Origin of the sequence: Desulfobacter curvatus DSM 3379 (assembly GCF_000373985.1) — a bacterium.
Classification (GTDB): Bacteria; Desulfobacterota; Desulfobacteria; order Desulfobacterales; family Desulfobacteraceae; genus Desulfobacter; species Desulfobacter curvatus.
Window position 1 is genome coordinate 1 of record NZ_KB893012.1, and the last position, 115,343, is coordinate 115,343.

Annotated in this window: 99 protein-coding genes; 58 read left to right on the forward strand and 41 right to left on the reverse strand. The window is 45.8% G+C overall.

All coding sequences use genetic code 11. From position 1 onward, the window contains the following. Positions 1-720, forward strand: a 720-nt coding sequence (locus B147_RS0108460) for a hypothetical protein (protein WP_211216927.1), incomplete at its 5' end; no start/stop codon positions are given. A gap of 16 nt (positions 721-736) precedes the next feature. Beyond that, positions 737-1,177 (forward strand): hypothetical protein, encoded by a 441-nt coding sequence (locus B147_RS0108465; protein WP_020586776.1) that lies wholly within the window; start codon positions 737-739, stop codon positions 1,175-1,177. Positions 1,178-1,553: 376 nt separating this feature from the next. Here the strand turns inward: B147_RS0108465 and metE are convergent, their stop codons facing one another. The 4 genes from metE to B147_RS0108490 form a co-directional block, all read right to left on the reverse strand. Beyond that, a complete protein-coding gene (metE, locus tag B147_RS0108470; protein WP_020586777.1) occupies positions 1,554-3,830 on the reverse strand; it encodes a 5-methyltetrahydropteroyltriglutamate--homocysteine S-methyltransferase in 2,277 nt (758 codons plus the stop codon). A gap of 342 nt (positions 3,831-4,172) precedes the next feature. After that, positions 4,173-4,790 carry a L(+)-tartrate dehydratase subunit beta gene (gene ttdB, locus B147_RS0108475; RefSeq protein WP_020586778.1) on the reverse strand — a complete coding sequence of 206 codons (618 nt, stop codon included), beginning with the start codon at positions 4,788-4,790 and terminating at the stop codon, positions 4,173-4,175. Further along, positions 4,787-5,686 carry a L(+)-tartrate dehydratase subunit alpha gene (gene ttdA / locus B147_RS0108480; RefSeq protein ID WP_020586779.1) on the reverse strand — a complete coding sequence of 300 codons (900 nt, stop codon included), beginning with the start codon at positions 5,684-5,686 and terminating at the stop codon, positions 4,787-4,789. Before ttdA ends, ttdB begins: the two co-directional genes overlap by 4 nt. Before the next feature lie 643 nt (positions 5,687-6,329). Next, positions 6,330-7,229 (reverse strand): NAD-dependent epimerase/dehydratase family protein, encoded by a 900-nt coding sequence (locus B147_RS0108490; RefSeq protein ID WP_020586781.1) that lies wholly within the window; start codon positions 7,227-7,229, stop codon positions 6,330-6,332. Between the two features lie 149 nt (positions 7,230-7,378). Between B147_RS0108490 and B147_RS0108495 the strand changes: the two genes are divergently transcribed. The 7 genes from B147_RS0108495 to B147_RS30205 all read left to right on the forward strand — a co-directional run bounded on the left by B147_RS0108495 (position 7,379) and on the right by B147_RS30205 (position 19,258). Beyond that, complete coding sequence (locus B147_RS0108495) at positions 7,379-7,606, forward strand: hypothetical protein (protein ID WP_020586782.1); 228 nt, start codon at positions 7,379-7,381, stop codon at positions 7,604-7,606. Between the two features lie 312 nt (positions 7,607-7,918). Then, entirely contained in the window at positions 7,919-8,407 is a 489-nt protein-coding gene (locus B147_RS0108500; protein ID WP_020586783.1) for a periplasmic heavy metal sensor, read from the forward strand. Positions 8,408-8,581: 174 nt separating this feature from the next. Further along, positions 8,582-11,020, forward strand: coding sequence for a heavy metal translocating P-type ATPase (locus B147_RS0108505; RefSeq protein WP_020586784.1), 2,439 nt, complete (start codon positions 8,582-8,584; stop codon positions 11,018-11,020). Positions 11,021-11,222: 202 nt separating this feature from the next. Continuing rightward, the gene (locus tag B147_RS33485) at positions 11,223-11,411 is read left to right on the forward strand and encodes a multicopper oxidase domain-containing protein (protein WP_083927858.1); all 189 of its coding nucleotides are present in this window, start codon (positions 11,223-11,225) and stop codon (positions 11,409-11,411) included. A 287-nt stretch (positions 11,412-11,698) separates the two neighbouring features. Continuing rightward, complete coding sequence (locus tag B147_RS0108515) at positions 11,699-13,444, forward strand: ATP-binding protein (RefSeq protein WP_020586786.1); 1,746 nt, start codon at positions 11,699-11,701, stop codon at positions 13,442-13,444. A 2-nt stretch (positions 13,445-13,446) separates the two neighbouring features. Further along, a complete protein-coding gene (locus B147_RS0108520; protein ID WP_020586787.1) occupies positions 13,447-14,823 on the forward strand; it encodes a sigma-54-dependent transcriptional regulator in 1,377 nt (458 codons plus the stop codon). A gap of 112 nt (positions 14,824-14,935) precedes the next feature. Beyond that, positions 14,936-19,258: a PAS domain S-box protein gene (locus B147_RS30205; protein WP_083927859.1), complete on the forward strand. Its 4,323-nt coding sequence runs from the start codon at positions 14,936-14,938 to the stop codon at positions 19,256-19,258. Between the two features lie 70 nt (positions 19,259-19,328). Here B147_RS30205 and B147_RS0108530 read toward each other — a convergent pair whose 3' ends face one another. After that, a complete protein-coding gene (locus tag B147_RS0108530) occupies positions 19,329-20,981 on the reverse strand; it encodes a methyl-accepting chemotaxis protein (protein WP_020586789.1) in 1,653 nt (550 codons plus the stop codon). Between the two features lie 522 nt (positions 20,982-21,503). Between B147_RS0108530 and B147_RS0108535 the strand changes: the two genes are divergently transcribed. Beyond that, positions 21,504-22,193: a type 1 glutamine amidotransferase gene (locus tag B147_RS0108535; protein WP_020586790.1), complete on the forward strand. Its 690-nt coding sequence runs from the start codon at positions 21,504-21,506 to the stop codon at positions 22,191-22,193. Between the two features lie 90 nt (positions 22,194-22,283). Here the strand turns inward: B147_RS0108535 and B147_RS33150 are convergent, their stop codons facing one another. Next, positions 22,284-22,412, reverse strand: coding sequence for a hypothetical protein (locus B147_RS33150; protein WP_020586791.1), 129 nt, complete (start codon positions 22,410-22,412; stop codon positions 22,284-22,286). Between the two features lie 429 nt (positions 22,413-22,841). Between B147_RS33150 and hcp the strand changes: the two genes are divergently transcribed. Next, positions 22,842-24,485, forward strand: a complete 1,644-nt coding sequence (gene hcp / locus B147_RS0108550) for a hydroxylamine reductase (protein WP_020586793.1) — start codon at positions 22,842-22,844, stop codon at positions 24,483-24,485. Between the two features lie 77 nt (positions 24,486-24,562). Here hcp and B147_RS0108555 read toward each other — a convergent pair whose 3' ends face one another. From B147_RS0108555 to hybA, 5 genes are all read right to left on the reverse strand, one after another. Further along, positions 24,563-25,951 carry a multiheme c-type cytochrome gene (locus B147_RS0108555; RefSeq protein ID WP_026259576.1) on the reverse strand — a complete coding sequence of 463 codons (1,389 nt, stop codon included), beginning with the start codon at positions 25,949-25,951 and terminating at the stop codon, positions 24,563-24,565. 36 nt (positions 25,952-25,987) lie between these two features. After that, a complete protein-coding gene (locus tag B147_RS0108560; protein ID WP_020586796.1) occupies positions 25,988-26,548 on the reverse strand; it encodes a cytochrome c3 family protein in 561 nt (186 codons plus the stop codon). Positions 26,549-26,906: 358 nt separating this feature from the next. After that, positions 26,907-28,910: a tetrathionate reductase family octaheme c-type cytochrome gene (locus tag B147_RS0108565; protein ID WP_425387016.1), complete on the reverse strand. Its 2,004-nt coding sequence runs from the start codon at positions 28,908-28,910 to the stop codon at positions 26,907-26,909. A 35-nt stretch (positions 28,911-28,945) separates the two neighbouring features. Continuing rightward, the gene (gene nrfD, locus B147_RS0108570) at positions 28,946-30,145 is read right to left on the reverse strand and encodes an NrfD/PsrC family molybdoenzyme membrane anchor subunit (RefSeq protein WP_020586798.1); all 1,200 of its coding nucleotides are present in this window, start codon (positions 30,143-30,145) and stop codon (positions 28,946-28,948) included. Then, positions 30,138-31,067 carry a hydrogenase 2 operon protein HybA gene (gene hybA, locus B147_RS0108575; protein WP_020586799.1) on the reverse strand — a complete coding sequence of 310 codons (930 nt, stop codon included), beginning with the start codon at positions 31,065-31,067 and terminating at the stop codon, positions 30,138-30,140. The genes nrfD and hybA overlap by 8 nt, the downstream gene beginning before the upstream one ends. A 264-nt stretch (positions 31,068-31,331) precedes the next feature. On the opposite strand from hybA, the gene B147_RS0108580 reads away from it, so the two are divergent. From B147_RS0108580 to B147_RS0108615, 8 genes are all read left to right on the forward strand, one after another. Beyond that, the gene (locus tag B147_RS0108580) at positions 31,332-32,738 is read left to right on the forward strand and encodes a sigma-54 interaction domain-containing protein (RefSeq protein WP_020586800.1); all 1,407 of its coding nucleotides are present in this window, start codon (positions 31,332-31,334) and stop codon (positions 32,736-32,738) included. Between the two features lie 192 nt (positions 32,739-32,930). Further along, positions 32,931-33,788 carry a ModD protein gene (gene modD / locus B147_RS0108585; RefSeq protein ID WP_020586801.1) on the forward strand — a complete coding sequence of 286 codons (858 nt, stop codon included), beginning with the start codon at positions 32,931-32,933 and terminating at the stop codon, positions 33,786-33,788. Positions 33,789-34,273: 485 nt separating this feature from the next. Next, positions 34,274-34,915: a hypothetical protein gene (locus tag B147_RS27920; RefSeq protein ID WP_020586802.1), complete on the forward strand. Its 642-nt coding sequence runs from the start codon at positions 34,274-34,276 to the stop codon at positions 34,913-34,915. Between the two features lie 2 nt (positions 34,916-34,917). Further along, entirely contained in the window at positions 34,918-35,388 is a 471-nt protein-coding gene (locus B147_RS0108595; RefSeq protein ID WP_020586803.1) for a 4Fe-4S dicluster domain-containing protein, read from the forward strand. After that, positions 35,385-35,801 carry a cytochrome c3 family protein gene (locus tag B147_RS30210; protein WP_020586804.1) on the forward strand — a complete coding sequence of 139 codons (417 nt, stop codon included), beginning with the start codon at positions 35,385-35,387 and terminating at the stop codon, positions 35,799-35,801. Before B147_RS0108595 ends, B147_RS30210 begins: the two co-directional genes overlap by 4 nt. Before the next feature lie 45 nt (positions 35,802-35,846). After that, on the forward strand, positions 35,847-36,518 hold the full coding sequence (locus B147_RS0108605) for a methylenetetrahydrofolate reductase C-terminal domain-containing protein (protein ID WP_020586805.1): 672 nt from the start codon (positions 35,847-35,849) through the stop codon (positions 36,516-36,518). A gap of 46 nt (positions 36,519-36,564) precedes the next feature. Next, entirely contained in the window at positions 36,565-37,470 is a 906-nt protein-coding gene (locus B147_RS0108610) for a methylenetetrahydrofolate reductase (protein ID WP_020586806.1), read from the forward strand. A 24-nt stretch (positions 37,471-37,494) separates the two neighbouring features. Beyond that, entirely contained in the window at positions 37,495-38,919 is a 1,425-nt protein-coding gene (locus tag B147_RS0108615) for a sigma-54 interaction domain-containing protein (protein ID WP_020586807.1), read from the forward strand. A gap of 385 nt (positions 38,920-39,304) precedes the next feature. Here the strand turns inward: B147_RS0108615 and B147_RS0108620 are convergent, their stop codons facing one another. The 6 genes from B147_RS0108620 to B147_RS0108650 all read right to left on the reverse strand — a co-directional run bounded on the left by B147_RS0108620 (position 39,305) and on the right by B147_RS0108650 (position 46,873). Further along, positions 39,305-39,685, reverse strand: a complete 381-nt coding sequence (locus B147_RS0108620; RefSeq protein WP_020586808.1) for a hypothetical protein — start codon at positions 39,683-39,685, stop codon at positions 39,305-39,307. Positions 39,686-39,973: 288 nt separating this feature from the next. Beyond that, on the reverse strand, positions 39,974-40,795 hold the full coding sequence (gene pyrF, locus B147_RS0108630; RefSeq protein ID WP_020586810.1) for an orotidine-5'-phosphate decarboxylase: 822 nt from the start codon (positions 40,793-40,795) through the stop codon (positions 39,974-39,976). A gap of 140 nt (positions 40,796-40,935) precedes the next feature. Next, positions 40,936-42,408: a Fic family protein gene (locus B147_RS0108635; RefSeq protein WP_020586811.1), complete on the reverse strand. Its 1,473-nt coding sequence runs from the start codon at positions 42,406-42,408 to the stop codon at positions 40,936-40,938. Between the two features lie 278 nt (positions 42,409-42,686). Further along, the gene (locus tag B147_RS0108640; RefSeq protein ID WP_020586812.1) at positions 42,687-44,402 is read right to left on the reverse strand and encodes a hypothetical protein; all 1,716 of its coding nucleotides are present in this window, start codon (positions 44,400-44,402) and stop codon (positions 42,687-42,689) included. Further along, positions 44,399-46,129: a hypothetical protein gene (locus tag B147_RS0108645; protein WP_020586813.1), complete on the reverse strand. Its 1,731-nt coding sequence runs from the start codon at positions 46,127-46,129 to the stop codon at positions 44,399-44,401. The genes B147_RS0108640 and B147_RS0108645 overlap by 4 nt, the downstream gene beginning before the upstream one ends. Positions 46,130-46,240: 111 nt before the next feature. Beyond that, positions 46,241-46,873, reverse strand: coding sequence for a hypothetical protein (locus B147_RS0108650; protein ID WP_020586814.1), 633 nt, complete (start codon positions 46,871-46,873; stop codon positions 46,241-46,243). Positions 46,874-47,461: 588 nt separating this feature from the next. Between B147_RS0108650 and B147_RS0108655 the strand changes: the two genes are divergently transcribed. From B147_RS0108655 to B147_RS0108690, 8 genes are read left to right on the forward strand one after another with little or no spacing between them, the layout of a single operon-like run. After that, positions 47,462-47,710 carry a sulfurtransferase TusA family protein gene (locus B147_RS0108655; protein WP_020586815.1) on the forward strand — a complete coding sequence of 83 codons (249 nt, stop codon included), beginning with the start codon at positions 47,462-47,464 and terminating at the stop codon, positions 47,708-47,710. Between the two features lie 11 nt (positions 47,711-47,721). Continuing rightward, a complete protein-coding gene (locus B147_RS0108660; protein ID WP_020586816.1) occupies positions 47,722-48,141 on the forward strand; it encodes a hydrogenase iron-sulfur subunit in 420 nt (139 codons plus the stop codon). Positions 48,142-48,192: 51 nt separating this feature from the next. Continuing rightward, positions 48,193-49,485, forward strand: coding sequence for a CoB--CoM heterodisulfide reductase iron-sulfur subunit A family protein (locus tag B147_RS0108665; RefSeq protein WP_020586817.1), 1,293 nt, complete (start codon positions 48,193-48,195; stop codon positions 49,483-49,485). Continuing rightward, the gene (locus B147_RS0108670; RefSeq protein WP_020586818.1) at positions 49,482-51,281 is read left to right on the forward strand and encodes a CoB--CoM heterodisulfide reductase iron-sulfur subunit A family protein; all 1,800 of its coding nucleotides are present in this window, start codon (positions 49,482-49,484) and stop codon (positions 51,279-51,281) included. Before B147_RS0108665 ends, B147_RS0108670 begins: the two co-directional genes overlap by 4 nt. A gap of 50 nt (positions 51,282-51,331) precedes the next feature. Further along, positions 51,332-51,667 carry a hypothetical protein gene (locus B147_RS0108675; RefSeq protein ID WP_020586819.1) on the forward strand — a complete coding sequence of 112 codons (336 nt, stop codon included), beginning with the start codon at positions 51,332-51,334 and terminating at the stop codon, positions 51,665-51,667. A 2-nt stretch (positions 51,668-51,669) separates the two neighbouring features. Next, positions 51,670-51,972 carry a 4Fe-4S dicluster domain-containing protein gene (locus B147_RS0108680; RefSeq protein WP_020586820.1) on the forward strand — a complete coding sequence of 101 codons (303 nt, stop codon included), beginning with the start codon at positions 51,670-51,672 and terminating at the stop codon, positions 51,970-51,972. A gap of 4 nt (positions 51,973-51,976) precedes the next feature. After that, complete coding sequence (locus B147_RS0108685; RefSeq protein WP_020586821.1) at positions 51,977-52,903, forward strand: heterodisulfide reductase-related iron-sulfur binding cluster; 927 nt, start codon at positions 51,977-51,979, stop codon at positions 52,901-52,903. A gap of 22 nt (positions 52,904-52,925) precedes the next feature. Beyond that, positions 52,926-53,300 (forward strand): DsrE family protein, encoded by a 375-nt coding sequence (locus B147_RS0108690; RefSeq protein ID WP_020586822.1) that lies wholly within the window; start codon positions 52,926-52,928, stop codon positions 53,298-53,300. Positions 53,301-53,530: 230 nt separating this feature from the next. Here B147_RS0108690 and B147_RS0108695 read toward each other — a convergent pair whose 3' ends face one another. Both B147_RS0108695 and gltX read right to left on the reverse strand, forming a co-directional pair. Further along, positions 53,531-54,394, reverse strand: a complete 864-nt coding sequence (locus B147_RS0108695; protein ID WP_020586823.1) for a DUF2334 domain-containing protein — start codon at positions 54,392-54,394, stop codon at positions 53,531-53,533. A 127-nt stretch (positions 54,395-54,521) separates the two neighbouring features. Continuing rightward, a complete protein-coding gene (gene gltX / locus B147_RS0108700) occupies positions 54,522-55,925 on the reverse strand; it encodes a glutamate--tRNA ligase (RefSeq protein ID WP_020586824.1) in 1,404 nt (467 codons plus the stop codon). A 293-nt stretch (positions 55,926-56,218) separates the two neighbouring features. Here gltX and rpmF point away from each other — a divergent pair, with 293 nt between their 5' ends. The 16 genes from rpmF to sat all read left to right on the forward strand — a co-directional run bounded on the left by rpmF (position 56,219) and on the right by sat (position 69,314). After that, entirely contained in the window at positions 56,219-56,407 is a 189-nt protein-coding gene (gene rpmF, locus B147_RS0108705) for a 50S ribosomal protein L32 (RefSeq protein ID WP_020586825.1), read from the forward strand. 32 nt (positions 56,408-56,439) lie between these two features. Next, positions 56,440-56,673 carry an acyl carrier protein gene (gene acpP, locus B147_RS0108710; RefSeq protein WP_020586826.1) on the forward strand — a complete coding sequence of 78 codons (234 nt, stop codon included), beginning with the start codon at positions 56,440-56,442 and terminating at the stop codon, positions 56,671-56,673. A gap of 25 nt (positions 56,674-56,698) precedes the next feature. Next, a complete protein-coding gene (gene rpiB, locus B147_RS0108715; protein ID WP_020586827.1) occupies positions 56,699-57,145 on the forward strand; it encodes a ribose 5-phosphate isomerase B in 447 nt (148 codons plus the stop codon). 150 nt (positions 57,146-57,295) lie between these two features. Next, entirely contained in the window at positions 57,296-58,543 is a 1,248-nt protein-coding gene (gene glyA, locus B147_RS0108720) for a serine hydroxymethyltransferase (RefSeq protein WP_020586828.1), read from the forward strand. Then, positions 58,543-59,025 carry a deoxycytidylate deaminase gene (locus B147_RS0108725; protein ID WP_020586829.1) on the forward strand — a complete coding sequence of 161 codons (483 nt, stop codon included), beginning with the start codon at positions 58,543-58,545 and terminating at the stop codon, positions 59,023-59,025. The genes glyA and B147_RS0108725 overlap by 1 nt, the downstream gene beginning before the upstream one ends. A gap of 19 nt (positions 59,026-59,044) precedes the next feature. Further along, positions 59,045-59,554 carry a transcriptional regulator NrdR gene (nrdR, locus tag B147_RS0108730; protein ID WP_020586830.1) on the forward strand — a complete coding sequence of 170 codons (510 nt, stop codon included), beginning with the start codon at positions 59,045-59,047 and terminating at the stop codon, positions 59,552-59,554. Then, entirely contained in the window at positions 59,547-60,683 is a 1,137-nt protein-coding gene (gene ribD / locus B147_RS0108735) for a bifunctional diaminohydroxyphosphoribosylaminopyrimidine deaminase/5-amino-6-(5-phosphoribosylamino)uracil reductase RibD (protein ID WP_020586831.1), read from the forward strand. The genes nrdR and ribD overlap by 8 nt, the downstream gene beginning before the upstream one ends. A 3-nt stretch (positions 60,684-60,686) precedes the next feature. Continuing rightward, complete coding sequence (locus B147_RS0108740; RefSeq protein WP_020586832.1) at positions 60,687-61,364, forward strand: riboflavin synthase; 678 nt, start codon at positions 60,687-60,689, stop codon at positions 61,362-61,364. Positions 61,365-61,375: 11 nt separating this feature from the next. Next, entirely contained in the window at positions 61,376-62,581 is a 1,206-nt protein-coding gene (locus B147_RS0108745; protein WP_020586833.1) for a bifunctional 3,4-dihydroxy-2-butanone-4-phosphate synthase/GTP cyclohydrolase II, read from the forward strand. A gap of 11 nt (positions 62,582-62,592) precedes the next feature. Further along, a complete protein-coding gene (gene ribH / locus B147_RS0108750) occupies positions 62,593-63,060 on the forward strand; it encodes a 6,7-dimethyl-8-ribityllumazine synthase (protein WP_020586834.1) in 468 nt (155 codons plus the stop codon). Between the two features lie 3 nt (positions 63,061-63,063). Next, positions 63,064-63,477, forward strand: a complete 414-nt coding sequence (gene nusB, locus B147_RS0108755; protein ID WP_020586835.1) for a transcription antitermination factor NusB — start codon at positions 63,064-63,066, stop codon at positions 63,475-63,477. 29 nt (positions 63,478-63,506) lie between these two features. Then, positions 63,507-64,127 carry an MBL fold metallo-hydrolase gene (locus B147_RS0108760; protein WP_020586836.1) on the forward strand — a complete coding sequence of 207 codons (621 nt, stop codon included), beginning with the start codon at positions 63,507-63,509 and terminating at the stop codon, positions 64,125-64,127. Continuing rightward, positions 64,127-66,379 (forward strand): aminodeoxychorismate synthase component I, encoded by a 2,253-nt coding sequence (gene pabB, locus B147_RS27930; protein ID WP_020586837.1) that lies wholly within the window; start codon positions 64,127-64,129, stop codon positions 66,377-66,379. Before B147_RS0108760 ends, pabB begins: the two co-directional genes overlap by 1 nt. 146 nt (positions 66,380-66,525) lie before the next feature. Continuing rightward, positions 66,526-67,254 (forward strand): DUF1573 domain-containing protein, encoded by a 729-nt coding sequence (locus B147_RS33155; protein ID WP_268815254.1) that lies wholly within the window; start codon positions 66,526-66,528, stop codon positions 67,252-67,254. 19 nt (positions 67,255-67,273) lie between these two features. Continuing rightward, entirely contained in the window at positions 67,274-67,915 is a 642-nt protein-coding gene (locus B147_RS0108780) for an HAD family hydrolase (RefSeq protein ID WP_020586840.1), read from the forward strand. A gap of 121 nt (positions 67,916-68,036) precedes the next feature. Beyond that, positions 68,037-69,314 (forward strand): sulfate adenylyltransferase, encoded by a 1,278-nt coding sequence (sat, locus tag B147_RS0108785; protein ID WP_020586841.1) that lies wholly within the window; start codon positions 68,037-68,039, stop codon positions 69,312-69,314. A gap of 409 nt (positions 69,315-69,723) precedes the next feature. Here sat and B147_RS0108790 read toward each other — a convergent pair whose 3' ends face one another. From B147_RS0108790 to ffh, 11 genes are all read right to left on the reverse strand, one after another. Beyond that, on the reverse strand, positions 69,724-72,000 hold the full coding sequence (locus B147_RS0108790) for an inorganic phosphate transporter (RefSeq protein WP_020586842.1): 2,277 nt from the start codon (positions 71,998-72,000) through the stop codon (positions 69,724-69,726). A gap of 233 nt (positions 72,001-72,233) precedes the next feature. Beyond that, positions 72,234-73,073 carry a 16S rRNA (cytidine(1402)-2'-O)-methyltransferase gene (rsmI, locus tag B147_RS0108795; RefSeq protein WP_020586843.1) on the reverse strand — a complete coding sequence of 280 codons (840 nt, stop codon included), beginning with the start codon at positions 73,071-73,073 and terminating at the stop codon, positions 72,234-72,236. 2 nt (positions 73,074-73,075) lie between these two features. Continuing rightward, positions 73,076-73,450 (reverse strand): YraN family protein, encoded by a 375-nt coding sequence (locus B147_RS0108800; RefSeq protein ID WP_020586844.1) that lies wholly within the window; start codon positions 73,448-73,450, stop codon positions 73,076-73,078. Continuing rightward, complete coding sequence (locus tag B147_RS0108805; protein ID WP_051085658.1) at positions 73,447-74,040, reverse strand: ribonuclease HII; 594 nt, start codon at positions 74,038-74,040, stop codon at positions 73,447-73,449. The genes B147_RS0108800 and B147_RS0108805 overlap by 4 nt, the downstream gene beginning before the upstream one ends. Positions 74,041-74,065: 25 nt before the next feature. Continuing rightward, the gene (rplS, locus tag B147_RS0108810) at positions 74,066-74,419 is read right to left on the reverse strand and encodes a 50S ribosomal protein L19 (RefSeq protein WP_020586846.1); all 354 of its coding nucleotides are present in this window, start codon (positions 74,417-74,419) and stop codon (positions 74,066-74,068) included. A 115-nt stretch (positions 74,420-74,534) separates the two neighbouring features. Beyond that, complete coding sequence (locus B147_RS0108815; RefSeq protein ID WP_020586847.1) at positions 74,535-75,092, reverse strand: RNA methyltransferase; 558 nt, start codon at positions 75,090-75,092, stop codon at positions 74,535-74,537. Continuing rightward, a complete protein-coding gene (trmD, locus tag B147_RS0108820) occupies positions 75,089-75,841 on the reverse strand; it encodes a tRNA (guanosine(37)-N1)-methyltransferase TrmD (protein ID WP_020586848.1) in 753 nt (250 codons plus the stop codon). The genes B147_RS0108815 and trmD overlap by 4 nt, the downstream gene beginning before the upstream one ends. An 8-nt stretch (positions 75,842-75,849) precedes the next feature. After that, positions 75,850-76,392, reverse strand: coding sequence for a ribosome maturation factor RimM (gene rimM, locus B147_RS0108825; RefSeq protein WP_020586849.1), 543 nt, complete (start codon positions 76,390-76,392; stop codon positions 75,850-75,852). 4 nt (positions 76,393-76,396) lie between these two features. Next, the gene (locus B147_RS0108830) at positions 76,397-76,627 is read right to left on the reverse strand and encodes a KH domain-containing protein (RefSeq protein ID WP_020586850.1); all 231 of its coding nucleotides are present in this window, start codon (positions 76,625-76,627) and stop codon (positions 76,397-76,399) included. A 69-nt stretch (positions 76,628-76,696) separates the two neighbouring features. Then, positions 76,697-76,951, reverse strand: a complete 255-nt coding sequence (rpsP, locus tag B147_RS0108835; protein ID WP_020586851.1) for a 30S ribosomal protein S16 — start codon at positions 76,949-76,951, stop codon at positions 76,697-76,699. Between the two features lie 16 nt (positions 76,952-76,967). After that, positions 76,968-78,293, reverse strand: a complete 1,326-nt coding sequence (ffh, locus tag B147_RS0108840; protein WP_020586852.1) for a signal recognition particle protein — start codon at positions 78,291-78,293, stop codon at positions 76,968-76,970. Between the two features lie 101 nt (positions 78,294-78,394). On the opposite strand from ffh, the gene rlmN reads away from it, so the two are divergent. Then, on the forward strand, positions 78,395-79,435 hold the full coding sequence (gene rlmN / locus B147_RS0108845) for a dual-specificity RNA methyltransferase RlmN (protein WP_020586853.1): 1,041 nt from the start codon (positions 78,395-78,397) through the stop codon (positions 79,433-79,435). A gap of 15 nt (positions 79,436-79,450) precedes the next feature. On the opposite strand, the gene B147_RS0108850 is transcribed toward rlmN, so the two are convergent. Continuing rightward, positions 79,451-80,461 (reverse strand): tRNA 4-thiouridine(8) synthase ThiI, encoded by a 1,011-nt coding sequence (locus tag B147_RS0108850; RefSeq protein ID WP_020586854.1) that lies wholly within the window; start codon positions 80,459-80,461, stop codon positions 79,451-79,453. 16 nt (positions 80,462-80,477) lie between these two features. On the opposite strand from B147_RS0108850, the gene nth reads away from it, so the two are divergent. Together nth and cfa are read left to right on the forward strand one after the other, a co-directional pair. Beyond that, entirely contained in the window at positions 80,478-81,104 is a 627-nt protein-coding gene (gene nth, locus B147_RS0108855) for an endonuclease III (RefSeq protein ID WP_020586855.1), read from the forward strand. Positions 81,105-81,410: 306 nt separating this feature from the next. Beyond that, positions 81,411-82,547, forward strand: coding sequence for a cyclopropane fatty acyl phospholipid synthase (gene cfa, locus B147_RS0108860; protein WP_020586856.1), 1,137 nt, complete (start codon positions 81,411-81,413; stop codon positions 82,545-82,547). A gap of 43 nt (positions 82,548-82,590) precedes the next feature. On the opposite strand, the gene B147_RS0108865 is transcribed toward cfa, so the two are convergent. From B147_RS0108865 to B147_RS0108890, 6 genes are read right to left on the reverse strand one after another with little or no spacing between them, the layout of a single operon-like run. Next, complete coding sequence (locus B147_RS0108865) at positions 82,591-83,838, reverse strand: phenylacetate--CoA ligase family protein (RefSeq protein ID WP_020586857.1); 1,248 nt, start codon at positions 83,836-83,838, stop codon at positions 82,591-82,593. Next, positions 83,838-84,584, reverse strand: a complete 747-nt coding sequence (locus B147_RS0108870; RefSeq protein WP_020586858.1) for an ABC transporter ATP-binding protein — start codon at positions 84,582-84,584, stop codon at positions 83,838-83,840. Before B147_RS0108870 ends, B147_RS0108865 begins: the two co-directional genes overlap by 1 nt. Before the next feature lie 11 nt (positions 84,585-84,595). Then, on the reverse strand, positions 84,596-85,390 hold the full coding sequence (locus B147_RS0108875; protein WP_020586859.1) for an ABC transporter ATP-binding protein: 795 nt from the start codon (positions 85,388-85,390) through the stop codon (positions 84,596-84,598). Further along, on the reverse strand, positions 85,387-86,343 hold the full coding sequence (locus B147_RS0108880; RefSeq protein WP_020586860.1) for a branched-chain amino acid ABC transporter permease: 957 nt from the start codon (positions 86,341-86,343) through the stop codon (positions 85,387-85,389). The genes B147_RS0108875 and B147_RS0108880 overlap by 4 nt, the downstream gene beginning before the upstream one ends. 3 nt (positions 86,344-86,346) lie before the next feature. Then, positions 86,347-87,222 carry a branched-chain amino acid ABC transporter permease gene (locus B147_RS0108885; RefSeq protein WP_020586861.1) on the reverse strand — a complete coding sequence of 292 codons (876 nt, stop codon included), beginning with the start codon at positions 87,220-87,222 and terminating at the stop codon, positions 86,347-86,349. Positions 87,223-87,245: 23 nt separating this feature from the next. Beyond that, positions 87,246-88,391, reverse strand: coding sequence for an ABC transporter substrate-binding protein (locus B147_RS0108890; RefSeq protein WP_020586862.1), 1,146 nt, complete (start codon positions 88,389-88,391; stop codon positions 87,246-87,248). A gap of 804 nt (positions 88,392-89,195) precedes the next feature. On the opposite strand from B147_RS0108890, the gene B147_RS33490 reads away from it, so the two are divergent. The 5 genes from B147_RS33490 (at position 89,196) to B147_RS27935 (ending at position 96,541) form a co-directional block, all read left to right on the forward strand. Beyond that, complete coding sequence (locus tag B147_RS33490) at positions 89,196-91,457, forward strand: NADP-dependent malic enzyme (protein WP_020586863.1); 2,262 nt, start codon at positions 89,196-89,198, stop codon at positions 91,455-91,457. 767 nt (positions 91,458-92,224) lie between these two features. Further along, complete coding sequence (locus B147_RS0108900) at positions 92,225-92,866, forward strand: succinate dehydrogenase cytochrome b subunit (RefSeq protein WP_020586864.1); 642 nt, start codon at positions 92,225-92,227, stop codon at positions 92,864-92,866. Positions 92,867-92,894: 28 nt separating this feature from the next. Next, positions 92,895-94,808: a fumarate reductase/succinate dehydrogenase flavoprotein subunit gene (locus B147_RS0108905; protein WP_020586865.1), complete on the forward strand. Its 1,914-nt coding sequence runs from the start codon at positions 92,895-92,897 to the stop codon at positions 94,806-94,808. Beyond that, positions 94,808-95,575 carry a succinate dehydrogenase/fumarate reductase iron-sulfur subunit gene (locus tag B147_RS0108910; protein WP_020586866.1) on the forward strand — a complete coding sequence of 256 codons (768 nt, stop codon included), beginning with the start codon at positions 94,808-94,810 and terminating at the stop codon, positions 95,573-95,575. Before B147_RS0108905 ends, B147_RS0108910 begins: the two co-directional genes overlap by 1 nt. 111 nt (positions 95,576-95,686) lie before the next feature. After that, positions 95,687-96,541, forward strand: coding sequence for a hypothetical protein (locus B147_RS27935; RefSeq protein WP_083927860.1), 855 nt, complete (start codon positions 95,687-95,689; stop codon positions 96,539-96,541). 32 nt (positions 96,542-96,573) lie between these two features. Here the strand turns inward: B147_RS27935 and B147_RS0108920 are convergent, their stop codons facing one another. Beyond that, a complete protein-coding gene (locus tag B147_RS0108920) occupies positions 96,574-98,466 on the reverse strand; it encodes a DUF294 nucleotidyltransferase-like domain-containing protein (RefSeq protein WP_020586868.1) in 1,893 nt (630 codons plus the stop codon). A gap of 356 nt (positions 98,467-98,822) precedes the next feature. On the opposite strand from B147_RS0108920, the gene B147_RS27940 reads away from it, so the two are divergent. The 4 genes from B147_RS27940 to B147_RS0108940 all read left to right on the forward strand — a co-directional run bounded on the left by B147_RS27940 (position 98,823) and on the right by B147_RS0108940 (position 104,950). Beyond that, positions 98,823-100,280, forward strand: a complete 1,458-nt coding sequence (locus B147_RS27940) for a dynamin family protein (RefSeq protein ID WP_020586869.1) — start codon at positions 98,823-98,825, stop codon at positions 100,278-100,280. A gap of 185 nt (positions 100,281-100,465) precedes the next feature. Then, positions 100,466-100,594, forward strand: coding sequence for a SelB domain-containing protein (locus B147_RS32870; protein ID WP_020586870.1), 129 nt, complete (start codon positions 100,466-100,468; stop codon positions 100,592-100,594). A gap of 34 nt (positions 100,595-100,628) precedes the next feature. After that, entirely contained in the window at positions 100,629-101,906 is a 1,278-nt protein-coding gene (locus B147_RS0108935) for a DUF2333 family protein (RefSeq protein WP_033397127.1), read from the forward strand. A 632-nt stretch (positions 101,907-102,538) separates the two neighbouring features. Beyond that, positions 102,539-104,950 (forward strand): DUF294 nucleotidyltransferase-like domain-containing protein, encoded by a 2,412-nt coding sequence (locus B147_RS0108940; RefSeq protein ID WP_281167877.1) that lies wholly within the window; start codon positions 102,539-102,541, stop codon positions 104,948-104,950. Positions 104,951-104,974: 24 nt separating this feature from the next. On the opposite strand, the gene B147_RS0108945 is transcribed toward B147_RS0108940, so the two are convergent. Continuing rightward, positions 104,975-107,566: a DUF294 nucleotidyltransferase-like domain-containing protein gene (locus tag B147_RS0108945; protein ID WP_020586873.1), complete on the reverse strand. Its 2,592-nt coding sequence runs from the start codon at positions 107,564-107,566 to the stop codon at positions 104,975-104,977. A 144-nt stretch (positions 107,567-107,710) separates the two neighbouring features. Next, positions 107,711-109,165, reverse strand: a complete 1,455-nt coding sequence (locus B147_RS0108950) for a DUF3360 family protein (protein ID WP_020586874.1) — start codon at positions 109,163-109,165, stop codon at positions 107,711-107,713. 423 nt (positions 109,166-109,588) lie between these two features. Here B147_RS0108950 and B147_RS0108955 point away from each other — a divergent pair, with 423 nt between their 5' ends. The 3 genes from B147_RS0108955 (at position 109,589) to satP (ending at position 114,832) form a co-directional block, all read left to right on the forward strand. Then, on the forward strand, positions 109,589-112,204 hold the full coding sequence (locus tag B147_RS0108955; protein ID WP_157237829.1) for a DUF294 nucleotidyltransferase-like domain-containing protein: 2,616 nt from the start codon (positions 109,589-109,591) through the stop codon (positions 112,202-112,204). Between the two features lie 22 nt (positions 112,205-112,226). Continuing rightward, on the forward strand, positions 112,227-113,657 hold the full coding sequence (locus tag B147_RS0108960; protein WP_020586876.1) for a sigma-54 interaction domain-containing protein: 1,431 nt from the start codon (positions 112,227-112,229) through the stop codon (positions 113,655-113,657). A gap of 611 nt (positions 113,658-114,268) precedes the next feature. Continuing rightward, entirely contained in the window at positions 114,269-114,832 is a 564-nt protein-coding gene (satP, locus tag B147_RS0108970) for an acetate uptake transporter (protein WP_020586878.1), read from the forward strand. 198 nt (positions 114,833-115,030) lie between these two features. Here satP and B147_RS0108975 read toward each other — a convergent pair whose 3' ends face one another. Next, positions 115,031-115,261, reverse strand: a complete 231-nt coding sequence (locus B147_RS0108975; protein WP_020586879.1) for a hypothetical protein — start codon at positions 115,259-115,261, stop codon at positions 115,031-115,033. Positions 115,262-115,343: the final 82 nt, after the last annotated feature.

The following is a 115,343-nucleotide window of genomic DNA, read 5'->3' on the forward strand; positions in this document are numbered from 1 at the left end:
AAAAAGATATTCTTTTCATTCTGGACGTTCCACTTCATTACTATGATTACCAATACTTGGGCAACTCAAGCTGAATTAATGGTGGAGCAATCAATGACAATGAAGGGTGAAAAACGAAAAACGCACATTTTCAAAGAGCGAAATCCAAGCTATATTGTCCTGAAGGCGACCATTATTGCGGAAGTGTTTCCTCGGGCCTTTATTTTGATCGGCGATGACGCGGTAAAGCATTTAAATCACTATTTTGCCAATACGGGCAGAAATTATAAAATTGATTTGGAAGGGATGGTCAAAGAGGTACCTTCAGCTAAAAAATTATACGAATTAGAGGTTGCCCAAGCCAAAGCCTATGCTGAGACCCTGCCGGTCGGACGTCATTGGATCACATCCCGGCGGGTTCAGGGCGGTTATAATTCAGAACATGAAAACAAAAACTGGTTTTTTGCAGTGGGCGGCTATTCCGTTTGGGGGAAGGGCCAGGTAATGGTAAAAACAAGTGGAGCGGGCACACAATATGAAATGAATTTCGAATATAAGTTTTTCGATCGATATAACTGGGATGCCGGCAAAAAGGTGAACATTCTGGGTATTGAGATTACAGATGCGTTTATGGGAGAATTTCACAAACAGGGCCTGGCAAGGGAGTATGATGAAATCGGATCTTTTCACCGGCGATTTACATGGAACGCCGGCCAACCAATTCCCTCTAATCAATACTAAAAAAGAGGATTTAAATGTGAGAACCTTCGTTTTTTTAATCTGGGCTGTCCTGGTGGTGGTGGTCGGATGTGGAAACAATACCCCGGCTACGGGCAAGGATTCAAAAGGATTTGATCTTACACTCTGGGAAAAAAAGTTCAGTGTGCAGTTTCCCAAAACGGTGCAGGTGATCGGCGTCAGGACAGAGGCCGGTATGGATGATGCCATTTATTTGAAAATTCGCATATCTTCAGCGGATTGGCCAAAATTTTTACAGACCTCCCCCATTGATCCACGGGATTTGAGTGATGACAAACGATTTTTCCTCGGCCCGGATTGGCAGTGGTGGGATCCTGGGAAACAAACCAGCGTGCCCACCGCCCAAGCCTTCTTGGAAGACGGAAATGTTTTGAATATGGGGTATCGTCAGAACCCGAAAGGCAGTACGGATGTCTACCTGATGTGGTACCAGCGGTAGCTTTCACCGCCACAACTACGGCTGAGGAAAATGTCTAAGATGATCAAATTTATTTTCCCAACGAAGAAACTGCAGAAATAAATATTCCGTAACAGCCTGTCGAGGCGATTGAATCATTCGCTCCGTTTCCGGTACCGCCCTGAAATGTCATAGATCCAAAGCAATCTGGCAATATGGCCGGATTATGGCAAGAGCATTGAGCCTTATAAATAGTATTTGGACGAAAAGTCACCCACCTGCGGCGTTGCTGCACAAAGCTGCCAACTTATAAAATCGGGCCTCACGTACTAAAGTACGCTCCGGTTTCAGCTTTGCTTACGCCTATCATCCATGCAACTTTTCGTCCAAATACAGGTTTTAGATAATAAGTAGTTTTTCAAGCCGTTGCAGCGCTGCGCAGCACTCTGGCCGCTTCAACCAGATTTTTTAAAGCTGCCTTTGTCTCCGGCCAGGCCCGGGTTTTTAATCCGCAGTCCGGGTTTATCCACAGTCGTTCCCTTGGGATGCGTTTGGCCGCTTCCTTCATGTTGGTTACTATGAAATCTACGGTTGGTACATTGGGAGAGTGGATATCATACACCCCCGGACCGATTTCATTGGGATAGGCGGTTTCGTCAAAGGCGTTTAATATCTCCATGTTTGACCGGGATGCCTCAATGGTGATGACGTCGGTATCCATGCGTGTGATGGCGTCAATGATATCGTTGAATTCCGAATAGCACATATGGGTATGAATCTGAGTGTCGTCTTTGACCCCGTTGGCGGTAATCCGGAATGCCCCCACCGCCCAGTTCAAATATTCATCCCACTGCTTTTTACGCAGGGGAAGTCCTTCTCTTAGGGCTGCTTCATCTATCTGGATAATGGAAATACCGGCCTTTTCAAGATCCAGCACCTCATCCCGCATCGCAAGAGCGACCTGGCGGCAGGTGTCGGCCCGGCTTTGGTCGTCCCGGACAAAAGACCAGTTTAAAATGGTTACAGGGCCTGTGAGCATGCCTTTGACCGGTTTGTCAGACAGGGACTGGGCATAAACAATCCACATGACAGTCATGGGTTGGAGTCGGGATACATCGCCGAAAAGGATCGGCGGCTTAACGCAACGGGAGCCGTAGGACTGCACCCAGCCATAGCGGCTGAAGGCAAAGCCGTCCAATTGCTCTCCAAAATACTCCACCATATCGTTTCGTTCGGCTTCGCCATGAACCAGCACATCCAGGCCGGTCTTTTCCTGGAATTGAATGGTGTTTTTGAGTTGGTCCCGGATGGCGGTAGTGTAGTCACCCAGGCCGATCTTCCCTTTTTTGAACTTAAGGCGCAGTGAACGTATCTCCTTGGTTTGGGGAAAGGAACCAATGGTGGTGGTGGGGTAAAGGGGCAAATTGAGTTTTTCTTTATGAAGTTTGGCCCGTTCCAGATAGGGTTGATTGCGTTGTCCCCAAGTGTCATCCACCTGGGCTAAACGGGCCTGGACATCCGGGTTATGGATACGGGTGGATTTTTTGCGGTTTTTCAATGCCTTTGCGTTCTCTTCCAGCTCCGTTTCCACTATTTTCCGGCCCTGGTTTAACGCATTTGCCAGAATATCCAATTCAACCAGTTTCTGCCTGGCAAAGGCCATCCAGCTTAAAAGTTCGGTATCCAGTTCGCTCTCTATTCTTAAGTCCACAGGCACGTGGAGCAAGGAGCAGGATGGGGCCAGCCACAGCCTGTCGCCAAGTTGCTCATGGATAGGTGTCAGTCGATCCAGAAGGGCATTCAAATCCGTTTTCCAGATATTTCTTCCGTCAATTACACCCAGCGATAAGTCCATATGTTCGGGCAGCCGGCCAATCAGATCCGCCACCTGGTCTTTTCCCCGCACCGCATCGACGTGAAGGGCCTGAATCGGCAACGACAACGCCAGACCCAGGTTATCTTCAAGGGAGCCAAAATAGGTAGCCAGCATGATCTTGACAGATCCGCTCCCCAATGCCTGATAGGCTTGTTCTACCATGTGTTTCCAGTCATTATCCAAATCCATGACCAGCAGCGGCTCATCCATCTGTACCCACTCGACATCCTGGGCGGCCAGTAGATTTACAAGCCGGGCATATTCCGGCAGCAGCTTTTTCAGCAGGGTTTTTTTGTTAAAATTTTCTGCCTTGCCTAAAAAAAGATAGGTCACGGGGCCTAGGATAACCGGTTTGGGTCTTACACCTGCCTTTTGTGCTTCTTGTACCTGGTCCAATAGCGATTGCGCATCCAGGCAAAACTCAGTGGATGAATCAAATTCCGGGACAATGTAGTGGTAATTGGTGTCGAACCATTTGGTCATTTCTCCGGCCGGAATCTGGTTGTCTTTTCCATCGCCTGCTGACTGCCCCCGGGCTGTACGGAAATACCGGTCCAATGGTGATCCGCCGGTTTCCCGGGCCCGGTCAGGAATGTTGCCCAGCATCCAGCTGGTATCCAGAACGTGGTCGTAAAATGAGAAGTCGCCTACGGGTACATAATTAAGCCTTTTTTGGCAGCCCCAATTGTTTTTTCGAAGCCGGGCGCCGGTCTCAAGCAGTTCGGTTTGGGACGTTTCTCCCCGCCAGTAAGATTCCAGTGCGTGTTTAAGTTCCCTGTTGTCGCCGATGCGGGGGAACCCTAGGTTGTGGGTCTTCATGTTCTCAATCCTCCTTTTTCAAAGGTTGAAATAATTTTGATTTTTCCTAACCGTTTTGAATCTCTATAAAATATTTTTGATCAAGGTGTTGTTGGAAGAACTATAGAGGAGATTGAAGCATGATGAAAAATGATATATTCTTACATATTCATAAAAATAAGTTATGAATATATGCCCGGTGAGAAATTGTTGGATTTGATGTTTTAATTATTTGTTGAGGCGGATGTATATGTTTGATAGAACTTAGGGGTAAAGGGGCCCGGAAAAAAAATAATGACTTATCCTTTTTGCGTGTCTTTTTTTTCCGAGTCCCTCACCAGTTTTTATAATTATCTTGGATTTTTAATCAAGATAATCCACATGTTTAATGATTTCCGCCACAACTTTATCTTTCTTTTCATTAAACATCGCTTTATTTTTTTCAAAAAGATTATTTCCTTTTGTATCAATGGAAACAATCAACGGGCCAAATTGTTTAACCCGCATAACCCACATTGCTTCGGGCATGCCGAGGTCCAGCCATTCTACAGATTCCACCTCTTCTACCCGGCTTGCGGCCAGAACGGCACATCCGCCGGGGAATACGGTATGAATAGCTTTAGAAGCCACGCAGCCTTCAGCGGTTTTGGGCCCCATACCGCCCTTGCCCACAATCAGTTTAACGCCTGTTGCCTCTAAAAATTCCTTTTCAAGTTTTTCCATGCGCATACTGGTGGTCGGCCCGATGGAAATCACCTCGTACTTGCCGGGCTCATCTTTTTTTTCCTGCATAATAGGTCCGGCATGAAAAATGGCTTTGCCTGCAAGGTCAACGGGCAGGTCTTTGCCTTGGTGGATATGGCGGTGATGAACATCATCCCGGCTGGTGATCAAATATCCATCCAGGAATATGACATCTCCAATGGTAAGGGATTCAAGATCTTCATTTTTTATGGGTGTTGTTAATGTTACTGTGCTCATAGTGTGACTCCTTTATGTGAGATAACTTCATATTCCAGGCTTGAATCAAATTTGATGAGCGCTCTTCTGTGCGCCCAGCATCCGGTTGACAGACCCACGGCTATTGTTGCCGGATGGCGTCCTGCCTGTTCAATATTGACACCCATAACGGAATTTTTGCCGGTAAGTCCGCCAGGACCGATTTCAATGTCGTTGAGTCCTTTCTCGATCATCTTTTCAAGTTCTGCGCCGCGGGCGTTGGGATTTTGTGTTCCTATGGGACGAAGCAGGGCTTTTTTGGAAAGTTTGGCCGCCACCTCTACGGATCCGGCAATGCCGATACCCACCAAAAGCGGGGGACAGGCGTTGATGCCATAAGAGGTGATCTGATCAAATATAAATTTGACCGCACCATCATACCCTTCAAGGGGCATCAGGACCTTTGCGGTGCCGGGCAGGCTGCATCCACCGCCTGCCATGTACATATAGATTTTTACTTCGTCATTATTGGGAACAACCTCCCAGTCAATCCAGGGAATTCTTGTGCCGACATTATTGCCGGTATTTTTTTCATCAAAAATTTCCACGCAGTTATGACGTAAAGGCGATTCTATGGTGGCTTTTTTTACCGCTTCAATCAGGCAGCTTTCAATTTCGTCAATCATTGGGAATTTAGAACCGACCTGCACAAAATACTGAATAACCCCCGTGTCCTGACATGCCGGCCTGTCAAGCTTATGGGCCATGTCCAAGTCATCAAACATGGCATCATAAATAAGTTTTGCCATGGGCGTATCTTCCTGGGTCCTGAGCTCTTTGAGTTTGGCAATGACATCATCGGGAAGATGCTTGCCTGCATAGCCGGTAAACTTGGCCATAACATCAATAAAATGTTCGCGTTGTGTGTTTAGGTCCATTAATCTTATTCTCCTTTGAAGTTAGGGATAGGAACTAAGTAAATAATAGAAACCATACGAGACTTTCGCCTCATCCAAAAAAAAAGCCACGAAGATTTGACGGATGTTTTCCGCCCTTACCTTCGTGGCCTTTTTGATATCATTACCCCAGAAAAACTGATCTAAACACGCTGATTTAAAATAAAACGGTTTCTCTGGTTTTAAACTTTATTTGTCTCTCTTGCCTTCTGGCAAAAAGTAGCCTTGTTTTACCTTTCATGAATACATCCGGATGCGCCTTAATAAGGATAACTCCCGAATGCATATTAGTGCCTTACTCCTGAGTTTCTGTCAAAAAAAAACAAGAAATTGTCAAACTCCTTTCTTCTTGTTTCTAGTTTCCAGTCTCTAGTTTCTGCGGCTCAGCCGCCTTAGATCTATAAAGGTCTTTAAACTGCCTGCCTGGCAGTCTTTCGACAAAAACCTTCAAGCTGCCATAAAAAAAATGAAACTTATTTTTTTAGGATTGTACTACCTTAGGTCTCGTCCGGATGTCAAGCATTAAAAAGCAACCCGGATGATTGTATGTAAGTTGCCTACAGTTTTGGGGTAACTTTGATTGATAAATATTTCATGTGATCCGCCCTAAAAGTGGTAGCGGCACTCAAATTAAAAAACCGGAATCATAATAATCCATTAATCCCTTTTCAAATGAGTACTCGGGCACAAAACCGATTTTTTCTTTTGCCAGGGACATGTCACACTCTGTATGGTTTTGATATTCGCCTTGAAAAGGATTTTCAATATACTCCGGTTTCCTGTTCATGCCCAGAACAAAATTCAGCTGTTCAACGATTCTGTTAAAAGAAGTTGCTGTTCCCGATCCGCAATTGACAATGCAGCTTTCGTTTGCCTTTGATGCAAGTATATTGGCTTTTACAACATCCTTAATATAGATGTAATCTCTTTTTTGATCTCCGAATTTGAAAAGCTTTGGATTTCCTTTTTGCATCTGCTGGGCAAATTGATATACCATTGTGGCCCTTGTTCCTTTATGGTTTTCCCTTGGCCCGAATATATTGCAATATCGAAGTCCGACAATGGTTAGAGATGAATCTTTGGCTGCAAGTTCCATGGAAAAATCATCCAGTAATAATTTTGCCTTGGCATATGGCGTTTGTGGATCAGGCGGGTCGCTTTCGTGGTAAGGGGCCGGGTTGTTGCCATATATTGCTGTTGATGAGGCGTACACAATTTTTTTACATCCATGGGCTATGACATAGTTGAATAAGTGCTTTGATGATTCAAGGTTGGCTCTCATAATTTCTTTTTCATCATTTACTCTTGTGCCGTTGATTGCCGCCTGGTGAAAAAGAACATCAATGTTTCCAATGGCGTCCCAATCTATGCCTATAAAACCCGGATACAGGCATTTGCCCTTGAATCCAGGTATGACCTGTTCAGATTCATGCCCTGTAATAATTACCTCGTGTCCTTGTTCTTGAAGCGCTAAAGTCAAATTGGAACCTACTAATCCGGTTCCGCCGGTTACTAAACATCTCATAATTTGGGCCTAATTTGTTTATGGTTGATAGTTTGTTCTGGTTTTGATTTCCAGGTTCCAAGCCCAATCACGGGCATGGAATCATCGTTGCTGAATGCTTTAATCCTGCATTGTTTTTCTCGACTTCCTGATCTGTCAACGCGCTGACAATGAAGGAAATTGAAAAAAGCCAAAAAAAAAGCCAAAAGCTTTTCATTCGCGTTGATGAAAACCTTCTGGCTTCATATTTGAAGTTTATGATTCTTCCGGGGATTATCCCCGTTATTTCCCGCAAAAAGGAAATAGTGGTTTTAAATTTTCCGACCGTTTCTACGGCAATTAAGTTTACTCCTATAATGAAACAAAAAGAGAAAGTCAAACAAATTCAACCTTCTTAAGCCAGGAAGGCCGGATCTGACTTTTGTCCGTATTGGGAATTTCCAGCTTTTTGGGTTTTTGCCCATTTTTCAAACCCTGAGAAAATCCGACGAAATAGTTTCAGCTTGCCGATAAATCGTTCAATTAAAAGCGACTAATTTTTATCCACTCAGTGGATAAGAATAAACCGGCTGAACTTCCGAGATAAACGCCTAAAAAAGATAAATTCCATTATAACAATATGTTAAATGCTTGGCACGCTAATTGATATACTAAAATATCAAACACGCGAATGCTTGTTTCAATAACCAACTTAAAAAGGAGTTTTAAACATGACTAATTTCTCACTCAAAAAAGTTATTCTTTTCGGGACAATTTTTCTTATCACCGGTTTTACAGCCTATGCATTCGCCCATGGCGAAGGCTACCACATGGGTGGCGGCTATGGTTCCGGTATGATGGGCGGTTACGGCATGATGGGTGACGGCTACCACATGATGGGCGGTTATGGCCATATGTGGAATGATCTCTCCCCTAAAGATCAACAGTTGATGCATGACCAGATGGATAAATTTTTTGCATCGACCCAGGATCTGCGCAAACAGTACTATGAAAAACGTGTTGAACTGAACCAGGAATATGCCAAGTCCGAAAAAGACCAGGCCAGAATTTCAGCACTTGAAAAAGACCTCTTTGATATCTCCTCAAAGATTGAAAAGGCACGCTTTGAGAACATGAATGAAATGCACAAGCTTTTCGAAGGCAGAATCCCTGATGGATATATGATGGGAGCAGGCCGCGGATACGGCGGTTGTTACTAACAGACTGAAACCAAAAGGTGCCGGGTATGCTGTGGGCGTCCCGGCACCTCTTTTACAAAAAAAGCAGGGAGTAAATCATATGTACCTTTTTAACAAAATTTCACTTTGATAGTCGGTTTTTATTTGCTTCACTGACTCATTTGAACAGCGGGATGAAATAAAGGGAGAAAAATAATGTCTTCACAAACCATTACACTGCCGGTTTCCGGGATGAGTTGCGTGAATTGTGCCGCGAATATCGACAAAGCATTGAACAAACTGGATGGCGTTGAGACAGCACATGTGAATTTTGCGGCGGAACAGGCCAGTATTTCGTACGATCCGGCCAGAGTTTCCGTTGCCCGGATCCACAAGGCCATTACCGATTCCGGCTATCACGTGCCTGCTGCGAAAAGAGAATTTCCTGTCTCGGGCATGAGCTGCGCCAATTGTGCCGCCAACATTGAAAAGACTTTGAATACTCAGGTCCCAGGGGTTTTGAACGCCAGTGTAAACTTTGCTTCAGAACGTCTGTCCGTTGAATTCATCCCGTCTGAAATTTCCGTCGAAGATATCGCAGGTAAGGTCGAGAAAATAGGCTATCAGCTGATCCTTGCCGAAGACGATGACCAAGAAGACAGTGAGCAAATCGCCCGGAATGCGGAAATCAGAGACCAGACCATAAAATTTGTCATCGGGCTTATATTTGCACTGCCGTTGTTCACCTTGAGCATGCTCAGAGATTTCAGCCTTGTGGGCCAGTGGAGCCATGCGCTCTGGGTGAACTGGTTATTTCTTTTCCTGGCGACGCCGGTTCAGTTTTATACCGGCCTTGACTATTATACAGGGGCGTTCAAAAGTCTTCGGAACAAAAGCGCCAACATGGATGTCCTCATTGCGCTGGGGTCTTCGGTCGCCTATTTTTATTCCCTTGCCATTCTGGTCCTTCCGGGCCTTGGCGGGCACGTTTATTTTGAAACCTCCGCCGTTATCATTACCCTGATCAAGCTTGGAAAACTGCTTGAAGCCAGAACCAAAGGGAAAACCGGGGGCGCCATCAAAAAATTGATTGGGCTGGTACCGAAAACAGCGGTGATTCTTGATCAGGATAAGGAGAAAGAAATTCCTATTTCACAGGTCAAGGCAGATGATATCGTTATTATCCGCCCCGGCGAACGTATTCCGGTTGACGGAACCGTTATCCAGGGCAAATCCTCCGTGGATGAATCCATGCTCACCGGGGAACCCCTGCCCGTTGATAAGACCACCGGTGATGCGGTTACCGGCGGCACCATAAACGGCCAGGGGCTGATCCGGTTCAAGGCAACCCGGGTCGGCAAAGACACGGCCCTTTCGCATATTATCCGGCTGGTCCAGGAGGCCCAGGGGAGCAAGGCGCCCATCCAGGCCCTGGCCGATAAGGTCGCATCTTTTTTTGTACCGGGTGTCATTGCGATCGCCATTGTCACCTTTTTCATCTGGTGGGGCATGACAGGAGAATTTGTGCCGGCCATGATCCGCATGGTGGCTGTGCTTGTCATTGCCTGTCCATGTGCCCTGGGACTTGCAACACCCACAGCCATTATGGCAGGGACGGGCAAAGGCGCTGAAAACGGAATTTTGTTCAAGCGCAGCGAAGCCCTGGAAAACGCTGCCCGCCTTAAAACCATTGTACTGGACAAAACCGGAACCATTACCATGGGCAAACCGTCCGTGGTGGATATTGTTCCGTTTTTCCCGGATATCACGAAAGAATTTATCCTGGCCCATGCCGCATCCCTGGAAAAAGGGTCTGAACATCCCATTGGCCGGTCGATTTTGGAACACACTGAAAAACTGGAGATGGAACTGACGAATCCGGCCGATTTCGAGGCGGTATCCGGGTTTGGTGTTGTGGCGGATATTAATGGCACGCGTTTTAAATTCGGAAAACCCAAATGGTTTGTGCAGGACGGATATGATGTCCGGGAATCTTTGGGTATCATTTCTTCCCTCCAGGACGAAGGAAAGACCGTAATGCTTCTGGCAGACCCCAAAAATGTTTTGGGCCTTATATCCGTATCCGACACCCTGAAACCCGAATCTGCAACAGCAATTAAAGCCCTGCACAAAGAGAAACTTAAAGTTGTGATGCTGACCGGAGACAACATTCAGACCGCCAAAGCGATTTCCAGGCAGGTGAATGTGGATGAAGTGGTCGCTGAAGTCAAGCCCGAGGAAAAAGCAGAAGAGGTTGCCAAACTGCAGCAGAATAATGAACTGGTCGGAATGGTGGGGGACGGTATCAATGATGCGCCCGCTCTGGCACAGGCCGATATCGGTATGGCCATCGGAACCGGCACGGATGTGGCCATTGAAACAGGAGATGTGATTCTTTCCAGCGGCAGTCTCGAAGGGATCCCCCGGGCCATAAAGATCAGCAGAAAAACCCTTGGAACGATTCGGCAGAATCTCTTTCTGGCCTTTGCCTACAACACCATATTGATTCCGGTGGCGGCCGGGGTTCTGGCTCCCTTTGACATGTTCCCGGAATTTTTAAGACAGCTGCATCCTATTCTGGCGGCTCTGGCTATGGCAGCCAGCAGCATATCTGTTGTCACCAACAGCTTGAGGCTGTATAATGCAAAAATATGATAATGTGTTGCAGCCGGAGAAACGCGTAATGTTTTTCTCCGGCTTTTTTTCCTGGCTAAAAATTATCCATTCGGGTGATTCATTATTAGTCAGTATAATCTGACGAAAGCCTACTAACTCCCAATAATTAAACCGTAACGCTTTGTATTTATTGGTGTAATATCGAACTGCTTAGCGCCCACGGCACATATCCTGCTTTTTAATGCATAGAGAGCCCCTTAATACAAATGGTAATTTTTTGGGCGCGGCCATACGTGTTAAAAACGGGCAGCGATTCAGGATTGGGGTAAACAACACACTGAATCAGACCACCACGCTGCATTGGCATGGTCTACCTTCCGGCCGAATGGGACGGCGGCCCGAGGCAGCCTATCCCTGCCGAAGGATATAGGGTAAACGTGTTGGCATTGGTCTGGTTAGCAGGAAGAAGCATCTGCCTATGGCGATCCATACAACGACACAAGGCCGGCAAAAGCCGGCCTTTGGGAACATGAACTGCCTAAAAACAATCCAGCCCGGTGACTCGATATCAGCCGGATTCTATTTTGATTTTATTGATGAAAGATGTAAAAATATCAACATTAACTTCAGTCCAAAAAAATGTTGAAGTTTTTATATCGTAGTCGCAGGAAAGAAGGGTATTCGTCTAAATCGGCAACCTAAACCTAAGAAGACGTTATGAATAAATTTAAACTCACAACTGAGATTCCACCTCTGATACTCATTGGAACAATCATTGTTCTTTTTCCGATTTTTACATTTATGACGATTGATCGGATCAATAGACAAAAAAACCAGAATATTCGGCTGTTGTTTGAAAAAAGCACGGCATTAATCAGAGCATTTGAGGCAGGGACCTACACCGGCATGATGAATATGCAATGGTCCACCGTCGCAATGGAAAACCTGCTGTCGGAAACTGCCACTCTGCCTGATATTGTATACCTGTTTATTGTCGATCAAGACGGGAAAATACTGGTCCACAGTCAGAAAGAAAAAATTGGAGGCAATTATGGCCGGGATTTGGATCTTAAAGCCGTAATCGCTGAAAATAAAACCGGATGGCGTATTATTGAAGATCAAAAAAAGCATAAGGTATTTGAAGTGCATAAAAAATTTTCTCCAATAAACACCGGCAGATTAAAAGGTTCAAATCCAATGATGTCAATGCATGGAAGAATGCATGGCAATATGTTCAAACACATTGATTCATATGAGGATACCATAATATTTGTCGGTCTTGATATGGCGTTGATTTCAAGTGCAGATAGAAATGACACCCAGCATGCCATAATGATGGGCGTTATCTTGGCATTAATCGGACTGACCGGATTTTTATTGGTGTTTATCGTTCAACGATATGGCCAGACCAGATCAACGCTTTCACGTATACAAATTTTCTCTGACAACCTTGTAGAAAATATGCCCATAGGGTTGGTTGCAGCCGATCATAACAACCAGGTTATTTCAATCAATCCCACCGCATTCACAATTTTGAATATTCCAACGGATATAAATACAAAGCGTATTGGGGCATTGCTCCCCAATGAAGTAAAAAATTTGTTAGAGACGGTCCCTGGTAAAAAAAGTTTGATTGAAAAAGAAGTCACGCTCAAAAAAGACGGCAACCCGGAAATTACGCTGGACGCACTTGTCAGTCCGTTATTTGACAAGGAGGGGAACTCTCTGGGCACACTCCTGATCCTGAGAGACAAAACAGAACTTCACCGGCTGAGAACTGAAATGGAGCAAAATAAGCGGTTGGCAGCAATCGGTCGACTGGCCGCCGGCGTGGCACATGAAATACGGAATCCATTAAGTTCATTAAAGGGGTATGCGACCTTTTTTAAAGAAATTTTTGATCGTGACTCTGAAAATTTTACGATAGCCGATACAATGACCAAAGAGGTAGACAGGCTTAATCGCGTTGTCGGCGAACTCGTTGAGCTTGCCAAACCCATTGCCGTTTCAGGAAATCCTGTTGATTTGGAGGCGCTTATTTCAGAATGCCTGCAGTTGATTGCATATGAACCTAATGCAGAACACATTGAGATAAAAACAGACATCGAACCCGGTTTGCCCCGGATCCATGCAGACGGAGACCGGCTGAAACAGGTGTTGCTGAACCTTTGTCTCAATGCTTTACAGGCAATGGAAAACTCAGGGATATTGACGCTAAAAATGTATAATGATGATTCTGATGAAAATATTGTCATTGAAGTCTCTGATACGGGATGCGGAATAAACCAGGAAGATCTTTCTGATATATTTGAACCTTATTTTACGACAAAATTATCGGGTACAGGCCTTGGGTTGGCCATCGTGCATAATATTGTAAAAGCGCATAAGGGTCGGATAGAGACGGTGAGCAATCCGGGTAGCGGCACTGTGTTTAAAATTTTTCTACCTAAGAGGATAGCCTGAGTATGATGAAAAATAAAAGTACAATTTTGGTTGTTGATGATGATCGGACACATCGTGATATGCTCAAGACGTTATTGACAAAATGGGGGTATTTCATTGAGGAGGCAGATGACGGACAAGTTGCCATAGATATGGTCGAAACAAAACCCTACGACCTTATTCTCATGGACATTAAGATGATAAAAGTATCCGGACTTGTTGCCCTGTCTGAAATAAAAAAAATCAATCCAGCCATACCTGTAATCATCATGACGGCTTTTTCTTCTGTTCAGACAGCGGTTGATGCGTTAAAAAAAGGCGCTTACGATTATCTGACCAAGCCGTTTGATTTTGATAAACTGAAACTGACAATTCAACGCGCTCTTGAACATACCCAGCTGAAAAAAGAAAACATACAGCTAAAGGAAAGCCTTGGAAAAAATTTTGACTGCAGCAATATAATCGGTAAGCATGAATCCATGCAGAAACTGATTCAGACCATCTCCCAGGTGGCCCGGACCGATGCCACTGTGTTGATAAATGGTGAATCCGGCACTGGGAAAGAACTTATTGCCGGGGCGATCCATTACAACAGCCATAGAAAAGAAGGACCTTTTATCAAAATCAATTGCGCGGCCATTACCGAGACACTATTGGAATCAGAGTTGTTCGGCCATGAAAAGGGCGCTTTTACCGGTGCGACCCGCCGTAAAGAGGGAAAATTTCAACTGGCAAATAACGGAAGTATTTTTTTAGATGAAATCAGCGAAACATCTATGTCCATGCAGGTAAAACTGCTTCGGGCACTGCAGGAAAGGGAAATTACTCCGGTGGGCGGAGAGAAGCCGATCAAGGTTGACACAAGGATCATTGCCGCGACCAATAAGAATCTTGTTAATTTGATCGCCAGTGAAGATTTTAGAGAGGATCTGTATTACCGCTTGAATGTCATTAATCTCAGGGTTCCCCCTTTAAGGGAAAGAACGGGTGATATACAGCTTCTGGCACAACATTTTTTAAAAGTTTATTGTGAAAAAAATAACCGCTCAATTAAAGGATTCACACCGGATGGCATAAATAAATTGATGCATTACAGCTGGCCTGGAAATGTCCGGGAGCTGATGAATACGATTGAAAGAAGTGTGATTCTTTCAGCACAGGATTATCTGGGGGGCGATGAGATTCAAATCGAAGACAAACAAGTTGACGCTTTGGGAACGACAGATAAAGGGGAGGGGATGATCGAATTGGGAAATAAGCCTCTGCATGAGATCGAAAAGATCGCTATATTAAACATGCTGGATAGAACTGAAAATAATAAAAGCGAAACAGCCAGACGTTTAGGTATCGCCAGAAGAACCCTTCATCTTAAACTTAAAGAATACGGCGTCATGGATTAATGGAAAGATACAATTCAAGTTCTATGAATTAATAAGTGGTTTTTTTGAACTTAGCATCCCTGTGCAAAAGTCAGCTTTTTCGTCTTTTATCATCTAATGGGAGATTGTAATTATGCCAAATAGCTCTTCAATATCAGATACAGAAAAATTATTAGCCGAATACAAACGTATTGAAAAAGAGCAATTAATGATTCTGGATGCACTTCAGTCTGTGAATGAGATCGACGATTTGGATGAGTTGATTTATGCCATTCTAACTTGGATGAAAAAATGGTCCGGATGTGAAGCTGTTGGAATCAGGCTTCAAGAAGGCGATGATTTTCCTTATTATATCACATCCGGTTTCCCGGAGCAGTTCGTTAAACTTGAAAAGCACCTGTGCTCCTACGATAAAGACGGATCTTTAATGAGAGACGATGACGGTAATCCCATGATCGAGTGCATGTGCGGAAATGTTATACGTGGGAGATTTGATCCATCCAAAAATTTTTTCACGTCTGATGGCAGTTTCTGGAGCAATTGTACAACCAAATTACTGTCCGAAACTACGGACGCGGACCGTCAGGCCCGCACCCGCAATCGGTGCAACGGCTTCGGGTACGAATCAGTGGCTTTAATCCCGCTACGTACAGCTGGAGAAACCTTTGGTCTGATGCAGTTCAATGATCACGGGGAAGGAAAGTTTTCTGCCGGAAATATTGCCACATATCGACGTGTCGCCGACCATGTGGCGTCTTCTTTGGCAAAACTAAAAGCTGTGGCATCCCTTAAAAAGAGTGAAGAACAATTGAAGGCGATTGTGGAGAACACTCAGGATGCCATAGGCGTTTCCCAAAACAGCCATCATCTTTTTGTAAATACAGCGTATGTAAATTTATTCGGTTACAGGCAACCGGAAGAACTGATTAGGAAACCAATCCTTGAACTCATCGGGGAACAGGAGAGAGACAGGGTTAAAGACTTTATGATTGCAAGAGAAAACGGGGGGCATGTCAATAATTGTTATCAGACAAAGGGACTGAAACAGGACGGGACCGAGTTTGATATGGAGGTGACCGTATCCCGTTATGGTGCCGCTAATGATCGGAAAAACCTGGTCATTCTCCGGGATATCACGGAACGTATTAAGACCGAAGAAAAAATGCGTCGGCAGAAATATTTTTTAGAAAAAGCACAAGAGATTGGAAAAATCGGAACTTGGGAATTGGATATCGAGAGCAATACCCTTGTGTGGACCGATGAAAACTATAAAATTTTTGGTGTTCCGAGAGAAACAGATTTGACCTATGAACGGTTTTTGGATTGTATCCATCCCGATGATTTGGAATATGTGGACAATGCTTGGAGGGCCGCCGTCTCCGGCAAGCCTTACGATATTGAACATCGCATAAACGCCAATGGAACCGTCAAGTGGGTACGGGAAAAAGCAAAGCTTGAATTTGACAGTAAGGGAAAATGTATCCGCGGTATCGGTGTGACCCAGGATATTACACAAAAGAAACAGAAAGAAAAAATTCAATCGGTGAAACTCCGTCTGGCTGACTATGCATCTTCCCACACTTCACGGGAACTGCTTCAAAAATTTCTGGATGAAGCAGAATCTTTGGCAGAAAGTGAAATCGGTTTTTATCACTTGATTGATGAGAATCAAAAAACATTAAGTCTACAGGCATGGTCCACCAATACACTCAAAAATATGTGTACGGAATATGTGAAGGAGGAACATTATCCGATCGCAGAGGCGGGGGTATGGGGGGACAGTTTCAGAAAGCGGAAACCACTTGTTTATAACGACTATCAAACGCTGCCCCATAAAGCGGGACTGCCGGAGGGGCATGCACCGGTCATTCGCCTTTTGACTGTTCCGGTTTTAAGGGGGGGAAATGTAGTCGCCATACTGGGGGTGGGAAACAAGAGAACGAATTATACCGGACAGGACATTGAAATTGTAAAGGAAGTGGCTGACATATCCTGGGAAGCCATTAGCTTAAAAAAATCGAATGAGACGCTACAGGAGAGCGAACAACGATTTCGCACACTGTTTGAACAAGCCCCTATCGGAATTGATTTGGTTTCCCCAGAGGGAATACCCACCCATGTCAACAAGGCTCTGGTTGATCTGTTGGGGTATTCAGAAGATGAATTATGTGCAAATCAGTTCATAACCTGGACCCACCCGGAGGATATTAATAACAGCCTTGAATCGGTTCGTCAGGTGAGAGAGGGGCACACAGATCATGTGACTGTAGAGAAACGGTATCTGAATAAAAAAGGAGGTACCATCTGGGCGCGTACAGAGGTTGCCGGGGTGCGAAAACCGTCCGGAGAGCTCGATTACTTTATTGCAATGGTCCAGGACATAACGAAACGGAAATTTACCGAAAACGCACTAAAAGTTAGCGAAGAACGGTTTAAATTTTTATCGGAAGCTACCGTTGAAGGCATTTATATACACGATAACGGTGTGGTTCTTGATGCCAACGAGTCATTTGCAAAAATACTCGGTTATGATTCAGCTAATGAAATCATCGGTGCCCAGATAATGGCTAAACATCTTACCTCCGAGAGTTTGAAAAAGGCACAAACATATATCGCTTCCGACTATGAGGGCGCATATGAAGTAGTTGGGATTAAATGTAACGGAACCCGGTTTCCTGTTGAATTTATATCGAGAAACATAGAGTACAGAGGCAAACTGGCCAGAGTCGTTGCGGTAAGAGATATAACAGAGCATAAAGCTGCTGAAAAACTATTAACTTGGAATGTTAAAAGGAACGAAATCCTGTCCGAGACAGCGGCTCGCCTTCTTCAGAGCGGTAACCCGAAAAGTCTGATCAATGATTTGTGCAAAACAGTGATGGCATTTCTTGATTGTCAGGTCTTTTTTAATTTTATGGAAGATCCCGATGCAGGTAAGCTTCACTTAAATGCATGTGCCGGTATTTCTGACGAAAAACGTTCCGAAATTGAGTGGATCGAGCACGGTACTACTGTGTGCGGGACTGTTGCTCAAACCGGCCGGTGCATGATCTGTGAGAACATTTCAAATAGTTCTGATCCGGTGACTGCATTGATCAAATCCTTTGATATTCAAGCGTATTGTTGCCACCCTTTGGTGATTGAAGAACGCTTGCTCGGCACGTTGTCATTTGGGAAACGGTCGAATTCAAGCTTTCTGCCTGAAGAGATAGAGATGATGAAATCCATAGCCAACCTTGTGGCTGTTGCTGTCAACCGAATCAAACATGAAAAAGAAAAAATTAATCTGGAAGCCCAGCTGAGAGAGGCCCAGAAGGTAGAGGCCATAGGACGGTTGGCCGGAGGTGTTGCGCATGATTTGAACAACATGCTCTGTCCGATTCTCAATTATGCCGAGATGCTGACCGAAGAGTTAAGAGTAGGAGATGAGCGTCGGGAGCAGGCTTTGGAAATCGCTAACGCCGGTGCCAGGGCCCGGGATTTGGTGAGGCAGTTGCTGGCATTTTCACGCAAGCAGGTCATCACACTCAAACCAACCGATATAAACCAAGTTGTCAGAGGAATCGAAAAACTCCTTTTGCGTACCATACCGGAAGATATCAAATTTAAGAAAAATCTTTCCAGGGAGATACGCCCGGTATTGGCCGATATTGGGCAGATTGAACAAATTTTGATGAATCTGACGGTAAATTCCGCAGACGCCATGCCGGACGGCGGGTTTTTGGCCATCGAAACCGGATTATCCAGCCTGGATGAAGAATATGCCAGGACGCATCCGGATGTCCGTCCAGGTCTTTATGCCATGCTGTCCGTCAGCGATACCGGTTCGGGTATGGATGATGCCACACTTGCGCATATCTTTGAACCGTTTTTTTCAACCAAGGGAGAGCGGGGGACCGGTCTTGGTCTGGCCACAGTTTACGGAATCGTCAAACAGCATAGCGGAAATATCTGGGTGTACAGCGAACCGGAGATGGGAACGACCTTTAAAATATATTTTCCGATAGCCATGGAAATGCCGGATAAAAAGGAACCCGTTCAAAAAACAAAATATAGCCAAAAAGGGGAAGAGACCATATTACTCGTCGAGGATAACGAACAGGTACGTCATCTGGGTCGGACCATACTTCAGCGGCAGGGGTACAGAGTGCTTGAAGCGGGAAATGGTGATGACGCTTTAGACATCATGACCACTCATGACGACGTGATACATCTTTTGCTTACCGATGTTGTCATGCCGGGTATGAACGGCAAGGAACTTTACGAAAAAGCCGTTCAAAAATATAAAGATCTGAAAGTGCTTTTCATGTCCGGTTATACCGACGATATCATTGCACACCGCGGCGTGCTTAGTGACGGTATCCAACTAATACAGAAGCCATTTTCCGTTAATGGTTTGGCGGCCAAGGTAAGAGAAGTACTGGATAATAATACAGCTGCCCAAAGCCAACATTGAATGGGCGTTGACTTTTTTTGTTATTGATTCCTGTCAAGGATAGGGACTATATCAACAAAGCGGTTAGTTCTTAATCAATTTTAAAACGGGCGGCAGAATCATGGAGCCGGGTGGACATTTTCAAGAGCTCCTCACTGGAACGATGGGTCTCAGCGGCATTCTCCGACGCCTCTTTTGTCCCTGAATCCACGCCCTGAATATCTTCTTTGATATCTTTACTGTATTGCAGAATTCCGGCAATCCCATTTGAAACTGAACTGGTTGCTGTGGCTGCCTCAGAAATATTTTTGGAGATTTCTTTGGTCACAGCGCTTTGTTCTTCAACGGAGGAAGCAATGAGCTGGGAAATCGAAGAAATTTCCTGAACCACGTCTTTTATTTTGCTGACAGATGAAATCGTTCCCCCGGCGGCTTCCTGCATGGCTGTAATTTTGGCTTTGATATCCTTTGTTGCTTTTGAACTTTGCAGGGCCAGTTCTTTGACTTCCCCTGCCACAACAGCGAATCCTTTTCCGGCTTCTCCGGCTCTGGCCGCCTCTATTGTTGCATTTAACGCCAGTAAATTGGTCTGCTCTGCGATGTCCTGTATCGCTTCGATTACCTGGTCGATTTCTTTTGCTGTTTTTTCCAGAAGAACAATTTGTTTACTGCCGGCCTCGGTTTGTTTCTGCGCTGTATCCGCGATATGGGCGGCATTCTCTGCATTCTGGGCAATATCTTTGATACTGACAGACATTTGTTCCGTGGCCGCAGAAACCGTATTGTTCGTCATCGCCATTTCTTCACTTGTCGCAGCCATGTGCTCCATGTTGCCCGTCACCTCTTCCATGGCTGCGGCTACCCGGGCGGAACGGGTTTCCATCTGTTCGGCTGAAACCGCCATTTGGGAAGAAAATTTGGATAAACTTTCAGACGCTGCAGCCAGACTTTTTGCATCTATATTGATATCTGCCACCATTTCGTGGATTTTATCGGCAAACCGATTGAACCATTGTGCTGTCATACCTATTTCATCATTACGCGTCACTTTAATTCGCTTTGTCAGATCTCCTTCGCCCTGTGCTATATCTTTAAGTATCTTGCCCAAATTTGTCACTGAACCCATAATTTTAAAGGTAACAATACCTGAAATCAGTATAATGACACCAAGAAATAAAATGCCTGTTGTTTGAATAAGCATCAGTGATTTTATTTTGCTTTCCGACTGTTGCTGCATCATAACAACCGCTTTATTCATTTCTCCAAGCAGCCGGATATTGTTCTTGAGGACCCAGTCAAAATGAGTCCCGTCATCCTTGTCATCAAGCACGACCTGCATATGCATCAAAAATTCTTTCCAAATAGATTTGACTTTTCCAAGTTGGCTGAATGCCGGTTCTTTTGCAATGGGACAGTTCCTGAAATCCGTATCTTGCAAATTTAATGTCAATGGTGCTTTCCCGGAATCTTTCAACGCATCCAAAGTCATTCCAAAGACGTTCATGGTATTGAAGGTCGCTTTTTTTAATGCTTGAACATCGCCTTCCCCCGTGGCCTGAGTCATTTTGTAGAACAGGATTTCTTTGGTCATCTTCTGGCTGAGCATCCGTTGCCGTCCTGCGAGGTTGATTACAAGCCCGTCATTCCTTTGGCTGTCGGTAATCCACCAGGTCGCGGCAAATAAAAAAACACAGATCATAAAAATAGTGACCAACATGATTCCCATTTTTTGACGGATCTTCATTGCGACACCTCATGACGAAATTACAAATTTAATTCGTGTTTGAACGGAAATTCACCCATCTTGCGTTGTTTTTACTCAAATAGAGAACTTAAGAGACTTATTCGCGCCGAATTTTTATTTATACAGAATGAACAATAGGCTGATTTTCTTATTTATAGTAAGAACAATGCTTATTTATAAATAATAAACTTTACAATTGAAGTTTGTCAATGTATTTGCAGTTGTATTATAGACGCAACGGTAACCCTGTTTGTTTCTCATACCTTATACCGGGACCCGGTTATCTTGTACCTATCTAAAAAACTGGCCATGTCCAGCAGACAGATGCCCTTTTTGAAAAATCACGATAGATTAAGGTCTCTCTTTAAAAAAAGCTAAAACTTGATCTATGTCAATGAAGAACTCCGATCTCTTTGATAAGAAAGATTAAAGATGATACTTAAAGAGAGGACCATAAATGACGGTCATTCCCCTGCCAAAAAATAGAGAGATTTCATAACGTTGAGAGAAAGGAACAAATCTATGAAAATTCATTATCTGCAACATGTCCCATTTGAAGATCTTGGTATGATGGCACCGGTATTAATGACAGGCGGCCATCAGTTAACAAACACACAATTTTTTAAATCCTGCACACTCCCGTCAATTAACGATTTTGACTGCTTGATCGTTATGGGCGGTCCCATGGGGGTGAATGATGAGTCTTCCTTTCCCTGGCTTCACGAAGAAAAAAAATTAATTGAGCAGGCTGTCAGGCACAAAAAAAATATCCTGGGAATCTGCCTGGGAGCCCAATTGATTGCACAGGTGATGGGAGCTGATGTCCATAAAAATAAATATAGAGAAATCGGGTGGTTTGACATAGAAACCGACAGAGCGATCAATGATACTGTTCTGGCCGGCGTTTTCCCCCAGCAAGCCCGTGTTTTCCATTGGCATGGGGATACTTTTGATATCCCAAAAGGGGCCGTACACATTGCAAAAAGCGAAGCCTGTCTAAACCAAGGCTTTATTTTCGACGATCATATTATTGGATTTCAATTCCATCTGGAATCTACACAGCAGACTGTTGAAAATCTGGTTCTGAATTGTAAAGACGAAATTGACGGATCAAAATACGTTCAATCGGAAACAGAAATTTTATCAATGGAGAGTAATTTTTCACACATCAATAACATCATGCATGGTGTTTTGGATTCATTAATTCAGTAAACCCCACGGAGTAATGGCGGACACAAAAATGCGGATCATCGTCACCATTGCGCCGCCAATCTGATGAAATAGCCCGGCGGGAAAAATAAATTACTGTGGAAAAACGGCTTGAAGAATCTCCCGGGGGATGTCGTTTTCGCCCAGCAGGGTGGAAAATCTTTGGCCTGCCCGGCTGTTCTTTTTGTAATAACGGAACTTTTGATATTTCTTTTTCAGCATCCCAAGCCCATTCCATAATTCTCCTTTCAGGGAAAACCTTTGCAACATAACAGATATGTGACCTTCCGTTCAGATCTTTTAAAAAAATATACCCGAAAAGACTGTAAGATCCTTGACCCAGATCAAGAAAACACAATTATTTTCTTTAAAATGCAGCTTTTTGTCACGATTTCGTTGATATTAGGAATGTAGCAACCGTTTAAAGTATCGACTCAGAGATATTCCTAATTCCTTTAATTTTAAACTGTTATGTGTTAAGTATAGTCAATGCATCACCCCGACTTTTATCGCACCAGTGTTTATTTTTACACGTTTCTTTGTAACTTGATCCAGATCAAGGTTTTTATTCTTCTTTAAGCGTATGGTGTGTCTGTAAACGCAAGGAAAGGCGTCATTCAGCAATAAATCTATAAATAAGGAGGCTTTTACATGTTTTGTTTTCAATGTCAGGAAACCGCTAAAAATCAGGGATGTACCATTAACGGGATGTGCGGCAAAAAAGGGAGCACAGCAACCCTTCAGGATCTTTTGATTTATAATTTAAAAGGGATTGCAGTCCTTGCACAGGCAGCAAAAGCCGCAGGGGTTGAGGTTCCGGCATCTAACGGTAGGTTTATTGCCGAAGGGCTGTTTACGACAGTTACAAATGTCAATTTTAATGATGAAGACCTTATCGCCTGGATCAATCGCGCCCAGGCCGTTAAAAAGACATTGCGTGACAGTGTAAAAGATAAGGTGGGGTCGGATCTTCACGATTGTGCGACCTGGTTTTCGGATGATACGTCGGCATTTGCAGCCAAGGCAGAAGTCGTTGGTGTACTTTCAACTGAAAATGAAGATGTCAGATCTCTTCGGGAGCTTCTGGTTATCGGCCTGAAAGGTATTTGTGCATATGCGGATCATGCCGCTGTCCTTGGTGTTACCAAAGATGAAATCTGGAATTTTTTGTATGAGGCATTAACCTCTACCACCCAGGACCTGAGTGTTGATGAAATGGTCGCCATGGTTATGAAAGCCGGTGAAACAGCCGTGACAACAATGGCGGCTCTGGACCAGGCCAATACCCAGGCCTATGGAAATCCGGAGATAACAGAAGTCAACATCGGTGTGGGAACAAATCCCGGAATCCTGATTTCCGGCCACGACCTGAAAGACATGGAAGAATTGCTGGAACAGACAAAAGGCACGGGCGTTGATGTGTATACCCACGGCGAAATGCTGCCGGCAAATTATTATCCTGCATTTAAAAAATACGATAACCTCAAAGGTAATTACGGCGGGTCCTGGTGGCATCAGAATGAAGATTTTGAAACATTTAACGGTCCCATCCTGATGACAACAAACTGCATTATCCCCATTAAAAAAAAGAATACATATCAGGATAAGCTCTTTACGACCGGGGTTGTCTCCTATCCAGGCACAACCCATATTCCGGACAGAACCAATGGCGGTACTAAAGATTTTTCAAAGATTGTGGCGCTGGCAAAAACCTGTCAACCGCCCACTGAAATAGAAACCGGTACGATCGTTGGCGGATTTGCACATAATCAGGTACTGGCCCTGGCCGATAAGGTGGTTGAGGCAATTAAATCAGGTGCCATCAAACGCTTCATTGTCATGGCCGGATGCGATGGCCGCCAGAAGGACAGAAACTATTTTACCGAAGTCGCTGAAAAATTGCCCAAAGATACCGTGATCCTCACCGCCGGGTGTGCGAAATACAGGTATAATAAACTCAATTTGGGCGATATCGGAGGGATTCCACGGGTACTAGACGCAGGACAGTGCAACGACTCGTACTCACTGGCTGTGATCGCCATGAAACTGCGGGATGCATTCGGGCTGGATCACATTAACGATCTTCCCATCTCCTTTGATATCGGTTGGTATGAACAAAAAGCGGTTGCGGTTCTGCTGGCATTGCTTCATCTGGGCGTGAAGGGTATCCGCTTAGGTCCCACGCTGCCCGCTTTTGTTTCACCCACAGTGTTGAATGTCCTGGTTGAAAATTTTGACATCAAAGCCATCGGCGAAGTTGATGCTGATATTGCAGCCATGATGGCAGGCAATTAGTCTATCATTTATAAGCAATAAAAAATGCAGCCACTCAAATTAATTAAGTGGCTGCATTTACTTTTTTGTATTAACTATTATTTAAAAATTTCAGGTGGTTTTGTGGTGCTGCCAGTGGCATTGGGATAGTTTTCTGCTTTGTAGGATTTTTTACCGGTTTCAATCAGGTGGTTGGCTTCTTCCATGAATGCATTGAAGCGCTTTTTGCACTCATAAAATCCATGCCACCATGAATAGTCCGGGGCCATCATTGCAGCACCCATTCTTGCCCGTCGCCCTTCGTGGTGCCATAGTTCATAGTACTCCACCTCAAGGGGCTCATCAAAGAAACGTGTTTTGTCGAGCAGGCCTTTTGCGTAGAGTTCGTCAAGTTTGGCTTTAGCCGGTTTGAAATATACTTCATTATATTCTTTGATGGTTTGATCCATCTGACTGTAATGGGATTCTGTCCACCTTTTTCCGTGACACTGCATACAAACTTCCTGCATTTTGGTCCGTTCTTCCTGCCAGTTTGTCTGAGCCGGAAGCGGTTTGAAGTCTTCGGGTCTGACTGTCAATGGGGCTTGCAATTCCCAGGACAATCTTTCAGTGACATCATGGGAGGTCATTACATTGCCGGCACCGGATATATGGCATGAGGCGCAGGTCGGCCCCCTGAAATCAACACCAGGACTCCAGGTGCCTGGCGCTGCGGTCCAGTTGTACTCGTCACCAAAGGCATCGTAAATGTCACCATGCTTTGATTCTGTGAAAATTTCAATCTGGGGATGATCCGGACCAAGGTGGCATTGCCCGCACGCCTGGGGTTTTCTGGCCTCCATAACAGAAAAACGATGCCTTGTATGACAGCTGCTGCAGCTACCTTTACTGCCGTCAAGGTTAAGCCTTCCAACACCGACATTGGGCCAGGTCGCCGGATCAAGTTCTTTGTCTTTCAAGCTTAAAATGGTGCCATGGCAGTGGTAACAGCCATTTATCCGCTCAAAATCACTGTTCATGCCGTCGTTAAGCCAGGGATCTATCTTCCAAATAATCTCAAGGGTATTTGCGTGTTTACTTTTACCGTATTGCATTGCTTCATCCGGATGGCAGCGCGAACAGTCTTTTGGGGTAACCACAGCAGATACCGGAACCATGTATTTTTTTTGCCCATATTTCGTGTCGTTTGCTTCGTACTCCTTAAAATGGGACTGACTCACGTCCGGATCATGGGCCTCTGCGGCGTGGCAGTCGTAACAGGTGATATTGGCACTGGCATGACGGCTGGCCGCCCAGTCAGAGAAAATGCCCGGATGCTGCTTTTTATGGCATTCGATACATGCCATGGCCTCGGGTGACATGGATCGTTCAATCCTGAATGATTTTGATTTTGGTATATTCATCTGGACATCCGAACATAAAACTGTGGATGCGGATATTCCGGTTATAAATACACCCATTAGCAATACACTCAATTTTTTCTTCATGGAGCCCCCTTATTTTATTTGTAACCGTTACAAGGTTTATAAATCCTGAATTCCAGATCCTCTGTATGGTGCCTGTTTCTGTTTGTACCTATAAATTTCGCTGTCCACATGAACCAGATTCCTGTGGCAGTCTACACATTTTTTTTCATATCCTTCTCTTGGGTATAAAACTGTCCGATGGGCCAACATCGCTCCCCTTTTATCCGGGATATTCAAAAGATTTCGGTGACATTTCTGGCATTGCGCATTTTTAAAGGTTTCATAGGCGTGCTCACGGCTCTTTTCACGGTCATAGGTTCCATAGGCAAAATGAACGAATATATCTTTGATGCCATGGATCGTCTTTGTATAAAAGAAGTTCACTGTATCCTGCGGGGCAGGCAGGTGGCAGTCCATACAATCCGCGACAAATCCCTGGGCGTTGTTTACATGGGTAGAGGTCTTCCACGCGTTAAAGGCAGGCTGGATCTCGTGGCAGGAGGCGCAGAATCCAGGCGTTGATGTTCTCGCCATTGTATAATAGGTCAAGCTGAATACAGGAAAGGCGATAATAATGCCGATAAAAATAAAAATCACAGGTTTGACCATTTTTTTCATTTTAAACCTCACACCTTTTTATAACGGTCACGGACCGTCCTTGGTCTTTGACCGTGGTTCGGCCCACAACGAATATTTAAACATCTCTGTGGCTTACAGAGAGTTTCTTATAAACATATAGAAAATTTATTGAGATGCTTGAGATTAGAGTACGATTTCACTTAAATAAAAACTTATCTATATCAGAGGGGGATGTCAAGAGGTTGTGTGGGTGTGGTAAATTTTCCTTTATTGAGTAGGCAACTTATAGGCTTATAGGAGTGATGCCATTCAGCAATAAATTAGGTACAGGCCTTGATCAACTTCATGGTGAAACTTTAAAAAAAGAGACCAAGACCTGTGTTGAAGCGTTCGGACTTTACGGCGTGGTGCCGTATCCCATGGGCAGCTGTTTGAACCGGCCGCCGTGTATAATAGGATCGCCTTTATACCCCAGGGATTTAAAGTTTATATAATCGGTTTTGTTGATTAAATGCTCAACATCCCGGCCTTTGGATTTCATATAGGAAAAATCAGTGCCCTTGTGGGCGATTTTTTTGAAATCCACATTGCGGTTGTCCTGGTGACACCGGTTACAGGTTGTTTCTCCTTTCAGGCTTTCATGGCACTGGGCGCAGGAAAGAGCCATGTCTGCAGGCATCACTTCATGTTCAAGCCGCCAGTACATCCAGGTTTTTTTCCATTTGTATGATCCTGAATAGGGCAGGCCTGCCACGGACATACCTTCCTTAAACGCCTTGTCCCAGTCCCGGTTCTTCCAGAATGCAGTCTTATCCTCCTCGTTTCTGGGGAACAGATGGGGCACCAGAATGGTATCATGATCCGCATCCACAGCCTGGATTCCCTTCATGATCTTGAACGGTGTAATTTTTGACGAAGGGTCTTTAATGGAGCCCACCGGTGTGGTCAGATTGATCACTTCGGCATTGGTGTCTACCTTGTCTCCCAAAAGCACCCGGTGCATATATCCGGAATACCACTGGTAATCGGGTGCCGCCGACTCTTCCCACTTAAAAAAGCCTTTTTTCCAGTTATAATCGGGCTTGCCGTACTTATCCATTTGGGGTTTCCGGTCTTTATCCCCGGCCTGGGACCAGTCCCAGTATGTTTTAGTGGGTTTGCACTTGGCAAATACCGGAGAGTGACACACATTGCACTCCAGGGTTTTACAATGATTATCCAGATGATGGTCCAAAAGCCCGCCGCTGTAATGGGGATTGTCTCCATGGCAGTCCTGGCAGGAGACCTTGCCTTCTGCCACGGGCACCGAGGTGCTCCGGCCCGCAATCCGGTGGTTCCGGGTTTTATGGCATTCGGTACAGGCAAAATCATATCCACCCATGTGGACGTCACAACTACGTTCCGGGGTTAGCAGCTGCCTGGACATGTCGGCATGTTTGATGGCATCGCCGCCCCCGCCGTTGAAATGGCAGGCTCCGCAAGTGGCACGGCTGGAATGCCCGACCTTTTGGGCCACCATCTTCAGATCAACGTCTTTTGCCGGCATACCCGCTGCCGTGGGCTCTTTTTTGTAGGTGCCTGTGGTGTCATGGCACACCAGGCAGTCAATTTTTGATATGTCTGTAAAATCAAAGCCTGCATCTTTCCATCCATATCCGGCATGGCAACTGGTACAGCGCGGTTCGTTGCTGATGATATTGATACAATAGTTATTCAACGCCGTAGCCGCCTTGCCGTGAAGGATCTCTTTGCTGTGGCCGGTGGTATACGGGGACGGCCCCTTCCAGAGCCAATGGGCGGTTTTGATCATATCCTTGCCCTGGGTTTCGTGGCATCTGAGACACTCGGCGGTCACCTGGAACGGATCAGCATTGTCCGGCAGGTTAACCAGTTGGGTGTGGTCCGGCACATTTTTCAAATGACATCCTGTGCAGGTCGTCGGCCCTTTGGCTTCAGCCTTATGGCATTCCATACATTGCTGATGATAGGCTGCTTTCAGGCCGATTCGTTCTGGGTGTTCACTGTTAAAAGCATCCTGGTGGCAGGCTGAACACCGGGTGGTTTCAAGCGCGTCCTCCTCTTTGGGACGATAGTGGTGACACCGGGTGCAGTCCTGGATCAGGGCTGCATGCCGTTTATGGGCAAACCTGACCGGGCCGTAATGGTCTTCACGTTTTTTAATAATGGGGCTGTCCAGAAGAAAATAGACATCATTGATATCGGACAGGGACAATCCCTGGTCCAAAAGCCGCATTTTACGTTCCGTGTGCCCTTCGTCTTTGTACTCACTGACAAACGGGACCGTCTCCTTTGCTTTTTCTTTTGCGGCCTCCTGATCCGGGGCGGTCCACGTATTGGCCGCCCGGCAGGGCGATGCTGCAATGAACAACACCCCTGCCATAACACTAAGGGCTTTTATCATTTTTGCCAATTTAATCATCGGGACACCTCCTGTGACCCCTGCAGCACCGGCAGATAGGTAACCGCGATTCTGTAGAGGAACATAAGCGTGGCAATCAATCCAAAGGTTACCATCATCTCTCCGATGGAAGGGAAATACCCCGGGTCACTCAACGGAGGTTTAAACCCGACAATGAATACGTTGATCCGGTTCAGGACCACCCCCGCCACAATAAGGGTTGCTGCCGTAAAAAGTCCTTTGCGCGATGCCCTTACCTTGGGGGAAACCAGCATGAGCCAGGGGAGGATTACACCAAAGACCAACTCCGCCACAAAAGCGTTGCTCTGGGCCGTGCCGTCCAGAAGATAGATCCAGGTGCCCCGGACCGCCATATCTCCGATTTTGAGCGCCATGTAGAACCCTAAAAGAAAGATGGTGATCCGGGTCAAGGGCGTCAGAATATTCATTTCTGAATCCAGCTTGAATGAAGAGGTAGCGATGGTGGTTTCAAACACCACCATGGGATAGCCCACGGCAAACGCTGAAGTCAAGAACAACAGCGGCAGAATGGGCGTGTACCACAGGGGATGCAGTTTGGTGGGGGCAATGAGCATCAACGAACCCAGACTTGACTGGTGCATGCAGGAGAGCACCACCCCCAGAATAATTAAGATCCACATGATCTTGTCGATAATGGCATCCCCAATGTTCAGGATTCCATCCACCAGGCCGTTGAGCAGGGCCAACGGGCCCGGCAGGTTTACATTTCCTTTGAACTGCTCGGCCACAATGGGAAAGAACTCCAGGTAGAGCACATTGAGATAGCACATAACGCACATGGCTACTTCAAATAATACGGAATTGGTATTCCAGTTGAACATGGGTTTCCAGATCGCCCAGGAACGGCCGATATCCACCATCAGCCCAAGGACCACAAAGGTATATCCTAAAACAGCGGTGAGCAGCGCCGGCCGTGTGACAGGCTCATAGGCATGCCGGCCAAAAATATGTGCTACTGCCGCCGTGGTAAATCCGCCGGCAGCCAGGGCCACGCCTGTGGCTACATCCACGCCCACCCAAAGTCCCCAGGGTCTGGCTGTGCTTAAATTGGCCACATATCCGATCCCCCCGGTAAACCGGGCAATAATGGTGAGAGCACCGGCAACCATAAAAACCAGCATCACCAGAACCCCGGGTGTCCAGAACGGTTTTCTTAATGCCATGGGTTTATGCATCACTACCTCCTTTCTGCGAAGGCGTCTCTTTGGTTTTTTCCGCCTTGTGTGTGCCGAACATAATTGCGCCCAAAAGGCTGAAAAGTGCAATGGGAGACCACAGATAACTGAACAGCGAATGCTGGATGGTTTCCGACAATTTTGGCATGGGCTTATCCGGCAGATCCGGCAGGTTGACAGTTTCAAAGGGAACCGAAGAGATATAAAGCCAGGAGGTGCCCCCCGCCTCTTTCTCTCCGTAAATGTGGTCAATATACTTGCCCGGGTTCTGGGCCAGCCGGGTTTTGGCCACCTCGAGCAGGGTCTGCCGTTTACCGAATGTCAGCGCCTCGGTGGGGCAGATGGTGGCGCATCCGGGCAATCCGCCATCCTTGGATATCCTGTCGTAGCAGAAGGTGCATTTCATCACCCGGGGAGTGACAGGATCAAAATATTCGTATGCCGGAATCTCAAAGGGACAGGCCACCATGCAGTAGCGGCAGCCGATGCATTTGTCCACATTGTACCGCACCGCGCCGGTCTCGTCCTTGGTCAGTGCCCCCACAATGCAGGCCGATACGCAGGCCGGATCCTGGCAGTGCATGCACTGGACCTTGGCAAAGGTGGGGATAGGATTGTCATTTTCATCCACCGTTCCGGTAAAATACCGGTTAACCACAGTATAGGCCTTGTCATCCGGACGCCGTTTCTTTTCAAAAACAGTACATTGGCAGGCGGCCCGTTCCGGTGCCGGCAAATGGTTGACTTCGGCACAGGCATCTTCACATTTGCGGCAACCCACACACCGGGTCAGGTCCACCAGGCACCCGAACGGATCAGGCGGGGCCTTGGACTGCCAGGCGTCGGCGGTTGCAGGCGCAACAGCTGCCGTGGCCGTAGCTGCGCCCATGATTTTAAAAAAATGTCTTCTGCTCAGCTGCATTGAACCTCCACAAATTTTTAAGCGTCACACTGCATAAATGGTCTATGCAGCTGCTTGGTTTTTCTTTTCCTATTTTTAACCCTACGAGGCAATTGCAACGCCCGTGCCGGGTTTTTCGGAAATCACAACCTGCTATTTTTACGATATTTTCCTAAATTTATACTGACAGACAGGGACCCAAGGTGTTAAATATGTTTAAGCATGTGTTAAAAATATAGCGTAAGATTTAAACACATGCTTAACAATTTAAACAAGGCAGGAAATATGCTGATACATGAGCATGAAATGGATGCGTTCTGGGAGAAGATTGTCAACACCATCAACGATGGGCTGATGTTCATCGGGCCGGACGGCACCATTCAGATGGTCAACAAGGCATTTGAAAAATTGACCGGCTACACGTCGGCCCAGGCCGTGGGTATGTCCTGCCGTATGCTGCAGTGTGACGCCTGTGAGCAGACCCTGACCCCCATAGACAAGTCTGTGTGGTGCCGTCTTTTTGTTCCCCAGGAGTCGGAAATGCAGAAGTGCCGATGCCTGATCAAACGCAAAGACGGCAGCTATCTGCCTGTTTTAAAAAATGCCGCGGCATTCAGAGATGAACACCAGAATGTGGTGGGGGTGGTGGAGACATTGACCGACATCTCGGAACTTGAGCGCCTGGACAAACAGGTCAATATGCTTGCCAGGCAACGCAGCCATGACAATGATTTCTTCGGCATGACAGGCAAATCACAGCAAATGGAAACCGTGTTTGAAATGATCCGAAAGGCTTCGGGCTCAAATGCCCCGGTGATGATCCTGGGGGAAAGTGGGTCCGGCAAGGAACTGGTTGCCGATGCCATTCACCTGAATGGCACCAGAAAGCAGGGGCCGTTTATCCGGCTCAATTGCGCGGCTTTAAACCCGTCTGTCCTGGAAAGCGAGATGTTCGGCCATGTCAAAGGGGCATTCACCGGGGCCCACAGCAGCCGTATCGGCCGGTTTGAGGCGGCACACCAAGGCAGTCTCTTTTTGGACGAAATCGGCGATATGCCCATGCCGCTGCAAACCAAACTGTTGCGGGTGCTTGAGTCCGGGCAGTTTGAACGGGTGGGCGACATTGCCCCTGTCCGGGTGGATGTGAGAATTATCACAGCTACCAATAAAAATCTTGAAACACTGATTGAAAAAAATGAATTCCGGCAGGATCTGTTTTTCAGAATAAATGTTATCCCCATTTACCTGCCGCCGCTCAGGCAGCGTACCGAAGACATCCCATTGCTTGTAAACACATTTATCCGGCAGTGCCATCAAAGCACCGGCAAAACCATCACCGGTATCAGCCGGGACGTTATGGACCTGTTCATGGCATATCAATGGCCCGGCAACATCCGTGAACTCAAAAATGCCATGGATTACGCGTTTGTCACGGCTGACGGCCCGATAATCCAGCTCGACCATATTCCCAAACGCATTGGTGCTGATACCGCGACATCAACCCAGCCGGGGAGTGTTGAGCGCCGCCCGGATAACACAACCAATGAAAAACAGCAGTTAATTGATGCCTTAATTCAGGCAAACGGAAACCAGACCCGTGCGGCAAAACTTCTTAATATCAACCGTGTCACGGTGTGGAACCGGATGAAAAAATACCAGATTGATTTGCAAAAAACATTGGCATACAAATGAGTTGAAAATTTCAAGAATTACAATTTTGACGCTTGGTGTAGCCGATTTAGGCAAAGCTACAGAATTTTATAAAGCCGTACTTGGCACACCTCCCAATATAAAGGTTGTGCCACAATAAATCATGAAAAAACGAATCGGTTAATTTTTTGATTCGTATCACGTACAATTTTCAAGGAGCAAGGAGAATTCAATATGACGTATTACATTCCCGATCACGAACTCTGTCAAATTTTGGATGAAGACATACAGGTGTTTGATTTAACCTCTCATTTACTGCAAATACCGGCAACAACCGGTAAATTATTTTACAAGGCTCGCACGGCCTGTTTGGCTTCCTGTACCGAAGAAGTCGCCCGCATGCTTGAAATTCTCGGATTGACGGCTTCTATCATAACCCCGAGTGGTGTTTGGGCCGAAAAACAGCAGGTACTTGTTGAAGCGGTTGGTCCCTTGAACAAATTGCACGTGGCCTGGAGAAGTGCGGTAAAGATACTTGAGTACTGTTGTGCGGTATCTACCCGGGCACATAAAATGCTGCAGCAAGCTCAAAAATTAAATCCAAATATTTCACTGGCCATCACGCGTAAAAATATACCAGGAAGTAAGAAATTGGCCTTGAAAGCCATTCTCTGTGCCGGAGCATATCCCCATCGCATGGGATTGCATGATAGCATTTTGATATTTAGAGAACATATGGATTGTCTGGGTGGGCGCGATGCTTTTTTGAAAAAGTTTGCTGAAATTCGCAGCACTGTTCACGAACGAAAAATCGGGGTAGAAGCTCACAATATAGAAGAGGCCTTGCTGTTTGCCTCATATAAATTCGATTTTATCCAGTTGGATAAATTTAAATCTACAGATGTTCAGGAATTAGTTCCCAGATTACACGAGCTGCGGTCCGGAATTGTTGTTGTTGCAGCGGGGGGTATAAATCTCGAAAATGTAGAAGAATATGCAGGCACAGGGGTTGATGTGATCGCATCTTCATCGGTTTTTCACGGCAAACCTGCCGATATAGGGGCTGAAATATTACCAGAATTAGTTGTTTGAGATTGGCTTTTGTGGCATGGGGATTGCAGTAATTTTCCTTCAGTTACTCAGATTCAAGTAATGGCATTTACTTACCTCCACCAAATCTGTTTAACCACCTCACCGCTTAAGGGGCAGCCAGATATTTTTACGGCTGCCCCTTAATTTTTGGGAGTGGTAACGTTTAGGTTAACGTTATCAGTGTAACCTTCCGGCTTAATATTGTCTGGCAAGGATCTGAATTTGTTCGGGTGGTTCTTTTATTTGTTCATAAAATTCAGATAGTTGTCTATGTCTCCTGGTCTCCGGTCAAAGATGGCATAATTCTTGGATTAATTTGGAATAAATATTGGAACGGGCAAGGAAAGGCAAATGAAAAAGTGCAATCATTTTAAAGCCGGCAAAACAAAAGAGTCAAAAATGACTATTAAACCAATCAGTTGAAGTGCCGGTCCCTGTCTCTGGACAGGATCTTTTGGCCATGAATTTTACTTAGGAGATAATTGATGCCGTTGTATGATTTATTAACCGGCCCTATCATGTGGGTCACTGTTATACTTTTTGCCGCAGGCATGGTTTTTAAAACCATATCCCTGGTCCGGCTGGTTTCAGTCTGCCGGCCCGGCACTGCTTTTATCAATCCCAATGCCCGGTTTCCTAAGGTTTATAAAGCATCTCTTCCCGGCCGGTACCCCGTCACCACACTGATATCGGTTGTGTTTCATCTGATCCTTTTACTGTTGCCCTTCTTCATAGAAGGCCACAACATTCTTCTGGACACATCCTGGGGAGTCAGCCTGCCCATGCTGCCTGGCCATTTTGCAGACAACCTGACCGTAATCGTCTTGGGCTGCGGTCTCTATTTCCTGTTTCGCCGTTTGTTTACAAAACGCGTTCGGGCTGTCTCTTTTTTCAGTGACTATTTGATCATTATCCTGGTTATATTGCCTTTTTTAACCGGATTTATCGCTTACCATCGCCTTTTGCCCTATGATGCCGTGCTCAACGCGCATATCATCACAGGGCAGTTGATGCTGGTGGCCATTCCATACACACGGCTGGTTCATATGATTGCATTTTTTGCAGTACGGCTGGCAAAACCTGCGGCAATGACGCAACCGCTTGATACAAATAAAGGGGTTGTTTAACTATGTGGTTTACCCAAAATAATACCGGTCACAATCTATCTGTATCCAAAGAACCTGCGGGGCAGAAGATTGATCCTGACGGCATCAGGTCCATGCTTAAGCAAAACGCGCCAGAGATCAGATTGTTCTTTTCCGCCTGTATCCATTGCACTTATTGCGCAGACACCTGCTTTCTGCAACGCAACAACCCGGAAGACCCAAGCTATATGCCCTCCCACAAGGTGATTCATTCCGTGGGCAGACTGTACAAAAAGAGAGGCAAGGTAACCCGGGAGGAGCTTGAAGAGATCCGGGATATTTTATGGGACAAATGTGCTTTGTGCACCCGGTGTTTGTGTCCGTTTCAACTCAATATTCCCGGGATGATCGCCCTTGGCCGGGATATTTGCCGGTCCCAGGGTGCGGTTCACCGCTTTGACGGCCCTGTCCCGCCGGTTGAACTGCCGCTGGAACATCATGAGGGGGGCAAATGAAAAAAAGAATCGGACTTACGGTACACCGGCCTGACCGGCCCGTGTCTCAAAAGTTTATTCCTGCCGTTCTGACGGTTTGCATTCTGCTTATTGCGGTATGCGGATACGGCAAAGATTTTTTTCCCAATCTTTTGATATCCAAGAGCTCAAACCTGTCTCCGGTATACTTTCCCCACGAGGAGCACATGGGGTTTCTGGAATGCCTGGACTGCCACCATGATTATAAGGATGGAACCAACACGCTTGACGAAGACGAACTTTATGAAGGCAACCCGGAGATCCAATGCGCTTCCTGCCATAATGGTGAAAAATCGTTTTCCTTACTTCGGGCATTTCACCGGCAGTGTATCCAGTGCCATGACACCGAAGGGCAGGGACCCGTTGTATGCGGCGAGTGCCATACCAAATCCTAGGGACTTAAAAAAATAACATTTTGTTAAAAAGGATGTAGACGTTCAATGATTAAAGCAACACTAAAACCCATGGAAGAGATTCTGGCCCAAATTAACGGTTACAAACGGGTGCTCATCGTCGGATGCGGCGGTTGTGTTTCTGTGTGCCTGGCAGGCGGCCAGCAGGAAGTTGAACTTTTAAACAATGAGCTGGAGGAACAGGTCAAAGCACAGGGACTGGATCATGAAATCAGCGGATGCACCGTGGAACGTCAGTGCAATGCCCAGTTTTTAAGCGGCCTGGATCGAATATATCGAGATTATAACTGTCTGCTCTCCATGGCCTGTGGTGCCGGAAATCAGCTTCTGGCGGAACGGTATCCGTTGACACCGGTTTTTCCGGCGGTCAACACCATGTTCATCGGTATTGACAGAGGGCCAGGATGGTATGAGGAAAAATGCCGGGCCTGCGGGAACTGTGTCCTGGGATTCAGCGGCGGCATCTGCCCTGTGACCCGTTGCGCCAAAGGCCTGTACAACGGACCCTGCGGTGGAACAGATAATGGGAAATGTGAGGTGGATAAAAATGTTCCCTGCGCCTGGTATGATATCTATCACCGCCTGAAACAGCAGGGCCGGCTATCTGATATGCTTGAAATCAAGCCCCCCGTACAGTGGAAAAACACGGTGCAGCAGACCCTGGTGCAGCCCGGTTGCAGCATCGAAGCTGTTGATTAAAACGTGCCTGAACGCAAGCACAATTTATATATTTGGAAATAAAATTATGTGCAAAACTTTAAAAGAGAAGCTTAATGCAGGCCAGTTTGCCGTCACCGCGGAACTGGGCCCTCCCCAGAGCCCGGATGTTGAACATGTAAGAGAACGGGCATCTCACCTGAAAGGCATTGTGGACGGTGTAAATATCACGGATAACCCGTCGGGCACGGTAAGGATGTCCAGCCTGTCCACAGCTCTGATTGCCCAACAGGAAGGGCTTGAAGCTATCTGGCAGATGACCTGCCGGGACCGTAACCGCATTGCCATGCAAAGTGAAATTTTAGGTGCTTGTGCCCTGGGTATCAAAAATTTGCTCTGTCTGTCCGGCGACCATACCACTTCCGGGAACCAGCCCGGCGCCAAGGCGGTTTACGATATTGACTCCATGCAGTTGATCTCGGCTGCTGTGCGCATGCGCGACGAGCATCTTTTTCTTGATAATGACAAGCCATTTAAGGGTGAACTGGACCTGTTTGTGGGCGCGGCAGCCAACCCCTTTGCCGAACCCCTTGAATTCAGGCCCTACCGCATGATGAAAAAAGCCAAAGCCGGGGCTGATTTTATTCAGACCCAGTGCATTTATGACATGGAACTGTTTAAAAAATGGCTTGCCAAGGTCCGGGATCTGGGCGCGGATGAATCCTGCCATATCCTTGCCGGGGTCATCCCGTTAAAATCTGTCGGCATGGCAAAGTTTATGGCCAACAAGGTGGCCGGCGTAGTGATTCCCGACGCGGTCATTAAAAGAATCGCAGGTGTCCCTAAAGAAGATGCCGCCAAAGAAGGCATTAAAATCTGCTGTGAACAGATCCAGGCATTAAAAGAGATGAAGGGTATTTCCGGCATTCACCTCATGGCCATCGGCTGGGAACACCGGGTTGAAGAGATCCTGGTCCAGGCCGGGCTTCGCTGATTTTTTAACTAACAGGACTTGCCAATGAAAAATCATGAGATTTGGGATGTACCATTTTTGAATCAGATTCTTGACACCATGGCCGAAGGACTTTTTATACTGGATTCTCAGGGCGTTATCACCTCCTGGAACCGGTCCATGGAAAAAATCAGCGGGTACACGGCACAGGAAGCCATTGGCAAAACGTGCAGCCTCATTGAGTGCAGCCGCTGTTTTGGCCATAACTGTCCGGCAGATATCCATAAATGCGGAGTGATCCAACATGGCAAAACCGAAGCCAAAGAATGCTTTATCCGCCACAAAGAGGGCCATGACGTCCCGGTCATCAAAAATGCAAGACTGGTAAAGGACGAAGATGACCGCATCCATGGTATTGTAGAGACCATCACAGACCTGACCGAACTTAAAAATGTTCGAAAGACTGCGGAAGAGGCCAATAGAAAGCTGAAAAAAACTTATGAGTTAGGCAACATCATTGGGAGAAGCCCGGCCATGCATAATGTATTTGATGCGATCCGGGCTGCGGCCAACAGCCAGGCCGGCATTCTTATCCAGGGAGAAAGCGGCACAGGCAAGGAACTGGTGGCCGGTGCCATCCATTACAACGGAACCGGTGATGACAAACCCATGGTAACGGTCAACTGTTCCGCCCTGTCCGAAACCCTGCTGGAAAGCGAGCTGTTCGGCCATGTGAAAGGTGCCTTTACAGGCGCCCACAGAGACCGGAAGGGCCGGTTTGAAGAGGCGGATCAGGGCACCATATTTCTGGACGAGATTGGAGAACTCACCCCCTATATGCAAGTGAAACTTCTCAGGGTCCTCCAGGAAAGGGAGATCGAGAGGGTGGGCGATTCAAGAAAAATCAAAATTGATATCCGGATTATCGCGGCAACCCACCAGGATCTTTTTCGCCTGGTCCGTGAGGGAAAATTTCGAGAGGATCTGTTTTACCGGCTCAAGGTTTTCCCTGTCCATGTGCCGCCGTTACGGGAGAGAAAGTGCGACATCCCACTGCTGGTCAACCATTTCCTGAAAAAGGGAAACAAAAGAGAAGGGAAAAATATATTAAAAGTCAGCCCCGAAGCCATGAGAAAAATAATGGCGCATCCCTGGCCGGGAAACGTCAGGGAACTGGAAAACGCCATAGAGCACGCCTTTGTCCTTTGCGAATCCAGCCAGATTGAGCTAAAAGACCTTCCCATCGAGATCCTGGAAAAAAATATTTTCCCGGTTTCTTCCCCAATGAACCGGTATCCTGCTCCTGAGTTCTCTTATCAGAAAATCACCCGGGAAAGCCTGATTCAATTGCTTGAACAGTGCCAGTGGAACAAGGCCGAAGTGGCCCGGCGCATTAACAAGAGCAGAACCTCTGTCTGGAAATACATGAAAAAGTGGGATATTCCGCTGGAGCCCCAATGTAACGCACCCAATCCGTTACTTGTTGACTAAAGTAATGAATTCAGGGTCGGGCTCACGTAACCGCTTGTCTAAATACCCAAAAAATTCTATTGACTGGTGTTTTTCGGCCTTATCCCGTCATTTTCAATACCGAAAGCAGTCGTTTAAGGGGTAAAGTTCTATAACCGTCGATGATATTTTATTAAAATGCTTTTTTTACCCCCAAAACATCGGTTTAAGTCTGTTTCAAGAGTGAATTTTGACATTATTTTCTTTGATTGCAGTGCATTGACTCGGTCCGACCCAAGCACCTCCAAGCACCTAACAAATATCCATTATTCGTTGTTCCATAGCGGGCAGCTCAACTGACCGGGAACATATCCGAGCAGGTTTTAAAAGCCAAGTTTTTCTAAAACCAAGCGCTTTTAAAAGGCTGCTATCTCCCCAGGTCGGCGTCTTTTTGTGCAATATTTTTAAATTCATTTTGATGTTTGTAAAACCAATATATAGCGATCGTAAAACCGAAAACCCAAATTATACCTAATATTAATGTTGTGTTAGCTCCGACTTGTATCCCAGTATAGATAGCCCAAATGGCACTGATAATACCAAGTATCAGAAAAATATAGCTAATTGCCGCCGCAAGAAATTGAGGACGGTAGGCTAATATTGCAATCCGATACGCTACTATCAAAATAATAATTTTAAATATTCTGTAGTAATCTAAAACTATCCCATTGGTTTTCAAAAAAAAATTAATCGCCCCAAAGGTGTTGCTTGCAGCGACTGCTATTAATACTTTAGGTATCCAGCTCATGTTGTATGCCTATTTTGTATTCTCAGCGCAAACGTAAGATTATCCGTTTTTGTTTCCAAAGCACAACGCCCTGGCTAATCCGCCATACTCGCCGTTTTTGGGCGGGTATGATCGGTTTTCAGTCTTTTGTTCGATCTTAATTCTTTTTAATTCCGATACAAATCCATCTTTTGTCAATATCTTCAAATACAAATTCAAGATTCCCATAATCGGTCATTACTCCAATGACTTGAAATGCTCTTGTTAATCGGACACCAGTATCACCGCTTCATCCGGTAAATGCGTTTGTTATACCTTATTCCTGTATGTGTTGATCCTGTCTCGTAGTTCTAAGGTAACTGCCCTTGCTGCCTCAGCAAAGTCAGGACCACTACTCGCGTATAGAATACCTCTCGATGAACTGACAATCATTCCTGTACCGTCATTGGTTTGACCAGATTTTACCAGGGCCTCGACATCCCCGCCTTGGGCACCAACCCCAGGGACAAGAAACGGCATATTCCCCACCATCTTCCTAATTTCGAGCATTTGAGATGGCCATGTAGCACCGACAACAAGAAGGCAATTGTCGTTTGAATTCCAGGTTTCACTGGCCAAGCGAGCTACACGTTTGTATAGAGGCTCACCGTCAATCTCCAGGTCCTGAATATCACCAGCACCTGGATTAGACGTGCGACATAGGAGTATAGTTCCTCTATCCTTATATGCCAGGAATGGTTCTACAGAGTCGTAACCCAGATAAGGGTTAACTGTCACCGCATCGACCTCATATCTTTCAAAGGCCTCCGTTGCATACCTCTGTGCAGTACTGCCGATGTCCCCTCGCTTCGCGTCCAGGATAATGGGAATATGCGGATAGCTTTGCTTCACATAGTCTATTGTCAGTTCAAGCTGTTTCTCAGCAGATACAGCTGAAAAGTACGCTATCTGGGGCTTGAATGCGCAAACCAGGTCATGGGTTGCGTCGATAATTGCTTTGTTGAAACAAAACATCGAATCTGATGTTTTGTTAAATTGTTCCGGGAAACGCGATAAATCTGGATCAAGGCCTACACAGACCAACGAGTTGTTTCTTTGCCAAATTTCTTTCAGCTTCCCAATAAACTTCATTACATACTCCTATTGTGTATAATCGCGGTGCTGACCGGCGCAGCCGCCGTGAACGGACTGTTTAGGGGCGGCGAGGTACGAGCCGTCCACTGCAACAGTAATGTTATACATTTATTGCTCTTTTCTTTTCAGCCAACTCGCTATAGTTCACTTGCAATTTGAGCCATAGTTAAGGTAACTGCATTTTTTATAAAAGCTGCTATGTTCTTTTCTTTTGTTTTTATGTCTCCAGTCAGGGAAATTACATGAGGTTTAATTTCTAAGGGAAGGGCTTCGTCTATTCGATCATTGCTTTCATGAGGTATCAAATATTCAAGAAATGCTCCAATCGCTAAGGTGCTGTCCTCATAGCCATAGTGGTGAAGAGTAACACAAAGTTGATATTTTTTATTTTCAGCTAATTCAACTCTAAAAGTTAACCAACCCTTTGGAAAATTTCTGTTGAAATAGTAATTATGTTTCTTAGCGTATTTAATTATTTGACCATAATAAAAATCTTGTCTTTCATCCTCATCGGGAGAGCATTTTTGAATGGTGATATTTGCATTTCCATTGAGCTTGGCGCTAAGCTGATCAGAAATCTGATTCAAATGTTTGAGGCAAAAATTGAAAACATCTATTCTGGATTTATTAAGTAGTTTTTCTTTCTCAGCAGCCTTTTTCTTTTGCCAATTCTCAATCTTGCCTGAAAATATATCTGCTACTTCATCAAATGATGAGCTTGAAACCTCTTTTAAATTTAGAGCTTTTTCGATATGTCTTTTTTGGACTTCGGCAAAATAGTCTATTAGAGGCTGAAATTCATGTGCATCAGCCTTTTCAAGAGCATCAATATATTTAGCTTTGGCCTCTTCTCTTAAAACTGTAAAAGGGAAAAGGCCATGTTTAATCAAAATCAAACTTGCAATTAGTCTTGCAATACGACCATTGCCATCTTGAAATGGGTGAATTGTAGTGAATGCATGGTGAAACCAGGTGGCACAAATTAATGGATGGATGTTTTTATTCTCGGCATCATTGTAAATCGAAATCAGGTTATCCATTTCGGCCTGAACATGATCAGGTGGACAATATAAGATTTTAGTTCCATCTTCACGAGTTGGATTGTTTTCAAGGATTTTGAAAGCACCTTTTCTTAGATCTATTTTAGTTCTACTGCCAAATTGGTCTCTTCCTTCGGCATACTCCTGGTTACGCGTTACGAGTGCGTGAAGTTCTTTTATAAAACCAATTGTTAAATCTCTATTTTCTTTAACAACATCAAAGACAAAATCAACTGCATCAAGATGATCGGATAAATGAGAAAGCAATTTCGGAACTGGAACGTTTGTATCATTATGGCTAATGTATGATTCAACAAATCCTTTTTTGATAAATGTTTCAGTTATGCCTTTTTCAAGATCGTACATTCGTTCTACAATTCCGGTCTCAATGGCATGTTCACGTTTGAGTTCGGTAATAAATTCCTGATATTCTTTTGAGTTGTTTTGAAGGATTTCCCTTCTGTCAAACCATGAAGGGGATATATCATCTATCGTAGAAGTATCACACTCAAGCCATTCTTGACTGAATTCAACAGGAACCCACAGCCTATGTGTTTTTTTTTCTTCCATTTGTTTACTCCAATTTTATTTAACATATCGATTGTATAATCGCGGTGCTGACCGGCGCTGTGCGCCGATCAAGCAAACGATAGTTTGATTGATCGGTGTGCAGTGACCGGTCCAGTACCTTGTTCAGGCGCCAGAGGCGACTGGACAAGGTACTGGACGAAGTCAGCACCGCGATTCACGGCGGCGGAGCCGCCGTGAACGTTTCCAAATAAGCGGTTTATCCGCCTTCATTTGGCTTGTTGTAATAAAATTTTGTCTGAGTCCATTTTATTGAACTTTTATGGTTCTTTTCTTTGTTTATAAATATCAACAATAAAATGCATTGGTACTGGCAATCTGTAATGTCTGCATCCTGTCAATATAATTGGCCAGAATGAATATTTAAAAGCACTCATTTCATAAACTTTATTTGACTGTTCACATTCACTAACTAACTGTTCTATAAAATCATCAGGCTCTTCTGTTAAATTTGTATTGGATAATGTGGCACCGTGCATTTTATCGAACCGATAAAAGTGTTCTTCAGATGATTCGTCAAAAAAATACACTTGAAAATTGCAATGAGATAAGTACTCCTCTTTTATTCTTTTAATTATTTCGTATGGTTTTTCAAAACCCATTGTTGCTGAAAATGCAGATATGTAGGGATATAAGATTGAGCCTTTAGTGACACTCTTCATGTATTCATCTGTTTTATCAATAGGATGCTCTATCAATTCTGCATAACTACTAATGGTTGTCGGGTATTTGTCATGAAGCCTAAACATCTGAAATACCTGATGTGTCATATTTACCAACCATGAGTTTATATCTTGCCAGTGTTTTGGATCGAGAGACAAAAACCAAAGAGCTAAAACCAAATCAATCGCTTGATCATCCTTGTACGGTGTAAACAGTATAGGATTATTTACTACAAGCTTTTTAATCGTCTCTTGACAACTGGCAACAGCCTCTGTGAAAAACCTTGTAGATTCATCATTGTCGGCACTAATTTTTCTTTTCCCCAAATACCAATAAGACCAGCATCCACTAAGAGCCAGCCTGCCAAGTACGTCAAACAATTTTAAATTCACATCAACTGCACAAGAAGATCTTACAGCATGTGACAGTGCATAGAGGTTACCTGCGTGTGGGATGACTTTTTCTTCTACGTATTGGTGTGATATCTGTAGATTCAATCTAAGAATGGAATCTAAGGTAGTTAGTGCTGAAATGGCTATTTTATTATTCTTCTCGAACGCAAACTTGTTAGCCTCCCAAGCATTAAGTAGTGAAAACTCTGCTGATAAGAATGCACTCTCCAAATTATCTTCTTCCCTACACCAGGAGTACAATATCCAAAGGCACAAATATAATTGCCGAATTCCAGTTAAAATTTGTTTTGGTTTTAAATCGTCAGTTTTTGTGAGACTAATAGCCAATTGGCTAAAGTGTTTAATCGAAATATCTGGCTCATCAATCATCGCCAATGATTTACGCAATAATCCTCGACAGTTTTTCGGCAACAACTCTTCTCGTAACATGTGTTGCTCGATTAATGCGGATAGTCTATCGCCATTCCATTCAGAAAGGCTCAGTTCATTTGTCGTTTGCCTATCTAAAAATAAACTAACATTAGCTCTTACTTCCTCCTTAATTTCACCACCAAAACATAAACAAATTTCAACTGACCGATCTTTGTATTCAGCAGGAATTCTACTCGGAATAAACACATCAATTATTTCATTGATTGAGGGGCGTAAATCCTGTGGGTTACCGCCATCCCAGTCTTTTCTATCTAAATCGCCAGATTTTACTGAAAACAAATAGACTTTATTCTCGGAATTTTCTGAAAGCTTGCCGTAAGCCCCAACATCAACCCCATATTGCCTACTACCAATACCAGGTTTTAAAAAGACTTCTAACCCCATTTGTGATAATAAATCAGGTAATAACGCGTCTAATTCACCACGCTCTTTTAATGACGCTAAGTACTGTCTTATAACTAACTTCATGACCTACAACCCTCCGCTTTAAACTGCCAGATCATATTTTCTAAACCATGCGGATCGAGGTTGAACATTGATGCCAGCTCAATTGAATGACTGATTTCTTGAAGTGGTACCTCCTGCCTTGTTTTTTGTTCACCATGATGAATATAATGAATCGATTTGTTTCCATAGAGCAATATCGACTCGCTAAACAACGAAGTGAAAAGAGATTCACTTCTAGCTTGTTTCATGGATTCATTCATCAATTTGTTGTGATGTTTCAAATAAGTATGCCGATTCTGTTCACTTGGTTTTAGTTCATTTACTTCAAGAGCAGCCTTAACTGCCCCTTGATACTTCTCTAAATCGGATAGAATATTAGAGGCGATATCTTTCAGTCGTTTTTGTGAAGACTTTTGTAGTTTCTCCATGCGCAGGCGAATGCTGCCAGGGTAGCTGATACATAGAGGGTTGAAAATTAATAGCTGTATATCATCTAAGTCATCCTCGGGAGCATCAGGGATTATAGATTCAATTAAACTAATCGCTGTTTTAGGCTGGTTAAAAAACCAACCACAAGCTTTTCTGGCTAAGAATAAATATACGCTTTTGCTATTATCAGGAAAACAAGATTTATCAAATCCAATAGAAATACCTTTGTCAATATCTCGGAGAAGGTCATAACAACATTTCCCAAGCTTTATTTTTTTTGATAACAGCCATCTAGTGAGTAGCGACGACAAGTGAGTCTCTCTGTGGTTACGCAATTCCCGAACAAAACTATCGAAAGCTATAACTGACAATTTGTATTCGCTTAACTCAAAAAAGCGTTCTAAGAATTCAATGCAGCCAACAAAATCGTTACGATTTAACAATCGTTCAAGTGCATAGTCAATGTTATCAATAGTTCTTTTGTTCTCTGGCTTGGTATGACAACAAATATCTAACAATCTGGGCTCGACATTAGAACTTACTTTTTTCCCATCGTAGAAGAGTATTTCTGAAGCAGTGTGAATATAATGGTCATCTAAACGTTCCGAATGAGTAGCTAAAAAATCTATAAAGAATGTTTCTAAATTTTCAGACTGGGAAGTAATTGAGAACAGTGCACGCATCGCCGTCGCTAATATGACATCCGATGATGATAAAGCAGATGACTTTTGGATTGAATCCAAAACAGGTTCCAAAAGCGATTTATTTTTATAATTAATTCGACCTAAAGCAAATATAACTCTTTGCTTAATCGTTTCATTCTCATTATTTAGTAACTCAAGACTTTGATTAACGTATTCAGTCTCATCAATATTTGCTCCTGCTTCAATGGCAGTCGACAAATGATCAAACTCTTCGTCGAAATTGGTGAGCGCAAAATCAAAAAGGGCTTTTGTTCTGGCACGGTCTTTTTGACAAAACTCCCTAAAAGGAGGTAACAGCATGTAAGCTGCCATATCTTGGCCTGCCTCTAACGTCAGATGCTTCACGCAATTGGCGACCTCAGCAACAGGGGCATTCAGGTCAGGTAAAACGTCTTCAAAGACATGTCGTGTTGTGAAAAAGTCATGCTTTTCTGGTGTGTTTTTCAAGCTATTAAAAAGTTCAATAATGTCAAACTCACCGCTGTTATGCAGACCAGCTATTAGGTTTGGTAATATTTTTTCTTCTTTTTTATCTTGATAATAAATTTTGTGGATGAACTCGAAAAAAGAGCCATCATTGTATGCTTGAATTAATTTATCTTTTAGATCATCCACGGTGTTTTCGTCCTATGGCTATGTATGAGATTGATACCAGCTAACGTCGCGCTCTGTGGCAATTTTACAGCAAAGCAGAAAAATTGTCTGACAGCAGCGCTGTGTTAAGTTCTATCTTTTGTTTGCTAATGCGGAAAAGAACAGTAAAAACCATAGAATTAATGAAAGCTTGATTGAATCAAACCAACCCACATCAGCGTTTACAGCCCAAGAAACATTCCCAGCAATAAAGAATGCCCAAAAAACCATTGCCAGAACTGTGAATGCCAGATATTTAACTTCATTTACAAACGTAAATCGGACAACAATTGCGCTTACGAAGTTGGCGATAAGCTGCGACAACTTCCAGAAAGGAGCGTAGGCCAGAACACCAAATATGGCGCAAATTGCAGACAGGTTGTCTTGATAGATGACGTAGTCTATTGCCAACATAGAATGAATGAGGTTCACCTTAGGATTCACAAGCCCTCCATTTAAAGATAGAGGGATAAAGAATGCCATGTACATAGCGAAGTAGGAGAAACCATAAAAATAGACCTTGCCGACAACTGCTTCTAACTTGGCACGATTTTGGGCTCTCCACTCTTCGACATTGGATGGATCAGGCTCCGGTATCTGTTGCTCTGGGATATCCGGAACTGTAACGGGTTTTGTATTAAAAAAGTCTTGGAAGAACGGAGTTAGCACATTAGCAATCATACTCAAGATAATTGCTACGACACCTCCAAGTATTGCTTCTATCATCTGGCACTCTCTCCTTTCGTGCTTGAAATTTAACAAGTTGATCTGTGGCTTCCGTTTATCTTTCATATTCACTTATCTAAACTTATCTAACGGGATAACATCCTAAAAGTAAGAATAAGCAGATCTGCATAACTATTGAAGAAATAAATGATAAAATCATTAACATTATTCGGAAAGCCCTGCAAATTTTTTTCTTCAATTTACCACATGATTGGGCAAGCACTAATATGATTGAACGCTTTTTACGCAATTATCTACACACCAAATATCGTATCTACTTTGGAACGTTAAGAATAAATGTAATATGAAAAAATGGGATATCCTGCTCCTCTCCCATAGTAACGCACCCAACCTGTTCACTATTGACGAAAGTAACGAAAGGAACGCCGGCTGCAGAAAAGGCCTGTCTCTCTTCCCTTGTCAACCTCAGGCAGTCAAAACCCCTTTAAGTTAAAGGGGTTTTGATTTTTTTTCGATTTTGTTTTTTGCTTCACCATCCTCTGGCACCCCCCTTGCTCTTATAGGCTTTCATAGGGATCACCCTAAAGCAAACAAAATTTTTAACCCAAATCGAAAGGAATAATCAACATGACGGATTTAAATACAATTGAAGCTGCAAACATCGCTGACGCCCGTGGAAGTGCATGCCCCGGTCCTCTTCTGGAAGCAAAAAAAGGCATTGGTAAAGTCCAGGTCGGCCAGACCCTTGAAATTCTCTCCAACGATGCCGGGACCCGGAATGATATCCCGGCCTGGGCCGGCAAGGTCGGGCATGAGTACATGGGATTTCTTGAAGCTGACGGGTATGACAGGCACTTTATCATTCGGAATAAATAAGGCAGGCTGCCATGTCATCTAAGGCAAATAAAATTAAGACAAATAAAATATTAATCCTGGCTACGGAAACATGCGCCTATCCCGGCGCAGATTCCGTGGGCCAAGCCCACTCCAGCTATCCGGCAAATACCTATATTTTAAGGGTCAAGGCCCCGGTGCTGTTCCCGGAATCCTTTTACATTGACTGTTTTAAAAAAGGCATCAGCGGCATCATCGTGATGTCCTGCGGCGAAGAGTGCCCCTATGAAGGTGCTTACAAGGCCTTGGCCGACCGGCTCAACTCGGTCTACCAGAAGATGAAATCATTGAACCTGGATTTAAAGCGCCTTCGTCTGACCGCCATATGCACCGTCTGCAACCGCGCCTTTTTAAACGAAATTAACCAGATGAACCAGCTGGTCAATGAGCTGGGACCGCCCCAACCGGCATGATGGTCCAGGCGGAACAGAAAACACAGACCCACTCATCTATCAGGAGGAACCATGCTCCCCATTCAACAATTTGACACCCTTGTGGTGGGCGCAGGGATATCCGGGCTTCAAACGGCCCTGGATCTTGGCGACCAGGGTTACAAGGTCGCAGTCTTGGAAAAAGATGCGTCCATCGGCGGAAAGATGATCCGGCTGTCCAAGGTCTTTCCCACCCTGGACTGCGCCAGCTGCATCACCACGCCGAAAATGTCGTCGGCAGCCCACCATGAAAATATCACCTTGTTTACCTATTGCCAATTATCCGATTTAAACCGGAGCCATACCGGTGTAACGGCTAAAGTTCGCCAGATGCCCAGGTATGTGGATTCGGACAAGTGCATCGGGTGCCGGAAATGCGAATATGTCTGCCCGGTCTATGTTCCCGATGAAGAACAGGGTGGGCTCAGTGCTAAAAAGGCCATTTCCATTCCCTTTTCCAACGCCATTCCCCAGTTGCCGGTGTTGGACCCGGATTACTGCATGCTTTGCGGGCAGTGCGAAAAGGCCTGTCCCACCCAGGCCATCGACTATCTCCAGGAACCCCGGAATTTCATCATCCAGGCCAAAACCGCTGTGCTGACCACCGGGTTTGAACTGCTGTCCAAAGAGAAGAATGTGCAGTTTGGAAGCGGACGGATTCCCAATGTCATTGATTCCCTGCAGATGGAACGGCTTTTGGCCCCCCATGGCCCATACAACCGTGTGTTACGTCCATCCGACGGCATGGAGCCCGATTCTGTGGCCTATGTCCAGTGTGCCGGTTCCCGGGACAAACAAATGGGGGTTCCCTATTGTTCACGGGTCTGCTGCATGTATGCCATCAAGCAGGCTATGCTGCTGTCCGGCTCCCTGCCCCTGGCGGACATCACCATTTATTACATGGATATCCGGGCTTTTGGCAAAGGATATGAACAGTTCTACCAGAACGCCAAGGCCATGGGCATTGAATTTGTAAAGGCCAAGGTGGGCCGGATCGACGCGGCAGAAAACGGGAATGTTCAGGTGCGGTACGAACGCCAGGACGGGTCCGGTATTGATACGGCCAACCACGATCTGGTCATCCTTTCCATGGGCATGGTGCCGGGCTGGGATCCTGCCGGCGTCTGTCCGGTATCCAAGGACACAGACCAGTTCATTACATCCATCAAACCCAAAATATCTCCGGTTCTCACGGATATGGAAGGGATATTTACCGCAGGTGCCGCCGCCGGTCCCAAGGACATTGTGGATTCCATCACGGAATCCGGAACGGCTGCCATGGAAGCGGCCAATTACATGGCCGGTCTGCCAAGGGAGATTCAATGATGAAAGAAAACGAAAACGATAAAAAGGTCGGTGTATATATCTGCTACTGCGGGGGGAATATCTCGGACCATGTGGATGTGGAGGAGGTCAGGAACCGGGTTGAAAAAATGCCCGGCGTGGCTGTGGCCAGAACCAATATGTTCATGTGTTCCGACCCTGGCCAGGAGTTGATCATTGACGATTTGAAAAGCGGAAAAGTGGATCGGGTGGTGGTGGCTTCCTGTGCCCCCAGCCTCCATGAGACCACCTTCAGGGGCGCCATTGAACGGGCCGGTGCCAATCCCTTTATTTACGAACATGCCAACATCCGCGAACAGGTCTCCTGGGTTCACCATGGCGATCCGGCTACGGACAAGGCAACGGTTCTCATTTCAGCGGCAGCCGCAAAGGCGGGAAAACTCAAACCCCTGGAACCCATCCGCGTGGATGCGAAAAAACATGCCGTGGTCATTGGCGGCGGCATTGCAGGGATTAAATCAGCTTTGGAAATTGCCCGTAATGGGATCGAGGTGGCCATCATCGAAAGAACCGATACTCTGGGGGGCAACCTTAACAATCTTGGCCGTCTGGCTCCGTCCGGGGAAAAGGCGTCGGATATTCTCCGGGAACTTTTGGCAAAGGTCAAGGCCGCACCGGCCGTCACCGTACATACCAACTGCCAGGTTACCGATGTCCAGGGGTATGTGGGAAATTTCACCCTGGATGTAAAGGGGCAGACCGAAACATTTAAAATTGATACGGGCTCCATTATCATGGCAACGGGATCGGTTTCCTATCAGCCCTTTGAAGGGGAGTTCGGGTTTGGGACCTATCCCCAGGTCATCACCCTGCCCACCCTGATTGAAGCACTCAAACAAAGTAATTACCAGACTGAGACCGGCCGGTTTGAGTTTCGCGGAAAACCGGTGAAGAACATTGCCATGATCCACTGTGTCGGGTCCCGCCAGATCCCCGGGGTCCATCAGCCCAAGGAGAACGGACAGCTCAACGAGTATTGCTCAAGGACCTGCTGTTCGGCCATGCTCAACGCGGCCAACCAGATCAGGGAAAGCTTTCCAAATACACAGATCATTGAAATGTACCGGGATATCCGGACCTACGGCAGGGGACAGGAGGAGCTTTACAACCGGGCTTCTGCCAACAAGGTCGTGTTCATGCGGTATGAGGCCGATGCCATGCCGACTGTTGAAAAAAGCAGGACTCCGGATTTCCCTTTGACCGTGAAGATCAAAGACGGCCTGACCTTTAATGAAGAGATGGAAGTACCGGCCGACCTGGTGGTTCTGGCAACGGGCATCGAGCCCAGTGACGTGTCCGGCCTGGCCTCTGCCATGAAGCTGCCCGTGGGAACCGACCGGTTCCTGCTTGAGGTCCACCCCAAACTCAGGCCGGTGGAATTTCCGGTCTCCGGTGTGTTCCTGGCCGGAACCTGCCAGGCACCCATGGATGCGGGAGAGGCCTGTAATGCCGCAGGCGCCGCTGCCGCCAAAACCTGTGCGTTGTTAGGCAAAGGTGTGATTGAACTGGACCCATTTGTTGCCGAGGTTGACCCGGATAAATGCCAGGGACACGGGAATTGTGTGGATGCCTGTATCAAGGAAGGAGCCCTGAAGCTGGTTGAGGTTCAAAGGAACGGGAAAACCGTCAAGCAGGCCCAGGTCACGGCGGCCATGTGTCTGGGATGCGGGGCCTGTGCAGCAGTCTGTCCGGAAAAGGCCATCGATCTTAACGGATGGGCTTTGGAACAATATGAACAGATGGTGGACGCCATTGTTGCAGGCGAACATGCCGCCTGAAACTAACCGGTTGTCCGTCCCGGGGAAGACAAATCAAAGGGAAACAGATCATGGAAAAACCAGGTAACGATGCCAAAAAAGAGGCCATGAAGCATTTAAGGGCCCAAAGAAAAGAGTCCATTGCACGAAGTGCCGCAATGATGAAACAGCAAAAAAAACAGGTTCAGGCGATCCTTGGCTTTCTTGAAGCAGGAGACGCCACTATCCCGGAAATCGCTCTCAATGTCCATATGCCCACAGACAAAACCTTGTGGTACATGGCCACCCTGAAAAAATACGGGCAGATTGTGGAAGGCCCCAAGGACGGATCATTTTTTAAGTACAAATTAAATACCGGTTTCGGTGCCCAAAAAGAGAACCCATCCCAGGAAAAAGCAAAGGTGTAAACATGAGTACAATTGATTTGGATTTTGAAGAGGAACTCAGGCCTTTTTGTCAGGATACGGCCCTGGAGTGTTTTAACTGCGGGACCTGTTCCGCCGTATGCCCCCTGGTCAATGATAATTTTCCCAGAAGAATGATCCGGTATATCCAGGTGGGGGCCAGGCAGGCCATACTTGAAAACGCCAATGAACTGTACAAGTGCCTGCACTGCGGGTTATGCACCCATACCTGCCCCAGGCAGGCTGATCCCGGCGAGATCATCCTGGGGTTGAAACGGTTTGTTGTGGAAAACTGGAGGAGATCTTAACATTATGTTCAGTCCAAAAGATATCATTGACATTCTTGCCCAGAACGTGCGGCAGACCATGAGTCCCTTCGGCATTCCAAGATTCATGGTGAACACATGGTATAAAGACCAGAACCTTCCCGATGACGGGGAGTACCTTTTGTATACCGGGCTGATGTATCAATTCACCCCGTATATTGAAAAATCCACCCATTACCTGGAAACCTTTGAAGATACCCCCACGGCCAATTACCTGAAATATGCCCGGTATGTCCCGGGATATATTTCAGGCACCGGCCTTGCCCTGATGACCCGGGCAAAGGAAAAATCAAAGGCCGTCCGGCCCTTGAAAAATGTGGTGCGCCTGCTCAGGCAGTCCAAGGTGAATTTCGGCTACCGCCCGGACCTGGACCACTATTCGGGTATTCTGCTCTACGATATGGGAGACCAGAATGGCTTTATAACCCATGCCCAAAAAGTGGCCAAAAAACTTCAAAGGGCCGGAATCAATAAAATCATTACCATTGATCCCCATACCACCTACGCTTTAAAAGAGCTTTTCCCCAAATATACCGGGGCGCATTTTAAGGTGGTTCCCTATTTTGACCTGCTCAAGCTTGATCCCCAAAACGCAGATCTTGAGGTGACGCTCCATGATCCCTGCTTTTTTGGCCGGTATCTCAAGGTCTCTGATATTCCAAGAAAAGTGCTGGCAGGACTGGGGATTAGGGAAACCCAGATCAGAAACTCAAAGGATTTTACCAGCTGTTGCGGCGGACCTGCCGAATCCATTTCCCCGAAGCTGTCCGGCCAAATCATGGAAGTCCGGGCAAAGGAGTTGAACGGGCCGGGCAAACCCATTGTCTCCATGTGCCCCATCTGCCTGGGAAACCTTAGAAAGGCCGGGGCCGATGCCCGGGACCTGTCCAGCCTGCTGGTTCAACATATATAAAAATAAATCAAAGGAGAACAACATGTCTGAAACAACGGAAAAAATCATCTACTTTTGTACCCATGCCGGTGAAGACGCGGAAAAAGCCTCTATCTGTTTTGCCATGGCAAGCTCTGCCCTTGCCCTGGAAGTGGATACCACCGTGGCTCTGCAGGGCAGCGGGGTTTACCTGGCCCAGAAAGGATATGTCGAGCATGTGCCGGCCACAGGAGGCTTTGCCCCCTTGACCAAACTCATTGGGGACTATATGGAACTGGGCGGAAAACTGCTGGTGTGCAAACCTTGTGTTGAGGAACGAAAGATCGAAGAATCGGATCTCATCGACGGGGCAAAGGTGAGCACCGGCGGGACGCTGAACATGATCGCCCTGGAGACCGACGCCCAACTGGTATATTAACCACAACATTGTAGACGTCATGAGGATTTTAGCTTCAAGATATACGGTGGCCGCTGTAGTAGTCTATCGTAACACCTTTATAACGAAGAATATGAAATTCTCATGACTTCCCAGCAGAGCCTGTCTTTGCTTTATCAGAAAGGGAATCTTTTTGATGCTGAAATATATGTTGGACACCAACATTGTCATCTATGTGATTAAACGTCGGCCAATTGAAGTATTCGACATTTTTAACGCCCGGGTAGGTCAGATGTGGATCCGTTCTCAGCCCTCAAGCCACTAATTGCTTGGGTTGCTTGGCTGATTGAAAGCAAGCGAACATGCCTTTGGGATTTGAGCCAATTCAAAAGCTCGTAAAACTCTTGATACGTGGTGCTGCCACGCTTTTCATTAATCTCTTTAAAGTCATATTCATGGAACAAAACAACAATGACAGATTGAGGGTCAGAAGATGTACGTGATGCTTTGACGGCATCGCGAAGCTTAGAGAGGTTGCATGAGTATGGCAGAAAATTAAGCTTACACGCTTCTGTTATTTCTCCTAGCTTATTGCTCGCCGAAAGAGTTGAAAACCCAAGCTCTTCAAGAGCCCGTAATGTGTTTAAGTCGTACCTGTTCCACGGTGGCACAAAGGTACTGATAGGAACGTCTATCATGTCCTCAAGGAGTTTCCTGCCTTTGTCTAATCTCTCTACTTGAGTATTGTAATCCAGGCCTGAAAATTCTGTCCATCGCTCAGCACTGATTGTCTGGTGAGAATAACCATGCAAGGCCACATCTAATATACCGTCATTAACGCCGTTCTTTAAAATATCCCCTTTCATTGATGTAAGAGGGATCAGATCCTGCAAAGATGGATCATGAATATCGCTCGCACATACATAGGGGATGACGCCTAAGGTTAAGCAAGCTTCATGCTCCCGGAAGGCATCAATGATTCTCAGCTCCATGTCCGTATTGCTACAGGCCGAATAATCATCTAGCCGAAAGACGACGTTGACTTGTTCATTTGCAATTGAATGCTTGTTGCAAGCCGTGAATGCAATCATACATAAAAATAAAAAGGCAACCGGAATTCGTTGCTTTTCAAACATTAGATTTACCTATAAGTGTGCCCGTCTCCGGTGGGTACGGAGCGAAGCGGAGTACTTTTCGGGTGCAATGGGCTGGAGATAAAGGATATGCCTCCATTCCAGCTCTCATTGTACCAAAGATAGTTCCTTAGCCCAGTGCCGCACAGAATTGTGCCGCTTTTCTGATGCGCTGAATGGTTTTGTTTTTGCCAAGGGCGATAAACATTTCAAATATGCCGGGGCTCACCGTTGTGCCGGTGACGGCCACCCGCAGGGGCTGGGCAATCTTTCCAAACCCGAGCCCCGTCTCTTCCATGATCTGTTTAAATATTTCTTCCTGGGAGCCCTGGCTAAAGTCCCCAAGGCCTTCAAAGGCGTCGGCACATTTGTTTAAAAGATCGGCAGTTTCGGGTTTAAGAAATTTTTTGGCTGCCTTTTCTTCAAACTCAATGTTTTCTTTGTAATAAAACGCCGCGCCCTGGGCCATCTCCACAAGGGTTTTGCTTCTGGGTTGAAGCGTTTCGATGACTCCTTGGGTAAAGGCGTCATTCTGGGCGTCAATGCCAAGGTTCGCCAGGTGAGGTACAAGGTCGTCCCCCAATTCTATAGGCTTTTTTTTCTGGATATGTTTTGCATTCAGTGCATACAGCTTATCCATGTCAAACATGCCTGCAGATCGGCCAAGATGTTCAAGATCAAACTTTTCAATAAGATCCTGGCGTTCAAAAAACTCCTGGTCCCCATGGGACCATCCCAGCCTGACCAGATAGTTGATCAGTGCATCGGCCAGAAACCCCATTTTTTTATACTCACCTACGGACATGGCACCATGACGTTTGCTCAGCCGTGCCTTATCTGATCCCAGTACCATTGGGACATGGCCAAAAACCGGCAGGGGCGCGCCTAAAGCCTGGTAAATCAGAATCTGTTTGGGTGTATTCACCAGGTGGTCATCCCCCCGGATAATGGTGTTGATGCCCATGGAGATGTCATCCACAACAACCGCAAGGTTGTACATCGCCACCCCCGAACTTCTCTGGATGATAAAGTCATCAATCTCCGCGTTCTGGAAAGCGGTACTGCCCTTGACAATGTCGTCTACAATGGTGACGCCTGTGTCCGGGGTTTTTAACCGCACCACGGTGTTATCTCCTTTTTTCAGCCCGCGGTTGCGGCACTTGCCGTTATACATGGGCTTAAGCCCCTTGGCCTTGGCTTCTTCGCGCATGGCATTGACCTCTTCGGGCGTGCAGTCGCAATAGTAAGCATGGCCCTGTTCAACCAGGCGGTCAATGTGTTCATTGTAAATATCATAGCGCTGGGTTTGGAAATAGGGGCCGTCATCCCAGTCAATTCCCAGCCATTCCATGGATTCCAGAATGGCGTCTACGGACTCCTTTGTGGAACGGGCTTCATCAGTGTCTTCTATACGCAGCACAAACTGCCCTGCATTTTTTCTGGCCCACAGCCAGTTGAAAAGTGCAGTCCTGGCACCTCCGATATGCAGGTATCCCGTGGGGGAGGGCGGAAAGCGTGTAATTATTGTATTCATTTTGATCTCCAAAAGTTAAACTTCACGAACAACAGGCGGTACAGGGTCTTTTTTAGCCTGTACCGCCCGAATCCGTAAAAAAGGCGTAAAATCGACGATTTATCTATCATAATTGCGGGGTCTAAAGCAATACGGCTGATTTATAAAATCCTATTCGATTTATTAAGCGCATTCTTTCAAACAAAGGATTTCTTTGGTTGACTTCAAATAAAAAATAGGGTAATTAGATATGTTCTAAATTTTGGCAGGTATTAAATAAAAACCAAATAAAATAATGTAGTTAGGAGAAAGTCATGGCCGTACCCAAGCAGAAAAGTTCCAAAGCAAGAGGAAGAAAAAGACGCACACACTATAAAACCAGTGCCCCCACTGTAACCATATGTTCCGAGTGCCAGGAGCCCAAGCTGCCCCATACTGCATGTCCTGAATGCGGAACCTACAAAGGCAGGGATGTAAAACCGGATGTGGAAGTAGAAGATTAGTTTTGCCGGAAAATACTTCAAGGAGTCAGGACATGACCATTGAAACCAAAGTAAGAAAAATTATTGCTGAGAAAATTCCCGGCATTGATATCGAGGATGTGGTTCCCCAGGCATCATTAATCGAAGATCTTGGTGCGGATTCTCTGACCATCGTTGAGTTGATCATGTCAATGGAAGAGATTTTTGAAATCGAAATTGACGATGACCAGGCTGAAAAACTGTCCACTGTCCAGGATATTTATGATTTCATTGCATTGAGATCATAAATAAATATAAAAGGTCCGGGTAGATATGGAAAAGGATAAAAAGATCATCATCGGCAGTGATCATGCCGCTTTTGAATTAAAGGAAAAGATTAAGGACCTGCTCACCGGTCTCGGCTATGAGGTTGAGGATGCGGGTACTTACAGCACGGATTCGGTAAATTATGCCGATTACGGTAAAAAAGTGTCCAAGGCGGTTTCCGACGGTACATTCAGCCGGGGCATTCTTCTGTGCGGTACCGGCCTGGGCATGTCCATGCAAGCCAACCGGTTTAAAGGCGTTCGCGCTGCCCTATGTTCGGATATTTTTTCCGTCAGGATGAGCAGACAGCACAATGATGCCAATATCCTGGTTATGGGTGGCCGTCTGGTCGGTGACATTCTTGCCTTTGAACTGGTCAAAGAATGGCTTGCCACCCCCTTTGAAGGCGGTCGTCATCTGGACCGTATTCGTTCCCTGGATGAAATTGGATGAAACGGGTAAGCGTAGATGAGAATATCGGCCGACATATTTTAAACAGGTTACAGCATAACTTGTTGATCCCCCCTTTAATAATAGTCTGATTATTTGAAATAGAAATAAAAAGGGATGTGTTGGCTAACTATGCCAACGCACGATTGAATTATGGAAAATATACAATTTATTAAATCTTGTGACCCTGAAATTGCCTCTGTCATTGAAAGTGAATACAGTCGGCAGGAATACGGGCTGAATCTCATCGCTTCGGAAAATACGGTGAGCCGGGCAGTAATGGAAGCCCAAGGCTCGATCATGACCAATAAGTATGCTGAAGGGTACCCGGCAAAACGGTATTATGGCGGCTGCCAGTACATGGACCAGGCTGAAAATCTGGCCATTGACCGGGTAAAAGAACTGTTTGGTGTGGAATTTGCCAATGTTCAACCCCATTCCGGATCCCAGGCGAATATGGCGGCTTACTTTTCCGTGCTCTCCCCCGGGGATGGAATACTGGCCATGGATCTTTCCCATGGCGGGCATTTAACCCATGGTGCAGGGGTGAGTTTTTCCGGCCGTTTGTTTAATTTTTCCCATTATGGTTTAAATCCGGAAACCGAGACCATCGATTTGAACCAGGTGGAAGACCTGGCCCGGGCAAATAAGCCTAAAATGATTGTGGCAGGGGCCTCCGCTTACCCCCGGACCATTGATTTTAAGGGCTTTTCCGAGATTGCCAAAGCCTGCGGGGCGCTCTTTTTGGTGGATATGGCGCATATTGCAGGGCTTGTGGCGGCAGGTGAACATCCCACACCTGTGGGATACGCAGATATTATCACTTCCACCACCCACAAGACCCTTCGCGGCCCCCGGGGTGGGCTGATTCTCTCCAACGCCGAACTGGGCAAAAAAATAAATTCCCAGATTTTTCCCGGCATCCAGGGCGGCCCTTTGATGCATGTGATTACGGCCAAGGCCGTGGCCTTTAAAGAGGCATTGTTGCCCGAGTTTACCGAATATCAGAAACAGGTGGTTAAAAATGCCGCTGTGCTGGCAAAGGTGCTCATGGAAAGGGGTTATAAATTGGTGTCCAATGGTACGGACAACCACATGGTTCTGGTGGATTTTTCAGGACGGGATATCACCGGAAAAGACGCGGAAGAACGTTTGGGACTGGCGAACATTACAGTAAATAAAAATACTGTACCCAACGAAAAGCGAAGCCCCTTTGTTACTTCGGGTGTACGTATCGGGGTGCCGTTGATCACTTCCCGGGGCATGAATGAAGATGCCGTGGGCACTGTGGCCGGATTCATTTGCGATGTTCTGGATGACGAGGCTAATGTGCCTAAGGTTGCCGCTGAGGTTAAAGATCTGTGTACCCAGTATCCTTTATATAAGAATACTGCCGGCTGATGACCCCTATACCCCCTGATGCAGCAAACGCAACTGGTGATGGCCGCCCCTCTTGGAACGAGTATTTTATGGCCATCACCGACCTTGTGGCCTCTAGGGCCACCTGTCTTCGACGGAAGGTGGGCGCCGTGCTGGTTAAGGACAAACGCATTTTATGTTCGGGGTATAACGGTGCACCTTCCCAAATCCCCCATTGCAGCCAGACCGGTTGCCTGCGGGCGCAGCTCAAGGTGCCTTCCGGAGAAAAGCATGAGCTTTGCCGGGGCGTCCATGCTGAACAGAATGTGATCATTCAGGCAGCTTACCATGGGATACCTGTCGCCGGTGCCTCGCTGTACTGCACCACCCAGCCCTGTTCCATATGTGCCAAGATGATCATCAACGCCGGGATCAAAAAAGTGTACTTCAAGGCGGGATACGATGATCCGCTTTCCCTGGAGATGTTTGCCCAGGCCGAAGTGGAATTGATTCAGCTTGATTAAATAAATTGAAGAGGCTGATATGAAGTGCCCCTATTGTGGAGATCCAAACACCAGAGTGGTGGATTCGCGGCCGGGCAAAATTGAGTTTGAGGTCCGGCGCAGAAGGGAGTGTCAGGCGTGCGGCCGCCGTTTCACGACCTATGAACGCGTGGAACAGGTCCCTGTCATGATCATTAAAAAAGACAACCGCCGGGAAGAGTTTGATAGGGAAAAAGTGATGAGAGGCATTCAGAAAGCTTGTGAAAAACGTGCCATCAGCATCAACCAGATCGAACAAATTGTGGATGAGATTGAGCGGGACCTGCGGGAAGGCCGGGAGCGGGAAGTGCCCGCCACGGTGGTGGGTGAGAAAATCATTAATGCCCTCAAGGATCTGGATGATGTGGCCTATGTCCGGTTTGCCTCCGTGTACCGGGAGTTCAAGGATGTGACCGATTTTATCCAGGAACTTGAAAGTCTGATTCATAAGGAGCACAAATCCACAGATGCCGAGCCGGGTAAGGAAGGTTCTGTAAAAAGTGATGACTGATTCGGACTATATGGCAAGGGCCTTGGAACTTGCAGCCCGGGGCAAAGGATATACCTCCCCCAATCCCTGTGTGGGTGCCGTGGTGGTAAAGAACGGCCGGATCATTGGCCAGGGCTTTCACCCCAAAGCAGGTGCCCCCCATGCCGAGGTGGTGGCCATTGATGATGCCGCAGCAAAGCATCCTGAAAAATTGGCCGGTTCCACCATCTATGTCACCCTTGAACCCTGCAACCATTTCGGCAAAACTCCCCCATGCACCCATAAAATTTTTAATGCAGGTATCAGTCGGGTTGTTGTGGCCTGCAAAGATCCAAATCCTGTTGCCGGAGGTGGGATTGATTTTTTAAGGGAAAAGGGTCTTGAGGTTGTTTCAGGGTTTATGGAGCAAGAGGCCTTGACCCTGATCGAAGACTTTGTCTGGAATGTTCAAAACGACACAACACCGTTTGTCACCTTAAAGTGTGCTGCCACCCTTGACGGATATATCGCCACCCGCACAGGGGATTCCCAGTGGATCACCTCCCAGGCATCCCGAAACTTCGGCCATGAATTACGCCACCAAAATGATGCCATTCTTATCGGCTCCGGTACCCTGCATGGGGATGATCCGTCCCTGACCGCCAGAATTGAGGGAAAACAGACCCGGGATCCTGCCCGGATAATTCTGGATACCCGTCTGACCGTTCAAGAAACTGCCAAGGTTGTGGTTCAAAAATCAACGGCTCCCACCATCATTGTTACAGGTCCGGACTGTGATCCCGGTAAAATTTTGCGTCTCAAAGAAAAGGGAGCCCAGATTCTTGAATGCCGGGTCTTTGAAAATTTGCTTGATTTAAACGACCTGATGATTAAATTAAGAAAATTGTCCATAACAAGCCTTCTGATTGAAGGCGGCGGGCGTGTGGCTGCCTCGGCTCTGGCCGCGGGAATTGTCAATAAAATCTGCTATTTCCTTGCCCCCAAAATTATGGGTGGAAATGACGGTATACCGGTGTTTAACGGGTCGGGACCAGAAAAGATAAAAGACGTGTTTCAATTGGCCCGGGTCACCACCCGGCAGTTCGGTTCCGATATGCTGTTGACAGGATATATTGAACCGCAGAATAGATCAGGTAACGGCGGGAGATAACTTTTGTTTACTGGGATTATAGAAAGTCTGGGCACCATTCGGCGCATTGAAACCCATGGAGAGGGCAAAGTGCTGGTGATTGCCTGTGACCTGGATTTTTCCTCCACAGGCATCGGGGATTCCATTGCTGTGAATGGGGCCTGCCTGACCGCTGTAAGTCTTGGCAAAGGGCAGTTCAAGGTGGACATGGCACCGGAAACCGTGTCACGCACCACATTCGGTTCCATTGGACCCGGAGCCCGTGTCAATATTGAACGGGCGCTAAAGTTGTCGGACCGCATAGACGGGCATCTGGTATCAGGCCACATCGACGGAACAGGTACGGTCACAAAAATTGAGACCCGGAGCAATGCCATCATATATGACATCCAGGTGCCGAAAAACCTGGCTGATGAGATGATCGAAAAAGGCTCGGTTGCCATTGACGGCATCAGCCTGACCATTAACCAATGTTGGGAAAACGGTTTTTCGGTCAGTATTATTCCCCATACCGCAAAGATTACAACAATCGGATTTAAGAACGTGGGGGATCGCGTCAATATTGAGACGGATATGCTGGGAAAATACGTTAGAAAATTTTTATCAGGGCAGGGAAAAAACGCCAAAAGTGCCAACGACGCCGGCGCTGATGCCGACTCGGACATCAGTATGTCATTTCTTGCCCGGAACGGATTCTTGTAAAGGATAGCAAAATGCCGCATTTAACCATTGAACAGGCGATTGAAGATATAAAAAAGGGAAAAATGGTCATCCTGGTGGATGACGAGGACAGGGAGAACGAAGGCGATCTGACCATGGCGGCCGAGGCCGTAACTCCGGAAGCCATTAACTTCATGGCCACCTATGGCCGGGGGCTCATCTGCCTGTCCCTTGATTCGAGCATTGCAGATAAGCTCGACCTTCCCATGATGGTTGATCATAATACTTCCCAATATGGGACTGGGTTTACGGTTTCCATTGAGGCCAAACGCGGTGTGACCACAGGTATCTCCGCTGCAGATCGGGCCACCACTGTTTTGACGGCAGTGGCTGATGAGACAGGCCCCCAGGACATTGCAAGACCCGGCCACATTTTTCCTTTACGGGCCCGGGACGGCGGGGTTATGGTGCGCATCGGCCAGACCGAAGGTTCTGTTGATCTCGCACGCCTGGCAGGGCTCAAGCCCGCCGGCGTCATCTGTGAAATCATGGATGACGACGGTACCATGGCCCGGATGCCCTCCCTTGAAAAATTTGCCGAAAAACACGGCATCGGCATCTGCACGGTGGCGGATCTTGTTAAATATCGGTTAAAGACAGAAAGCTTTGTAAAACGAGCTGCTGAAACCGTTATTCCCACCCGGGTGGGCGGTGAATTCAGAATCATTGCCTATGAAAATGATATTGACAATCTTACCCACATTGCCCTGGTTAAGGGTGAAATTGATCCGGAAAAGGATATTCTGGTGCGGGTGCATTCCGAATGCATGACCGGTGACATTTTTTCTTCTTTGCGCTGTGATTGCCAGGATCAGCTCTACCGGGCCATGAAAATGGTGGATGAAGAAGGTTGCGGCGTTATTTTGTATTTGCGCCAGGAGGGTCGGGGTATCGGCCTTGTGAACAAATTAAAAGCCTATGAATACCAGCGCCAGGGACTGGATACGGTCCAGGCCAATGAAAAGCTCGGATTTTCTGCTGACCTGCGTGATTATGGTGTGGGTGCCCAGATGCTGGTGGATCTGGGGGTACGTAAAATGCGTCTGCTCACCAATAATCCTAAAAAGATGATCGGTCTTCAAGGTTACGGGTTAAGCGTTGTGGAACAGGTGCCCATTGAAGTGGCGCCCAATCCCTTCAACCAGGGGTATTTGAAGTGCAAGCAGGCTAAGATGGGTCATCTACTACATATTAAATAAGGAAAATAAATATGCCTCAGATAATTGAAGCCAATTTGGATGCCAAAGGTAAAAAATTTGGAATTATTGCCTCCAGATTCAATGATTTTATTGTGGAGAAGCTTGTGTCAGGCGCTTTGGATTGTCTGGTCAGAAGTGGTGCACAAGACGAAGATATTGCCGTTGTCAAGGTGCCCGGTGCCTTTGAAATCCCTTTGACAGCAGCCAAAATGGCTGCATCGAAAAAATATGACGCCATTATCTGTTTAGGTGCCGTGATCCGCGGGGCCACCACCCATTACGATTATGTGTGTGCCGAAGTGTCCAAGGGTATTGCTTCTGTCAGCCTTGAGGCCAAAGTGCCGGTGATGTTTGGTATCCTCACCACGGAGACCATTGAACAGGCCATTGAACGTGCCGGTACAAAATCCGGTAACAAAGGCTTTGATGTGGCCTTGGGTGCTGTTGAAATGGCAAACCTGTGCGCAATTATGGAATAAGACATGGGTGACAGGCGCAAATCCCGTGAACTGGCCTTGCAGGCCCTGTTTGCGTTGGATCTGAATAAAACCGATTCCCGGCCTCAAATAGATGACTTCATTGAACAGCACGGGGGAGATTTAAGTGAGCCCACACGTCATTTTTTCCAAACGCTTGTGGATGGTGTGCTTGAGAATCGTAAAGAGATAGACGATCTTTTGGATCAATGGGCCAAGAACTGGAAGATTTCCCGTATGCCGGCAGTGGATAGAAATATCATGCGTATTGCCGTGTTTGAGATGCTTCATCTGTCTGATATTCCGCCATCCGTATCCATTAACGAGGCGGTTGAAATCGGTAAAAAATTCGGCACCCGGGATTCCGGGCCGTTCATCAATGGGGTACTGGACCGGATCCGGGTCCAGTATGAGCCATAAGCTATGATGTGAAGAACCAGGAGGGTGTTTTGATTATACATAAACTTGAAGTCGGCCCTATTATGGCCAACTGCTATATTGTAGGGTGTGAAGATACAAAACAGGCCGCTGTCATTGATCCGGGCGATGATGCAGACCGGATACTCATGGCCCTTGCAAAGGCTGAGCTGAAGGTGAAATATTTGATAAACACCCATGGCCATTTTGACCATGTTGGTGCAAATAAGAGAATGAAAGACGCGACGGCTGCGCAGATTGCCATTCATCCGGATGATGAACCCATGCTCTTGGATTTGTCCAATCATGCCCGCATGTTCGGTCTTGGGGCAGAAAATTCTCCGCCTGCCGATATTCATCTCAAGGATGGAGACACAATCTCCTTTGGCACTATTACCTTTGAAGTGATTCATACCCCGGGGCACTCACCCGGGGGGATCTGCCTTTACACCCCTGGCCACCTGTTTGTCGGAGACACGCTTTTTATGGGCTCAATCGGACGCACCGATCTTCCCGGCGGCGATTATGACACCCTGATCTCCTCCATTAAGACCAAATTGCTCAATTTGGACGAAAACACCATTGTCTATCCCGGACATGGGCCTGAGACCACCATTGCCAACGAAAAGCGGATAAACCCCTTTCTCAGATAATGTCTGAAAAGTTTTTTTTACCCCGGATCACCGACGTTGTGGTCCGGGGTTTTAATTTTGATCTGCCATTCGAACATGCTGCCGCTCGATTTTGCCGGCAGGAGGGCACGGTGGTGCTTTTGTCCGGATCTGATCTGGACTGCGCCCGGTATCATATCCTTGCTGCCGATCCCTGGCTGACGATAAAAGGAACCGGGAACACGATCTGTATCAATGTTAAAAATTCAGCCGGGGACTTTATCTGCCATGAAACAAAACAAGACCCGTTTGGCCTGGTTGATGCCCTGATCAAAAAACTCTCCTTTTCTGATAAGACATTCAAGCTGCCTGTGGCCGCCGGCCTGTTCGGCTATTTTTCCTATGATCTGAAAGATAAAATCGAAGAGCTTCCCCAGACCTGCATGGGCAGAGGGTTGCCCGATATCTGTCTATATGCTCCGTCCGTTATTTTAATCCAGGATCGAAAAACCGGTGAGAACCGTATTTGTCTGCCCATGTTTGACGGGGATAAGAAACAAAAAGAGGTCCTGTCCAGGGAAAAATCCTTTTTAAAGCGGCTTGAAGAAACCTGGCAACCCGGCTCTTTTTGTACTGACGGCACAGGACTTGTCTCTTCATTTGCCAAACCGGAATATCTGTCAGCCGTATCACAGATTATTGCGCATTTAAAACAAGGTGATATCTACCAGGCCAATCTGTCACAGCGTTTTGAAACCGGTTTCAGGGGCGATGCCTATGCCTTGTTTTTAAAGTTGTTCGAAAAAAATCCCGCCCCCTTTTTCGCCTTTGTCCAGGCCGGGGATCACCAGGTGGTCTCCAGCTCACCTGAACGCTTTCTCAAAGTTGAGGGGAAGACCGTCGAAACACGGCCCATTAAGGGAACCATTGCCCGGGGAAAGACACCTGAACAGGACAGGGAAAATGAAAAAATGTTATCCCAAAGCACCAAAGATGATGCTGAACTGACCATGATTGTTGACCTGATGCGCAATGATCTGTCCCGGGTCACGGAACATGATTCCGTGGAGGTGACGGCCCACAAACGCCTGGAACCCTATGACAATGTGTTTCATCTGGTATCTGTGATTGAGGGTCGCCTGAAAACCGGTGTTTCCTGCGCAGCAGTGGTCCGGGCCGCCTTCCCTGGGGGCTCCATCACAGGCTGCCCTAAAATTCGATCTATGGAAATTATTGATGCGTTAGAACCCGTAAAGCGTCATGTGTATACCGGTTCCATTGGATACTTGAGCTTCCACGGCACCATGGATCTCTCCATTGCCATTCGCACCGCCGTGATTCATGACGGGCGGTTGAGTTTTTCCGTGGGCGGCGGCGTGGTCTATGATTCGGATCCCCAACAAGAGTTTGAAGAGACACTGGTCAAGGGAAAAACCCTGATGGATACCCTGGTACAAGGAGCGGCCCAATCTATTGAAAAACCGGTCATGGCCTGGGTAAACGGCCGCTTTGTCCCCCAGCACCTTGCCCGGGTACCGGCCGATATCCCAGGATTTTTATACGGGGCCGGACTGTTTGAAACTATTCGGGTGGACGCAGGCATTCCCATTCGACTGTCTGAACATATCAGGCGGCTGGAACAGTCCTGGATGTCTGTGTTTGGCGGAGCCTTACCGGATATCTGTTGGGAATCGGTTATCAGAGAGCTTATTTCCCAAAACGGATTTGAACAAAAGACCTGCGCGGTCAAGCTTGTGGCCGCAAAGGATCACCGGCCGGGGCGGTGTGTATTGGCTGCCGCATTTATCCGTACCTATGTGCATCGCCTTGAACAGCTTGGCAAAAAAGGCCTTGACCTGGTGACCTTTCCCCATGCCCGGCACTCATTTCTGGCAGATCATAAATCCATGAATTACCTGTTCTACGACCTGGCACGGACCTTTGCCCTGGCTCATGGTGCGGATGAAGCCCTGATTTTAAATCCGGACGGCACTGTATCTGAAACAAATACCTGCAATATCCTTGGCCTGGATGGGAAGAATATGGTCGTACCAGCTTCCGGTCATGTGCTCAATGGGGTAACGATTAGGTCCGTCATGCAGATTATGGCTCAAAGGGGGTTTAGTGTGAGCAAGGTTGCTGTGGATGTTGAAATCTTTTGTGCGCTGCCGTACGTATTTGTAACCAACGCACTCATGGGGATGGTGCCGGTCCGGCGTATTAATAACACGATTTTGGATATGGACAACCTGCTTTGCAGCCAGGTCAATGAAGTTCTTTTTTCTTCTTGCTGAACAACAATTGGCTGATTTGTTACAGATTTTAAAAGTTAACCAATTGGTAATTGCAATTTATATCTGTTATGCATGGACAATCTTGAATTTAGGGGTTGAATAGGCTATTTTTTCTATTCGTTTCTAAAATATAAATGGATAAAAAAATGAAATACATCAATTTTATAATCATTTTTGCATTTTGGGTTATCTTTGCAGGACCGGCGTATGTCTGGGCAGGTCCACTGGCCGTTCCGGTGGACCCTTCTTTTGAGTTTGAGTCCGTGCTTGAAGGGCAGCATTTAACCCATGATTTTATAATAAAAAACCAGGGGGATGCCCCATTGAACATTACCGGTGTTCGTCCGCCTTGAGGCTGTGATAAGAAAGCCTATGACAGGCAGATTCCCCCGGGCGGGGAAGGAAAAATCACTATTGGCGTTAATACCGCAGGGTATGGCGGTCGTGAGTTGATTAAGAATATTCTGGTTAAAACAGATGATCCCAAAAATATAAAATTTTATTTAAAAATTTCCGGCAAAGTTAAGGAAATTGTCAGGATCACGCCCCGCACCGTGAACCTAACCGGGGCTCCAGGCCAGACCTTAAGTGAAGTGGTCACCATTGAACCGGAGCATGGGGATGAATTAAAGATCCTAGGCATGACGCTTAAATTGAATAAGCAGATAAAGGCTGAACTGATAAAGCCCGGCCAAGGGGAAAAAAAATGGCAGGTCAAGGTTTCCTGCTATTCCGACCGCCCTGATCATTTTTATGACCGTATTATATTGACAACAGACAATCCCAATAAATCACATTTGAAAATCGGGGTCTATGCCATTTTTGAAAAGGCAGTGCCTATGAAAACGAGTGATTTTAAGGATGGAAACAAATAGTTCCAAGGAGTCTAACAGAATGGATACAGCAGGAATTAAGGCCGTCGTGTTTGACTGCGACGGTGTCATGTTTGATACGGCCCAGGCCAACCGGCAATTTTATAACGAGATCCTGGCATGTTTTAACAAGCCGCCCCTTGACGATGAGCAGTTTAAAAATGTTCATATGATGACGGTAACGACTGCTGTTGAATACCTTTTTCCGAAAATGGATGACCATCGGCCTGTTTACGAGATGATCAAGACCATCGGCTATGCTTCTGTTATTCCTTTGATGATGATGGAACCGGGCTTGCTTGAGTTGCTTGATGCAATAAAGCAGGCCGGTCTTGTGCGCGGCGTAGCCACAAACCGAACAAATACCATGGGTAAAGTACTTATTGAGCATAAACTGAAAAAGGCATTTGATATTGTTGTCACGGCATCTGACGTGGCCAATCCCAAACCCTCTCCCGATCAACTGGAAAAAATTATGGGTGCCTATGCATTGCTGCCCCGGCAGATTGTGTTCATCGGGGATTCCATATATGATAAAAAAGCGGCAGAATCGGCCGGGACCTGGTTCATTGCTTTTAAGCAACCCGGGCTTGAAGCCCATGCCCATGCAGTATCCATGGATGAGGTGGGAGAACTGTTAAAGTTAAGCAAATATAATTCTTGACAAATTGGCGAATCATCATTAAATCTTACGAGATTTTTAAATAAAATTGAAGTCAGGTGCCGGGTCAAGGCATTTGACACATATAAATGGAAGTTAACCATAGATAAGGAGAATGACGAATATGTCTAAATTAGTTGCACCCCATGGTGGAAAAGGTCTTGTATGCTGCAAGCTCGAAGGCGCAGAACTGGAAGCTGAACTGAAAAAAGCCGAAGGTCTGAAAAAAATCGAAATTTCTTCCCAGGTTAAAGGCGACCTGATCATGCTGGGTATCGGCGGTTTCTCTCCGCTGAACGGTTTCATGACCAAAGCTGACTGGAAAAGTGTTTGCGAAGACTTCCTGCTGGCTGACGGTACTTTCTGGCCGGTTCCCGTTATGCTTGATGCTGCTGCTGCTGACGCTGCAGATATCAATGTTGGCGATGAAATCACCCTGGAAAGAAATGGTGAAATCTATGCCACCATGAAGATCGAAGAAAAATTCGAAATGTCCGAAGACGAGAAAAAATGGGAATGTGAGAAAGTCTACAAAGGCCATGGTGAAGAGTCTGAAGATGACGTATTCTGGAAAATCGCCATGGAAGATCATCCCGGCGTTCAGATGGTTATGGCCAGAAAAGAATTCTGCCTGGCAGGTCCTGTAAAAGTTCTCTCCGAAGGCGAATTCCCCGAAAAATTCAAAGGCGTTTATCTGACCCCCAAAGAAACCCGCGCTATCATGGATGAAAAAGGCTGGGCCAACGTTGCTTCCATGCAGCTGAGAAACCCCATGCACAGATCCCATGAGCATCTGTGCAAGATCGCCCTTGACGTATGTGACGGCGTTCTGATCCACTCCCTGATCGGTAACCTGAAACCCGGCGATATCCCTGCAGAAGTACGTATCAAATGCATCGACACCCTGATCAAGGGTTACTTTGTACCTGAGCATGTAATTAACGGCGGATATCCCCTGGATATGAGATATGCCGGTCCCCGTGAAGGCCTGCTGCATGCCACCTTCCGTCAGAACTACGGTGTTAACAGAATGATCATCGGTCGTGACCATGCCGGCGTTGGTGACTTCTACACCCTGTTTGAAGCACAGGAAATTTTTGACACCATCCCCATGCCTGAAGATGACGGCAAACGTCTGCTTTGCGAACCCCTGAAAATTGACTGGACCTTCTACTGCTACAAATGTGACGGCATGGCTTCCATGAGAACCTGCCCCCATGGCAAAGACGATCGTGTTATCCTCTCCGGTACCAAACTGCGTCACGCCCTGTCCAACAACGAACCTGTTGTTGATCACTTTGGCCGTGAAGAAGTTCTGGTTATCCTCAGAGAATACTATGCCAGCCTGACCGAAAAGGTTGAAGTAAAACTGCAGAGCCATGCAGAAGGCACCAAGATGTAAGTGAAGTTTCCTTCGCTGACATCCGTTTTATGATGTGATTAAAGCGGCCCTTTCCTTCGATTATAGGAAAGGGCCGCTTTTGCTTTATCCTTTCTTTATCACTTGCCAACTTCCTATATTTTAACCTTAAAAAAGTATAATAAGACTATAATAGCTACTCCCTCTTCTCCCTTTAAGGCCACGGGAGTTCAATTTTGGATCAGTTTATGTGAGGGATAGTGGGGAATTCAAACACAGTCGGATAGGATTATTAGACTCAGAAGAAAGAGTCCCGGATTGGAAAAATCTCGATCGGTACAGCCGGCGCTTGATCGCAAAACCCGGTCGGTTTAAATACCGCAGGGCAATTCGCAATAGCGGTTCAGTTTTGACAGAGCCGTTCCCCGAACAGAAAACTGTGGGAAATGGCTCAATCTAAGTGCAAGTTTCTGCAGGCATTGGTACCGTCTTTTGAAGGCAGAGCTTCATTAAATATCTCAAGCAGCTTGACGGTCTGTTTTGCCATCATGACGCAATTGCCGGAAATGGCATAGTACATGATGCTCAGACGCGTCTTTGAGGACCCTTCCCTGATTCTGGCAATCTGATTGGCATTGTATTCATCCACAAGGTCTCTAAGATAGTGGAACCTTGCAGCGATGTGGTGGCAATCCACAATATCCTTTTTATTAAATGCAATTTCCACCTGCTCAAGAATATAAAGAATTTCAGTTTTGATCTCCTTGAGCTCCTCAATTTGGGCCGGTAAAAGCCCCTTGTGCCGGTTGGCCACATGCATGGTGGATCTGATTACCGTATCCCTGTATCCGTCGTTAAGTTTCTGAAGCCGCCGGATAATCTGGTAATAGTTGAACGATCCCTTGTGATCTCCACGCTGCAGGAGCCGTAATACTTTAAAGATATTTGCAATGATTATATTGCTGCGCATCTGAAACTGCTTGACCTTCTTGCGATGCTCCCTTAAGGCGTCCAAATCCTCTTGAAACAGCGCATCGAACGCAGCCCCTAAAGATAGTCTTATGCCTTGAAGATGAAGGGCAATATGGTCAAATGTTGCTGAAACGGAAGATTGAAAATCTTCCACCTCTTCAAGATGGTAGATGGTGATCTCTTCTTTGGTCTTTTCATGACCTTCATGGTGCTTTTTGTTTCTTTGGATCATAAAAAAAACAAAGATCATCAGACAGATCACGCCGGGCATTTTAAAATGATAGATGATGTTGCCGCTTATAAAGGAGGCGACAAAGGCAATAAGGGCGGTCATGAACCAGCCGCCGATTACGGTTAAGACGCCGGTTACACGGTATACGGCGCTCTCCCTGCCCCAGGCCTGGTCCGAAAAGGAGGACCCCATGGCGACCATAAACGTTACATAGGTGGTGGACAAAGGTAGCTTTAAGGATGTGGCCATGGAGACCACGGCAGATGCAACCATCAGATTCACGGACGCACGCAGCAGATCAAAGGATGGTTTTTTCCTTCCCCCGGTATGATTGTCCTCGGGGATTGGGCTAATTCTTTTGGCCACAACCCTGCCGATGACGGGCGGTGCAATGGCTTTGACAGAAGTAAACAGGCTGTGGAACAGGTTGACAATTCGCCTGGACAGCCAGACGGATTCAAATCGCTCCATACCTTCATCCTGCTGGCCCAGGCTGATTTCCGTTTCGGACACTGTCCTTGCTTTGCGTGATACCCACAGGGTTACCACCATGATGGCCCCTGCAATGAGCATGATAACGGTCTGTGTGTGAACTTTCCCACCCAGTGCCTCCATGGTGATGTTCAAGGGATCAGATGAGGCCAGAGCTGTTTTAAAAGCATTCAGACCTGCTAAGGGAACACCGATAAAATTGACAAGATCATTGGCGGCAAAAGCCATGGCCAAGGCAAACGTACCTACAAGGACGATGGGTTTCAGAATATTTATTTTGAATGCGCTGATGAGAATTTGAAGGATGATGGCAGAAATTACGAAAATCCCGCCCATGATAGTAAAAGAGTGGCTTTTTATCCATGTCACCATCTGTGCATCCATGAACGTGGCCCCTTTGGCTCCTTTGACAAGGATGAAAAAGGTAATGACGGTAAGTGCCACACCACCCCATAGCGCGCCGTAACATTTCAGCCGTTTTTCATAATTAAAGGTGAAAATAAGCCTAGATATAAACTGAACCGTTGCTCCTGAGGCGAATGCTACGATAATGGATAATAATATTCCAAAGACGATGGTGATGGCTTTGCTTGAGTTAATATAATCCAAAAGCCCAAGACTTGAATCGGCATGAGCGGCAAGTTTTATCACGGACAGGGCCACGGCAGACCCGAGCAACTCAAATACAATGGAAACTGTCGTGGAGGTGGGTAGGCCATATGTGTTGAATAGATCCAATAGCAGGACGTCGCTGAGCATGACTGCCAGAAAAATAATAAGAAGTTCAGGCATGGTAAAAAGCTCGGGATGAAAAATACCTTTCCGGGCAACTTCCATCATTCCGGCAGAGAACGTAACGCCGGTCAGAATTCCGGCACTGGCAATGAGCATGATTATTTTAAAGGGTGCTGCTTTGGAGCCGATTGAAGAGTTTAAAAAATTAACCGCATCATTGGTGACTCCAACAATCAGATCAAAAATTGCAAACAGGATCAGCATCCCTACAATGATATAGCATATTTCAATGCTCATGATAGTCTTATTTCCTTTGTGAAAGTTGGATATATTCGCCCGGGGGTAAGCAGGACCATTTTATCGGAATTTAAATCCTAACAATATCTTCATACTTTGCTAATATTTTGCTTCTTTATAAGGCTTTTGCCCCTGATTTGGCAAGGGGTTTATAAATCTGTAAAGGAGCGAAATTGTCTTGTGTGTCACATTGGTGGTTCCAGGCTGGGTGTATATGCGTCGGCAGAAATTGTTTAAGAACGGTTTTTCAGAGCTAAAATCATGTCGTAAACCCTGGATTTTGGGCAGTTTGCCAGCCCGGCTATTTTTTTTGCAAGTTCACCGGTCCGCATATTTTGATTCAGACCATCCATGATCATCGCTTCCATTTGTTCTGTAGACAGGCCTACCGGCTGCTCATCTGCGCCTTTAATCAAAAGGACGCATTCGCCTTTGATGGTTTCCCTTGCTTTAAGGGTGGATAGAATAGAGGAGAGAGGACCACGGACAAATTCCTCATACTGTTTTGTCAATTCTCTGGCAAGACAGGCCTGGCGGTCTCCAAATGCCGTTATGGATGAAGATATCAGGCGAATAACGCGCCGTGGAGATTCATAAAATATCAGTGTGGCCTTATGATGGGCGGCATCATTGAGAAAACTGTCCAGGCGGCCTTGTTTTTTAGGCGCAAAGCCCAGGAACACAAAGGCGTCGGTGGGCAGGCCGGATGCGCTCAATCCGGTAATCGCAGCATTGCATCCGGGAACCGGCACAATAAGAATGCCTTTCTCCCCGGCCTGGGAAACCAGACGATAACCGGGATCTGAAATTAGAGGTGTGCCTGCATCACTGATCAAGGCGATTGAGGTTCCGTTTTCAAGCCGCTGGATCAGGTCATGGGTCTTTGCGATTTCATTGTACTCATGGCAGGCAATTGTGGGGGTTGTGATGCCGTAATGAGCCAGTAATTTTTTTGAATGACGGGTGTCCTCGGCTGCGATGAGATCCGCCTCCTTTAATATGCGTACCGCCCGAAATGTCATATCCTCAAGGTTGCCTAACGGGGTTGCTACAATATAAAGCGTACCGGCCATTGTTAACATCCTTGAAAGGCATTGGGAATTAAAGTGATGTCACAGGCGGTGTGCGAACTATCCTTGTACAATACTTCCACCACATCAAATCGCAGCCGGGTATTGATTATTTTATTCAGGCTCAGGTAGTACTGGGCACCCATGATGATTTTTTTCTGCTTAGCTGCTGTTACACCTTCCCGGGGCAGGCCTTTTTTTACGCCTGTCCGGGTTTTGACTTCAATAAAACACAGGGTACCATTGTCTTTTGCAATGATATCGATCTCAAACTGCGGGGTTGAATAATTGGACTCCAATATTTTATAGCCCCGGGACAAAAGAAACTGCCGTGCAGCCAGTTCTCCCTTTTTACCAAGCTGTTTTCCTCCAAGGCTCATATACCCTTTACACCCTTGAAGCTTTTACGATGAACAGGGCAGGGGCCATGGGTTAGGATCGCTTCTTTGTGGGCTTTGGTTGGATATCCTTTATGCCGCTTAAAGCCGTATTGGGGATATTGTACATCAAGGTCTGCCATGATCCGGTCCCTGGTGACCTTGGCTAGAATAGAGGCCGCTGCAATGGATAGGCTCAACGCGTCCCCTTTTATAACAGACCGCTGGGCTATGGTGCTGTCTATGGCAAACTTGCCGTCAATGAGCAGATAATCCGGGTCCAGAGTCAGGTCTTCAACCGCTCGTTTCATGGAGAGCAGTGATGCCTGCAAAATATTAATTCGGTCAATTTCCTCATGGTCGGCAATGCCGATGCCAAAAGCAACGGCTTGGTTTTTGATTACAGGAAACAGCGCCTCTCTTTTTTTTTCAGAAAGCTTTTTAGAATCATTGATGCCGCAAACATCAAAATTTTCAGGCAGCACCACCGCTGCAGACACGACAGGGCCGGCAAGGGGTCCCCTGCCGGCCTCATCAACACCTGCAATCAAATTATATCCGCCCAACATAGCCTGTTTTTCAAAGGCCAGCATATCGGCTGGAAAGCTGCTGCGGATATTAGGCAAAGCGTTTTTCTTTGATTCTTGCCGCTTTGCCGCGCAGGTTTCTCAGATAGTAAAGTTTGGATCTTCTTACACGCCCCCGGGTAACCACTTCAATCTTATCAATGGCAGGAGAATAGAGGGGGAAGATTCTTTCAACACCAACGCCGCCGGAAATTTTTCTTACGGTAAAGCGGGCGCTGGAAAGGCCTTTGGTTTTTTTGATAACAACGCCTTGAAAAACCTGGATGCGCTCCTTTTCACCTTCCTTGATTTTTACATGAACCTTTACGGTATCCCCGGAGTCGAAATCCGGGATGTCAAGGCGCATCTGTTCTCTTTCAATTTTTTGGATTAGGTTTGCTGTCATGTTTTGTTCCTTCTATTTTTTTTATATGAAAGTCACAATAAGTTGTTGGGTTGTTACTATTTTTGCCATGGATTGAGTCTGGTATTGATAGACCCGATCCGCCCATGCCGTTATTTCAGCCGTTTATTAATCTGTCTAAATATATGGATGCTGCGGACCGGACGCTCAAGTGGTTATATGATCCTGCACCCAGTATGGGTTCAAGGATATGGTCACACTGGTCAATCACTTCCGGTGCCAGCCCCCATGCCGTGCCAAAAACGAGCACATGGGGGGCATTCTCTTTCAATTCCTGCCCAAGTTTTGCGCAACTGCGTGTGGCGCATCGGCTGTTGGCGCTGGTGGCCACTTTTACCACGCTCCGGCCCTGCTCATTTTCTATATCATTGCAGACCGCCTCAAATGTATCCGCCACCCTGATTCGTTCTATGGCAGACTTTCGTGCCGGATTGACCTTTCCGCCATGGCCGTTAGTCCAGTGATCCATAATCTGGCAGGCCAGGGTTTTCTGGTCTTCATAGGGGGTGACCACATAATAGGCCTTTACCCCGAATGTCCGGCCTGCTCTGGCAATATCATGCAGGTCCATATTGGTCAGGGCTGATCCTGTGATTTGCCCGTTTTTATTGACCACCGGGTAGTGGATCAACGCCAGGTAAATAGCTGCACTCATTTATGGATCAATGCCTCAAGTTCCCGGCACCACTGCCGCAAAATTTCTTTTTCTTCACTATCCGGCGTCCGGATGTCAAACAGGTCCGGGCGCTTGATAAAGGTCCGTTCCAGGGCAGAGCGCCTGCGCCACTGCCGGATCTTTTCATGGTTCCCGGACAACAGAACCCCGGGTACGGCCATGCCCTCATATACCTCGGGCCGGGTGTACTGGGCATATTCAAGCCGATTGTCCATAAATGATTCACACTGGGATGATTCATTGCTCCCAAGAACCCCGGGAATCATCCTGGCAACGGCATCAATCACTGCCATGGCAGCAATCTCTCCGCCGGTCATCACAAAATCCCCCACGCAGATCTCTTCATCCACCTGGCGGGTATAGACCCGCTCGTCAATTCCCTCGTACCGGCCGCAGATTAGAATCAGATCCTGTCGGTCCGCGGCAAGTTCACAGGCACGGGCCTGGGTAAAGGGTTTGCCCTGGGGGCTTAAGCATACCACCCGGGGACAATTGGACGACAGTCTGGCAGAATCAATGGCCTTTTCCAAAGGCCCCGGCATCATTACCATACCGCTGCCTCCGCCGTAGGGGCGGTCATCCACGCTGTTATGCCGGTCAGAAGCAAAATCCCGGATATTGATACTATCAGCGCTGATAACCTCGCGGGTCAGCGCCCTGGCCATGATGCCGTTGGAAAAAAAAGCGTCCAGAAATTCCGGAAACAGTGTCAATACGGTAAACTTCATGGATGAAATCAGTCCGGGATAAATCCTTCGGGCAGTTCGGTTGTAATCATACGGGTGTCAAGGTTAATCTCCTTGACAAATGCTGCATTCATAGGGATCAGAACTTCCTGTTTGCCTTGGGATGTTTTATCCGTAACAACCAGAATATCATCTGCACCTGTGGGAAAAAGCTGCTCAACTTTTCCAAGCTCGCCTTCATTCGTATCCACGACCGTCAATCCGATCAGATCCTCCCAGTACCAGGTATCTTCATCCAAGTCCGGCAGGTTGGTTTTATCAACCAGGACAAGCTTTCCCACAAGGGCTTCCGAGGCTTCCCGGGTGTTGACCCCATCAAGAGTTAAAAGCACCCCTTTTTTATACCGGCCGGTCTGGGTTATTACATATTCCCGGCCAGTACCCGGGGACGCATCCTCATTTTTAAGCACCACGACAAGCCCTTGGGTAAAGGTGTCGGGCGATTGGGCCCAGGACCACACTTTCAGGTTTCCCTTAAGGCCGTGAACGCCCGTGACCTTGCCGATGGTCAGCCAGGTGTCCGAAACCACCATGGAACTACTCGATGATTTCCAGAACCGTGCGTTTTTTCATTTTTGTGGCTGCGGCACTCAGGATTGTTCTCATGGCCCTGGCTGATCTGCCCTGTTTGCCGATAACCTTGCCCAGGTCTTCCTTTGCCACCTTGAGTTCAAGCACGGAAGTCTGGTCACCTGTCACTTCAGATACCTGAACCTCATCGGGATTGTCTACCAATGCCTTTGCTAAATACTCAATCAGCTCTTTCATAAAAACGTCTCCTAATCAATGACATAAGGGGCCCGGCTGTTTTCAAGGCGTGTCCGGCAGTTTTGTTCCTTAAGCAGAAACGCTTTCAGCATTCTGTTTTTTTAAGATGCTTTTTACCGTTGTGGAGGGTTTTGCACCCTGTTCCAGCCAGTACTGCACCCGGTCTTGTTTCAAGGTAATTACTGCAGGATCCTGCATGGGGTCATATGTGCCGACGGCTTCAAGGAATTTTCCGTCCCTGGGTGCCTCAATATCAGCTGCAACGATTCTGTAAAAGGGTTTCTTTTTGGTGCCTTTACGGGTAAGTCTGAGTTTTACTGCCATAATCTTAGTTGTCTCCTTAAAATGGAAGCATGCCACGAAGGTTTTTCATGCCGCCTTTATTAAATTTTTTCATCATTTTCATGGACTGGGTGTAGCTTTTAAGCAGTTTATTCACATCCTGAACCGATGTTCCCGAGCCAAGGGCAATCCGTCTTTTGCGGGACGCTTTGATGATTGCATGTTTGGTCCGTTCTTCGGGAGTCATGGAGTTGATAATTGCCTCTATCTTTACAAACTCTTTATCATTGATGTTCAAATCTTTGAGCATCTTTTTATTCACCCCGGGCAGCATGCCTAAAAGATCCTTAATGGACCCCATTTTGCGAACCTGCTGCATCTGATTCTTAAAATCTTCCAGGGTAAACTGATTTTTTCTAAATTTCTTTTCAAGGGCCTGGGCCTCTTTTTGATCAACTGCCTCCACTGCCTTTTCAATAAAAGACAGGGTGTCTCCCATGCCGAGAATCCTGGACGCCATGCGGTCCGGATGAAAGGGCTCAAGGGCCGTGGCTTTTTCACCCACACCGATGAACTTTAACGGTTTGCCTGTCACTGCTTTAATAGACAGCGCCGCACCGCCCCTGGCATCACCGTCCATTTTGGTCAGCACAAAGCCGGAGATATCCAGCCGTTTGTCAAATTCACCGGCAATGTTCACCGCGTCCTGGCCGGTCATGGCATCTGCCACCAGAAGGGTTTCTGCCGGGTTAATGCCCTTTTTGATCTCTTCGAGCTCGGTCATGAGCGCGTCATCCAGGTGCAGCCGTCCTGCGGTGTCAATGAGCAGGGTGTCACAGCCAAGATCCCTTGCGGCAAGCTTTGCGTCCTGGCAAATCTTGAGCGGTTTCATCTCGGTTGTGGATGCAAATACCGGCACATCCATCTGTTTTCCCAGCTTGGTCAACTGGTCTATGGCGGCCGGGCGGTACACATCTACAGGCACAAGATAGGGCTTTCTGCCGATTTTGCGCAGAAAATTCGCCAGCTTGCCCGCTGTGGTCGTCTTGCCGGAACCCTGCAATCCCACCAGCATAATGGACGTTGCCCCGGTGGCGGCAAAGTTCAGTTCCTGGTGGGTGGAGCCCATCATCTTTGTAAATTCTTCATTTACAATCTTGATGACCTGCTGGCCCGGGGTCAGGCTTTGCATGACCTCCTGGCCAAGGGCTCGGGCCTTTATATCTGAAATGACATTTTTTGCAACCTTATAATTGACATCGGCTTCCAGAAGTGCCAGTCTGACCTGTTTTAAACCGTCTTCAATATTGTTCTCGGTAAGGGTTCCGTGTCCTTTTAACTTCTTGAATACAGAATCCAGCCGGTCGCTTAAATTGTCAAACATGTGCAAGATAACCTTTTTGTCAGTATCAAATCAAATCATTGAATTTAAAAAATAATCCGTGTAATGTCAAGGAAATAATATAAAATATGCAGGTGTGACCGATGAAAGATATACTGGATTTTACCCGGGAAGATCTGGGTGAATGGTTTGAAAATAAGGGAATACGGCGCTTCAGAGCTGACCAGGTGTTTAAGTGGCTCTACCTGAAGCTTGCGGGCAGTTTTGAAGAGATGACCGATCTGGGCAAGAATTTGCGGGAAGAACTGGCCGAACATTTCTGCCTGGGAACCCTGGAACTGGAAAATATGGAAACTTCTGTTGATTCCACAAAGAAGTTTTTGCACCGGATGGCGGACGGGGAGTATGTGGAAAGTGTGCTCATACCCGAAAAAGATCATTATACCCTTTGCGTGTCCACCCAGGCCGGATGTGCCATGAACTGCAAGTTCTGCTTGACCGCCAAGACTGGGTTTAAGAGAAACCTGACCATGGGGGAGATTGTGGGCCAGGTCCGGGATGCCCGACGGTTTGTGGCCCAACAGGGTATGGAGCCGCTGTCCCTGTCCAACATCGTGTTTATGGGTATGGGGGAGCCTTTGGCCAATTACGATAACCTGTTGCGCAGCCTTGGTGTGATTTTTGATACTGATTTCGGGATGAAGTTTTCCAGTCGAAAGGTAACGGTTTCCACCTCCGGCATTGCCTCTAAAATCGTTCAGCTGGGCCTTGATACCGAAGTCAACCTTGCCGTGTCCCTTAATGCCACGGACAATGACCTACGTTCAAAGTTGATGCCGGTGAACCGCACCTGGCCCATTGAGACATTGCTTGCGGCCTGCAAGAAATTTGAGATGAAGCCCAGAAACAAAATTACCTTTGAATATATCCTGATGAGCGGGGTCAATGACAGTGATGCCCATGCCCATGAACTGGTCCGCCTGCTTGCTCCCATTCGTGCAAAAGTGAACCTCATTCCGTTTAACGAGCATGCAAAAGCCCCTTTTAAAAGGCCGTCGCGGGAGCGGATAAATGCCTTTTTGACCATTCTTTTAGACCGGAATATGACCGCCATTGTCAGGAAAAGCAAGGGGGATGATATCTCCGCGGCATGCGGGCAGCTCAAGGCGGCCCGCATGGAGTAGTTCCAAATAGAATAGTTAAGGTGTTTGTATTAACAAATCATGGAATGCCCCTGGTTCAGGCGTGGTTACCTCTATTTGCCTTGTTTCCAGGTCTTGAAAAACACTAATAGTCGTTAACGCTCCGGCAGATGCTTTGGTGTACCCGGATGTGATGGTGGCTGCCAGGTGCAGGGTGGTTTCGTCGATCTGGCCGAAAACCAGGGCGTCCGGGCCGGGCAGGTGGGTGCAGCGAAGCCGGATGTGGGTTTTGGGGTCATAGAGATTCATGATCCGTTTGTTCTCTGCCTGGTTTCTTCCCACCACAAGTTTGGCTTTGTTGTCCAGACGGAAATGCCGGCCATGTTTGAGCAGATGCAGCTGGGTTTTGTCTTCTGTCTTTTGGATATATAAAAGATCCCTTAGCCGCTGGGAATACCCCTTGTCCGTAAGCAAACATCCGCCGGCCGGAGAGGGGTATTCCGTGATGCCGTATTTTTGTGCCAGGGCGGCCTGGGGTTTTCTGCTCCGGCCGCTGATGGATAGAAGGCGACTTCTGTCCACAAGGCCCTTTTGCTCAACAATAGTCTCGGGCAGCAGACCTGCGCTTAGAGGACGAAGAATTAAGCCGTCAAAACCACAATGTTTTTCTACATATCGCAGGGAATTTTTTGTTTGGGATTTTGGCCGCTGTCCCACCACCTCACCTGAAAATAAAAAATCAGCCCCAATTTCTTCCATCATGGCGCCTGCTTTGGCAAACATCAGTGTATGGCAGTCCATGCAGGGATTCATGTTTTTGCCGAACCCTGCTTTGGGCGCTTTCATCATTTCCATGTAATCGTCTGTAATATCTTTTACAATTAAGGGGATGCCGGTCTGTTTCGAGGCTTTTTTTGCGGCTTTGGCATCGAAAAAGGGCGTTTCAAAACTGATCCAGGTTACATCAATGCCCTGGTCCTTGAGTAAAAGTGCCGATAATATACTGTCAAGTCCGCCCGAGCAGAGGCCTAAGGCCTTGACCTGTCTTGAGGTTTTAATAAGGTTCATATATAAGTTTTAAATTATGGAACAGGTATCCAAATTTGTGCCGGTTATTATTGAAAGGCTAAAGGCACACTATCCGGTTGTCAATACGCAGCTTGATCATACTTCTGCTTTTGAGCTGCTCATTGCAACTATCTTGTCTGCCCAGTGCACGGATAGTCAAGTCAACAAGGTAACAAAAGTGTTGTTTGCCCGCTACTCTGATCCGGATTCCCTTGCCGGGGCAAATCTTGATGACATAAAAAAAATAATTTTTCCCACCGGCTTTTACAATAATAAGGCAAAAAATATCAAGGCCTGTGCAAATAAAATTCAAAAAGAGTTCGATGGAAAGGTCCCCCGGAATATCAAGGCATTGACCAGTTTGCCTGGTGTGGGGAGAAAAACCGCCAATGTGGTCCGGTCCGTATGCTTCAATATCCCGACCATTGTGGTAGATACCCATGTGTTTCGGGTGTCAAGGCGCCTGGGACTTACCCATGAGACAGATCCGGTTAAGGTGGAGTTTGAATTGATGGACGTTTTACCCAAGACGGTGTGGAATGATATCGGGTTGCAGTTTATTTATTTGGGGCGCCAAATCTGCCACGCAAGAAAGCCTGCGTGCAGCCGGTGTTTTTTAAATGACCTGTGTCCGTATCTGTGACAGCCGGATTCAACTCTCAATGAAAATTAAAATATCCGTTTAGATTACAAAGGCTTTCGTAGAAAAAGATCATGTTAAAAAAAGTTAGAATTTTTTTTTGATTTGGTGTACATAAAAAAGGCGTTTTATTTTCAATGGCTTACGATCAAGATGGGCAAATGTTGTGTTGTGAAATACAAATTGTGAATTGTAACTCATTGAGATTACGTTTAATCCAATATTGCCATCAAGAAGATGGGTTAAGCTTCTGTAACTTGTTTTTTTAATTATAAACGCGGGAAACGAACCTGAAAAGGAAGGTGAATCGTGAAAAAAGAAAAAGCAAAACAGTTAATTAAAAACATGCTGACCCCTTTGGATATCCGGATCAACGGAAATCGCCCATGGGACATTCAAATCAATCACCCCCAGTTCTATCAGCGGGTGATTTCCGGCGGTTCCCTGGCCCTGGGGGAAAGCTACATGGATGGCTGGTGGGACTGCAACGCTCTGGATGAATTTTTCAAACGCCTCTTGGAATACCGGATAGATAAAAAAGCCAAATCCCTGAAGCCGGCTATTCTCTGGGAGTGTTTTAAAGCCAGGGTAATGAACGTTCAAAGGGGTGCCCGGGCATTCATCGTCGGTCGGCGGCATTATGATACCGGCAATACGCTTTTTAAATTGATGTTGGACAAAGGTCTGAACTATTCGTGTGGATACTGGCATAATGCCCGCAACTTGGATGAAGCTCAGGTTGGAAAATTGGATCTGATATGCCGCAAAATTGGGCTAAAACCAGGTATGACTGTGTTGGATATCGGATGTGGGTGGGGCGGATTTGCAAAGTACGCCGCTGAAACTTATGGCGTTAAAGTCAAGGGAGTGACTGTTTCAAAAGAACAAGCCGGGTATGCCGGGGAACAGTGCAAAGACCTTGATGTAACCATCGCATTGATGGACTACCGTGATTTAGATGAAAAATTTGATCGAATCGTTTCCATCGGCATGTTTGAACACGTGGGATGGAAAAATTACAAAACCTTTATGGCGGTTGCCCATCGCTGTCTTAACAATGACGGGCTTTTTCTACTGCATACCATTGCCGGAAACACCCCGGCCAAGAATACGGATCCTTGGATAGGGACTTATATTTTCCCCAATTCCATGCTGCCGTCCGCCAGCCAGATTTTCCGGGCAGCGGAAGGGCGGTTCATATTGGAAGACCTGCACAGCTTAGGGCGGTATTATGACCAAACCCTTATGGCCTGGTATGACAACTTTACCCAAAATTGGGACCGGCTCAAAGACCAGTATGATAAGCGGTTTTTCCGCATGTGGAGCTATTATCTGTTGTCCTGTGCCGCCAGTTTCAGATCCAGAAGGAATCAGTTGTGGCAGATTGTGTTTTCCAAGCAGGGTATTGATCGGGTCTTTCGCAGTGAGGGCGAGCTTTTTATTTAGTTACTTTTCGCCCAATCATGGTTTTTTGGTCGGGCTCTATTAATTAAACCCGTTGTTGTGTCAGGCGGATTTTCACTTTGATGCCGTTTTGTTCCGTCAGGGTCTCTTCGGCGTGTGCCATCAACCGCTGCAGATTTTTGATTTCATCTGAAAACAGGTGGTCGTCCATGATCAGTGATATCAATAGTATGTCCGTACCGGACCGGCAGGCTCTTTCCAGGGTACACCTGATGGACGGCATCTTTAATGCGATTTTAAGGTTTTCCCTGACCTGGGCCTGGGATACCCGGATGCCTGAGATGAGCATGTAATTGTCGGCCTGTTCAGCCAGCCATTCTATCCGGGTGGAGGTTACGCCGCACGGGCAATTTTCGGGGATGATTTTTGCCATGTCACCGGTGCGGAAACGGATCAACGGGAATGCCCGTGCCGAAAGCGTGGTCAGGACCAGTTCCCCCTTTTCCCCTGCCGGAACAGGCCCGCCTGTGGCTGGGTTGATGATTTCGGGCAGGATGTGGTCATCGTTAATGTGTAGTCCGTTATGATACCGGCATTCATGGGCAATGGCAGGTCCTGGGATTTCGCTTAGGCCGTAATTGAGCCAGACATCCACATGGAGACTGTCCTTGAGTTTACAAACCGTATGTCCGTCATCCGGCTCCCCCACAAGGATGATCTGTTTCAGGTTCAGTTCGTTGGGATGGCATTCCCGGTCGAACATATGGGCGGTTAGATGCCGGGCAAAGACCGGAGTGGTGACAAGGGTTGTTACCTTGTAGTCTCTGAGCACCATCAGGGTCTTGGCCACGGACAGGGGAGAATTGGGAATCACACCGGCGCCCATGGCCTCGCCCCCGTCTTTGTAATCCCTGGCCCAGTTGGCAAGGCCCGGCGGCAGATGGACCAGGATAATGTCCCTGTCCGTCACATTGGCTTGGGCATAGGCCCGTGCAACCATTTTTTTCCAGATCATCAGATCGGTTTTTGTATATCCGCTGATGGAGGGGCTGGTGCCGGATCCCGGCGCTGTGTGGATGCGCACAATATCCCGCAAAGGCACGGCAAAAAGTCCGTACGGATAGTGGGTGGCCAGGTGTGTTCTGTCCATAAAAGGCAGCTTCTCAATGTCTTCAAGTCCGGTAATGTCTGACAGGCCTGCTTCCCGGATGCGGTTGCGGTGGAAGGGGACATTTTTGCATGCCCGGTTCAATGTCGTTTGCAGCCGCTCAAGCTGACGCTGGGCCTTGTCATTGTCATCCATATCTGCCGTCATATTTATCTGTTCGGACATTATTGATTCCTTTCGTCCAAAAAGTCTCCATAATCCTTGCCAAGGTAGGCGCGCTTTACATCGTCGTCCACTAAAAGTTCATCTGCACTGCCCTGGAGTACCATTTTACCTGTTTCAAGAACATAGCCCCGGTCGGAGATTTTTAATGCAGCCCTGGCATTCTGCTCCACCAGAAGAATGGTCACCCCGCTGTGTAACAAATCCTGGATCGTGGAGAAGATCATTTCCACAATTTTAGGAGCAAGGCCCATGGAAGGCTCGTCCAGCACCAGCAGGGCAGGGCGGGCCATCAAAGCCCTGCCGATGGCAAGCATCTGCTGCTCTCCACCCGACAGGGTACCGGCCAACTGGTTTGCCCGTTCCCCTAAAATGGGAAACATTTGAATCACCCGATCGAGATCTTCGGCCACCCGGATTTTCCCATCTTTCCGGAACCGGGTATATGCTCCCATTTTCAGGTTGTCCATAACAGTGAGGGGTGAAAAGATTTGTCTGCCTTCGGGGACCATGCTGATACCCTGCTTGACAATGGCAGGGGCTGACATGCCGTTAAGGGCCCGGCCTTTGAATGCAATTTCCCCGGACCAGTTTTTTAACAGGCCGCACACCGCTGCCAAAAGGGTGCTTTTGCCTGCCCCGTTGGCACCGATGATGGAGATCAGTTCCCCCTGTCTCACCGAAAGGCTCACGGTGTGAACCACGGCGATATTCCCGTAACAGCATCTTAGGTTTTTAATTTTCAGCATAATTAAATGTTTTATCCGTTGCCTAGGTAAGCCGACATGACCGCCTCATTGCCCTGGATCTGTCTGGGTGTGCCTTCTGCCAGTTTCTTTCCCTGGTCCAGAACGACCACCTTGTCGGATATCCCCATAACCAGACTCATGTCATGCTCCACCAGCATCATGGTGATTCCGGATTGTTTGATTTTCTGGATCAGTTTTCCAAGGGCGTGGGTTTCAACCGGGTTCAACCCGGCTGCCGGTTCGTCAAGCAGCAGCAGCAGAGGGTCCGAAGCCAGTGCCCGGGCGATCTGTGCGGTTTTCTGCCGGCCTGCGGGCAGGTCGCCTGCCATTTTATGGATATCGGCGGAAAGACCGGTGAATTCAAGCAGTTCTTCGGCTCTCCGTCGTGCTTCTTGCTCTTCTTTTTTCATGGCCGGAATTCGGGTGACAGCGGCCCAGAAACCTGCTTTGGTACGCACGTGCATGCCCACCATGATGTTTTCCAGCAAGGTCATGGATGAAAAGAGTTCCACATGCTGGAACGTTCTGGCTACGCCTGCTTTCACCAGTCTGTGCACGGGTGTTTTTTTTATATTATTTCCATTGAAGATCACCTTGCCGGAATCGGGCCGGTAAATGCCGGTGATCATGTTGAACAGAGTGGTCTTGCCGGCCCCGTTGGGGCCGATCAGTCCACATACAATGCCTTTTTCAATGGAGAAACTGATTCGGTCCTGGGCCTTGACCCCGCCGAACATCTTGGTTAAATCCTGCACCTCAAGAATTTGTTCGGCCCGGGTTTCACATGTTTGTTGCGGCGGTATCATGCCTTGGCCCTCCGGGCTGTGCGTATCATATCCATGATCCCCCGGGTCAATCCCTGGGGCATAAATATCATGACAACCATCAAAATAAGTCCAAAAATGATCATCTCATATTCGGCAAATCCGTGGAGTACTTCGGGCAAAAGGGTGAGTACGGCTGCACCAAGCAGCGCTCCCCATACGCTTGCCATACCGCCGATCACCACCATGGTGACGATTTTTATGGAGAACATGAATCCGAAGGATTCAGGACTGATAAAAAGGACAAAATGGGCGTACAAAAATCCTGCAACCGCACCCAGGGCAGCTGAAAACATAAATATTTCAAGTTTGAGAAAGTGGGTGTTTATGCCTATGGCAACGGCGGCTTTTTCTCCGTCATGAATGGCCCGGAGCGCACGGCCCGTGCGTGAGGCAAGAAGCCTGCGGCACATGATCATAGCGGCAAGCACAATGCCCCAGACAAGGAAATAGTAGCCGGAGCCGGCCATGAAGACCATGGAGCCTGCCTCCAGCACAGGAATTCCCACAAATCCTGATGCCCCGCCGGTCACGCCGGCCCACTCCCGGATTACAATGTTGACAATCATGCCGAACCCGAGGGTGCCCATGGCAAGGTAATAGCCGGAAAGACGCAGGGTGGGAAGCCCCACAATGAATGCAATAAGCACGGCGGCCGCCACGGCGCACACCAGGGCCAGCCAGGGGTTTATGCCGTATGTGCCGGAGAGGATGGCCGTGGTGTAGGCACCGATGCCGTAAAAAGCGGCATGGCCCAAAGAGACCTGACCTGTGTACCCCATGAGCATGTTGAGGCCTAATCCCAGGATGGTGTTGATCCCGATAAAGGTCATGATTTGAAGATAATAGGTATTTTCCGTGACAAGTCCAAATGCGGACACCGCACAAATAAAAATCAGATATTCAATCCAGATGGTTTTCTTTTTATCCGTCATAATCTAAAACCGCTTGGCCTCTTTGGCCGCGAACAGCCCGCCCGGCCGGATGTAAAGAATCAAAAGCAAAAGCACAAAGGCTATGGCATCCTTTAAACCTGAAGATATAAGGCCGGCCCCTAAAGATTCCAGAATGCCCAGAAGCAGTCCGCCTGCAAAGGCCCCCCACAAGCTGCCAAGCCCCCCAATCATAGCGGCACAAAAACCTTTAAGCCCAAGAATGGTGCCCATGTCATAAGAACTCATGGTAATGGGGGCAATAAAGACCCCTGCCACCGCCCCGCACCCGGTGCTGATACCAAAGGCCAGAATCCCCATCTTTTCAGACGGGATACCCGACAGCCAGGCCGCCTTTTTATTGACGGCACAGGCCACCATGGCTTTGCCGGTGAGTGTCTGTTTCAAGAACAGATGGATGCCGCCTGCCAGCACCAAGGCAGCGGTCACAATCCAGATACTCTGGGGCAGAAGGGCGGCTCCGAAAAGTTCAAAGGATTCATGGCTTGAAAAGGAGGGCATGCTGAAGGGGTCTTTTCCCCAGATGATCATGGCCGAACCTTTCAGGAAAATGCCCGCTCCCACTGTAATAATAATCAGGGTAATCGGCGCAGCATTTTTAGCCGTACGGATGGCAAGCCGTTCAAACACCAGCCCCAGCATACCACCGGCTGCCACCGCGCCTGCCAAGGCCAAGGGCAGCGGAAGCCCTAAACGCACCCACAGTGTCACCATAACAAGGGCGCCGATCATGACAAATTCCCCGTGGGCAAAGTTGATCAGCTCCGTGGAGCTGTACAGCATGGACAGCCCCACGGCGATCACGGCATACACGGCACCGGTGGTTACACCTGAAAACAGATATTGGATAATTTCTTGCATATTTTTTAGATAAAGGCCTCTTGTTACTTTAACAGCGTCCAGGTCCCGTTTTGGATCTCCACCATGACAAAAGCGGCCGGGGAGAGGCCATTGTGGTCCTCGGTGGTGAAGTTGAATTCTCCTGTGGCACCCACATAGCCTTTTGTGGCTTCCAGGTTGTCCCGGATTTTTTGTTTATCGCCGTTGCTGCCTTTTAATGCACCGGCCAGAAGGTTTACGGCATCATAGGCATACCCGCCGAACCCTGATACGTTTCCGGAAAATTTATGTTCATAGGCGTTCTGATAATCTTCAAGTACTTTTTTCTGGGGGTCTGAATCATCCAGAAGGCTGGTCACCAGGATTTTGCCGGTGGGCAGGATATTACCGTTGGCAGCATCTCCTGCCAATTCGATGAATTTGGGCGATCCCACCCCGTGGCTCTGGTACAGCGGAATGTCGATCTTCAGCTGTTTTGCATTTTTTGCCACGACTGCCGGACCGGGATTGGTGCCCCAGCATACTATGGCGTCCGGGCCGGCTGCCTTGATTTTAGCCAGCTGGGTCGTCGTATCTGTATCCTTGGCGCCAAAGCTTTCATTTAAGATCACCTGGATGCCGAATTGTTCCGCCTGGTCCAAAAGCTGTTTTTTTCCACTTTCACCATAGGCGTTGGATACCGTGAGGATGCCGATTTTTTTTATGCCGGCGGCTTTCATCTGCTGGTACACGGCTGCCACGGCGAGCAAATCACTCTGGGCGGTTTTGAATACCCAGGGGTCCACCGGGGTGGTGATCTTGATACCGGCGGCACAGCTGATCAATGGCACTTTAGCCCGCTTGGTGAAATTGACAATGGCAAGGGTAGTGGGGGTGGTGGACGGGCCAACGATGGCAATGACTTGATCCTTGTGGATCAGTTTGTTTACGGCGGATACGGCTTTGGCCGGATCTCCTTCGGAATCATAAATCACCGCCTCAAGCATATGTCCGTCAATGCCGCCGGCCGCATTGATCTGTTCAACCATCATTTCCATGGTCTTCTTTTCAGGATCTCCCAAAAACGAGGCCCTGCCGGTGACCGAAAAAATACCTCCGATTTTGTAAACATCTGCCGCCACGGCCCCTGATACCAGAATCATCGACAGAATAGTGACAAGCATTGCAAGTACAAAGTGTTTTTGTTTCATGGTAACTCTTCCTTTGTTAAATGGTGGTTGTTAAACTTTCGGCAAAAAAAAACCATGAGCTTTCCGGTTTTCGGTCCACCAATGGTTTAAGATCCTTTGTTCTCTCTTAAAAGCGTTACATCAAGGCTCCCCGTGCAAACGGTCTTAAAAAGACACGCCTGAAAATATAAATATAAAAAACTAAATAAAACGGTTAAGTTCCAGTAATCCCTTAATGTTTTTTCATATTGTGTACATATTGTCGGCTACATACCTAATTAAGCGGGCCGTTTGTGTCAAGCCTTTTTAACTACCCTGTTTTTAGACGGACTTTCATTTAGCCGGAAATTTATTTTAAATTATTATTTTTATATTGTTGAATCGTATATTTCGATTAAAAAATTAGTTTTGTTGAGCAATTATCCTAATATAAAAAATGAATAGACTCTGGTTTTCAAACCCAAATCCTAGGTGGTGCTCACGGGCAAAAATGTTGAAACATGGGGAAGACATAACGGTTAGAAATATGGTTCACCAGTCCAAAACCGTGTTTGGTTCTTGACAAAATCTAAGAAATAGATCTATTTATCTGATTATAGTAAAGAAAGTTATCGATGCGATAATTAATACAACAGATCGTATTCGGATAAAGATGTAACCAGGTGCACCTTATTATATAGATAGAAGCCTCAATTTAAGTTGCTTATGTGCTTTATTGTGGGCTGAGTCCGGGTGTTGGTAGACCAGACTCAGCCCAAGGCTGTTTTTTTGGAGCGGCACCTTGTAATCCCTTCACCTGCCTGATCATGATTAAAGGGAGGAATAATGTCAAAATTCACTGATGCTCTGGAATATCACCGGAGTGGTCGTAAAGGTAAAATTGAAGTCATCACCACCAAGCCATGCGCAACAAGCAGAGATCTGTCTCTTGCCTACAGCCCGGGTGTTGCCAAACCTTGTCTGGCAATTGAAGAAGAACCGGGGATGGCCTATGAGTATACAGCCAAAGGAAATCTTGTCGCAGTTGTTTCCAACGGGACGGCAGTACTCGGTCTTGGTAATATTGGTGCGCTTGCCAGTAAGCCGGTTATGGAGGGGAAGGGTGTTTTGTTCAAGAGTTTTGCCGATATCGATGTTTTTGATATTGAACTGAACACTAATGATCCGGATGAATTGATCCGTACAGTGCAACTGCTTGAACCAACTTTTGGCGGTATCAACCTGGAGGATATCAAAGGGCCGGAATGCTTTTATATTGAAGAAGCGCTGCAAAAAACCATGAACATCCCGGTGTTCCATGATGACCAGCACGGAACGGCGATTATTGCCGCCGCAGGCATGGTCAATGCCCTGGAACTTGTCGGAAAAAAGATTGAAGAGATCAAAGTTGTCTTTAATGGGGCCGGCGCAGCCGGTATCGCCTGCGCTAACCTTCTGATCTCCATGGGTGTAAATAAAAAGAACCTTATCCTTTGTGACTCCAAGGGGGTCATTTATAAGGGACGCACGGAGGGCATGAACCCGTACAAAGAGCGCTTGGCTGCGCAAACGGATGACCGCACCCTTGACGATGCGATGAAAGGAGCGGATATTTTTTTTGGGGTATCCGTCAAAGGTGCCCTCACCCCTGACATGCTGCGCACCATGGCCAAAGATCCCATCGTTTTTGCCATGGCCAATCCTGATCCGGAGATTACCCCGGACGACGCAAGATCGGTGCGCGGTGATGTCATCATCGGCACCGGACGCTCCGATTACAATAACCAGGTCAACAATGTCCTGTGCTTTCCGTTTCTCTTCCGTGGCGCTTTAGATACCCATGCCAGCGCCATTAATGAAGAGATGAAACTGGCGGCAGTTCATGCCCTGGCCCAGCTGGCAAAAGAAGACGTTCCGGATTCGGTACGCCGGGCTTACTGTAACAGTGACATTACATTCGGGCGGGAATATCTGCTCCCCAAACCGTTTGATCCACGGGTCTTGTTACACATTGCACCCGCCGTTGCCCAGGCCGCCATGGATTCCGGTGTTGCCCGTCGACCCATCCCGGACATGGCGAAATACGTTGAACATCTGGAGGCACTGCAGGGACGCTCAAAAGAAATCATGCGCGCCATGATCAACAAAGCGAAAGCTGCGCCTAAACGGGTGGTCTTTCCGGAAGGCAAAGAAGATAAGATCCTACGTTCGGTACAAGTCCTGCTGGACGAAAAAATTGCCATCCCGATTCTTATTGGTGACGATAAAGTCATCCGCGAAAAAGCCAAGGCACTAAATATTGATCTGCGTGACACGGAAATCATCAACCCCCGCACCAGTGAAAAACTCGACGCATACACGGAAATACTTTTTAACAAACGTCAACGCAAGGGGCTGACACGCTATGATGCCCGCCACCGCCTGCGGAAGAATGGAAATTATTTCGGCGCCATCATGGTGGAACAAGGGGATGCGGATGCCCTGCTTTCAGGCATCAACGCCAACTATCCCGATGTTATCTCGCCGGCTATAGAAGTGATCGGCAAAAAGGACGGTTTGTCCAAAGTGCATGGCCTGTACATGATGGTATTCAAGAAAAAGGTGATCTTCTGCGCCGATACGACCGTTACCATTGAGCCGACTGCAGAAGAACTGGCGGAAACCGCCATCCTGGCTTCCGAGCAGGCACAGCATTTTGACATCACGCCGCGTGTTGCCATGCTTTCCTTTTCCAACTTCGGCAGCGCCTATCACCCATTAACCCAGAAAGTGAAACAAGCCACCGCTTTGGTCAAGGAAAAGGTACCGGGGTTGACGGTAGACGGTGAAATCCAAGCGAACGTAGCCCTGGACCCGGAAATCGTCAAAAATCAATATCCTTTCTCCAGCCTCAAGGGAGATGCCAACGTTTTTATTTTCCCGGACCTGCAATCGGGTAATATCACCTATAAAATGTTGGCTAAACTAGGGAACGCCGTTGCTGTCGGCCCCATCCTAATGGGGATGAAAAAACCCATCCATGTGCTGCAGCGTGCAGATGATGTTGCAGATATTGTCAATATGGCGGCGGTGGCGGTCAACGATGCGCAAATGAACGAAGCGGAATAATAATCCCTTTTTCCAGGCCGGAAAAATCGGTGTACGGTAAAAGCAGGGAGGGTTGCAAGAACGGAGCTGCCCGTCCCTGCTTTTGGTTAAGGCGAGTATGGATATTTTTTTTGTTAATGTGTTTTTCTTTGTTAATATGTGTTGATTCGTATTTCAAATGCAGACAAGCTTTAACCATATCACTATCTCGCCTCAATCCACAACAAAATATATAAGTAATTGAGCGATTGATTAGACCCTTCTGTAAAAAAATGGGTAATGTTTCACCGCATCTCACTGTGTTTTTAGGAAATTCATCCCTTGTGGCCAACGGGAAAAAGCAGATAATTGTTTATATGATCAGCGCTGCCCCACCTATAGTAGTGCCCTCCATAAAACCAATCTATATTTTATAAGAATAGTATTAGAAAAACTCATTAAAAACAGCGTGTTGAACGCGCTATATCGAAAGTGAAGTCTTTGAAAATATTAGTAAAAATGTGAAAAAATTAATTAACAATTTTATATTGACAATTCAATATGTATTGTTTATACATTTTAAGCTTCTTTAGTTCGTATGCATTCGACAAGGCTTGGTTTTTGATTGGTATTACAATGGGTATATATTAACAATATTAAACAAAAAAGGAGGGATACAAGGAGGGAGATAAAAAAAATGTAGTGGCACTGTTTCGCTGAATACGATTTAGTATTTAATTTTATTAAAATTTAAGGCAATGTTGCATAAATTTTATGTTAATGTTGCTGAATTTAGAAAGGATTAAATTATGAACTGGCTGGTACGAACTTTTAGCTGCTCTGTAGCCAAGAAGCAGTTTATGGCAGTAACCGGTCTCGCTTTCTGCCTCTTTCTGACAACCCATCTCATCGGCAATCTATTCGTTTATGGCGGAAAAGATGCTTTTAATGCCTATGTTGAGCATCTTCATGCTCTTGGGGTTCTTATCCACATCGCTGAAGCAGGTTTGATTGTCTTTGCTCTGATTCATATCGGCACCGCAATTATTCTCTATTTCCAAAACCTTGCTGCAAGACCTGTTAAGTACAAGAAAAAGAGTAACGCCGGCGGCCGGACATTGGCATCGGCCACTATGCCCTACACAGGTCTTTTTATATTGGTTTTTATAGTGATTCACCTTGTCGGTCTTAAATTTGCCGATCATTCTACTACTACAACATTTGATCTCACCGCTCAGGTTCTTTCTCAGCCTGCGGTACTTGTGTTCTATATCGTATCAATGGTCGTGGTAGCATTTCATGTAAATCATGGCTTTTGGAGTGCTTTTCAGTCCTTTGGCGCCAGCCATCCGAAATATACGCCCATCGTTAGAGGATTCGGCATACTTTTCAGTTTGGTTGTAGGTGTGGGCTTTGGTTTTATTCCAATTGCTTTAAATATGATCTCATAGCTATAATTATCAATAATCAGGGGGATACATGCAATTAAATTCCAATGTTCCGTCAGGTCCTCTCGAGACCAAATGGGAAAGATATAAATTTGATTTAAAACGAGTCAATCCTGCAAATAAAAGAAAATTTGAAGTTATCGTTGTGGGAACAGGCCTTGCCGGTGGTTCTGCAGCGGCAACTTTGGCCGATCTTGGGTATCATGTAAAAAATTTCTGCATCCAGGACACGCCGCGTAGAGCGCACAGTATTGCTGCCCAGGGCGGTATCAACGCAGCAAAAAACTATCCTGGTGATGGTGACAGTATATGGAACCTCTTTTATGATACAATCAAGGGCGGTGACTACCGTGCAAGAGAAGCAAATGTTTACCGTCTTGCCGAGAATGCCAATAAAATTATCGACCACTGTGTTGCCACGGGTGTTCCCTTTGCAAGAGAATACGGCGGACTCCATGCCAACCGGTCATTCGGTGGTGCCCAGGTTTCACGTACCTTTTATGCCAGAGGGCAGACGGGGCAGCAGTTACTTCTGGGCGTTTACGGTCAGTTAAGTCGCCAGATCGGTCTTGGCGGTGTGGAGATGTACGCCAGACGTGATATTCTTGACGTCGTTATTATTGACGGATGCGCCAGAGGTGTTATCTGCCGTAATCTGGTAACAGGTGAAATCGAAAGTCATTCAGCCCATGCCGTAGTTCTGGCCACAGGCGGATACGACAATGTTTACTTTCTGACCACCAGTGGTATGCATTCCAATGTTTCCGCATGCTGGGCCGCTTACAAAAAAGGCGCTGCCTTTGCCAACCCCTGTTACACCCAGATCCATCCAACATGTATTACCGTTCATGGTGACTATCAGTCTAAACTGACTCTCATGAGTGAAAGTTTAAGAAATGACGGTAGAATTTGGGTTCCCAAGAAAAAGGGAGATAACCGTAGTCCTGATCAGATCCCCGAAGACGAAAGAGATTACTACCTGGAACGTAAATATCCCAGTTTCGGTAACCTTGTTCCTCGCGATGTGGCTTCCCGTAATGCAAAACTGGCATGCGATGATGGCAGAGGCGTTGGAAACACTGGTCTTGCCGTATATCTGGATTTCAGCGATGCTATCAAACGTGACGGTGAAGATGTCATCAGAGCAAAATACGGCAACCTCTTTCAGATGTATGATAAGATTCAGGACGAAGATCCGTACAAAGTGCCCATGAAGATTTACCCGGCTATCCATTATGTAATGGGCGGCACCTGGGTTGACTATAACCTCATGACAACCCGTGACGGACTGTTCTGCTTGGGCGGTGCCAACTTCTCTGACCACGGTGCAAACCGTCTTGGTGCAAGTGCATTGATGCAGGGCCTTTCAGACGGCTACTTCGTTCTTCCCTATACCATCGGCGGATACCTGGCTACCCAGTCCCTGACGGATGTGAATACTTCTCACCAGGCGTTTAAAGATGCAGAAAAACAGCTTACTGAGAAATTAGACAAGCTTATGAACATTAACGGCAAGAGAACTGTTGATGATATTCACAAAGAGCTTGGTCTGATTATGTGGGATCACTGTGGCATGGCCCGTAATGACGCAGGGCTGAAAGAAGGTATCCAGAAGATTCAAGCACTTCGTGCAGAATTCTGGGAGAATGTTAGTGTTTCAGGTAGCAAAAATGATTTTAACCAGAGCTTGGAAAAAGGCTACAGACTTGCTGATTACCTTGAATTCGGCGAGCTTCTGGCGCGTGATGCCTTGATGCGTACAGAATCTTGTGGTGGTCATTTCAGGGAAGAATCCCAGACAGAAGAAAACGAAGCCAAGAGAGATGATGAAAATTTCTGTCATGCAGCTGCCTGGGAATATGCGGGTGAAGGTAAAGACCCGATACGGAACACAGAACCACTTGTTTTTGAGAATGTGAAATTAACGCAAAGGAGCTACAAGTGATGGAAGAAAAATTTTTAAATCTGACACTAAAGGTCTGGCGCCAGAAAAGGGGTGAGAAGAAAGGTAAAATTGAAACCTATCAGGCAAAACATATTTCCACTGACGCCTCTTTTCTGGAAATGCTTGATATCGTGAATGATGATCTGACAATTGCCGGCATTGAGCCCATTGCCTTTGATCATGACTGCCGCGAGGGGATTTGCGGAATGTGCGGCCAGGTTGTAAACGGGTATGCTCACGGAGAAGAGAAGGGCACCACCCTTTGCCAGTTTCACATGAGGCGTTTCAAAGATGGCGACACCATTTTTATTGAACCCTTCAGAGCAAAAGCGTTTAAGGTCGTAAAAGATCTTGTTGTTGATAGAAGCGCCTTTGATAAGATCATCCAGGCCGGCGGCTATATCACTGCCAAAGCCGGGGGTGCTCCCGAAGCAAATATTTTTCCGGTGACATATGAGACTAGTGAACTTGCCATGAATGCAGCAGAATGTATTGGCTGCGGTGCCTGTGTTGCCGCATGTCCGAATGCTTCTGCAATGCTCTTTGTCAGCGCAAAGATTTCCCATCTTGCTCTGCTTCCCCAGGGTAGACCTGAGGCTGCAAAACGCGCGTTGGCTATGGTAAGAACTATGGACACATGTGGTTTCGGCAACTGCTCAAACGAAAGAGAATGCGAAAACTCATGTCCTAAAAACATATCCATCACCAATATTGCTCGTTTGAACAGAGAGTTCCTGTCCGCAGGCGTATGTTCCACAGCGATGTAAGACCAAAGTAAGAAAACATTACAGGGTGGGACTGTATTTGTCCCACCTTTTTAAATTTAAAATAATGTATGCTAATTAATATGATATGGAAAAACAAAACGAAGTAATGCCGTGAAATCATCTCCAGTCACAAAGCTATTGCAGGAACATAAAGCCCTTTTCACTATCGTCGTTGTGGGGCTTTTTCTACTTGAACTCGAAATTTTTGCCCTGGCAGTCATGCATTCAGGCAAACAATCCCTCCTTCAAGTGCTCGATAACCAGGGTAATGTCATACACGAAACCAGTGGAAATAATCTAAGCGACTTTAACAGGGCTAACTTCGAAAAGGTCTTTGGGTCCCTGGACAAGTACACAGTGCAACTCAAAAAGCACGACGTACCGTTTCCATTTCGAGCCTGGTTTGTGGCAGCCGTCTGCATTCCCATTGGGGCCATGATGCTGTTTGCATTTGTAGTTAAAGCGTATCTTGTGATCTTCCATGGAGAGAAGGTTGCTGCCAGTGATTCATCAGAGCCGGTAAATGAAACAGGTGGTGAAAGTAAGCTGGAGTCGACGTTGGACCGCATCGGCCGCATGAATATTTTCAACATCGGTTTTTTAGTATTCATCGGGGTGATTTCATACTGGATTATTCCCAACATGTTCACTTACCTGGGACACATCGGGTTTGATTTTTTCGTTCAGTACGAATGGTTTTTTTTCGTGTTGTTAGGAATTGCTGTTTGTGTATGTCTGTGGATTATTTATCTACGTTATCTGCTTGCCAAAAGAAGTATCCAAAGCCACACTGAACTTCAAAAACATCGTATCAGCCTTGAATATAATGCCGGAACCGATCAGATGCTTCAGCTTGAAGGCCCCCCTCCTGATACAGATGATCCTGCAATCATTGATTATAAACCCGAAGAGGCTGAAGATATAGATCCTGAACCTGAAAAGACAGAAGATACACCGTCGTCCTGATAAAGTGGCGCATTATAATACGAATTTTTCAATTACATTACTGCCAAAAACTCCTGTTGAAGTTTTGCCATTTTTTCTGTCTTTTTAAATATTTCTTTTAATGTCTGCTGCTCTATTCTTGATAGCTTTTTAGGATTAATATTATTATCAGGTTCTCTGCCTTCATTGATGATGCCATGAATTTGATTTATAAATCTTAAATTCATCATATAGCTATAAGAATGGCTTATATCATTATAATCGGATTCGTTTATTACATTTTTTTTATATAGCAACTCTAATCGTTCCATAGTATTTGTAGCAGATATCTTGTTTTGCAGCGCATATATTCTGGCAAAATCCACCACAAGCATCATAACTTTTTTAATATCAAACGTATTTTTAAATTTACCTTTAGGTTCAACAATAAAGTTACCGAAAAAGCCTATGGGTATTCTAAAGTGAGATGTGTTTTCAGCCATATACCTGAAAAATACTTTCCGGTCGCCCAAAAAATCAAATAGACACTTTCTAAGCGTATTTACTAAACTAATATCTCCATATCCAATACGAAAATCAAAGAAAATGCTTGTCCTGAGAAGCGTCTCAGGACTTGCGTTATAAATCCAGTCTTTAAAATAGCTTTTCCATACAGAAAGAGGCTGACACCATTTTGGATTTTTTGCCATGATGTCACCTTTACAAAAATCATATCCTGTTTTATCAAGCATTTTACATACGTGTTCGCCTAAGGTTAAGAAATATGCATTTACGGATTCCAAATTTTCCTTATTTACATCCTCAAAAATAATTGCATTGTCCTGGTCTGTTTTAAGCGTCTGCTCTTTTCTTCCTTCACTTCCCATGACCATAAAAGAAAATTTGACAGGAGGTTGTCCTATTTCCTGTATGGCAAACTTTATCAGTTTCTCTAAAATCGCATCTGTTATTGCCGTAACAAAGTTATTTATATTTTGGGCTTTTGCCCCCTGATTTATTAAAGTATAAATGCTTTGGGGAAGCTGTTTTTGTTTTTTTGATATTTCCTCATAAGATACTGCCTTATTTATCTCCTTTATAAATAAAAAAGGAAGTTTGCCCTGGGCATTTATAAGATCGCTATTTGAAATCACGCCTATTGCATCATTTCCATTGTTAATAATTGCTAAATGTTTTACTCCTGTTTTCATTATTTTGATGAAAGCTTCAAATACACTTGAATGCTCTGATATGCTTATTAAAGGATAAGACATTATATCAGAAATAGGATTTGAAATTTTTAAATCGGCAGCAACAACCCTGTTCTTGAAATCCTGATCTGTAACAATACCTATAAATTTGCCTTCCTGTTTTATCAGAATAGAACTGCATCTGTGTTGCTTCATTAGAATTGCAGCATCTTTTATGGAATTGTTTGCACCGCAGAAAAGTATATCCTGTCGTATCACGCTTGATATGGAATTACTAAAAAATTGTATAGACTGATCTTTATTATCATTTTTTTTTGTTGCAATGAGACTTAAATAGGTTTTATCGAGCATTCTTTTACCGAATATATTGGTAAAATGATATTTAAAGTCTTCATATTGATCACATAAAGATATAAAAACGTTTTTAGGAATTGTATAAAAAGAAGTATTCTCCCGTATTTCCAAAGACCTTATAGCGACAGACTCATTTAAAAGGATTGATATCCCGCCAAAAACTTCACCTTTATGTAAAGCAATCGTTACTATTTTCTTATTTATATCTTCATAAAAACGCTTTGCCGTACCTTCTTTTAAAATATATACTTTTTCTAATATTGATATGCCCTGGTGAAACAAGATTTTTTTTTTATTATACAATTCTACTTGAATCAAATCAGCTACATGTTTAATCTCTTTTTCAGGTAAAAAAGAAAAAGGCTCAATATTCGATAGGAATAGAAAATAGTCCTGACTCATATTTCATCCTTTAAAAAAGTGTTGAAAGCTTTTAATCGCCGCTTTTAAACTGTATGTAGGGCAAACAGGGCAAGTATTTTAGAAACAACGTAAACTTAAATTTTCAGCATAGATATAATATAACAAAAATACAGCATTTTATATCAAAATTTTCAGTGTTGTTGACTTGCGGAAAAATTTATAACATTGGGGCAGCGTGGGAGGTTTTAGTGAAACAACCGCCCGGGGCAATAAATCAAATTGACACCCTTGTGCTGTTTTTCTATACTCGACTCGCTGAATGAATGGCAATATCTGTCGCCTGATATCATTTTTGAGCGGCACATTTTAATCTGAATATTATTTTGGAGAAATCCATGGATCGTGAAAATTATATGAATGCCCTTCGGGAAGATATCGTGGATACCATAACCAGGCACCTGACACCGGCGGCCCGAAGATACGGTTACAGTGATATGCCTCTGGAGACCAACGTAAAATGGCGTCCCATGGTGCTGGTCATCGGCAATTATTCATCCGGTAAATCTTCTTTGATCAATGAATTTTTAGGCGCAAAGATTCAGGATACAGGCCAGGCGCCTACTGATGATTCATTCACCGTACTGACCTATGATGATTCCGTTCCGGAAACCGAAGGGATACGGGTGGTGGAACAGCGAGACGGTAAGGCCCTGCTCAATGACCCTGAATACCCTTTTTCCACCCTTCGCAAACACGGCCAGCGTTTTGCAGCCCATTTTCAACTGAAAAAAATCAATTCGCCTTTTTTGAAAAATCTGGCCATTATTGATACCCCAGGTATGCTTGACAGCATTTCCGAGCGGGACCGGGGATATGATTACCAAGAGGTCCTTGGCGATCTGGCACAGAAAGCCGGACTCGTGCTGGTTCTGTTCGACGCCCATAAGGCCGGAACCGTGCGGGAGGCCTATAAAAGCATTCGAGAAACCCTGACCGCCCATACCTTTGAAGACCGGATCATCTTTGTGCTCAACCGAATTGATGAATGCACCACTTTTAATGATCTGTTGCGGGTTTATGGAACCCTGTGCTGGAATCTGTCCCAGATTACCGGGCGAAAGGATATCCCCATGATTCGGATGACCTATTCGTCCAACGCAGCTGCCATCAGCAAAGTATCCGCGCCCGCGTTTCTCCCCCTTCTTGAAAATCAGCGTGAAGATCTCAAACAAACCATTCTACAGACCCCTCTGCGCAGGCTGGATCATCTGGCCACTTATTTGGAAATTCACGGGGAGCGTCTGGCACACTACATTGAAGCGCTCCAGGCTTTTAATCTGGAATTACAAAAGTTCCGCATACAAAAAATATTTATCGGGTTGCTGATCAGCCTTCTTGGAGGCGGCCTGATTGCCTTTCTCTTGATGACGCTGGTCGGAATGGCCGATCCTACCACCCTGTTGTCTGCGGGCGGTATTGGTGCCGGCTTGATTATGGGTTTATGGCTGGCTTTTCCCCAGAAAAAGCTCGAACTAAAATTTCGCAAGAATAGACTGCAAGATATCGATACCCTCACTCCAATTGCCGACCAAACCCGCAAAGACAGTTGGAGCGCTATCCGAGATCTGGTGTATCTGCATTTGAAAGAAAATAAAGGCGATTATACCCTTTATGAGCTCAAGCTGGATCTGTTTGACATTCGGCAGGTCAATGATGACGCCACCCACGACATTCGGGAGGCATTGGGCAGTTTCCGGAGCATGTCCGAACATGATTTGAAAGAATGGAGAAGAAAGCGTTCATCACGTGAAGCCGATAAAAAGGATTTGCCCTGGCAAGATGTTATTATTTAAAAAGGCCTGATCTGTTACGGTGTTCCCAACGGCAGCAAACCGGGCCGTTTTGCCTCTCTTATTCCCGGCTGTTATTCCATAAACCCCTTTGGGCGTACCCGGCCGGGACTAAATTTCAAGCTCTTGATAATCTTTTTATTCTTTGTTATACCTTGCTAAATAAGGAAAAGGAGGTTCTTAATCCTTTGTCAACGCCACAGTTTAAGGAGATTGCGGAGGTGTCGTGGAAATATTTGATCCGCTTGCTGAAATATTTTGATGCCCGGAACGTGACCATCCAGGTTGGCGATACACGTAAGCACAGAGATGCTTGACCCACAAACTTTTTTTATTGGCAGGGAGAAAAATATGGAAGAGGCAAAGAATGCCGGCAATGGTGGAGATGCGGTAAAGAAAAAGAGTTTTTTGATGAAGATAATCATATCCAAATGGTTTTTTCTCACTGTGTTCATCCTGGGTATTTCAGGGTATGCCGCATGGTGGGGTATGAATTGGTGGGCTGATTATTCTGCAGAAAAGGACGTGGAAACCCATAATTCCCCAATTGCCCAGGAAACAGACGCGGCCCCTGATCTTCTTCACGAGGCGGTGACGGACGAAACGCATAGTGTCTTGCCCTTGACCACGCATCAGCCCACTGCGCAAAACCACGATTCCCAAAAAACCGCTCAGCATGTTGCCGATCCCCTAAACCACACCGCCTCTGAAACTGACACGGCTTTTAATAAAACCGCCCATGAAACTAAAGTGACCATTCATTCGACTGCAGCACCGACAGCCGGTCATGTAACACCGGTGGCCGAACAGGCAGCCCCAGCCGTTGAACACGCAACACCGACAGTTGAACATGGGACGACACATGCCGCGCCGGTGCGCACAGGTCCCCGGGGGGTCGCCTTTGTGGAAGCCTGCATCCAGCCCCTTGATTATGAATTAAACCACAGGTTCTTGGGATGGCGGCCCAATGACATCATTAGAATTGCCGATAATATTAAGAATCTGCAACTTGGTGTTTTGGAGGTGACTCGCAGAACAGCTGTGGCCCTGGCCGAAAATCTGTCACGGACCGGAAGCACTGACGCCTATGTTCCCAGTCTGGAATACGCCATGAACGCATTCATGATCAAACCCTCCGAATTTATGTTTCCTTCGGCTGAAGGCAAATATCAGGAAGGGTTGGACGGGTGGCGAAATTATCAAAACATGTTGAATAGAGGGGAAGAGCATTTTTATCGCCGCGTTGATAACCTGGTTCCTCTGTTTAAGGCATACGAAAGTATTCTGGGCAGTTGCGATGAAAATCTGGTTAAGAACGTGGGGAAGATGAGTACCTTCAAGGCTGATGATATTTTTTACTACACTAAGGGTGTGGCCAGTTGCATGGGCACCATCCTTGCAGCGGTAGCCGTAGATTGTGACGACACCATCGGATCTGTTCAGGGCATGGATGTGCTCCATCACGCTATTGACGCTCTTCACCATGCCTCAAGCCTGGAACCCTGGATCGTTCTGGAAGGCAGCCCGGACGGCATATTAGCCAACCATCGGGCCAATATAGCTGCTCCCATCAGCCATGCTCGCTTCTATCTGGATGTGCTCTCTCGGTCATTGACAGGCAACCTGTAGGCATTGTTTCTATTATAACGGTTTTTGGGGGAGGGACCCGATATACACCTTCCCCAACGAACCGGATTTATAAGAGAATTACTATCCTTTCCTTAAATGAACTTCTATGGTATGTAACATATATAATTTTAAGAATTACGGATTAAATTTGCAAAACAGTATTATTACAGTACTATTGGGCCAGAAGACGAAACGCAACAAATTAAAAGTATGAAACTTTAATTTTCAGGAAGCTTATGGCTTTCGTCTTCGGTCTATGCTCATATTCAAATCTGTACCCATTGGCGAAACGCGTGATATGGATAAAAAGACAAACAATATAGGGAGTTATTTTTTTTAAGTCCCTAAATTATATGCGGATTAAAACGTCTGCAATAACATTGCGGTATTTTAACCTTTAACTAAGGAATGAGTCCGGAATAATTTAAGCGGGGAGCGCGGGCGGTACCGCCTGCATCTTTACTGCGGTTCGTACGCCCGTGCTTTCGGATAAAGCAAAATGGGCAAGTTATTTAAGACCCGTTCCTAAAAGACTAAAGAATAAACACGCCATGTCAAACAAAGTCATACGAAAATTTTTTTTCTCTATTATCGTCCCGTCCATACTTACCATTTTGCTTTTTATCACCTCAATGTATGTGATTATAATACCATCATTCGAAAAAAACATGATGAACAAAAAAAAGGAAATGATCAGGGAGCTGACCAATACCGCATGGAGTTTAATCAAAGAATATGATGATGACTACAAAGATTCTTTGATTACGATTGAGGAAGCTCAACGCCTTGCTGCAAAAAAAATTGGGAAAATGCGGTATGGTGCCGATGGAAAAGATTATTTCTGGATTATTGACATGAAACCGGTTATGGTCATGCACCCCTATCGTCCTGAAATGATTGATTTAATGTTAGATGACTATAAAGACCCCAATGGGGTCAGGTTGTTTATTGAAGCAATCAAAGTTGTAAAAACAATGGACGAAGGGTTTATCAACTACATGTGGCAATGGAAAGACGATTCCACTCAAATTGTTCCAAAGCTATCTTATGTAAAGGGCTTTCAAAACTGGGGATGGATCATAGGAACCGGTATTTATTTGGATGATGTACAAGCTGAAATAGGTGCTTTAAAAGGAAGGTTGACAAGGATTTCACTAATCATATCAGCAATAGTTATACTTATCCTTGCTTTTATAATATTGCAAAGCCTCAAAATTGAAGCCAGGCGAAAAATGGCCGAAGATGACCTTTTACAATCAAGGCAAAAGTATAAAACACTAGTGGAAGCTTCATCTGAAGGGACAATTATGATCAAAGACAGCAGGATCATTTTTTCCAATCACATGTTTGAACAACTCACCGGAAAAACACATAAAGAGCTTGTTGCATCTAATTTTGAGGATATTTTCAGCATCAGTTGGGACAACGTTTCAAAGTCCATCGCAAAAACCAACAAATCCATCTCCATTGAAACCCAGATAAAACAAGGTGAAGATCTGTTTCATGATGTTGTACTCTCGGTAACAAGAATTTTTTTTGAAGAACAGGAAACATATGTTGTGGTCACAAAGGATGTATCACGAAAAAAGCAGACAGAAAAAATCGTCCAGAATTTAAGCAGCGAACTTCAAAGCTCGCTGATATTAATGAACCAGCCGATCTCCCAGTTTGTAAAGCCGATTGTAAAAAGCAACCTGGAAACAACAGTAGCTGAAGCCGCCTCATTAATGGACCGGAAAAAGATGACGCTCATTTTCATTGCCGATAATGATAAAATGCTCGGCGTTGTTGATGATAGTGACCTGCGTAAACGCGTTTTAGCAAAAAATAAAGATGGAAAGTGCCCACTTGTGGACGTGATGACTTCCCCAATTATTTCCATTTCAAATACCGCCTTACTTTATGAAGTTGTTTTGGAATTCAGAAAACAGAACATCAGCCATCTGGCTGTAAAAAATGACAAAAATAAAATTATCGGTGTTCTCAGCCGTAAAGATATCCTTGAAATCCAGCATAATTCATTAAGCTACATCCTCGGTGAAATTGACTATGCCGAAGATGTTAATGAACTTAAAAAGATCTATGACAAGATACCGATTCTTGTAAATGCGTTATTGGAAAGTGGTAATAAAACTGAATTGATAACCCATATTATTACGTCAGTATCCGATGCAATGACAAATCGTATAATCATTTTTGCGTTGGAAGACCACGGTGAGCCGCCATGCAGGTTTGCTTTTGTTGCATTGGGCAGCGAAGGAAGAAAAGAACAAACCATTGCCACCGACCAGGATAATGCCATTATTTTTGAAGATGCCGGGGGAGATAATATCCACAAGATTAAAAATTATTTCCTGAGATTTGCTGAAACCGTGAACAACCACCTGGCCCATGTTGGGTATGAGTTATGCGTAGGTGGCATGATGGCCAAAAATCCTAAATACACGTTAACCTTATCGGATTGGAAAAAGCAATTTACAAGCTGGATCAACACCCCCGAACCTCAAAACATAATAGACACCGCCGTTTTTTTCGATTTCAGGTGTATTTATGGCGATAACTTTTTCACAGACGAACTAAGAAAACATATAAACCTGCTTATTGATAAAAAAGCCATTTTTGTTTACCACCTTGCCCAAACCGTTATTCAGTTCAGGTCCCCATTAAACATTTTTGGGAATATTGCCGGTGGTGATAACGAAACATTCGATATAAAAAAAATACTTCTTCCGGTTGTTACGTTTATTAAGGTTTTTTCCCTGCAACGCAAAATTGCAGAAACCAATACGTTGCAACGGCTTGAACAATTATTGAATCAGAATGTGGTTCAAAAACCCATGTATGGGGAGTTAAAACAAGCATACAATTTTTTAATGGGATTGCGTTTTCATACCCAAACCAATGCATTAAAAGAATTCAGGAAGCCTGATAATACTATAAATATTAACGGGTTAACTGAAATTGAGAAGTCAACTTTAAAGAAAATCTTTTCATTAATTTCCGACATGCAGACAAAACTGAATTTGGAATATAAGGGACGGTAGAGTCCCTTATACCCGATCATCAAGTTATATCTTCTCTGCCGGAAGACTTTCGATGAAATCCAGACTGATTTTTCTTCTAAGCATTGAGAGCCTGGCAACCATTTGCTTTAGATGTTCAACCTCTAAAGCATTGAGTTCTTCAACGGCTAAATCATCTGTCACTTTGTCTAAACCGGTATGTTTAAAAATCTGGTTGAAAAACCTTAACCGCCATATATTATAAAATATATAGACCGTTTCTTTGTAGAATTCTTCGGATATTTCTTCCTGTTCTCTGATGTCTTCCAATCTTTTAATGGTACTTGCATGGTTAATTCCATGCTTTAAAGCATAAATTCTTGAGAAAACCTCAATGGGACGCAGTGCATCTTTAAGATTCAATGTTTTTGCGCCGTCTTGTCGTTCGGTTTTCAATCCGCCATAGACATTAAGAGGCGGTTTATGCATTAAAGCATTTTTCGCGTAGTAATTGATAAATAGAGGGGACTGTTTCATTAACGATTGAATTTGCGAATGTATTGAATTTGCTAAATCAATATTGCCATAAGTACACTTCAAATCGAAGAATACGTTAAACTCAAGAAACCCGTCAGCTGTGGGGTCGTTCATTATATTTTTCAATTTATTATGCCATTCTTTTTCAGAAAGACACCATTTGGGGTGTAAAGCCATAATGCCTGCCGGGCAGAAATGATAACCAGAAGCATTGAGCTTGCCGCAAACCTTATCCCCAAGCTTCAGAAAATATGCTCTTATTTGGTCCAGGTCCACAGCCGTTTGTGTGGTCTCTTCAAAAATTATTGCATTATCCTGGTCTGAGAACATGGTCATTTCATGCCTTGCATTGCTGCCGAGCGAAAGGAATGCAAAAGCTACCGGTGGCTGACCGATTTCATCTATTGACAGCTCGATACAACGAACGATCACTTCATCATAAGTGGTACCAATTATGCTGCACAACGCTTTGGGCCTGGCACCCGTATCAATCATTTCTCGAATAATTGCCGGCAGGTTATTCATATTTTGGACAACATGCCCAATTCTATTACTCTCCCTGATTTTTTTGATAAGAGAATCATGAACTGTTTTATAATCCGTCGGAAGATTTGTGGACACTCCAACCCCAATATAGCTTTTACGAACAATAGGACGTATGGAAATAACATGCCCATGTTTTTCAGATAGAAATATACGCGATGTCGTAATAATAACATCAATGTGATTTCCAACAGAATCAGCCGCTACAGCTTCAAATTCCCCGGAATCAGAACAGTTTTGGAATACATTGATCAGGTGTTCCCTTAATTTGCTGTTATTTTCCATATCAGGAAAGATAATATCCCAGATATCAGTTTGATGAAGCTCTGTGTCGGTAAAACCCAACATCTGTTGTAACTTGAAATTTGAATATATGATTCTGCCGTCCACAGTCAGAAGGTAACCTTCATTGGAAGATTCGACCAGCGCCCGATAGCGGTCTTTGACTTCTTTTAGACCTGCTACAGCCCTCTTTCGGTCATTTTCAATGCGTTTACTTTGTAAAAGAAAATAGGCGAGCAGCATAAATAGCCCGTCAACAGTCACGCCGACGATTTGGAAAATATGCAGTTGCAACGCCTCTTTTTCTTCAGCAATATCATGGATATAGATACCTGTACCCACAATCCAGCCTCGTTTGGGAATTCCTTGTACATACGATAGCTTCTCAGCCGTTTTGCTTGGGTCATCTTTCCATTGCCAATGATATCTTAAATATCCCTCTCCATTGGATTTTACAATGCGAACGGATTCAACGAACAGTTTTTTGCCGCTTTTATTTTCTTCATCCGTATAGTCACTCAAATCCTTGCCTGTAAGCTCCGGACGATAGGGGTGCAGTATCATTTTAGGGATCATATCAATGATAAAAAAGTAATTTTTATTTTGGCTGCCATAGCGCATGGTTCTTATAGCATCTATCGTACGCTGTTTGGCCTCTTCAGGGGTAAGCTCCCCCTTTTCTTCTAATACCTGAAAGTGTGTAATCACACTTGCTGCCGTTGCTGTCAGCTCCTTTACCATCAGCTTTTTTTGGCTTAGCATGTTATTTTCAAAGAGCGGGACCACGTAAAAGAATATATAAGCGATAAAGAGTATAATTGCCAATATAGTCGGCAACACAATGCGACTGCCGAAGCTGTCAAAAAATTTTTCGCTTTTTTCCTTTTGATACGTGTAGGATCGGCCCTGGAAATAATCAGTAAGCTCTTCAAAACTCAGTATTTTTTTATCTTCAGTTTCTGCGGCATCGTGATATTTCTCTGTGAATGTACCGTTTTCAAAGTCTTCTCTATTGGGAAGGTAACCCCTATAGTCATCTTTTACGTGAGTTTCAAATACATTTTTGATGTCTTCACGAGAATACTTGCCCTCAAACTTTTCATAAGCTTCTTCCAGCCCTTCAACGCAATGACGAAACTTTCTATGGGAATATGGGTCGTAATTAGCCGGGCTTTGTCCTGCAAGCAGTCTTTCAAAAGAGCTTGTATCAAAAAAGCCGTCAAGCCATTGGTGTATATCTTTTCCTGGTATACCAAAAAGTTCTTCGGTCCGCTTTACATGGTCTTCAAGTTTCATTCCAGTATCCTTGAGCTGTTTTTTCAACACAAAAAAGTTAGCATATAAATGACTGCGTTTCAAAGCCTTAATATAAAAAGCCTGCCGATGCAGGGCATCGACAGGCTTTTCAAATGGTTGCCGCGGACCGGGCGGCGGTAATCTCTAGAATATGCCGGGTATCCCGGGGAGCTGACCCACCAGCCCAAGGGAAACGACACAGACGAGGAACATGGCACCTGGGATGATAAGTTTCTCATTCCAAGTGAGCGTTTTGGCCCGCTCGGTATCGCCGATAAGCCCCAGGTTGTCCAGGAGCATGGCAGCTGCCCAGCCGAATACCGGATTGACAAAAGCGCAGGCAAAAATACAGGTTCCGGCGCTCTGGGAATCTCTATGGTTGCTGACCATCTGCATCCCTGCTTCAAGCAACGGCAGGAATACGCCGACAATAAGCGCGATCCGAAGAACAGGTTCCCACATGGCAAGGTCCATGGGGTAGCCGAGTATACCGGCTACCACGCAGAAAATACCGGTGAGAATCGCACCGCCGGGAATGGGACGCTTGGCAATGGCTGCGGGAATCATGTATGTCCCCCAGGAGGAGGCGATATTGCCGCCGCCAAGACAGGAACCGATGGCCTGGCGAATAGACGCCACCATCATGGTATCGTCCACGTCCATAAGTACGGCTTTGGCCTCTTTCGGGTAGTTGAGTTCCTGGAATACCCGGTGTCCAAGGTAATCCGGCGACCACATGGCAACGGCCAGAATGGCGAACGGGACAACGGCAACAAAATGGTGGAGATTTGGAAGTCCCATCTTCCACCCTGTATTGGTACCCCACCACCACATGGGATCGAAATGGGGAAGTCCCGGCGGGGTGGAAAAGCTGAAATCAGCGCCCATTGTGAATGCGATGATGCCTGCGATGGCGGAACAAAGCGGGATGGCCAACCAGCGCTTCTGGATACGTGCCAGATAGGCATAGACAAGTACTGTTACGCCGATAACCGCAAAGGAAACTGCGCCGTTGCCGCCTGCTATCGCCCATTTTCCAAGTTTGCCGATCTGGCCCATAAGCCCAACGGCACCCAGATAGATCAAAAGCCCTCCCCGGACGCCGATTCCGGTCAGATTCATCAGCTTGGAACCGCCCTTTGTAATGGCAAGAATAAGGCCGAATAAGCCTATCAGGATGCCCAGAGCCAGGGGATGCCCGCCGGCCGCAGCGACAACGGGGATGAGAGGGATCATCGGGCCGTGGGTGCCTGCAAGGTTTGAATTCGGATTAAGGAATGCCGAAAAAAGCAGGACAAAGACAGCTCCTGCGATCAGCATCTCATACCGGACGTTCTCTGCAACAAATGCAGGTGAAAGATGGTACTGGTCTGCGAAGGCCGCGACCATGGCGGTTACCATTACCACCTTTCCAATGGTGGCGGCAATGGCCGGCACAAAGTCCTCGATTTCGATGCCGTAATCTCGGAAGGGCAGGTTGATCCGCCAGCGACGAAATTTCATAATAGTCAGTTCATGGTCAAGGTACTCAGCTCGAGTTTTAAATTCGCTTGCTTTCTTACGTTGTTCGTAATACGTCTTTCCGTTCTGCGCTACCATCTTTTAATCTCCTTCTTCTTCCTCAGCTACCCTGCCGATCTTTTGTTGGATCTCAGCATGCACCTTTCGGTGCGCCCAGGTACAATTAAAGTGTTTGGTTAGAAAAATGGTCCACTGCCTAAACAATATCCAGATGAAATTCTCTACCTCTTTCCTTTAATGAATGCAAGAACTATTTATTAGAATTTACTTTTTTATTTTCAGGGTATCAGCTTTTTTCTTTCAGAACAGCAAGTTATTTTTTTCAACCAAAGCATAAAACATAGGCAGAATTTGGAGATTTCACCTCGTCCGGCCACAGGTACAATATGTATATCAAGGTGCAGCACGTCTCTGACGCCTATGTGAAAGTAAGGGCTATTCTTAACTGGAAAAATATGTTTACCCTTAACATATGAACTGTTACATTAGGAAACATAATTGGTGAAACTGTTCTTGCCGGATCGGTCTATTGGAGGGTCTATAAGCCGGGGGCACAACCCAACCGGTAAAATTAAATTTGATGCATTGACAAATGACTTCTGCAACGATGGGGTTAAGCTAATGACATTGAAATACAACAAATTAATGACATTGATATACAACAATATGGAAGAAAATAATGAAAAGTTTACATCGGGTATAGTCGTATCAACGGTATTGGCTGTAGTCAGTATAGTCATGTTTATTGTTTCGTTCTATGCAGTTATTATCCCAATGTTTGAGAGCAGTGTTATGGATCGAAAAAAGGAAATGATTCATGAATTAACGAATACTGCCTGGAGTGTTTTGTCCGAATATGATGAAGAATATAAAGCCGGCAGGATAACACTGGACGAAGCGAAAGTTTTGGCCACCGAAGAAGTGGGCAAAATGAGGTATGGAGGTGAGCAAAAAAATTATTTCTGGATTACTACCACCGATCCTGTAATGATTAATCATCCGTATCGTTCGGATTTAAACGGGAAAAACCTGGTTGATTATGCAGACAAACATGGGAATAAATTATTTGTCGATGCCGCTAATTTGGTAAATGAAAAAGGCGAGGGGATAATTCAATACTATTGGAAAAAGAAAGATGATGCTTCGCCCGAAGTGCCGAAATTATCCTATGTAAAAGCGTATCAGGATTGGAACTGGATAGTCGGCACCGGTATATATCTTGATGATGTCAGGCTGGAAATAAAACGTTTGCGGGATAAGCTGTTAAGAATATCGGTTCTAATTATCGGTATTATTATTGTGATTCTTGTTTATGTATTAAAGCAGACCAGAATAATTGAGCAAAAACGTAAAGATGCCGTAAATGAATTAAGATCATCCAATCAGAGATATAAAAGCCTGGTGGGTGCATCAACCGAAGGCACCTTAATGGTCGTTCAACGTAAGGTTGTATTTGCTAATAGTAAATTTATCAGCCTGCTCGATGATGAAACCAGGTCGCTGGTTGGAACCGATTTCTCAGAGTTGTTTAAGTTGAGCTGGGATGAAATGGTTTCAGGAATTAAAAATCCCAATCAAACCCATGCGTTTGAAACCGAACTTTTGAAATATAAAGCAGGTTACCAACATATTATAGCTTATGTAACACAGGTTGAACAGTCCAATAGCACAGCATACATAGTGGTTATAAAAAATATTACCGAAAAGAAAAGACTTAGGCTTGATTCCCAGAAATTATCCGAGGATGTTCAGCTTTCCCTTCAATTAATGAACCAGCCGGTTAAGAACCTGGTAAACGAAAATATTAATTGTGATATTAACATGCCGATCGGTAAGGTTATTGGACTAATGAAGACTAAGCGCTGCGAAATCATAAGTGTAAGAAACAGCGATGAAACAGTCGGCGTTGTAACCGATAAAGACATCCGAAATCGTTTGATGAACGATGGAATGACTATGGATAGTCCGATAGTAAAGTTAATGACATCGCCGGTAATTAGTATAAACCAGGGGGCGTTACTGTACGAAGCTGTGCTATTGTTCAGAGAACACAATATCTCGCACCTTATGATTACCAATCCGAATAATAGAATTTATGGTAACATTAGTTATCTTAAATGTCTTGAAATGCAAAATAACTCACTGACATTTTTAATACAGGAGATACAAAAGTGTGATGTTATCAGCGATATGCGCAATATCTATAATAAGGTACCGGTACTCATACAGGCAATATTTACCAGTACGGACAATATCAGCAGTGTATCACGCATAATTACGTCAATAGCGGATGCCATAAATAAGCGGGTGATAGAAATGGCAATCGCCGAAGTAGGAGAACCGCCTTGCGAGTTTGCGTTTATAGCTATGGGAAGCGAAGGGCGAGGTGAACAAACACTTAAAACCGACCAGGATAATGCCATAATTTTTGCTGAGCAATCTGATGATAATAAAGAATACTTTTTACGCCTTTCGGTGATCATAAATGAAAATCTGCATAAGATAGGTTATGCCCGCTGCGAAGGTGATCTCATGGCAGGAAATCCAGAGTGGTGCAACCATATTGATGAATGGAAGCATATATTCTCAACATGGATTAACAACCCTGTTGGGTTAAATGTTCTAGACAGTTCGCTCTTTTTTGACATGCGTTTGGTTTTTGGAAGCCGGCAGCTGTCATCTCAGCTAATTGATTCAGTATATGAAGAGTTAAAAGGTAAGAATGAATTCTTTAGTCAGTTGGTTAAAACAGTTGCCGCAAGCAAGCCGGTATTCGAAAATCAACGGGTTGATATTAAAAAGTTTTTGATACCGATTGTCGGGTATTTAAGAGCTAAGGCATTGTTTCACTCTATAAAACAAACAAATAGTATGTTGCGGTTAAATTATTTGATGGCATATGATTTAATTTCTGAAAGCAAGGCCCAAGAGATTGAAAAGATGTATAATTTTCTTATGCATCTGAGAATAAAGTGGCAGGTCGGTCTTATACTTGACAATGACTGGCCGTCTAATACAATCTCGTTAAATAATCTTACGGCAATAGAGCAGGAGACGCTTAAAAATATAATTAAAGAGGTTCTAAAATTACAGGAAGAACTGCAATTAAAACTTTAAAGACCCAAGACCGGATTTTATTGTGCTTGAATATACACCGATCGCCCAGTTTGCCATAGGGACAGACCATAAGGTAAAGGTCTGGAACAAAGCCTGTGAAGTGCTTACCGGCGTTTCCGCCGAGGAGATTATCGGCACTGACCACCAGTGGAAGATTTTTTATTCTAAAAAACGGCCTGTTTTGGCTGATCTTGTCGTTGAACAGGACTACGAAAAATTCCTTGAAATTTATGATACAAAAAATCCGGCCCAGTCCAGCATTGTGCCCAATGCCTGGGAAGCAACAGACTATTTTGAAAATTTTAACGGGAAACCAAGATATATCTATTTTATGGCGGCCCCTGTTTTTGATGATGACGGCAACATTACAGGTGCAGTCACAACGCTTCAGGACATAACGCTTCGCAAAATGCAGGAAGACGCCATGAAGCGTGAATCCGAAGAACTCCAGCAACAGTATTCACTGTTGCAGTCCTCAATGGGTGAACGCTTCAAGTTCTGCAATATCGTTGGCAAAAGCCAGAAAATGCAGGAGGTCTATGACATAATCATACGGGCGGCAGCCAGTGCTGACAGTGTTGTTATCTACGGTGAATCGGGGGTGGGAAAAGAGCTGGTTGCAAAGGCTATACATGATGTCAGCCGAAGAAAAGACGCACCGTTTATCCCTGTCAATTGCGGCGCCATCTCCGAATCTCTTCTGGAAAATGAGTTTTTTGGCCATATAAAAGGCGCATTTACCGGCGCCTATAGTGACAAAAAGGGCTTTCTTTCCAATGTACAGGGCGGCACCCTGTTTCTTGATGAGGTTGGAGAACTCTCCTTGAATATGCAGGTCAAGCTTTTGCGGGCAATAGAAGGGGGGGGGTATTCTCCGGTCGGAAGCACTGATGTGCTTTATTCCGATTTCAGGATTGTTGCCGCAAGCAACCAGAATCTATGGGAGGAGGTTCAAAAAGGCAGGCTCCGCAGCGATTTTTTTTACCGCTTATATGTGATACCTGTGGATATTCCACCCCTTCGTGAACGTAAGGAAGACCTTGCCCTTCTTGCCGATTATTTTTTCAGTGAGATGGGATCACCCCTGCACTTTGATGCCTTGCCCGGAAAAGACATAAAAACGCTATACAATTACCACTGGCCCGGAAATGTCAGGGAACTGCAAAATGTTCTTCGCAGGTATGTTACCTTTAACAGCCTTGATTTTATGAAGCTCCCGGATATTGATCCCCCTGTAATACCGCTCCAACCTCCCCCGGGAGTTATTGCCGTTTCCGATTCAGTCACAGACCTTCCGCTGACTGATGCCGCTGCTCAGTTCGAGAAACAACTTATTCTTTCTGCCCTGAATCAGTGCAGGTGGCACAGAGAAAGTGCCGCTGAAAAATTAGGCATTTCCCGCAGGACACTCTACCGCAAGATGATGGCCCACGGGCTCGTAAATGCTATATAAAATCCATCTTTTATAATACCTTGAAACCAAAAATCAAGCTTGCAGAACCTTCTCAAATGGCATGATGGCCGTCCTATGCAAAGTGGGGTTTTATCAAGAAGAATTTACTTTAACAGGATACGTCCTTCTAAACGATGATAAACGATGACTCTTGGAATTAGCCTGGCTCAAAATGGGACAAAATCGCTCTTATATTTTTATATAAATATTTCAATATGTTATCTCTTGTCATGTTTTTCTTGGGTCAATCTTGACAAGAAAGCCTCTTTCCCATTAAAGGCGTCACTCACCACAGTCTTTTTTTCAGCAAAACTATATTATTTGGATTATTAGCAATGATAATAGGTGGATGGGTCTGTTGCTTACGGCAATAGACCGGCTTAACAAGACCTTAATCGATAAATGGCACGATGATTGCTATAGTATGTTTACTGACTTTGAATATTGTTGTTGCAACCTGTTACTGCTGGATATGAAAGAAGAGACTAAGAAAGAATTACAGATGCTTTAAAATTTTCTGTTAATCGCCTGATGGATTGAAAGCACCTGATAAAGAGTTTTTAAGGGAAGTTTTTAAAGTTTTTTTAATCATTTGTAGACGGGAGAAGATAATGAGAGACAACACGTTGGCAAATCCGGGGCCTCTCGGATTAATGGGATTTGGAATGACAACTGTGCTTTTGAATATTCATAATGCCGGTTTTTTTGAAATCAGTTCCATGATTCTGGCAATGGGTCTTTTTTACGGGGGCGTGGCCCAGATTATCGCCGGAATTCTTGAATTTAGAAAAGGTAACACTTTTGGCGTTACGGCTTTCATATCCTATGGCCACTTTTGGTTGACTCTGGTAGCGCTTATTCTGTTACCTAAACTCGGCTGGGCAGACCCGACGCCCGCAAAATTCATGGCTTGTTACCTATTGATGTGGGGCATCTTTACAATGTTTATGTTTTTCGGGACATTAAAATCAAACAAAGGCCTTCAGTTTGTTTTTGCCTCGCTGACGGTATTGTTTTTTCTTCTTGCAATCAAAGACTGGACAGGTTCACATCTTATTGGAATCATTGCCGGATTTGAAGGCATCATCTGCGGACTGAGTGCTATTTACCTTGCCATGGCAGAAGTTCTCAACGAACAATACAACAGAGCAATTCTTCCGGTAGGCATGCCTTAACCGAAAAAGCCCCCTTGTCCAGTTCAGAAAACTGAATAGGGGGCTCTTGTAAAATAATATAGGAAACCAATAAGAATGAGGCGGACCCAGACCACAATGCCGACAATAATCCAGTTAAGCAGATGCGCCCTGGTGAAACCTCCTTCTCAATTCTCTCAGGAAGCGGACCAAAAAAAATAATTATACAAGAACCATTTATCACCAAAGGAAATGAGAACATATGCCGGCCCAGATCAGAACCTGCGCAAACAAGAAAAGCCCTGCTGATAGAATCCATGCGCTATGAGGTGCAGTGGATTGATAGGCCCCGTCGGGATCAGTCAAGACTCTGGTAAAGGCAGACCATGCACAGACAACACCAAATGCGATTTGAATTAAAATAGCGCAAACGATGACAAACCAACCATTGGTAGTTTTTTCGGTAGACATTAGAAAACCCTCCTTGTTTGTGTTAGTTGATCATTTTGGGATCAAGTCATTTTGGGATCAAGCAAAGTTGAACATTTAACTA

Bases quoted from the DNA above. Each gene is read 5' to 3' on its own strand.
- rplS (WP_020586846.1), bottom strand. From the start codon at position 74,419: ATGACAGCAAACCTAATCCAAAAAATTGAAAGAGAACAGATGCGCCTT.
- B147_RS0108870 (WP_020586858.1), bottom strand. From the start codon at position 84,584: ATGCTGAAAATTAAAAACCTAAGATGCTGTTACGGGAATATCGCCGTG.
- B147_RS27940 (WP_020586869.1), top strand. From the start codon at position 98,823: ATGGATCGTGAAAATTATATGAATGCCCTTCGGGAAGATATCGTGGAT.
- ffh (WP_020586852.1), bottom strand. From the start codon at position 78,293: ATGTTTGACAATTTAAGCGACCGGCTGGATTCTGTATTCAAGAAGTTA.
- B147_RS0108905 (WP_020586865.1), top strand. From the start codon at position 92,895: ATGCAATTAAATTCCAATGTTCCGTCAGGTCCTCTCGAGACCAAATGG.
- B147_RS0108695 (WP_020586823.1), bottom strand. From the start codon at position 54,394: ATGTTTGAAAAGCAACGAATTCCGGTTGCCTTTTTATTTTTATGTATG.
- B147_RS0108500 (WP_020586783.1), top strand. From the start codon at position 7,919: ATGACTAATTTCTCACTCAAAAAAGTTATTCTTTTCGGGACAATTTTT.
- B147_RS0108745 (WP_020586833.1), top strand. From the start codon at position 61,376: ATGCCGCATTTAACCATTGAACAGGCGATTGAAGATATAAAAAAGGGA.
- B147_RS33490 (WP_020586863.1), top strand. From the start codon at position 89,196: ATGTCAAAATTCACTGATGCTCTGGAATATCACCGGAGTGGTCGTAAA.
- B147_RS0108490 (WP_020586781.1), bottom strand. From the start codon at position 7,229: ATGAGATGTTTAGTAACCGGCGGAACCGGATTAGTAGGTTCCAATTTG.
- trmD (WP_020586848.1), bottom strand. From the start codon at position 75,841: ATGAAGTTTACCGTATTGACACTGTTTCCGGAATTTCTGGACGCTTTT.
- B147_RS0108815 (WP_020586847.1), bottom strand. From the start codon at position 75,092: ATGAGTGCAGCTATTTACCTGGCGTTGATCCACTACCCGGTGGTCAAT.
- B147_RS33150 (WP_020586791.1), bottom strand. From the start codon at position 22,412: ATGCTGAAAAAGAAATATCAAAAGTTCCGTTATTACAAAAAGAACAGC.
- B147_RS0108865 (WP_020586857.1), bottom strand. From the start codon at position 83,838: ATGTCCGAACAGATAAATATGACGGCAGATATGGATGACAATGACAAG.
- B147_RS0108640 (WP_020586812.1), bottom strand. From the start codon at position 44,402: ATGAAGTTAGTTATAAGACAGTACTTAGCGTCATTAAAAGAGCGTGGT.
- B147_RS0108495 (WP_020586782.1), top strand. From the start codon at position 7,379: ATGAAGGAAATTGAAAAAAGCCAAAAAAAAAGCCAAAAGCTTTTCATT.
- B147_RS0108880 (WP_020586860.1), bottom strand. From the start codon at position 86,343: ATGACGGATAAAAAGAAAACCATCTGGATTGAATATCTGATTTTTATT.
- hcp (WP_020586793.1), top strand. From the start codon at position 22,842: ATGTTTTGTTTTCAATGTCAGGAAACCGCTAAAAATCAGGGATGTACC.
- B147_RS0108830 (WP_020586850.1), bottom strand. From the start codon at position 76,627: ATGAAAGAGCTGATTGAGTATTTAGCAAAGGCATTGGTAGACAATCCC.
- rlmN (WP_020586853.1), top strand. From the start codon at position 78,395: ATGAAAGATATACTGGATTTTACCCGGGAAGATCTGGGTGAATGGTTT.
- B147_RS0108520 (WP_020586787.1), top strand. From the start codon at position 13,447: ATGATGAAAAATAAAAGTACAATTTTGGTTGTTGATGATGATCGGACA.
- B147_RS33485 (WP_083927858.1), top strand. From the start codon at position 11,223: ATGCATAGAGAGCCCCTTAATACAAATGGTAATTTTTTGGGCGCGGCC.
- B147_RS0108565 (WP_425387016.1), bottom strand. From the start codon at position 28,910: ATGGCAGGGGTGTTGTTCATTGCAGCATCGCCCTGCCGGGCGGCCAAT.
- B147_RS0108650 (WP_020586814.1), bottom strand. From the start codon at position 46,873: ATGATAGAAGCAATACTTGGAGGTGTCGTAGCAATTATCTTGAGTATG.
- modD (WP_020586801.1), top strand. From the start codon at position 32,931: ATGACGTATTACATTCCCGATCACGAACTCTGTCAAATTTTGGATGAA.
- B147_RS0108900 (WP_020586864.1), top strand. From the start codon at position 92,225: ATGAACTGGCTGGTACGAACTTTTAGCTGCTCTGTAGCCAAGAAGCAG.
- hybA (WP_020586799.1), bottom strand. From the start codon at position 31,067: ATGCAGCTGAGCAGAAGACATTTTTTTAAAATCATGGGCGCAGCTACG.
- B147_RS30205 (WP_083927859.1), top strand. From the start codon at position 14,936: ATGCCAAATAGCTCTTCAATATCAGATACAGAAAAATTATTAGCCGAA.
- B147_RS27920 (WP_020586802.1), top strand. From the start codon at position 34,274: ATGCCGTTGTATGATTTATTAACCGGCCCTATCATGTGGGTCACTGTT.
- rpiB (WP_020586827.1), top strand. From the start codon at position 56,699: ATGGAAAAGGATAAAAAGATCATCATCGGCAGTGATCATGCCGCTTTT.
- B147_RS0108935 (WP_033397127.1), top strand. From the start codon at position 100,629: ATGGAAGAGGCAAAGAATGCCGGCAATGGTGGAGATGCGGTAAAGAAA.
- B147_RS0108505 (WP_020586784.1), top strand. From the start codon at position 8,582: ATGTCTTCACAAACCATTACACTGCCGGTTTCCGGGATGAGTTGCGTG.
- nrdR (WP_020586830.1), top strand. From the start codon at position 59,045: ATGAAGTGCCCCTATTGTGGAGATCCAAACACCAGAGTGGTGGATTCG.
- B147_RS0108945 (WP_020586873.1), bottom strand. From the start codon at position 107,566: ATGAAACTTGAAGACCATGTAAAGCGGACCGAAGAACTTTTTGGTATA.
- acpP (WP_020586826.1), top strand. From the start codon at position 56,440: ATGACCATTGAAACCAAAGTAAGAAAAATTATTGCTGAGAAAATTCCC.
- B147_RS0108940 (WP_281167877.1), top strand. From the start codon at position 102,539: ATGTATGTGATTATAATACCATCATTCGAAAAAAACATGATGAACAAA.
- B147_RS0108850 (WP_020586854.1), bottom strand. From the start codon at position 80,461: ATGAACCTTATTAAAACCTCAAGACAGGTCAAGGCCTTAGGCCTCTGC.
- B147_RS0108580 (WP_020586800.1), top strand. From the start codon at position 31,332: ATGCTGATACATGAGCATGAAATGGATGCGTTCTGGGAGAAGATTGTC.
- B147_RS0108530 (WP_020586789.1), bottom strand. From the start codon at position 20,981: ATGAAGATCCGTCAAAAAATGGGAATCATGTTGGTCACTATTTTTATG.
- ribD (WP_020586831.1), top strand. From the start codon at position 59,547: ATGACTGATTCGGACTATATGGCAAGGGCCTTGGAACTTGCAGCCCGG.
- B147_RS0108560 (WP_020586796.1), bottom strand. From the start codon at position 26,548: ATGAAAAAAATGGTCAAACCTGTGATTTTTATTTTTATCGGCATTATT.
- nusB (WP_020586835.1), top strand. From the start codon at position 63,064: ATGGGTGACAGGCGCAAATCCCGTGAACTGGCCTTGCAGGCCCTGTTT.
- nth (WP_020586855.1), top strand. From the start codon at position 80,478: ATGGAACAGGTATCCAAATTTGTGCCGGTTATTATTGAAAGGCTAAAG.
- B147_RS0108690 (WP_020586822.1), top strand. From the start codon at position 52,926: ATGTCTGAAACAACGGAAAAAATCATCTACTTTTGTACCCATGCCGGT.
- B147_RS0108805 (WP_051085658.1), bottom strand. From the start codon at position 74,040: ATGCTGGCCTTTGAAAAACAGGCTATGTTGGGCGGATATAATTTGATT.
- B147_RS0108910 (WP_020586866.1), top strand. From the start codon at position 94,808: ATGGAAGAAAAATTTTTAAATCTGACACTAAAGGTCTGGCGCCAGAAA.
- gltX (WP_020586824.1), bottom strand. From the start codon at position 55,925: ATGAATACAATAATTACACGCTTTCCGCCCTCCCCCACGGGATACCTG.
- rpmF (WP_020586825.1), top strand. From the start codon at position 56,219: ATGGCCGTACCCAAGCAGAAAAGTTCCAAAGCAAGAGGAAGAAAAAGA.
- B147_RS0108555 (WP_026259576.1), bottom strand. From the start codon at position 25,951: ATGAAGAAAAAATTGAGTGTATTGCTAATGGGTGTATTTATAACCGGA.
- glyA (WP_020586828.1), top strand. From the start codon at position 57,296: ATGGAAAATATACAATTTATTAAATCTTGTGACCCTGAAATTGCCTCT.
- B147_RS30210 (WP_020586804.1), top strand. From the start codon at position 35,385: ATGAAAAAAAGAATCGGACTTACGGTACACCGGCCTGACCGGCCCGTG.
- nrfD (WP_020586798.1), bottom strand. From the start codon at position 30,145: ATGCATAAACCCATGGCATTAAGAAAACCGTTCTGGACACCCGGGGTT.
- B147_RS0108665 (WP_020586817.1), top strand. From the start codon at position 48,193: ATGCTCCCCATTCAACAATTTGACACCCTTGTGGTGGGCGCAGGGATA.
- B147_RS0108800 (WP_020586844.1), bottom strand. From the start codon at position 73,450: ATGAGCCTTGGAGGAAAACAGCTTGGTAAAAAGGGAGAACTGGCTGCA.
- B147_RS0108635 (WP_020586811.1), bottom strand. From the start codon at position 42,408: ATGGAAGAAAAAAAAACACATAGGCTGTGGGTTCCTGTTGAATTCAGT.
- B147_RS0108685 (WP_020586821.1), top strand. From the start codon at position 51,977: ATGTTCAGTCCAAAAGATATCATTGACATTCTTGCCCAGAACGTGCGG.
- B147_RS0108655 (WP_020586815.1), top strand. From the start codon at position 47,462: ATGACGGATTTAAATACAATTGAAGCTGCAAACATCGCTGACGCCCGT.
- B147_RS0108515 (WP_020586786.1), top strand. From the start codon at position 11,699: ATGAATAAATTTAAACTCACAACTGAGATTCCACCTCTGATACTCATT.
- B147_RS0108620 (WP_020586808.1), bottom strand. From the start codon at position 39,685: ATGAGCTGGATACCTAAAGTATTAATAGCAGTCGCTGCAAGCAACACC.
- B147_RS0108610 (WP_020586806.1), top strand. From the start codon at position 36,565: ATGTGCAAAACTTTAAAAGAGAAGCTTAATGCAGGCCAGTTTGCCGTC.
- sat (WP_020586841.1), top strand. From the start codon at position 68,037: ATGTCTAAATTAGTTGCACCCCATGGTGGAAAAGGTCTTGTATGCTGC.
- B147_RS0108660 (WP_020586816.1), top strand. From the start codon at position 47,722: ATGTCATCTAAGGCAAATAAAATTAAGACAAATAAAATATTAATCCTG.
- B147_RS0108725 (WP_020586829.1), top strand. From the start codon at position 58,543: ATGACCCCTATACCCCCTGATGCAGCAAACGCAACTGGTGATGGCCGC.
- B147_RS0108780 (WP_020586840.1), top strand. From the start codon at position 67,274: ATGGATACAGCAGGAATTAAGGCCGTCGTGTTTGACTGCGACGGTGTC.
- satP (WP_020586878.1), top strand. From the start codon at position 114,269: ATGAGAGACAACACGTTGGCAAATCCGGGGCCTCTCGGATTAATGGGA.
- B147_RS0108975 (WP_020586879.1), bottom strand. From the start codon at position 115,261: ATGTCTACCGAAAAAACTACCAATGGTTGGTTTGTCATCGTTTGCGCT.
- rpsP (WP_020586851.1), bottom strand. From the start codon at position 76,951: ATGGCAGTAAAACTCAGACTTACCCGTAAAGGCACCAAAAAGAAACCC.
- pabB (WP_020586837.1), top strand. From the start codon at position 64,127: ATGTCTGAAAAGTTTTTTTTACCCCGGATCACCGACGTTGTGGTCCGG.
- B147_RS0108670 (WP_020586818.1), top strand. From the start codon at position 49,482: ATGATGAAAGAAAACGAAAACGATAAAAAGGTCGGTGTATATATCTGC.
- B147_RS0108950 (WP_020586874.1), bottom strand. From the start codon at position 109,165: ATGGTAGCGCAGAACGGAAAGACGTATTACGAACAACGTAAGAAAGCA.
- rsmI (WP_020586843.1), bottom strand. From the start codon at position 73,073: ATGGCCGGTACGCTTTATATTGTAGCAACCCCGTTAGGCAACCTTGAG.
- ribH (WP_020586834.1), top strand. From the start codon at position 62,593: ATGCCTCAGATAATTGAAGCCAATTTGGATGCCAAAGGTAAAAAATTT.
- B147_RS0108680 (WP_020586820.1), top strand. From the start codon at position 51,670: ATGAGTACAATTGATTTGGATTTTGAAGAGGAACTCAGGCCTTTTTGT.
- rimM (WP_020586849.1), bottom strand. From the start codon at position 76,392: ATGGTGGTTTCGGACACCTGGCTGACCATCGGCAAGGTCACGGGCGTT.
- B147_RS0108885 (WP_020586861.1), bottom strand. From the start codon at position 87,222: ATGCAAGAAATTATCCAATATCTGTTTTCAGGTGTAACCACCGGTGCC.
- B147_RS0108890 (WP_020586862.1), bottom strand. From the start codon at position 88,391: ATGAAACAAAAACACTTTGTACTTGCAATGCTTGTCACTATTCTGTCG.
- ttdA (WP_020586779.1), bottom strand. From the start codon at position 5,686: ATGGACCTAAACACACAACGCGAACATTTTATTGATGTTATGGCCAAG.
- metE (WP_020586777.1), bottom strand. From the start codon at position 3,830: ATGAAGACCCACAACCTAGGGTTCCCCCGCATCGGCGACAACAGGGAA.
- B147_RS0108920 (WP_020586868.1), bottom strand. From the start codon at position 98,466: ATGAGTCAGGACTATTTTCTATTCCTATCGAATATTGAGCCTTTTTCT.
- B147_RS0108535 (WP_020586790.1), top strand. From the start codon at position 21,504: ATGAAAATTCATTATCTGCAACATGTCCCATTTGAAGATCTTGGTATG.
- B147_RS0108875 (WP_020586859.1), bottom strand. From the start codon at position 85,390: ATGATACCGCCGCAACAAACATGTGAAACCCGGGCCGAACAAATTCTT.
- B147_RS0108605 (WP_020586805.1), top strand. From the start codon at position 35,847: ATGATTAAAGCAACACTAAAACCCATGGAAGAGATTCTGGCCCAAATT.
- B147_RS0108595 (WP_020586803.1), top strand. From the start codon at position 34,918: ATGTGGTTTACCCAAAATAATACCGGTCACAATCTATCTGTATCCAAA.
- ttdB (WP_020586778.1), bottom strand. From the start codon at position 4,790: ATGAGCACAGTAACATTAACAACACCCATAAAAAATGAAGATCTTGAA.
- B147_RS0108615 (WP_020586807.1), top strand. From the start codon at position 37,495: ATGAAAAATCATGAGATTTGGGATGTACCATTTTTGAATCAGATTCTT.
- B147_RS0108675 (WP_020586819.1), top strand. From the start codon at position 51,332: ATGGAAAAACCAGGTAACGATGCCAAAAAAGAGGCCATGAAGCATTTA.
- pyrF (WP_020586810.1), bottom strand. From the start codon at position 40,795: ATGAAGTTTATTGGGAAGCTGAAAGAAATTTGGCAAAGAAACAACTCG.
- B147_RS0108790 (WP_020586842.1), bottom strand. From the start codon at position 72,000: ATGAGCATTGAAATATGCTATATCATTGTAGGGATGCTGATCCTGTTT.